The 115343-nt window shown below is 58.7% G+C and carries 101 protein-coding genes and 2 tRNA genes (2 of these 103 only partly in view); 46 read left to right on the forward strand and 57 right to left on the reverse strand.

The genetic code is table 11. The features are described from left to right. The 3 genes from IEW09_RS13620 to IEW09_RS13630 form a co-directional block, all read left to right on the forward strand. Positions 1-1323, forward strand: partial view of a TonB-dependent receptor gene (locus IEW09_RS13620; protein WP_188554756.1) — the final stretch only. Its footprint begins 2502 nt before the window's first position; 1323 of the gene's 3825 nt are visible here — the last part of the coding sequence; its start codon lies off the left edge, out of view; it ends in the stop codon at positions 1321-1323. Positions 1324-1654: 331 nt separating this feature from the next. Then, positions 1655-3052: an acetyl ornithine aminotransferase family protein gene (locus IEW09_RS13625; RefSeq protein WP_188554757.1), complete on the forward strand. Its 1398-nt coding sequence runs from the start codon at positions 1655-1657 to the stop codon at positions 3050-3052. A gap of 86 nt (positions 3053-3138) precedes the next feature. Then, positions 3139-3213, forward strand: a tRNA-Gly gene (locus IEW09_RS13630). Between the two features lie 92 nt (positions 3214-3305). Here IEW09_RS13630 and IEW09_RS13635 read toward each other — a convergent pair. Next, a complete protein-coding gene (locus IEW09_RS13635; RefSeq protein ID WP_188554758.1) occupies positions 3306-4925 on the reverse strand; it encodes a S41 family peptidase in 1620 nt (539 codons plus the stop codon). 264 nt (positions 4926-5189) lie between these two features. Between IEW09_RS13635 and IEW09_RS13640 the strand changes: the two genes are divergently transcribed. The 7 genes from IEW09_RS13640 to IEW09_RS13670 all read left to right on the forward strand — a co-directional run bounded on the left by IEW09_RS13640 (position 5190) and on the right by IEW09_RS13670 (position 13710). After that, positions 5190-7061, forward strand: a complete 1872-nt coding sequence (locus IEW09_RS13640; RefSeq protein WP_188554759.1) for a peptidylprolyl isomerase — start codon at positions 5190-5192, stop codon at positions 7059-7061. Positions 7062-7159: 98 nt separating this feature from the next. Beyond that, complete coding sequence (locus IEW09_RS13645) at positions 7160-8140, forward strand: 3'-5' exoribonuclease YhaM family protein (RefSeq protein WP_188554760.1); 981 nt, start codon at positions 7160-7162, stop codon at positions 8138-8140. 36 nt (positions 8141-8176) lie between these two features. Further along, positions 8177-9532 carry a class I SAM-dependent methyltransferase gene (locus IEW09_RS13650; protein ID WP_188554761.1) on the forward strand — a complete coding sequence of 452 codons (1356 nt, stop codon included), beginning with the start codon at positions 8177-8179 and terminating at the stop codon, positions 9530-9532. A 68-nt stretch (positions 9533-9600) separates the two neighbouring features. After that, positions 9601-10773 carry a chorismate synthase gene (gene aroC, locus IEW09_RS13655; protein WP_188554762.1) on the forward strand — a complete coding sequence of 391 codons (1173 nt, stop codon included), beginning with the start codon at positions 9601-9603 and terminating at the stop codon, positions 10771-10773. Positions 10774-10820: 47 nt separating this feature from the next. Further along, entirely contained in the window at positions 10821-11348 is a 528-nt protein-coding gene (gene def, locus IEW09_RS13660) for a peptide deformylase (protein ID WP_188554763.1), read from the forward strand. Between the two features lie 86 nt (positions 11349-11434). After that, positions 11435-12370, forward strand: coding sequence for a methionyl-tRNA formyltransferase (gene fmt, locus IEW09_RS13665; protein ID WP_188554764.1), 936 nt, complete (start codon positions 11435-11437; stop codon positions 12368-12370). Then, complete coding sequence (locus tag IEW09_RS13670) at positions 12367-13710, forward strand: RsmB/NOP family class I SAM-dependent RNA methyltransferase (protein WP_188554765.1); 1344 nt, start codon at positions 12367-12369, stop codon at positions 13708-13710. The genes fmt and IEW09_RS13670 overlap by 4 nt, the downstream gene beginning before the upstream one ends. 17 nt (positions 13711-13727) lie before the next feature. Here IEW09_RS13670 and IEW09_RS13675 read toward each other — a convergent pair whose 3' ends face one another. From IEW09_RS13675 to aroB, 4 genes are read right to left on the reverse strand one after another with little or no spacing between them, the layout of a single operon-like run. Further along, positions 13728-14552, reverse strand: coding sequence for a PASTA domain-containing protein (locus tag IEW09_RS13675; protein WP_188554766.1), 825 nt, complete (start codon positions 14550-14552; stop codon positions 13728-13730). Positions 14553-14572: 20 nt separating this feature from the next. Then, positions 14573-16030, reverse strand: a complete 1458-nt coding sequence (locus tag IEW09_RS13680) for a cation diffusion facilitator family transporter (RefSeq protein WP_188554767.1) — start codon at positions 16028-16030, stop codon at positions 14573-14575. Between the two features lie 19 nt (positions 16031-16049). Beyond that, complete coding sequence (ubiE, locus tag IEW09_RS13685) at positions 16050-16826, reverse strand: bifunctional demethylmenaquinone methyltransferase/2-methoxy-6-polyprenyl-1,4-benzoquinol methylase UbiE (protein ID WP_188554768.1); 777 nt, start codon at positions 16824-16826, stop codon at positions 16050-16052. Next, positions 16826-17956: a 3-dehydroquinate synthase gene (gene aroB / locus IEW09_RS13690; RefSeq protein ID WP_229739313.1), complete on the reverse strand. Its 1131-nt coding sequence runs from the start codon at positions 17954-17956 to the stop codon at positions 16826-16828. The genes ubiE and aroB overlap by 1 nt, the downstream gene beginning before the upstream one ends. 63 nt (positions 17957-18019) lie before the next feature. Between aroB and nadB the strand changes: the two genes are divergently transcribed. Further along, the gene (gene nadB, locus IEW09_RS13695) at positions 18020-19573 is read left to right on the forward strand and encodes an L-aspartate oxidase (protein WP_188554770.1); all 1554 of its coding nucleotides are present in this window, start codon (positions 18020-18022) and stop codon (positions 19571-19573) included. A gap of 57 nt (positions 19574-19630) precedes the next feature. On the opposite strand, the gene IEW09_RS13700 is transcribed toward nadB, so the two are convergent. The 10 genes from IEW09_RS13700 to IEW09_RS13745 all read right to left on the reverse strand — a co-directional run bounded on the left by IEW09_RS13700 (position 19631) and on the right by IEW09_RS13745 (position 30375). Then, the gene (locus IEW09_RS13700; protein ID WP_188554771.1) at positions 19631-20326 is read right to left on the reverse strand and encodes a putative outer membrane beta-barrel protein; all 696 of its coding nucleotides are present in this window, start codon (positions 20324-20326) and stop codon (positions 19631-19633) included. A gap of 102 nt (positions 20327-20428) precedes the next feature. Next, positions 20429-21748, reverse strand: coding sequence for an NfeD family protein (locus tag IEW09_RS13705; RefSeq protein WP_188554772.1), 1320 nt, complete (start codon positions 21746-21748; stop codon positions 20429-20431). After that, positions 21745-23433, reverse strand: coding sequence for a tetratricopeptide repeat protein (locus IEW09_RS13710; RefSeq protein WP_229739314.1), 1689 nt, complete (start codon positions 23431-23433; stop codon positions 21745-21747). Before IEW09_RS13710 ends, IEW09_RS13705 begins: the two co-directional genes overlap by 4 nt. Positions 23434-23457: 24 nt before the next feature. Continuing rightward, complete coding sequence (locus tag IEW09_RS13715; RefSeq protein WP_229739315.1) at positions 23458-25077, reverse strand: ArnT family glycosyltransferase; 1620 nt, start codon at positions 25075-25077, stop codon at positions 23458-23460. 4 nt (positions 25078-25081) lie between these two features. Continuing rightward, entirely contained in the window at positions 25082-25405 is a 324-nt protein-coding gene (locus IEW09_RS13720; RefSeq protein WP_188554773.1) for a DUF3467 domain-containing protein, read from the reverse strand. 48 nt (positions 25406-25453) lie between these two features. Beyond that, a tRNA-Leu gene (locus IEW09_RS13725) sits at positions 25454-25538 on the reverse strand. A gap of 63 nt (positions 25539-25601) precedes the next feature. After that, complete coding sequence (locus IEW09_RS13730; RefSeq protein ID WP_229739316.1) at positions 25602-26273, reverse strand: class I SAM-dependent methyltransferase; 672 nt, start codon at positions 26271-26273, stop codon at positions 25602-25604. Then, entirely contained in the window at positions 26270-27178 is a 909-nt protein-coding gene (locus IEW09_RS13735; protein WP_229739317.1) for a hypothetical protein, read from the reverse strand. The genes IEW09_RS13730 and IEW09_RS13735 overlap by 4 nt, the downstream gene beginning before the upstream one ends. Before the next feature lie 71 nt (positions 27179-27249). Then, positions 27250-29085 carry a glycoside hydrolase family 57 protein gene (locus tag IEW09_RS13740; protein ID WP_188554774.1) on the reverse strand — a complete coding sequence of 612 codons (1836 nt, stop codon included), beginning with the start codon at positions 29083-29085 and terminating at the stop codon, positions 27250-27252. Between the two features lie 186 nt (positions 29086-29271). Then, the gene (locus IEW09_RS13745; protein ID WP_188554775.1) at positions 29272-30375 is read right to left on the reverse strand and encodes a BON domain-containing protein; all 1104 of its coding nucleotides are present in this window, start codon (positions 30373-30375) and stop codon (positions 29272-29274) included. 379 nt (positions 30376-30754) lie between these two features. On the opposite strand from IEW09_RS13745, the gene IEW09_RS13750 reads away from it, so the two are divergent. Together IEW09_RS13750 and IEW09_RS13755 are read left to right on the forward strand one after the other, a co-directional pair. Next, the gene (locus IEW09_RS13750) at positions 30755-31147 is read left to right on the forward strand and encodes a YtxH domain-containing protein (RefSeq protein ID WP_188554776.1); all 393 of its coding nucleotides are present in this window, start codon (positions 30755-30757) and stop codon (positions 31145-31147) included. 72 nt (positions 31148-31219) lie between these two features. Beyond that, positions 31220-31804, forward strand: coding sequence for a hypothetical protein (locus IEW09_RS13755; RefSeq protein WP_188554777.1), 585 nt, complete (start codon positions 31220-31222; stop codon positions 31802-31804). A gap of 15 nt (positions 31805-31819) precedes the next feature. On the opposite strand, the gene mnmA is transcribed toward IEW09_RS13755, so the two are convergent. Together mnmA and IEW09_RS13765 are read right to left on the reverse strand one after the other, a co-directional pair. Next, positions 31820-32932 carry a tRNA 2-thiouridine(34) synthase MnmA gene (mnmA, locus tag IEW09_RS13760; protein ID WP_188554778.1) on the reverse strand — a complete coding sequence of 371 codons (1113 nt, stop codon included), beginning with the start codon at positions 32930-32932 and terminating at the stop codon, positions 31820-31822. Positions 32933-33033: 101 nt separating this feature from the next. Next, a complete protein-coding gene (locus IEW09_RS13765; protein ID WP_188554779.1) occupies positions 33034-33879 on the reverse strand; it encodes an isocitrate lyase/PEP mutase family protein in 846 nt (281 codons plus the stop codon). A 100-nt stretch (positions 33880-33979) separates the two neighbouring features. Here IEW09_RS13765 and IEW09_RS13770 point away from each other — a divergent pair, with 100 nt between their 5' ends. Next, positions 33980-34198, forward strand: a complete 219-nt coding sequence (locus tag IEW09_RS13770; RefSeq protein WP_188554780.1) for a hypothetical protein — start codon at positions 33980-33982, stop codon at positions 34196-34198. Between the two features lie 22 nt (positions 34199-34220). On the opposite strand, the gene IEW09_RS13775 is transcribed toward IEW09_RS13770, so the two are convergent. Then, positions 34221-34661, reverse strand: coding sequence for a c-type cytochrome (locus IEW09_RS13775; protein WP_188554781.1), 441 nt, complete (start codon positions 34659-34661; stop codon positions 34221-34223). Between the two features lie 111 nt (positions 34662-34772). On the opposite strand from IEW09_RS13775, the gene IEW09_RS13780 reads away from it, so the two are divergent. From IEW09_RS13780 to IEW09_RS13790, 3 genes are read left to right on the forward strand one after another with little or no spacing between them, the layout of a single operon-like run. Continuing rightward, positions 34773-35633: a transporter family protein gene (locus IEW09_RS13780; protein WP_188554782.1), complete on the forward strand. Its 861-nt coding sequence runs from the start codon at positions 34773-34775 to the stop codon at positions 35631-35633. 60 nt (positions 35634-35693) lie between these two features. Then, on the forward strand, positions 35694-36263 hold the full coding sequence (locus IEW09_RS13785) for a hypothetical protein (RefSeq protein ID WP_188554783.1): 570 nt from the start codon (positions 35694-35696) through the stop codon (positions 36261-36263). Then, positions 36260-36622: a hypothetical protein gene (locus IEW09_RS13790; protein WP_188554784.1), complete on the forward strand. Its 363-nt coding sequence runs from the start codon at positions 36260-36262 to the stop codon at positions 36620-36622. Before IEW09_RS13785 ends, IEW09_RS13790 begins: the two co-directional genes overlap by 4 nt. On the opposite strand, the gene IEW09_RS13795 is transcribed toward IEW09_RS13790, so the two are convergent. From IEW09_RS13795 to IEW09_RS13810, 4 genes are all read right to left on the reverse strand, one after another. After that, a complete protein-coding gene (locus IEW09_RS13795) occupies positions 36555-37853 on the reverse strand; it encodes a cation:proton antiporter (protein ID WP_188554785.1) in 1299 nt (432 codons plus the stop codon). The genes IEW09_RS13790 and IEW09_RS13795 overlap by 68 nt on opposite strands. A gap of 24 nt (positions 37854-37877) precedes the next feature. Continuing rightward, positions 37878-38987 (reverse strand): alpha/beta fold hydrolase, encoded by a 1110-nt coding sequence (locus tag IEW09_RS13800; RefSeq protein WP_188554786.1) that lies wholly within the window; start codon positions 38985-38987, stop codon positions 37878-37880. A gap of 160 nt (positions 38988-39147) precedes the next feature. Then, positions 39148-41088: a M61 family metallopeptidase gene (locus IEW09_RS13805; protein WP_188554787.1), complete on the reverse strand. Its 1941-nt coding sequence runs from the start codon at positions 41086-41088 to the stop codon at positions 39148-39150. An 83-nt stretch (positions 41089-41171) separates the two neighbouring features. Further along, positions 41172-41741: a glutathione peroxidase gene (locus IEW09_RS13810; RefSeq protein WP_188554788.1), complete on the reverse strand. Its 570-nt coding sequence runs from the start codon at positions 41739-41741 to the stop codon at positions 41172-41174. Positions 41742-41874: 133 nt separating this feature from the next. Between IEW09_RS13810 and IEW09_RS13815 the strand changes: the two genes are divergently transcribed. Then, positions 41875-43749 carry an APC family permease gene (locus IEW09_RS13815; protein ID WP_188554789.1) on the forward strand — a complete coding sequence of 625 codons (1875 nt, stop codon included), beginning with the start codon at positions 41875-41877 and terminating at the stop codon, positions 43747-43749. A gap of 7 nt (positions 43750-43756) precedes the next feature. Here the strand turns inward: IEW09_RS13815 and IEW09_RS13820 are convergent, their stop codons facing one another. From IEW09_RS13820 to IEW09_RS13830, 3 genes are all read right to left on the reverse strand, one after another. Next, positions 43757-44941, reverse strand: coding sequence for a cysteine desulfurase family protein (locus IEW09_RS13820; protein ID WP_188554790.1), 1185 nt, complete (start codon positions 44939-44941; stop codon positions 43757-43759). A 166-nt stretch (positions 44942-45107) separates the two neighbouring features. Continuing rightward, on the reverse strand, positions 45108-46241 hold the full coding sequence (locus IEW09_RS13825) for a citrate synthase (protein ID WP_188554791.1): 1134 nt from the start codon (positions 46239-46241) through the stop codon (positions 45108-45110). Between the two features lie 87 nt (positions 46242-46328). After that, on the reverse strand, positions 46329-47405 hold the full coding sequence (locus tag IEW09_RS13830; RefSeq protein WP_188554792.1) for an NAD(P)/FAD-dependent oxidoreductase: 1077 nt from the start codon (positions 47403-47405) through the stop codon (positions 46329-46331). Between the two features lie 148 nt (positions 47406-47553). On the opposite strand from IEW09_RS13830, the gene IEW09_RS13835 reads away from it, so the two are divergent. Both IEW09_RS13835 and IEW09_RS13840 read left to right on the forward strand, forming a co-directional pair. Then, a complete protein-coding gene (locus IEW09_RS13835) occupies positions 47554-48363 on the forward strand; it encodes a hypothetical protein (protein ID WP_188554793.1) in 810 nt (269 codons plus the stop codon). Between the two features lie 414 nt (positions 48364-48777). Further along, complete coding sequence (locus IEW09_RS13840) at positions 48778-49965, forward strand: thiolase family protein (RefSeq protein WP_188554794.1); 1188 nt, start codon at positions 48778-48780, stop codon at positions 49963-49965. Positions 49966-49990: 25 nt separating this feature from the next. Here IEW09_RS13840 and IEW09_RS13845 read toward each other — a convergent pair whose 3' ends face one another. The 3 genes from IEW09_RS13845 to IEW09_RS13855 are packed head-to-tail and all read right to left on the reverse strand — an operon-like array spanning position 49991 to position 52812. Beyond that, the gene (locus tag IEW09_RS13845; RefSeq protein ID WP_188554795.1) at positions 49991-51445 is read right to left on the reverse strand and encodes an L-serine ammonia-lyase; all 1455 of its coding nucleotides are present in this window, start codon (positions 51443-51445) and stop codon (positions 49991-49993) included. A gap of 7 nt (positions 51446-51452) precedes the next feature. Then, the gene (locus tag IEW09_RS13850; protein WP_188554796.1) at positions 51453-51836 is read right to left on the reverse strand and encodes an MmcQ/YjbR family DNA-binding protein; all 384 of its coding nucleotides are present in this window, start codon (positions 51834-51836) and stop codon (positions 51453-51455) included. A gap of 16 nt (positions 51837-51852) precedes the next feature. Then, positions 51853-52812 (reverse strand): HEAT repeat domain-containing protein, encoded by a 960-nt coding sequence (locus tag IEW09_RS13855; protein ID WP_188554797.1) that lies wholly within the window; start codon positions 52810-52812, stop codon positions 51853-51855. Positions 52813-52965: 153 nt separating this feature from the next. On the opposite strand from IEW09_RS13855, the gene IEW09_RS13860 reads away from it, so the two are divergent. The 4 genes from IEW09_RS13860 (at position 52966) to rho (ending at position 56699) form a co-directional block, all read left to right on the forward strand. Then, positions 52966-54558 carry a YifB family Mg chelatase-like AAA ATPase gene (locus IEW09_RS13860; protein ID WP_188554798.1) on the forward strand — a complete coding sequence of 531 codons (1593 nt, stop codon included), beginning with the start codon at positions 52966-52968 and terminating at the stop codon, positions 54556-54558. Positions 54559-54604: 46 nt separating this feature from the next. After that, complete coding sequence (locus IEW09_RS13865; protein WP_188554799.1) at positions 54605-54937, forward strand: hypothetical protein; 333 nt, start codon at positions 54605-54607, stop codon at positions 54935-54937. 132 nt (positions 54938-55069) lie between these two features. Then, complete coding sequence (locus tag IEW09_RS13870; protein WP_188554800.1) at positions 55070-55291, forward strand: DNA-directed RNA polymerase subunit omega; 222 nt, start codon at positions 55070-55072, stop codon at positions 55289-55291. Between the two features lie 157 nt (positions 55292-55448). Beyond that, entirely contained in the window at positions 55449-56699 is a 1251-nt protein-coding gene (rho, locus tag IEW09_RS13875) for a transcription termination factor Rho (protein WP_188554801.1), read from the forward strand. Positions 56700-56766: 67 nt separating this feature from the next. Here rho and IEW09_RS13880 read toward each other — a convergent pair whose 3' ends face one another. Both IEW09_RS13880 and ribD read right to left on the reverse strand, forming a co-directional pair. After that, complete coding sequence (locus IEW09_RS13880) at positions 56767-57426, reverse strand: riboflavin synthase (protein WP_188554802.1); 660 nt, start codon at positions 57424-57426, stop codon at positions 56767-56769. 9 nt (positions 57427-57435) lie between these two features. Further along, positions 57436-58590 (reverse strand): bifunctional diaminohydroxyphosphoribosylaminopyrimidine deaminase/5-amino-6-(5-phosphoribosylamino)uracil reductase RibD, encoded by a 1155-nt coding sequence (ribD, locus tag IEW09_RS13885; protein ID WP_188554803.1) that lies wholly within the window; start codon positions 58588-58590, stop codon positions 57436-57438. A gap of 366 nt (positions 58591-58956) precedes the next feature. Here ribD and IEW09_RS13890 point away from each other — a divergent pair, with 366 nt between their 5' ends. From IEW09_RS13890 to IEW09_RS13900, 3 genes are all read left to right on the forward strand, one after another. Further along, the gene (locus tag IEW09_RS13890) at positions 58957-62346 is read left to right on the forward strand and encodes a TonB-dependent receptor (protein WP_188554804.1); all 3390 of its coding nucleotides are present in this window, start codon (positions 58957-58959) and stop codon (positions 62344-62346) included. A gap of 105 nt (positions 62347-62451) precedes the next feature. Then, complete coding sequence (locus IEW09_RS13895; protein ID WP_188554805.1) at positions 62452-62853, forward strand: BlaI/MecI/CopY family transcriptional regulator; 402 nt, start codon at positions 62452-62454, stop codon at positions 62851-62853. Further along, positions 62846-64195: a M56 family metallopeptidase gene (locus IEW09_RS13900; protein ID WP_188554806.1), complete on the forward strand. Its 1350-nt coding sequence runs from the start codon at positions 62846-62848 to the stop codon at positions 64193-64195. The genes IEW09_RS13895 and IEW09_RS13900 overlap by 8 nt, the downstream gene beginning before the upstream one ends. Before the next feature lie 189 nt (positions 64196-64384). On the opposite strand, the gene IEW09_RS13905 is transcribed toward IEW09_RS13900, so the two are convergent. The 6 genes from IEW09_RS13905 to IEW09_RS13930 all read right to left on the reverse strand — a co-directional run bounded on the left by IEW09_RS13905 (position 64385) and on the right by IEW09_RS13930 (position 70275). Next, positions 64385-65497, reverse strand: coding sequence for an ABC transporter permease (locus IEW09_RS13905; protein WP_188554807.1), 1113 nt, complete (start codon positions 65495-65497; stop codon positions 64385-64387). Further along, the gene (locus IEW09_RS13910; RefSeq protein WP_188554808.1) at positions 65494-66501 is read right to left on the reverse strand and encodes an ABC transporter ATP-binding protein; all 1008 of its coding nucleotides are present in this window, start codon (positions 66499-66501) and stop codon (positions 65494-65496) included. Before IEW09_RS13910 ends, IEW09_RS13905 begins: the two co-directional genes overlap by 4 nt. Then, on the reverse strand, positions 66498-67562 hold the full coding sequence (locus tag IEW09_RS13915) for an HlyD family secretion protein (RefSeq protein ID WP_188554809.1): 1065 nt from the start codon (positions 67560-67562) through the stop codon (positions 66498-66500). Before IEW09_RS13915 ends, IEW09_RS13910 begins: the two co-directional genes overlap by 4 nt. Next, positions 67559-68308: a TetR/AcrR family transcriptional regulator gene (locus IEW09_RS13920; RefSeq protein ID WP_188554810.1), complete on the reverse strand. Its 750-nt coding sequence runs from the start codon at positions 68306-68308 to the stop codon at positions 67559-67561. The genes IEW09_RS13915 and IEW09_RS13920 overlap by 4 nt, the downstream gene beginning before the upstream one ends. Positions 68309-68617: 309 nt before the next feature. Next, positions 68618-69631: a signal recognition particle-docking protein FtsY gene (ftsY, locus tag IEW09_RS13925; RefSeq protein WP_188554811.1), complete on the reverse strand. Its 1014-nt coding sequence runs from the start codon at positions 69629-69631 to the stop codon at positions 68618-68620. A gap of 59 nt (positions 69632-69690) precedes the next feature. Further along, positions 69691-70275, reverse strand: a complete 585-nt coding sequence (locus IEW09_RS13930) for an elongation factor P (protein WP_188554812.1) — start codon at positions 70273-70275, stop codon at positions 69691-69693. A 191-nt stretch (positions 70276-70466) separates the two neighbouring features. Between IEW09_RS13930 and IEW09_RS13935 the strand changes: the two genes are divergently transcribed. The 8 genes from IEW09_RS13935 to tsaE all read left to right on the forward strand — a co-directional run bounded on the left by IEW09_RS13935 (position 70467) and on the right by tsaE (position 82125). Then, complete coding sequence (locus IEW09_RS13935; RefSeq protein WP_229739318.1) at positions 70467-72716, forward strand: glycoside hydrolase family 3 C-terminal domain-containing protein; 2250 nt, start codon at positions 70467-70469, stop codon at positions 72714-72716. A gap of 150 nt (positions 72717-72866) precedes the next feature. Further along, positions 72867-74273, forward strand: coding sequence for a UDP-N-acetylmuramate--L-alanine ligase (gene murC, locus IEW09_RS13940; RefSeq protein ID WP_188554813.1), 1407 nt, complete (start codon positions 72867-72869; stop codon positions 74271-74273). Positions 74274-74427: 154 nt separating this feature from the next. Next, positions 74428-75645, forward strand: a complete 1218-nt coding sequence (locus IEW09_RS13945) for a cell division protein FtsQ/DivIB (RefSeq protein WP_188554814.1) — start codon at positions 74428-74430, stop codon at positions 75643-75645. Next, the gene (gene ftsA, locus IEW09_RS13950) at positions 75642-76871 is read left to right on the forward strand and encodes a cell division protein FtsA (RefSeq protein ID WP_188554815.1); all 1230 of its coding nucleotides are present in this window, start codon (positions 75642-75644) and stop codon (positions 76869-76871) included. Before IEW09_RS13945 ends, ftsA begins: the two co-directional genes overlap by 4 nt. A 286-nt stretch (positions 76872-77157) precedes the next feature. Continuing rightward, positions 77158-78621: a cell division protein FtsZ gene (ftsZ, locus tag IEW09_RS13955; RefSeq protein WP_188554816.1), complete on the forward strand. Its 1464-nt coding sequence runs from the start codon at positions 77158-77160 to the stop codon at positions 78619-78621. A 123-nt stretch (positions 78622-78744) separates the two neighbouring features. After that, the gene (locus IEW09_RS13960) at positions 78745-80019 is read left to right on the forward strand and encodes a penicillin-binding transpeptidase domain-containing protein (protein WP_188554817.1); all 1275 of its coding nucleotides are present in this window, start codon (positions 78745-78747) and stop codon (positions 80017-80019) included. Positions 80020-80059: 40 nt separating this feature from the next. Continuing rightward, positions 80060-81667, forward strand: coding sequence for an NAD(P)H-hydrate dehydratase (locus tag IEW09_RS13965; RefSeq protein ID WP_188554818.1), 1608 nt, complete (start codon positions 80060-80062; stop codon positions 81665-81667). Further along, the gene (gene tsaE / locus IEW09_RS13970) at positions 81667-82125 is read left to right on the forward strand and encodes a tRNA (adenosine(37)-N6)-threonylcarbamoyltransferase complex ATPase subunit type 1 TsaE (protein ID WP_373282823.1); all 459 of its coding nucleotides are present in this window, start codon (positions 81667-81669) and stop codon (positions 82123-82125) included. The genes IEW09_RS13965 and tsaE overlap by 1 nt, the downstream gene beginning before the upstream one ends. An 11-nt stretch (positions 82126-82136) precedes the next feature. Here tsaE and IEW09_RS13975 read toward each other — a convergent pair whose 3' ends face one another. The 4 genes from IEW09_RS13975 to IEW09_RS13990 are packed head-to-tail and all read right to left on the reverse strand — an operon-like array spanning position 82137 to position 86845. Continuing rightward, the gene (locus IEW09_RS13975; RefSeq protein ID WP_229739320.1) at positions 82137-82907 is read right to left on the reverse strand and encodes a class I SAM-dependent methyltransferase; all 771 of its coding nucleotides are present in this window, start codon (positions 82905-82907) and stop codon (positions 82137-82139) included. Between the two features lie 3 nt (positions 82908-82910). After that, the gene (locus IEW09_RS13980) at positions 82911-83282 is read right to left on the reverse strand and encodes a metal-sulfur cluster assembly factor (RefSeq protein ID WP_188554819.1); all 372 of its coding nucleotides are present in this window, start codon (positions 83280-83282) and stop codon (positions 82911-82913) included. Between the two features lies 1 nt (position 83283). Next, on the reverse strand, positions 83284-84213 hold the full coding sequence (locus IEW09_RS13985) for a polyprenyl synthetase family protein (protein ID WP_188554820.1): 930 nt from the start codon (positions 84211-84213) through the stop codon (positions 83284-83286). Positions 84214-84265: 52 nt separating this feature from the next. Beyond that, positions 84266-86845 (reverse strand): penicillin acylase family protein, encoded by a 2580-nt coding sequence (locus IEW09_RS13990; protein WP_188554821.1) that lies wholly within the window; start codon positions 86843-86845, stop codon positions 84266-84268. 108 nt (positions 86846-86953) lie between these two features. On the opposite strand from IEW09_RS13990, the gene IEW09_RS13995 reads away from it, so the two are divergent. Then, a complete protein-coding gene (locus IEW09_RS13995) occupies positions 86954-88573 on the forward strand; it encodes a Na+/H+ antiporter (RefSeq protein WP_188554822.1) in 1620 nt (539 codons plus the stop codon). Between the two features lie 82 nt (positions 88574-88655). Then, positions 88656-89636: a DHH family phosphoesterase gene (locus IEW09_RS14000; protein ID WP_188554823.1), complete on the forward strand. Its 981-nt coding sequence runs from the start codon at positions 88656-88658 to the stop codon at positions 89634-89636. A 70-nt stretch (positions 89637-89706) separates the two neighbouring features. Here IEW09_RS14000 and rseP read toward each other — a convergent pair whose 3' ends face one another. The 6 genes from rseP to IEW09_RS14030 all read right to left on the reverse strand — a co-directional run bounded on the left by rseP (position 89707) and on the right by IEW09_RS14030 (position 95414). Beyond that, a complete protein-coding gene (gene rseP / locus IEW09_RS14005; RefSeq protein WP_188554824.1) occupies positions 89707-91056 on the reverse strand; it encodes an RIP metalloprotease RseP in 1350 nt (449 codons plus the stop codon). Positions 91057-91097: 41 nt separating this feature from the next. Further along, positions 91098-92306, reverse strand: a complete 1209-nt coding sequence (gene dxr / locus IEW09_RS14010) for a 1-deoxy-D-xylulose-5-phosphate reductoisomerase (protein ID WP_188554825.1) — start codon at positions 92304-92306, stop codon at positions 91098-91100. A gap of 121 nt (positions 92307-92427) precedes the next feature. Beyond that, on the reverse strand, positions 92428-92781 hold the full coding sequence (locus tag IEW09_RS14015) for a hypothetical protein (protein WP_188554826.1): 354 nt from the start codon (positions 92779-92781) through the stop codon (positions 92428-92430). A gap of 110 nt (positions 92782-92891) precedes the next feature. Then, complete coding sequence (locus IEW09_RS14020) at positions 92892-93755, reverse strand: phosphatidate cytidylyltransferase (protein ID WP_188554827.1); 864 nt, start codon at positions 93753-93755, stop codon at positions 92892-92894. 51 nt (positions 93756-93806) lie between these two features. Continuing rightward, a complete protein-coding gene (gene uppS, locus IEW09_RS14025; RefSeq protein WP_229739321.1) occupies positions 93807-94736 on the reverse strand; it encodes an undecaprenyl pyrophosphate synthase in 930 nt (309 codons plus the stop codon). A 147-nt stretch (positions 94737-94883) separates the two neighbouring features. Beyond that, a complete protein-coding gene (locus IEW09_RS14030) occupies positions 94884-95414 on the reverse strand; it encodes a helix-turn-helix domain-containing protein (protein ID WP_188554829.1) in 531 nt (176 codons plus the stop codon). Between the two features lie 183 nt (positions 95415-95597). On the opposite strand from IEW09_RS14030, the gene IEW09_RS14035 reads away from it, so the two are divergent. Next, the gene (locus IEW09_RS14035) at positions 95598-96212 is read left to right on the forward strand and encodes an HD domain-containing protein (protein ID WP_188554830.1); all 615 of its coding nucleotides are present in this window, start codon (positions 95598-95600) and stop codon (positions 96210-96212) included. Here the strand turns inward: IEW09_RS14035 and IEW09_RS14040 are convergent. Then, on the reverse strand, positions 96209-96568 hold the full coding sequence (locus tag IEW09_RS14040) for a hypothetical protein (RefSeq protein WP_188554831.1): 360 nt from the start codon (positions 96566-96568) through the stop codon (positions 96209-96211). The genes IEW09_RS14035 and IEW09_RS14040 overlap by 4 nt on opposite strands. Next, a complete protein-coding gene (pncA, locus tag IEW09_RS14045) occupies positions 96565-97197 on the reverse strand; it encodes a bifunctional nicotinamidase/pyrazinamidase (RefSeq protein ID WP_229739322.1) in 633 nt (210 codons plus the stop codon). Before pncA ends, IEW09_RS14040 begins: the two co-directional genes overlap by 4 nt. Positions 97198-97291: 94 nt before the next feature. On the opposite strand from pncA, the gene IEW09_RS14050 reads away from it, so the two are divergent. Genes IEW09_RS14050 through IEW09_RS14070 form a run of 5 tightly spaced genes read left to right on the forward strand, consistent with a single transcriptional unit; the run spans position 97292 to position 101919 of the window. After that, positions 97292-99004 carry an acyl-CoA carboxylase subunit beta gene (locus IEW09_RS14050; protein WP_188555261.1) on the forward strand — a complete coding sequence of 571 codons (1713 nt, stop codon included), beginning with the start codon at positions 97292-97294 and terminating at the stop codon, positions 99002-99004. After that, positions 99001-99888, forward strand: a complete 888-nt coding sequence (locus tag IEW09_RS14055) for a hydroxymethylglutaryl-CoA lyase (protein ID WP_308420560.1) — start codon at positions 99001-99003, stop codon at positions 99886-99888. The genes IEW09_RS14050 and IEW09_RS14055 overlap by 4 nt, the downstream gene beginning before the upstream one ends. A 7-nt stretch (positions 99889-99895) precedes the next feature. Beyond that, the gene (locus IEW09_RS14060; RefSeq protein ID WP_188554832.1) at positions 99896-100678 is read left to right on the forward strand and encodes an enoyl-CoA hydratase/isomerase family protein; all 783 of its coding nucleotides are present in this window, start codon (positions 99896-99898) and stop codon (positions 100676-100678) included. A gap of 39 nt (positions 100679-100717) precedes the next feature. Continuing rightward, on the forward strand, positions 100718-101143 hold the full coding sequence (locus IEW09_RS14065) for an acyl-CoA thioesterase (protein ID WP_188554833.1): 426 nt from the start codon (positions 100718-100720) through the stop codon (positions 101141-101143). Positions 101144-101181: 38 nt separating this feature from the next. Next, the gene (locus IEW09_RS14070) at positions 101182-101919 is read left to right on the forward strand and encodes an SDR family oxidoreductase (protein ID WP_188554834.1); all 738 of its coding nucleotides are present in this window, start codon (positions 101182-101184) and stop codon (positions 101917-101919) included. Here IEW09_RS14070 and IEW09_RS14075 read toward each other — a convergent pair. From IEW09_RS14075 to IEW09_RS14110, 8 genes are all read right to left on the reverse strand, one after another. Beyond that, entirely contained in the window at positions 101876-102328 is a 453-nt protein-coding gene (locus tag IEW09_RS14075) for a cobalamin B12-binding domain-containing protein (protein WP_188554835.1), read from the reverse strand. The genes IEW09_RS14070 and IEW09_RS14075 overlap by 44 nt on opposite strands. A 36-nt stretch (positions 102329-102364) precedes the next feature. Then, positions 102365-103153: a glycosyltransferase family 2 protein gene (locus IEW09_RS14080; protein ID WP_188554836.1), complete on the reverse strand. Its 789-nt coding sequence runs from the start codon at positions 103151-103153 to the stop codon at positions 102365-102367. Between the two features lie 110 nt (positions 103154-103263). Then, on the reverse strand, positions 103264-105651 hold the full coding sequence (locus IEW09_RS14085; RefSeq protein WP_188554837.1) for an LptF/LptG family permease: 2388 nt from the start codon (positions 105649-105651) through the stop codon (positions 103264-103266). 83 nt (positions 105652-105734) lie between these two features. Further along, positions 105735-106940 carry an acyltransferase family protein gene (locus IEW09_RS14090; protein WP_188554838.1) on the reverse strand — a complete coding sequence of 402 codons (1206 nt, stop codon included), beginning with the start codon at positions 106938-106940 and terminating at the stop codon, positions 105735-105737. Positions 106941-107077: 137 nt separating this feature from the next. Beyond that, positions 107078-107449, reverse strand: a complete 372-nt coding sequence (locus IEW09_RS14095; protein ID WP_188554839.1) for an ArsR/SmtB family transcription factor — start codon at positions 107447-107449, stop codon at positions 107078-107080. A gap of 97 nt (positions 107450-107546) precedes the next feature. After that, positions 107547-108272, reverse strand: coding sequence for a response regulator transcription factor (locus IEW09_RS14100; protein WP_188555263.1), 726 nt, complete (start codon positions 108270-108272; stop codon positions 107547-107549). Further along, positions 108272-109195, reverse strand: a complete 924-nt coding sequence (locus IEW09_RS14105; protein ID WP_188554840.1) for a sensor histidine kinase — start codon at positions 109193-109195, stop codon at positions 108272-108274. Before IEW09_RS14105 ends, IEW09_RS14100 begins: the two co-directional genes overlap by 1 nt. An 89-nt stretch (positions 109196-109284) precedes the next feature. Continuing rightward, on the reverse strand, positions 109285-110274 hold the full coding sequence (locus IEW09_RS14110) for an acyl-CoA desaturase (RefSeq protein ID WP_188554841.1): 990 nt from the start codon (positions 110272-110274) through the stop codon (positions 109285-109287). 153 nt (positions 110275-110427) lie between these two features. Here IEW09_RS14110 and IEW09_RS14115 point away from each other — a divergent pair, with 153 nt between their 5' ends. Together IEW09_RS14115 and IEW09_RS14120 are read left to right on the forward strand one after the other, a co-directional pair. Then, positions 110428-113271, forward strand: coding sequence for a bifunctional YncE family protein/alkaline phosphatase family protein (locus tag IEW09_RS14115; RefSeq protein ID WP_188554842.1), 2844 nt, complete (start codon positions 110428-110430; stop codon positions 113269-113271). Between the two features lie 45 nt (positions 113272-113316). Then, entirely contained in the window at positions 113317-114237 is a 921-nt protein-coding gene (locus IEW09_RS14120) for a type I phosphomannose isomerase catalytic subunit (RefSeq protein ID WP_188554843.1), read from the forward strand. Between the two features lie 22 nt (positions 114238-114259). On the opposite strand, the gene IEW09_RS14125 is transcribed toward IEW09_RS14120, so the two are convergent. Continuing rightward, complete coding sequence (locus tag IEW09_RS14125) at positions 114260-115123, reverse strand: IclR family transcriptional regulator domain-containing protein (protein WP_188554844.1); 864 nt, start codon at positions 115121-115123, stop codon at positions 114260-114262. Positions 115124-115327: 204 nt separating this feature from the next. Here IEW09_RS14125 and pgi point away from each other — a divergent pair, with 204 nt between their 5' ends. Continuing rightward, on the forward strand, positions 115328-115343 hold the 5' portion of the coding sequence (gene pgi, locus IEW09_RS14130; RefSeq protein WP_188554845.1) for a glucose-6-phosphate isomerase. The gene runs 1616 nt beyond the window's last position; only the first 16 of its 1632 coding nucleotides appear in the window; its start codon is at positions 115328-115330; its stop codon lies off the right edge, out of view.

The raw sequence follows: 115343 nt of genomic DNA on the forward strand, positions 1-115343 counted from the left end.
CCTGCCGTCGGCTTCCCGGGTATTCCCGTTCGTAGCGGGCCAACGAGTGGTGCCATCTACTGGTCACAGGATTCGGCGATTAAGACACCTTATGCGCACGTCGTCGACTTTTCGATTGCCCGCGAGATTCGTAATGGCTCCTCACTGGAGGTGACATACGTGGGACGCTTCGGACATCGCCTGCTAGAGCAGGAAGACGTAGCGATGCCTACCAACCTGGCTGCTGCTGGAACCACTTATTTTGCTGCGGCGAAACAGATGTCACTGCTTGCTCGTCAAAACGGAGGCAATGGTGTCGACGTTTCGACGGTGCAGCCCATTGCCTATTGGGAGACACTGTTTGGCGCGCTGGATGGACAGGACATTGGATTTGGTCCTGGATTTACAGCGACACAGAATATCTACCAGCTTTACCAGCAGAATCTTTATAACGAAGCCAACGCGCTGTATGCGCTGGATATGCCCGACACGACCACGGGCGCTGGGATCAATCCGAATCAGCTGTATCCTTCGAACCGTTTCTACCACGACCAGTTCTCTGCGCTCTATGCCTGGAGATCGATCGGCAATTCAAACTATAACGCTCTTGAGGTCGTCTATCGCCAGCGCTTTGGTCTTGGCCTGCAGGCAGATTTCAACTACACCTTTTCGAAGTCTCTCGATGCGACTTCACAGGCGGAACGGCTGGGCTCCTCTGGTGGTATCAACAACGCACAGATCTTCAATACGTGGAATCCAAACCAGCTTTATGGCCCGTCGGACTACGATCTGCGGCACCAAATTAATACGAACTATATATGGGACCTGCCGTTCGGCCGGGGCAAGCGGTTTGCGTCTTCGATCGGCAGGTTTGCTGATGAGCTGATTGGCGGATGGCAGACGACCGGAATTGTGCGGTGGACCAGCGGCTTTCCGTTCTCTGTGAACAATGGCAATAACTTCCCGACCAACTATGACATCCAGGGGTTTGCGACGCAGATAGCCAAGATTCCGAAGGGTCGCGGGAAGCTGAATCAGCAGTTTTCGAACCCTGCCGCAGTCTTTGCCGCTTTCGACTTTGCGTTGCCAGGCGAGTCGGGATCGCGAAACGTTCTTCGAGGCGATGGATACTTTGAAGAAGATGCCGGACTGGGAAAGACGTTTCCCATCAAAGACAGCATGCGAGTTAAGGCTGGCATAGAAGTATTCAATGTGACCAACAGTGTGCGCTTCGACGCGCACTCGGTCTCGGCAAGGATCGACAATCCAAATGGCTTTGGGACGGCTACGACGGCGTTAACGAATCCTCGGCTGGCGCAGTTTTATGCGCGCTTTGAATTTTAGAAGTGCTGTTTTCGATATGGAAGGCCGCACGCGAAGAAATGCGAATATGATGAGTTGGCGATACGAATGGGAGGGATGATGATGCGAAGGACCATTGCAAATATCCCGACGACCAACTTATCCGGCATGCTTCAGAGAACACGCACGCCTTTCCGTGTTCTCCCCAGCAGTAACAGGCCTAATCTCTTCTCCGGTGATTAGCAGCGGTTCATCGCGTTAGATGTGTTGGCCCAGCTCCACGGCTGCGTCCTTCTCTCAAGGAAGGCGGTAGCTGTGTTGGAGGGGACGATGAGACACCGACCGCATCGCTGACCCGAAGGAGAGTTCCTCCATGAATAGTTCGACTCTTAGCTCGACGCACAAGATTGTGCCCGTTGCCTCTACCGAGACCCATGCCAGATTCGGCCCGAAGCTTACAAATTCTCTGCCGGGCCCTCTAGCGCAAAAGATCGTTGCCGACGACAACCGCCTGCTTTCGCCAAGTTATACCCGGGGCTATCCTCTGGTCGTAAAACGTGGGCGTGGCTGCAGAATTGAAGATGTTGATGGCAATGAGTTTCTTGATTTCACCGCAGGCATCGCAGTGAACTCGACCGGCCATTGCCACCCGGAGATAGTTAAGGCGATCCAGGATCAGGCCGCAGAGCTGATCCACATGTCGGGCACGGACTTTTACTACGACCTGATGCCGCGTGTTGCGCAACGGCTCTCAGCCATTGCGCCTATGCCTGGACCGCACCGCTTTTACTTCGGGAACTCCGGCGCAGAGGCAGTTGAGTGTGCAATGAAACTGGCTCGCTACCATACCGGGCGCCAGAACATCATCAGCTTCTTCGGAAGCTTTCATGGACGAACCATGGGCGCGCTTTCGCTGACGGCTTCCAAGCCTCAACAAAAGCGGCGCTTTGCTCCATTCGTTCCTGGCGTTACGCACGTGCGTTATCCCTATGCATATCGCGGATGCAGCGGCGGACCTCAGGCAGAAGAGGAGTTTGGGCTTGGCTGCGCGCGGTTCATTGAGGAGAAGTTATTCAAGACCACATTGCCGCCTGAAGAGGTTGCGGCGATCTTTGTCGAGCCGATTCAGGGCGAGGGTGGTTATGTCGTAGCGCCTAATGCATTTCTTTATGAGATTCGGCGCATCTGCGATCGATATGGAATCATGATGGTCGTCGATGAGGTCCAATCGGGCGCAGGCAGAACAGGCAAGTGGTGGGCGATTGAGCACTCGGGTGTCGAGCCGGATATTGTTTGCATTGCGAAAGGGATTGCATCGGGAATGCCGCTCGGCATCTGCATGTCAAAAGCAGAGGTGATGGATTGGGTGCCCGGCTCGCATGCGAGTACATTCGGCGGCAATCCTCTTTGCCTTTCTGCGGCGCTTGCGACAATGGATATTATTGAGCGCGAGGCGATGGCGAACGCTGCTTCTGTTGGTGCGAAGGCATTGGCCCGCTTGAGGACGTGGATCGACAGATACGAAATTGTTGGCGATGTTCGGGGTCGTGGGCTGATGATCGGCATCGAGATCGTAAAGGACAAGCAATCGCGTACGCCGGTTGGGTCGATAAGAGATCGCATCGTCGAATTAGCGTTTGGGAGCGGGTTGTTGCTGCTTGGCTGTGGAGAGACAACGATCAGGCTTTGCCCGCCGCTCATCGTCAAACAGGAAGAGGTCGATGTGGCACTCGATACCCTGGAAGAGTGCATTGCCGCAGCGATGGAGTAGGGGTAACTCATTCCCTGAGTTATCGCATGTACTACTCTCGCATTGGTCGATTCGCCTCGGTTTTACAGGGTATAATTACGAACGAAGCGGGAGTAGTTCAGTGGCAGAACGTCAGCTTCCCAAGCTGAATGTCGCCGGTTCGATCCCGGTCTCCCGCTCCAAATCTCGGTAGGCAATGAAGCCTTAAATTCAGGTGCAAAGAAAAATGCATCGACTCCAGTCGATGCGTTTTTCTTTAGTGCAAGTTGTTTTGTTAGCGGTTGGCCAGGGTAGTCTTCTGCGATGCCGCAAGGCGCTCTTCGAGTGCCTCCGCCTGGGGCAGGAAGCTGATCGCCTTGGCAATCTGTGGATCCCAGTCGGCGCGTACCTTCAAGCCTTCGAGTTCTCCGAACTGTGAGGTAAAGAGTTCGCTCTTGATGCTCACCTTCACCCAGTCAAGGTTACTGGCGATATCGGCATCGGTATAGTCGATTTGCTGCGACTTCAGGAAGTCCTTGAAGTCTTTCATGACAGCATCGTCGACCACGAAGTCTTTGCTAACGGTGTGGGCTGCAAGGTAATGCTTGCTGAAGTTGAAGAATGCGTATTTCTGAACGAGTGTTCCCTGGAAGTCGTTCGCTTTGAGCTCAGGGATCGGCTCGTCGGGGGTAATACCGCCGCCGCCGTATACGGTACGACCCGAGTCGGTCAGCTTTACCTCGAGGTTGCTCTTATCGGGCTTTGCCGCGTCGTCGCGGACGTAATAGTAGTCGTACAGCGACACGCCGTTGTAGTTGCGCTGAATCAGTCGGCCCGATGGCGTGTAGTAGTGATAGGTGGTCAGCAGCAGACCAGTCTCCTGGCTGAGCTGAAAGACGGTCTGAACCAGTCCCTTGCCGAAGGTGGTCTCACCGACGATCAGGGCGCGGTCATGGTCCTGTAGCGCGCCCGAGACGATCTCCGCGGCAGAGGCAGTATTGCGATTGACGAGAACGACGATGGGGTACTTCTTGCCTTGTTCGCCGTTGGCTACCCGGTAGACCTGGTCTGGAAAGGCGCGCCCTTTCTGCGAGACGACGATCTGCCCCTTTTGCAGGAACTTATCGGCCATGCCGACCGCTTCGTTCAGCAGGCCGCCCGGATTGCCGCGTAGGTCGATGACAAGACCATTCATGTCGCCGAGTCTATCGAGTGCATCTCCAACCTCGCGGCTCGTGGTCTCCATAAAGCTGGTGACGTGAATGTAGCCAATGCCAGGCCGGATCATGAAAGCGAGATCAACCGACGGGCGGGAGACCTCTTCGCGGACCAGATCGAAGACGAGCGGCTTGGGGGTGCCCTCTCGCTGCATGGTGACCGAGACATGTGTGTTACGCGGCCCCTTCAGAAGAGAGGCGACGGCTGTCGAATCCATGCCGTCGGTGGACTTTCCATCGACGCTGATGATGACGTCGCCGGGGCGGATGCCGGCTTTATAAGCCGGAGCGCCGTCAAAAGGAGTGAGAACGACAATCTTCAGTCCATTCTTTGCGGTCGGATCGGGCTGCGGCTGAATCGCCATGCCGACGCCGTAATATTTGCCGTGCTGATCTTCGCGCATCTGGGCGAAGGCCTTGGGGTCCTGGAAGCTGGAGTGGGGGTCAAGCGTATGCAGCATTCCTGGAATTGCACCGTCATAGATGGCTTTGTCGACCTTGTCGGAGTCGAGATGTTCGGCGTAGTTCTGTTCCACCAGAGCATAGACGTTGGTGAAGGAGTGCAGGGAGTCGCGAAGCGTGGACTCGTCGGTCGCCGACTGGGCATCGACCTTCTGGTTGATAAATGTGCCGAGCACGGCGCAACTGGCCAGAAAGAGGGTGGCGATAAAGAGTGCGCGGCGGGTGCGTGGAGCCATTAGCTTGAATTACCTCAAAAAAGCGGGAAACAGTGCTCAATATCTACGCAAAGGAATGCGTACTATGGGCGCGCCCTCTTTGGACGGAGTATAGCATCGGGGGGTGAGCGGCTGCTGGCGATAAAGAGGATTCGCTAGATAGGTGCAGGACAGTTAGAATGGGGAGCGGATACCGTCCAATGCTGCCCGGAGTCAAAACAAGCAGTGCTGGCACCCGTGCGATGGCCGAGCCTCGCGAATGTTAACTTGAAGATACGAGTGACGATGACCTTTAGAATTTCGCAGTTTGCGGTGGTGTTAGGGCTAAGCGTGCTGGCATTGCCGGGTGTGGCGCAGATGCCACGGTATCAGAGTCCTGTTAGCGTTCCGGAAGCACCGCAGCCTCAACTGACGCTGCCGACCCCGGCTCCTATCACGCCGAACGCCACCGTAGTGGAAGATGTGGTCGCTCGTGTGAATGACCAGATCATTAACCGCAGCGATGTCGAGCGCGCCCAGACGGAGTTGCTCCGCGAGGACCAGCAATCCAACGCTACTCCGGCTGAGGCTGCACAGCGGCAAAAAGACCTGTTGCGCGACATGATCGACAAGCAGTTGCTGCTCTCCAAAGCCAAGGAGCTTGGCTTGAATGCCGACGCCGAGGTTATCCGTCGGCTCGACGAAATTCGCAAGCAGAACCACCTTGACTCCATGGAAGCGCTGGAGAAAGCCGCGGCGGCGCAGGGAGTTTCCTTTGAGGACTTCAAGGCGAATATCCGCGACAGCATCCTCACCCAGCAGGTTGTGCGCGATGAGGTAGGACGGCGCCTGCAGATGACGCAGGGGCAGGAGCAGGCTTATTACGAGGCGCACAAGCAGGACTTCGCGCAACCCGAGCAGGTGAGACTGAGCGAGATTCTTATTCCGACGCCCGCCGATGCGAACGATGCGGCGCTGGCGGCCGCCAAGGCGAAGGCCGACGACATCGAAGCGAAGCTCAAGGCCGGTGCTCAGTTCGACGAGCTGGCCAAGACGCAATCCAGCGGATCAACGGCAGCGCAGGGCGGCGATCTGGGCGAGTACAAGCGCGGCGCGCTGTCGAAGGTGCTGGAAGACCAGACCTTCGACCTACCCGCAGGGCAGGTAACTGCGCCCATCCGGACTCGTCAGGGCTTTGTCATCCTGAAAGTGACCGAGCATCAGGCCGCAGGTACACCGGCATTGAAGGATATCGAGCCGCAGGTTCAGGAAGCCATGTATATGGACCAGTTGCAGCCTGCTCTGCGCACGTATCTGACCAAGCTGCGTGAAGATGCCTTTATCGACCTTGCACCGGGATTCGTGGACTCAGGCGCAAGCCCCAATGAGAGCAAGCCGTTATTTACCGCCTATGCTCCTCCTGTCGCCAAGAAGAAAAATGTTCAGAAGAAGCGGCGATACGAGAGCGCTGGTACAGGTCGGTTTGCTGCACAGAAGAAGGTATCGACGGCAACTCCGGCTGCAGTGGCTGCAACAGGTGCGGCAGCTGCTACTCCCGTAGCGGCGGTTACGAACAGCAAGGGCAAGAAGAGGTCGAAGAAGATCAAGCGCGAGAAGATCCGCTTCGGGCAGGCTCCCCGCAATGCGTTGCCAGCAGGGCCGGAGCAGACGGCAGTTGGCGGCGATGTAGGAGCAGGTGCCGCTTCGGCCTCGGCTATCACTGCGGCGCCAGGCGCTGCTATGACCAACAGCGAGGAGAGCGCTGAGCAGGCAGCAGCAGCGGACGTCAATCCACTGACGCCCACCCAGGCTGCCCCGACGAAGAAGACGCGTTTCGCCTCGCGTGAGAAGGTTGTTCTCGCCGAAAAGAAGGCCACTAAAGCTAGAAAGGCCAAGGAGAAGGCTGCGGCGACCCCTGCGGCTGCGACAGCACAGGAGAGCGCAGACCAGAAGGCCCAGGCTGCGCCCCTTGGGTTGAACGGCGATACAGCCAAGAAGAAGAAAAAGAAGAAGGTGAAGGGAGCCAAGAAGGAGCGCCTGGAGAACAAGGCGAAGCCTTCGACGGCCCCGCCTCCGCCGCCTGCACCCACCGTGAACCCATCTCTGGGACAGGGTCTGGGAACTGCACCGGCGACGCCTGCCCAGCCAGCTGCACCGGCACCGACGACGCCAAACTAGACCGATAACATCACCAGACACCGATGCGAGAGCTCCGGCTCTCGCATCGGTGTCTGCCCTGTACGATTTCTTCGCTATGGCGCGGTATCCTGAGGGGCATGAAAGATTTCTTTATTGCTGACGCCGCGAAGTTCGATAACGACACCGTAACTTCTTACTTCGCGCTGTCATCCCTGTCCGTGCGTGAGAAGAAGCAGGGCGGCCAGTATCTCGCTCTTACGCTCACTGATAAGACCGGAACCATGGAAGCCCGTATGTGGGACGAGATCGCCGACGTGCTGGCAAACTGCTCGGAGGGCTGCTACGTCAAGGTGCAGGGGCAGATCAGCAAGTATCAGGGCAAGTTTCAGATCACGCTGCAAAAGATGCGCAACGCCGCCGAGAGCGAGATTGATCCTGCCGACTACCTTCCTGCAACTCTATTTGATGTGGAGGAAATGTGGGCTGAACTGCGCGGGTATGTCTCGCAGTTCACCAACCACGATTTGAAACGGCTGGTCTTTGCCTTTCTTGATGATGGGGCTATTGCGTCGGCCTACCGCACCGCACCGGCGGCAAAGCGCCTGCACCATGCCTGGCTCGGTGGCCTGCTGGAGCATGTCGTCACGCTGGTGCGCGTCTGTCTCGCGACCGCCCCGTTCTACCCCGAGGTAAACCCTGACCTGCTCGTTACCGGGGCAATCCTGCACGACATCGGCAAGACGCGCGAGTTGCACTGGAAGAACAGCTTCGGCTATACACTGGAAGGTCAGCTGATCGGACACATCAACATCGCCCAGGGCATGCTGCTTGAAAAGGTAAAGGAGCTTTCCCCGTTCCCTGAGAAGCTGCGCGTTCTGGTCGAGCACATGATCCTGAGCCACCACGGCAAGTACGAGTTCGGTTCGCCCAAGCTGCCGATGACCGCCGAAGCCCTTTTGCTCAACGTGCTCGATGACCTCGAAGCAAAGATGCAGGTGCTGCGCAACGAATTTGCTGCCGCCGAGGCCAGCGGAAAGTCCCCGGGAGAGATGACCGAGTGGGTTCGCAGTATGGATCGCCCGTTGCTCGACTCCCGCAGCTACCTGAAGGACGAATAGCTGGCATCGGATAGGGGCGGAGCGGCATCGAAGATAATGACACTGGGAATTGGAAAGTCGATCATTCGGGAGCAAGTCATGCCGACGGTCACCAAAGCTGATGCCCTTTCTCGCAAACTCTACGCCGGTCTAACCCACGAACTCGAGGCCTACCATGGCCCCTCTTTCGAGCTGCGGCTGTGGGATGATACCGGCGCGAACTATGGTGCGGGCAATCCCCGCTTTACCATTACCGTCAAATCGCTCGATGTCTTGAAATCCCTCCTATGGGATCCCAACGAGATCTCCCTCGGTGACGCCTTCGTCAAGGGCGATCTCGAAGTGGAAGGCGATATCTTCGCCATGTTCGAGTTTGCCGACTTTGTCTTCAGCCGCGCGCACGGCGTCGAGAGTCCTTCCTACGCTCGCCGCCTTGTTCTCTCCGCAGGCAGGGCCTACCATCACCTCGAATACGCAGTCGGCGACCTCTTCACTCACAGTCTTCGCCGCGACCGGGAGGCCATCTCCTTCCATTACGATAAGCCGCCTGAGTTCTTCGCGCCCTGGCTCGGGCCCACGATGGTCTACTCCTGCGCCTACTTCTGCCGAAACTCGGAGACACTCGAAGACGCGCAACGGAACAAGCTCGATCTGATCTGCAAAAAGCTTCGCCTCCGGGCGGGTGATCGGATGCTCGACATCGGCTGTGGTTGGGGCAGCCTCATCCTCCACGCGGTAAAACACTACGGTGTCCATGCCACCGGCATTACCCTCAGCGAGCAGCAATTTGCCTTCGCCCAACGCCGCATCGCGCAGGAAGGTCTCGCCGCAGATTGCGAGGTTCGTCTCTGCGATTACCGCCAGATGGATAGTGCCGCTCCCTCCTTCGACAAGATCTCGAGTGTAGGCATGTTCGAACACGTCGGTTGGCAGAACCTTGGCACTTACTTCAATACTGTCAAGAAGCTGCTGAGGCCCGGCGGCACCTTTCTAAACCACGGCATCGTCTCTTCGCTCGACGAATATAAGAAACACGGGCCATCGTTCATTCGTAAATACGTCTTTCCCGACACGGCCCTTGCCACGCTCCCCATTGTCACCACTCAGGCCGAGCACGCAGGCTTCGAGCTGCGCGACGTCGAGTGTCTCCGCGAGCACTACGAGCGTACGTTGCACGGATGGGTCGACCGTCTCGAGCGCTGCAAACGCGAGTTGCTCAATTATGTCGATCCTGAAACTTATCGCATCTGGCGGCTCTATATGGCCGGTTCTGCCGAGGCCTTTCGCAAGGCCAAGATCAGCGTCTACCAGATTCTGCTCGCGAGCCCCGGCAACGACGATCACCTTCAACCCACTACTCGGGCTGACTGGCTCCTGCAATCGACCGGAGGACAACTGGCCGACGCAAACTAAGCGCTCTCACGATTGTTACAATCAGAATTACGGCGTCAGTACACCTTCGCGCCGCCTAAGTGAGGGAAATGCTTCGATTTTCGACAGCGGGAGAGAGCCACGGCGAGAGCCTCGTGGCCATGGTAAGTGGAATGCCGGCCGGTGTTCCCGTCGATCTTGAGTTTGTGAACCGCGAGCTGTGGCGCCGCCAGAAAGGCTATGGCCGGGGTGGCCGTATGCGCATTGAGCGCGACACGGCGCACGTCCTCAGCGGCGTTCGCCACGGCAAGACCATCGGCTCGCCCATCGCTATGACGCTCGCCAACAACGACTGGAAGAACTGGACCGAGATCCTGCCTGTCGAAGAAGGCGATCCTGAGAAGCACAAAGCTGTCGCCTCCCCGCGCCCCGGTCACGCCGACCTTGCGGGAGCACTAAAGTACGACTTTAAGGACGCCCGCTATGTTCTTGAACGTGCAAGCGCTCGCGAGAGTGCAGCTCGCGTAGCCTCAGGTGCCTTTGCCAAGCTTCTGCTCAAAGAATTAGGTGTAGGCGTGGCCAGCCATGTTATTCGCGTAGGCAAGGCCGAACTCTCTCGTCCGGCCACGTGGGATGAGATCGTAGCCCTGCAGGCTAAGGACGAGGTCCTTCTGAACTGCGTCGATCCTGAGAGCGAAGCTGCCATGAAGGCCGAGGTCGATGCCGTTCTCCGTACTGGCGACACCATCGGAGGCGTCTTCGAAGTAGTCGTCCACGGTTTGCCTCCGGGCGTTGGCACCCACACCAACTGGGATGAGCGCATGGATGGCCTCCTCGCCCAGGCGGTGATGAGCCTGCAAGCGGTCAAGGCCGTCGAGATAGGGCGCGGCGTCACTGCTGCCGAGTCGCTCGGCTCAACCGTTCACGACTCGATCGGCTACGAAGGCGAGGGCGGCTTCACCAAATTCTCGCGCGAGCAGAACAACGCCGGCGGCATCGAAGGCGGCATCTCCAACGGCGAAGACATCGTGGTGCGCGGCTATCTCAAGCCCATCTCGACCCTGCGCCGTCCACTCGGTTCGGTCAGCTTCGAGACCCGCGAGCCGGTCAAGGCCGCCTATGAGCGCAGCGACGTCTGTGTCGTCCCCGCGGCGGGAGTAGCCGCAGAGGCGATGGTCGCGTTGGCCGTCGCGCGTCTTGTGATAGAAAAGTTTGGTGGCGATTCGCTGCGCGAGTTACAGCGCAACTTCAACGGCTATTGTGAGCAGATTCGAGCATATTAAGTGACGAATCAACAAAGATATTAATAACGAATCGACAGAAATATTAAATGACCCAATCAACAGGCAAAATCCATGAAATCGTGAAGTGGCCCGATCCGGTGCTGGCAAAGCGTGGCGAAGACGTCACCGTGTTCGACGCAAAGCTCAAAAAGCTGGTCGAAGAGATGTTCGAGTCGATGTATGCCGCACAGGGCATCGGCCTGGCCGCACCGCAGATCGGCCTCTCGCAGCGCATCACGGTTATCGACTGCAGCTTCAAGAAGAACCCCGACGAAAAAGTCGTCCTTATCAACCCCGAGATCGTCGACCGCAAGGGCAAGCAGGTCGAAGAAGAGGGCTGTCTGAGCCTGCCTGAGATTCGCGACAAGGTCTCTCGTGCAGCCTGGGTCAGGGTTCGCGCACAGGATATAAACGGAGACCAGATTGAAATGGAAGGCGAAGAGTTACTTGCCCGTGCCATGCAGCATGAGATCGACCATCTGGACGGCATCTTATTCATTGATCGGTTAAGTCGCCTCAAACGCGACCTTGTCATCCGCAAGATCAAGAAGCTGCAAAAGAACGGCGAGTGGTAGCCTTTGGGCTTTATCCTTGGTTGTTCGTATCGGTCCCATCGGTATAAATCGGTGTTGAGCCTTCAGCCGAAAGGGAGAATCCAGCTTTGAAATTAGTCTTTTGCGGCACTCCGCAATTCGCCGTCCCTACCCTTGAAGCCGTTATCGCCGCCGGTCATGAGGTTGTGCTTGTAGTGACGCAACCTGACCGCGCTGCGGGCCGGGGCATGGAGACGCAAGCGCCCCCGGTAAAGCGTGTGGCGCTCGAGCACGGAATCCCTGTACTCCAACCGGAGAAGATCAAGAACAACTTTGAGCTGCGTGCCATGCTCGAAGATATTCTCCCCGAGGCGATCCTCGTCGTCGCCTATGGTCGCATCATTCCGCAGTGGATGCTCGACCTCGCGCCCTACGGCTGCATCAATCTGCATGGCTCGCTGCTGCCGAAGTATCGCGGGGCCGCGCCGATCCAATGGGCCATCGCCAATGGGGAGAACGTCACCGGCGTTACGACGATGCGGCTCGACTCGGGACTCGACACCGGCGATATGCTGTTGGCAAAGATCGTTCCTATTGGTCAGGAAGAGACCGCAGTCGATGTGTATGAATGCCTGGCGGCGGTGGGAGCCGATTTGATGGTGGAGACGCTCTGCGGACTGGCCGACAAGTCGCTCTTCCGCCAGCAGCAGGACCATGCCCTGGCGACGCTTGCTCCCATCCTTACTCGTGACGATGGCCGCATCGACTTCACGCGCATGGCGCACAATATCTACGACCGCTGGCGCGGCTTCCAGCCGTGGCCGGGAGCACACACTACCTTGCGCGGCAAAAAATTGATCGTCCACAAGATGCGCGCATCGTCGCACGTTGCAGAAGGCGAACCGGGAACTATTGTCATTCAAGGCGATGCGATGATGGCCCACTGCGCCAACGGCACGGCCATCTATCTCGACGAGCTACAGATGGAAGGCAAGCGCCGCATGAGCGCTGCTGAATTTTTGAATGGATATCAGGTCAAGAGTGGCGAACGGCTGGGTATATGAAGAACAAGCCGCTCCAACCAAAGACTCCACCGGCAAAGCGTCCTGCCGTGATGAAACGTCCAGCCTCAGCCGGATCAACTGCCTCCGCCGAAGCGTCAATTGCCAAAGTGACTCCGGCTCGACGCGCAGCATTTGAGATTCTGACACTTGTCGGCGAGGGCAAAGGCCACAGCGACGAGCTTCTGCACTCGCCTCGCATCGAAGCGCTTTCTGCCGAAGATCGTAACCTCACCACGACACTTGTCATGGGAGTTCTGCGCTGGCAGATCGCTCTGGATGCCCGTATCCGCACTTTGCTACAAAGGCCAGAGCAGCGGCTCGCCGAGCCGGTCTCGCTCGCTCTGCGGCTGGGCGCATTCCAGCTTCTGCATCTCGACCGCATACCCGCTCACGCTGCTCTCAGCGAGAGCGTTGAGCTGTGCCGCGCTGCTGGACAGCCTCACGCCACAGGGATGGTCAATGCGGTTCTGCGCAAGCTGGCAGCAGCGCAGAAGCCCGGTCAGCGAGTCTTTGAATCAGTCGCCGCATTCTCCGAGCGTCTCGGCCATCCGCAGTGGCTGGTTGAGCGATGGGTCGCCGCCTACGGTCGCGAGGCCGCGCTGAAGATCTGCGAGGCCGACCAGAAGGAACCGGCGGAAGGCGCACTCTTCACCGAAAACGGCGGCGACCTACCGCAGATGGACGATGGCTCCCGCCTTGTGGCCGAACTTGCTGCCACCGCGGTACCGGATGCGAAGACGGTGTGGGATTGCTGCGCCGCTCCCGGCGGCAAAACCCTCATCCTTGCCCATCGGCTTGTCTCGGCAGAGATTACTGCCAGCGATGTCAGCGCTAAACGGCTGGCACAGACCGAGGCTCGCTTTCGCCGCTATGCCTATGCCGAACGTATCCGCTGTGTTGTCGCCGATGCTACTGCAACCTCCGGCAGCCAGAGCTTCGATCTCATTCTCTGCGACGTTCCTTGTAGTGGCACTGGCACATTAGCTGCAAATCCAGAGATTCGTCATCGACTCAAGGCTGAAGAGTTTCCCCGTCAGGCATCTCGGCAGAAGGCCATCCTGAAAGCTGCCCTCAAACGACTGGCTCCCGGCGGCAAGCTGGTCTACTCCACCTGCTCGTTGGAGCCGGAGGAGTGCGAACGAGTCGTGGCCGGAGTCATCGCCGGAACAAACATCGTTCCATCGCCGGTCGAAGCTCTCTTGCAGGAACTGTCGGGGGCTGGAATGCTCCGGCAGGATGCCAACCTTAGCTCTGCCGTGCGCAATGGAGCGTTGCGGACGCTTCCCGGCGTCCATTCGTGCGACGGCTTCTATGCCGCTGTGCTCGAAGCTGCGAAGTAGATTCGGCTCAAAAAGTTCTAGTGAGTCAGCGTGATGTGGACGGCGTCGCCTTTCACCACGCGATATCCAGCTAACGGACTCTGATCTACCACCGTGCCTGGCTGCACTGCTGCTGAGGTAGGTGCGATGGGCGTTCCTGGGGCCTTTGGAGCGATAGGCGTTGCCGAAGCCGGTGGAACGGCTGAACCTGCCGGAGCAGTGGGCGCAGGCAGATTGACATCCTCCACGCTGGCAATGTGTACGCCTGCCGCAGCCGCGCGAGCTGCGGCTCCGGCCAGCGTCAGTCCGGTGAGCGAAGGCATCACATAGGCCGTAGCATCAGGATCGGCAGGTGCGCTTAGCAGCAGGCTTACCTGCGGCCGATCAATTCCCGAAGCATTCGGTGTAGGTGTCTGCGCGAGCACAATTCCGGTTTCGGCATCAGTCGGAAGCTGGGCGACTGTTCCCATGTCTAGCGTGAGACGACGCATCAGGATTGAGGCAGGGCGCTCTGTCTGGCCGATCAGATCAGGGACAGATACTCTCTGCGGCCCGAGGCTTTCGGTGACGCGCACCGTCCATTCGCGCCTAACGGTGACGCCGGAGGTCGGTGATTGCGCCAGGATATGACCGGGAGCAACGTCGTTCGAGTAGAAGCGGTTCTCGACGTTGAGGTTGAGTCCCTGCGAGCTCGCCGTCTGGCTGGCTTCGGCGATGGTGAGCCCGGCGAGATTCGGGACCTCGACCTCGCGGCCGTGAATGGCAAGGCGCATGGTGATGAACGCAGAGATGAGCGCAACTGCAATCATCGCCATCCCGCCGAGAAGGATGTTGAAAAAGCGGTTGATGGTAGAGATCTTCATCAAGGTCAGGATACAGCGCTTCAGCCGCGATTATCGGTGGCAGGTTCGGGATGAATTAACAAGCGGCTGACCTCGGGAGCGTCCAGCTTGAACGCCCCTTCGAGCGCGGTGATGACGGCGTGAACCTGTGCCATGGGCAGGTCGTCCGGTAAAGTGCAGTGGCAACTGACCTGAATGCGGTCGTTTCCATGGTCTGGAATGCGGGTGACGAAGACTTCGTGGATGTCGAGGATCTCGGGAAACGCTGTAGCGGCGCGGCGAAGGCGGACTTCGAGCTGGCGGTCGCGCTCAAGCGAGGCGGGACGCTCAATCGTGGCAGGCTCGCTCTCGATGTGGGTCAGGATAGTGGCGATGGTGGGAATCTCGCGGCGCATTTCGGATTCTAACCGTGTAGCTAAGACGTGGGCCTCGCGCAGGGGCATGGTCTCGTCGACTTCGAGGTGTTGCTCGACATGCAGTTGATGGTTGTACTCCTGCACGCTGACGTCGTGGATGGTGAGGTTAGAGCGGGCAGCTACAGCGCGGATACGATCGTGAACGCTCTCGGCCTGTGAAGCGGTGGGGACGGAGTGGACCACGACATCAGCGCCGGGCAGATGACGTTGTACGGCTGCGGTGGCTTCTGCGGTGATCTGCTCGGAGCGCTGGAAGGTGAGCTTGCGCGGCATGCCCAGGGTGACGTCGGCGAAGTAGCTGGAGCCGGAGCGGCGCGTGCGAACACGGTCGACCGAGAGCACGCCGTCGATGGCGGCGAGGTCGCGGATGAGGTCGCGGCGGGTCTGGGCGCGGGTCTCTTCGGGCGTAGCGTCGAGCAGAGCATCGATGGTGCGCCGAGCGAGCTGCCAGCTTACGCGGAGGATGATGCCGGAGACGATGATGGCTGCGACGGGGTCGGCGAGCTCGAGAAAGGGAAGATGCCAGTGCTTCCCCGCGTAGGTTGCGGCGAGTCCGAGGAGAACGGCGAACGAAGACCAAATGTCGGTGCGGAAGTGGATGGCGTCGGCTTCAAGAGCTTCGCTGTTGTGCTGCACGGCGACGCGGTGCAGCGTGCGAGAGCGGGAGTAATCGACGGTGATCGAGAGCAGAAGGACAGCGAAGGGCCAGATGGAAAAAGTAAGCGCAAGACCCTGGTGGAAGAGGATGCGGCGGACGGCCTCGGTAAGAATCCAGATGCAGGAGCCGAGCATAAGCACGGTTTCAACAAAGGCGGAGAGGCTCTCGATCTTGCCGTGGCCGTAGTTGTGTTCTTCGTCGGCGGGGCGGTCGGAGACCTGGACGGAGAAGAAGGTGATAGCTGCTGCGGCGAGATCGATACCGGAGTGGGCCGCCTCGGAGAGCATGCCGAGTGAGCCGGTGAAGATGCCGGTGATCAGCTTGAGCAGCGTAATGATAAGCGCGGCGAAGACGGACAGCAGAGCGGCAGAACGCTTGGCGGCGTGTGTGTGCGCTGCTTCTTCGGGCGTCGTAACAGGGGCCATGGGAAAGATGCTACATGGTTCAGGGTTTCGTGGCACGGTAGAGTCCGGCGGTGCCGAAGGTGTAGCTGGTCCAGGTGGCATTGATGAAACCTGCGTTGGCGATCAACTCGATCATGCGGGATGGACTGGGGAAGCGCGCTACGGAGTTGGGGAGATAGGTATAGGCGGCGGGGTCTCCCGAGATGAGGCCGCCGAAGCGGGGGAGAATCTGCTTGAAGTAGAGGTTATAGAGCGCTCCGGTGAGACCCGTGGGCTGGTTGAAGTCGAGGATGCCGATCTGGCCACCTGGCCGGAGGATACGGTGGAGTTCGGCTAGGCCCGCTTCGTAGTTGCTCAGGTTGCGGAAGCCGAAGGCCGAGGTGATGAGGTCGACGGAGTTGTCCGCGATGGGGAGGTGGAGTGCGTCGGCTTCGATGGGGATGATGTTGTGCGGTGCGAACTTCTCGGCTCCGCGGGAGAGCATCTGGTGGGAGAAGTCTACGGCGAGGATGGGAGCTTCGCTGCCGGTCTTTGGACGATGCTTGAGTAAAGCGAGGGTCATGTCGCCGGTGCCGCAGCAGAGGTCGAGGGCTACCGCTTCGGGGCGCTGGAGGATGGGGCGAAAGGTGCGAGCGGCGCGAGACCACCACCAGCGGTCGATGCCGACGGAGAGGACGTGGTTGAGCAGGTCGTACTTCGGCGCGATGGTGTCGAACATCTGCTGGACGTTCGCGGCCGCGTCCTGATCGGTGGTGGTACCGGTGGGACGGGCTCCGGTGGTGTGTTGGTGCTCGGGTGTGCCTTGTTGTGCTGCCATTACCGCTTGCGCTTTCGCGTAACAACTGGTGCGGCGGTGTGCTGGCGCATCAAGGCAAGCATGGATTCCGTTGCCGCAAGCAGCTCGGGCTGGGTGACGTCACGGACGATCTTCACCGTGCCGATGCTGGTGGGCAGGATGAAGGAGAGGGTGCCGCTGCGGTTCTTCTTGTCGCTGGAGGTGAGTGCTACCAGTTTTGCGGCGGTTGCCTTGAAGGACGAAAGCGGGCCATAGCGAAGGATGAGCGCGATGATGCGGTCGGACTGCGCCTGCGTGATGAGCTTGCGCGATAGGCCGAGATGCGTTGCGGCGATGGAGCCCCAGCCTACAGCCTCGCCGTGGAGAAGCTGCTTGTAGCTGGTGGCGGCCTCAATGGCGTGGCCGATGGTGTGGCCGTAGTTGAGGATCATGCGCAGGCCGGACTCGCGCTCATCGTTGGCGACGACGTCGGCCTTGACACGGACGCTGGCAGTGACGACGTGGGTGAGCGCCTTGGCGTCTCCCTTGAGGATAGCGTCGGCGTTCTGTTCCATGTACTTGAAGAGCTTTGCATTGCGGATGATTCCGGCCTTGATGGACTCCTGCAATCCAGCGCGGAGTTGCGCCGGCGGCAGGGTGGCGAGGATGTCGGTGTCGGCGAGGACGGCAAGAGGATGGTTGAAGCTGCCGACGAGATTTTTTCCGGCGACGAGGTTGACCCCGGTCTTGCCACCAACGGAGGAGTCGACCTGCGCGAGCAAGGTGGTGGGGATTTGCACGTAGGGGATGCCGCGCATGTAGATGGCGGCGAGGAAGCCGGTGACGTCGCCGATGACGCCGCCGCCGAAGGCGATGAGCAGCGAGTCGCGGTCGGCCCCGGCGGTGGCGAGCTGCTGCGCGAGGGACTCGACGCTGGCGAGGCGCTTGTGAGCTTCGCCGGATGGGAGGAAGAGGACCGTGGGCGCTTCTTTGAACGACGCCAGGACCTGCTTATGCCAGAGGCCCCAAATCTCGGGCGAGGTGACGATGAAAGGGCGGAACGGCTTGCCTTTGGTCAACTTGTTGAGGCGCGCGGATAAGGTGCGCAGCAGGCCGGAGGCGATGGTGATGTCGTAGGCGGCGGAGGGCGTCTTAAGTGAGATGACGGGCACAGTATCTCCATGGTATCGCGTGTTGCGGCGATTCTGCGTACGGTTGGGTAGTAGCATCGAAGGATGGAACAAGTTGATTTTCTTGTAGTCGGTGCGGGAATTGCGGGTCTGAGTGCGGCGATTTGCCTGGCGCGGGTGGGCAGGGTGATGGTCGTCACCAAGGAAGAGCTGGCTGAGTCGAACACGGCATACGCGCAGGGCGGCATTGCAGTGGCAATGGGCGGCGAGGAGGACGTCGCGCTGCATCTCGAAGACACGATGAGCGCGGGTGATGGGCTGGTGAATCGCGAGGCGGCGTCGGTGCTGGTGGAGCAGGGGCCGCGACGGGTGGAGGAACTGCTGGCGTGGGGAACGAAGTTCGATCGCGAGAACGGCGAGTTGATGCTGACGCGCGAAGGAGCGCATAGCCGGTCGCGGATTCTGCATGCGAATGGGGACGCCACGGGAAAAGAGATCGCCGTGTCGCTGCTGCGGCATGTGCGCGAGATGGATTCGATTGAGTTGATGGAGTGGACGACCGGCGTCGATCTGCTGATGGAAGGTGGGCGCGTCGTTGGAGCGACGCTGCTGGATGGCGAGGGCGGCGTACGCGTGGTTCGAGCGAAGGCGGTGCTGCTGGCCAGTGGCGGAGCAGGGCAGGTCTATAGCGACACGACGAATCCGGCCGTGGCCACCGGGGACGGCATTGCGATGGCTTACCGGGCGGGTGCTGAGGTGAGCGATATGGAGTTCTACCAGTTTCATCCGACGGCGTTCAGCGTGCCGGGTGCGCCGAGGTTTTTGATGAGCGAGGCGCTGCGGGGTGAGGGCGCGTATCTGGTGAATGCCAAAGGCGAGCGGTTTATGGAGCGGTATCATCCTCTGCTGGAGCTGGCTCCGAGAGATGTGGTGGCGCGTGCGATTACGCATGAGGGCATGGATGGTGAGGTTTATCTGGACATGCGCCACGTGAAGAAGGATCTGCAGACGCGGTTTCCTGGGATCTCGAAGTTTCTGGCGAAGTACAGGCTGGAGTTGGGCCGCGATTTGATCCCGGTGCGTCCGGCGGCGCACTACCTGATGGGCGGCGTAAGGACGGATGTGCATGGACGAAGCTCGTTGCCGGGGCTGTATGCAGCGGGCGAGGTGGCTTGCACGGGAGTCCACGGAGCGAATCGGCTGGCCAGCAACTCTTTGCTGGAAGGGCTGGTCTTCGGAGTGCTGGCTGCGGAGGCGATGATTGCCGATGACGGCACGCAGCACGAGCCTGTGGTTGAGGATCAGGGGGGCGAGGTGGCTGCCGTAGCGACAGGTTCTGCTACCGGGGAGAAAGCTACGGAGCGATGGATTGCGGAGCTGCGGGATCTGATGTGGAAATATGCAGGATTGCTGCGGGATGCTGCAGGATTGCAGGAGGCCAAGCGGCGGCTGGACGCGCTTGCGGTGACGATGCCGCGCGGGATGTTCCGGCGAGCGTTGGAGGCTCGCAATCTATATACCGTGGCCGAGTTGATCGTCGCTGCCGCGTTGGGACGTGAGGAGAGCAGGGGAGCGCACTACCGCAACGATTTTCCCGAGAGGGATGCGGTGGCGCGGCACTCGGTCATGTCGAAGGACGGATTGAAGTTTGTGGCTTAAAGTCTTCAGCCCAGCGAAAGATGCTTCGCTGGGCCGGAGATAACTTCTGCGAGCGAATTAGAAGCGGAGGTAGAAGCCGATACCTGGCTCGAAGGTCGAGGTGTGGTGCAGGATGGTCAGGTAGTTCTGTCCGAAGTCGGGGGCAAGGAAGAAGACCTGACGGAACTGGGCGCGGAAGCCGAAGTGCGGTGAGAACGCGTCATCGACACCGAGAGAGTAGTAGTAGGCCGCACGGGCCTGCTCGCGCAGTGACTGGCCGCCATAGGTGGTCGGACGGAAGGCGATGGAGCCGAGACCGCCGGAGACGAATGGCTGCAACGAGAATAGCTTCGGCGTATGGGCTACATAGCCGAGGGTGTACTCAGAGGCGTTGGTCTGTACGCCGGCGCTGGTAGCTCCTCCGCTTGTGGGGGAGCCGAAAGGGCTGAAGGTCTCGGTGTAACGAGCGTAGGTGTAGTTGCCTTCAAAGCCAAGATAGGGAGACTTGGTGTAACGAACAGTGATCAGCGCGCCGAGCGTGTTGCCGGTCGAGAGATTGACGGTGAGAGGGTTGCCATTGGCGTCCGTCGGGCCGCTCTTGGGAACGCCGCTGCCGCTGCCGTTGAACTGACCGATGCCGCTGATGCTGAAATCGATGCGGTCGAGCTGCTTGGAAAGTGCAGGGGACTGAGCTTTTGCGATTGGTCCCGCCAGAGTTGCGAGCAGGCAAAACAGAACACTCCGGGTGCAGGACAGGCGGGACACATTCAACATCGAGACGAGACTCCCTTGGATCGTAGGATCGTACTTTTGGCTAGTTGTTTTTAGCGCGAACTGATACTCATTCCAGTTTACCCCGGTTGCCGTGGCAGTGCCTCAGGATCGGGCGGAATCTGCTGTCGGCTCGACGATAAGGGTGAGACCGTCGATGCTGCGCACAAGAACGCTGGCCCCGGCAGGGAGGGTGGCATGGTCACGTAGAGATGCCTGCCAGATCTCGCCGCGGATCTCGACCTGACCGTTGGGCGTCAGAGGAGTCCGTGCGACGGCGATAGCTCCCAGCATGGCCTGAGGCCCGGTAAGGACCTTGCCGCGACGAGCACGCAGGGCGATCCAGGCCAGGCCGAACGAGATGGCTCCGAAGCCAATGCCTGCGCCGAGCGCGGTTCCGGTGTGTACCTGTAGCTCGGGTACCGAAGAGTTGACCAGGGTAGCCAAGCCGAAGACGAGGCAGATGGTTCCGGACAGCGCCAGCATGCCGTGGCTGGCGAACTTGGTTTCGAGCACCATCAGAACGACAGCCGCAATCAGCAGCAGCACCGCGGTGTGGCGGATGGGTAGCAGGTTCAGGCCGAAGAGGCTCAGCAGCACGAGCAGCGTTCCGATGGAGCCGGGAATGATGGTTCCGGGAACATTGAACTCGAGATAGATCAGCAGTCCGCCGAGCACAAGCAGAAGGACGGCGAGGTTGGGATCGGTGAGGCGGGTGAGCAGCCGCTCGCGTAGGGACGGTGCGATTTCGATGATGGTTGCGTTCTGGAGGTGAAGCGTGTCGGAGCTGCCATCGAAGCGTGTGATCGTGCGTCCGTCGAGCGAGGATAGCAGGGATTGATCGTTGTTGGATACGAGGTCGATGAGCTTGAGGTTGAGAGCCTCCTCGTCGCTGTAGGACTTCGAGTTGCGAACGGCATCTTCGGCGGCCTGTACGTTGCGTCCGCGACGAGAGACATAGGAACGGAGAAAGGCCGCGGCGTCGTTCTCGATCTTCTGCTTGAGGATGGCGTCAGGCTCGCGGCCTTCGGTGACTGGATGGGAGGCTCCGGCGTTCGTTCCGGGCGCCATGGCGGCTATATCTGCGGCCTCCAGCAGAAAGAAGCCTGCCGATCCGGCACGACTGCCGGTAGGCGAGATATAGACGATAACCGGAACGGAGGATTTTTCGATGGACTCGACCATGACGCGGGTTGAGTCAAGCAGACCACCCGGAGTGCCGAGCGAGACGATGACTGCCTTGGCATGGATGCGTGCGGCTTCGTCAAGACCGCGTTGGAGATAATCGGCCGTGATGGGCTGAACGGTATCGTGAATGATGAGTTTGACGACGACAGGCTTAGCGTTGTCGGCGCGTGCGATGGTGGACAGAAGACAGCACAGTGCCACCAGGAGCGCAGTGCGGAGCTTCAGCAAGGTCTTCATGGGATGCGCTGTCCGCGCGCGAGCAGAGCTTGCCGCATGGCCAGCGCTGCCGGGTTTTTGGGATCGAGCTTGAGAGCATTGCTGACATCGGCAGCAGAGGCGTCCATCTGTTTGGCTTCGAGCTCGATCTTGGCAAGGACCATGTAGGCGTCGGCTGTGGGACGGAGTTTGAGCGAGGTCTGCGCTTCGGCGCGAGCGTCATCGGTGTTGCCGGTGCGTGCGCGGATCTGGGCGAGACCAGTATGGGCAGCGGCACTCGAAGAATCGGCTGTGATAGCGGCCTGGAACTCCTGCTCGGCTTCGGGAATCAGCCCTTGCGTCAGGTATTCGTTGCCCGACTGCGTGTATTCAATGGCCTGTTTTGCAGGCGGCAGGTTGGCAAGACGCATGGCGCGCATCTGGTCGAGCTGAAAGGCTGCCTGGCGGAACGAGGCCTCGGAGTAGGTCCTGCGGATGCGCTCGAGCGGATCGAAGTCAGCTTCGTCGGACGATGACGTTGCAGCATCGGCGGTGCCGGATTTAGTAGAGGTTGCCGGAGTCGGTTTGAGGCTTCTGCCGGAGTGGATACGCGCCTTCAGCAAGTCTGCTTCCTTGTCCGTGGGACGGAGCTTCAGGGTCTCATCGACCTCTCGCTGTGCACCGGCAAAGTCGCCCTGACGAAGCAGCGAGACGGCGAGGTTGTAGTGATAGTCCGCGTCGTTGGGGTCGGCGGTGGAGGCGCGCTGGAAGAGAGGAACAGCGTTGTGCCCCTGACGGCTGGCGGCCACTCCCTGGTTGTTGACGACCTCGGGCAGCGGAAGGCGGCTGGCGACGAAGGCGAAGGCTGACTCGGCATCGGCGTATTTGCCGGAGTTGAAGCGGGCGAGGCCAAGGTAGAAGCCGGCTTCGAGCGCGCGACGGTCGCTATGCGGAACTTTGGCGAGGGTAGTGGCGGCCTGGTCGTACTCTCGCTGGGTGAACTGTGCCTTGCCCAGCGCGAGCAAAGCGGCAGGGTAATTGGGCGTAAGAGCAACAGCCATCTGGAGACGCTTAATTTGCTCCTGCGGCGAGGCCGCGCTGATGCCGCGAATATAGTTCTCAAACGAGTTCAGGGGAACCCCGCCGGCGGCGGCGAGGAAGGTTTGCTGCGCAACGTTGAAGTGGGGATCGATGCGCTTTGCGATCGTCCATGCAATGGAATTCTCGACGTCGAAGAGACGCGGCAGATCGCTGGAGTCGGAGAGCGGCTGCGATAGGCTGAGCTTGTCGACGTTCAGAATCTGCGCCTGCACATTGATGCGATTGTTGCTGACCGTATAGCTGCCCACGATGACGAAGTTGGCATCGAGCGTCTGGGCGATGCGGATGGTCGTGGCGCGGCTGGGCTTGAAGTCGACCGGCAGACCCAGATGGTCGAGCGCGTACTGGCGGTCGTCGGTGGTGATTGTAAGGAACCCGGCCGAGGTGAGCCGCTGATTGAGCGTGTCCGGGAACGAATCGCCAATCCAGTCGAGATTGGGCTGGCCGGAGCGGTTGTCAAAGGGCAGCACAAGGACGACACGGCCCATCCCCTGAGCCGGCTCGGTGTCAGCGGTGTTCTGTACCGCGTTGGCGAGGGGAGAAAGCCCAAGGGCGCAGCACAGGACGAGTGCAGCAGGCAGCCATTTTTTTCGAAGAATCGAGCGCGGGTTTAACAGTCTCAGCACAGCTATGAGTATAGAGCGTGTGTGCTAGCGCGGCAGCCTGAGCGATGCATCGACGATGCGAGGAAAGCGCAGGACGGCTGCCCACTCGCCTTTGCGATGCGCTTGCCAGACGACTTCTCCGTGCAGAAGGGCTGCGGCTGCGGCAGGGTGCATGTCGTGGTGGAAGTCGAAGAACTTTGCGTCTTCGGATTCATTTGGCTTGCTGAGATTGATCGTTCCCGGTGGCGGCTCCCACTTGGTGGAGAAGATAAAGGCGGTGTCGTAAGCTCCGGGATCGGCTGCGGCCTTCTGCATCTCGTCGATGGAGAAGTTGGGAATGGCTACCGTCTTAATGGAGTGGTGGGTGTAGCCGATCTCGGGGCGGGACAACTCCGACGTTGCGGGCCATGCGGTGAGGACGGTGGCCTGCGGGTAGTTATGCTCGATGAAGTGGACGGCCTGCTGATGCAGCACGATCATGTCCCGGTAGGTAAGGTTGTCTTCGGGTGCGAAGGCGTAAGGCGGGTTGATCCAGATGCCGCTGAGAAAGGCCGCTGCACTGAGCGCGGCAATGAGCCACCACTGTCGGAGATGACGCCGCCATATCGAGACGCATATCAGCAGCACCAAGGGATACATCGGCAACAGATAACGAGTAAGCAGCGCTCCGCCGAGGATGGAGAAGGCGATCCAGTTGGCGAGAAGGATGACGGCGATGGCCTTGATCGCAGGCTTGCGGATAGCTTGCGGAGCCGTGGGCGAAGCGAGGGGAATTAAGAAGACAGCCACGGTGGCGACGACAGGAACGAACATGTTCATGTGCGTCGTCAGGTGCAGGAAGCGGTGCCACAGGCAGAGGGCGATGCGGTAGGCGCTGAGGTTTGCGGTGGCGTTGTAGCGAAGGAACTCGGGGTTGCCGAAGATGAATCCGGTGCGGTGATAGTGATAGGCGTACCAGGCTACGAGCGGTGCGATGGGGAAGAGCAGCGCGGCGAGCCAGCCTAAGCTCTGGCGTTTGTTTGCGGCGCGGCTCTGGAGGAAGAGGATTGCCTCCCATAACGCGAGCGCTGCGGGAGTGATGATCGCGGTCTCCTTGGAGAGAACGGAGAGCGCGAACATGACGCTCGCTAGAATTTGATTTTTTGTAGTGCTTTGATCTGAGTCGTCACGGTCGAAATAGAAAGCAAGGCCCCAGAGGGTAAAGGCGGCTGCAAAGATGTCGGCGTGTGCGAGTGTGCTCTGCGCGAACCAGATGGGATAGATCGCCGTGAGGACGGTGACGACTGCGGCTGCGGTGGCTCCGGCAAGCGTACGTGTGAGCTTATAGACGCCGAGCAGGGCCGAGGCGCTGACGATGCAGACGAGCGTGCGCGTGCCGCTGACGACAAATCCGGAGAGATGCCACCACGCTGCCAGCAGGATGGAAGGCAGCGGCGGATGGGCATTGGTGACGGTGGTCTGCGGAATGAGACTTCCGGTGCGGAAAAAGTCCCACGCGGCGGGGATGTAGTAGCCGCCTTCGTCCCAGAAGTAGGGAAGGCGGAGCAGGGTGAGATGCGAGAGATAGACGGCGGCGAAGAAGAGCGGGAAGAGCATCCAGAGCGGAATGTCGCCCGGTGCGGAGTTGCCGGGCCTTGCGCCGCTGAATTTCTCCGGGGTACGCACTCTCTTAGTGAATGGGACCGTTGGGCGACGAAGGAACCTGTTCCAGCGTGATCTGGCCGAAGGCCTGTTCGTATTGGGCGAGGTTGTGGCCGAGGACGTTCCACAGGGCCTTGGCCTGCTGCGGGCTGAGGTAGATGCCCTCGAAGTTCTTGACGTGCAGCTCGTCGGGTGTCTCCTGGGTCATGGTGCCGAAGACGAGGAAGAAGTCCCATACGCTCATGCGTACCTGAACGCTGTTGGCGTAGTCTTCGCGATAGTTCTCGGTGTTGGTGAGTCGGAGGGCGGGCTGTTCAGTCGGCTGGTTGGCCGGGTTCTTGGGCTGGCTCATTTGGATCACTTTCGAGAGACTGCTTTGTGAGGCGGATGATAAAGAATTTGGTGCGAAAGGGGGGACTTGAACCCCCACGGATTGCTCCGCCAGATCCTAAGTCTGGTGCGTCTGCCAATTTCGCCACTTTCGCGTGTTGTAGAGCGTGTTCATTTGGTTGCTGCGCGGGTTGGATGCGCTGTCAACAGCGTACTGGTTAAGGTGGGGCTAATGCAATGGGACGTGGTTTGCACTGCCAGAGTTCAGTGGTCAGCAGGCCCGCCAGTGAGTAGTGATGCGCTATGCGTGTGAGTCCTGTCTGCGTGAGCGGTGTGGCGTGGTCTGGGAGTCGAACGGTACGAAGTCCCGTGATGATGCGGAATGCAAGGTAGAGAGAGCGCACGACGATGTGTGCAGGAAGGTGCATTGGTCCCTGTGGGATGCGAAAGTCGGAGACGAGCCAGAGAGCGTCTGGTGCGAGCGCAGGTGTGATACGAGCGATGAGAGTTTCGAGATCGGACTGGGTGAGACAGTCGAGGAAGAAATGGGTGACAACGAGGTCGTATGGGCCGATAGGCGCGAAGGTGAGTGCGCTGGTGTGATGAGTTTTGAGACGTGCGGCGTTGACTTCGCAACGCTTGCTCAAAAGCTGGAGCATAGTTGCGCTGATGTCTACGGCGTCAACATGGATGTGCGGGTTCGAGGCCAGGAGGGCCGCAAGGAAACGCCCATCTCCGTCGCCCATGACGAGGGCTTTCTTCCGATTGAGGAGAGCTGGAAGGAAGTGCAGGCGGCAGCGTTCGAGGGCGCGGCCGAGGGTGAGGTATTCGAGCCAGCGGTAGGGACGAGCGATGGGGTTGAAGTTGGGGTCAGAGGTCATCGAAGTCATCGATGGAGAAAAGCGATGAAAAGAACGGGAGTGATCAGCACCAGGTCTGCGGCGGCGCGCAGAGTAAGAGGTGCAATGTGGCGGCGATAGTGCAGCACGAGCAGAAGAACGGCAGAGATACTCGTGGCAGATGGGATTACCCACGGAGCGCGGTGATAGAAGAGAGCGAGCGCTGTTCCCGCGAGAGCGATAATGATGGCAAAGAGGGGCAGATGGCGGAGAGCGAAGCGGGTAGTGGCATGAGTAGGGTGGTCGGGGACTGAAGAGCGTTGAGGGTCGTGCTCCCAGGCATAGATGAAGAGGCAATTCGAACTGCAGAGCATCGCCAGAAGAAGCGCTGAGGGTAGAAGTGCAAGGCGCAGACTTGGTTGGCGCGCAACGGTAGGAATGAAGGTGGCGGCGGCGAAGAAGATGCCGACAGCGATCTCCTTGGGGAAGCGGTGGGCGCTGCGCGTGGCATGAATGAGGATGAAGTATCCGAACAACAGACCGCCAAGGATGAGGTAGAGGTGAATGGCTTCGGTGGAAAGATGAAACAGCAGAGGGGCGAGTGCTCCCGAAGCCAGCAGTATTCCGGTGAGGAAGGCGGTTCGGTGGCGGTGGTGGAAGTAGTGGCGGGCTTCGAGGTGTTGCTCCTGTCGTGACTGGCTATCGAGCAGCCGCGTGTCGAGAAGGCGATCAGCGGCGTAGAGCATCCAAACGGCGATGAACATTGCGGCGACGGAAGAGAGGGGAAGGCGGATGTGGTCGGCGGCGGCGATAAACCATACCCAGAGAGCGGCGATAGTAGGTGCGTCAAGAGAGAGAAGGTGCCAGAGGACAAGTGGGGAGCGTCGGTCTTTGGAGTGGGGTTTGGCTGCCGGTGTCAGTGTTGGTTGCGTCGAGGTTGACGATGCGAGAGCCACACTCTTATTTTAGGCGCGAAAAAAGGAGCAGCTCAAAAGGGAAGCTGCTCCTTTTTCCTGTTGCGTCCAATTTAAGCGGTTGCGGCGTCTTCGCTTGGAGCTAGCGCAGCCTCGGCGGGAATCTTTGCCGGTACAGCTTCGTGGGCCTCATGAGCTCCGGCAACCCACAGCCCAGGATCGATATCTGGAAAAACGCTGTCGCGAAGCTCGATCTCCGCGAGGCGTGCCTCCTGCGTCGGTGTCAGGCTGCCGCTCGATTCAAAGCCCTGCCAGATGGCTTTGACCTCGTTGAACTGATCGTTGTGCGTGAGGAAGCGAATCTCGGCGTAGTCACGCGCAGCCCCTGTCGTGATAAGGAACTGCCAGTCGGAGGACTCTAGCAGCAGCAGTTCGCGGCAGAGCTGTTGCATGATGCGCTTGCCCATCGCGGACTTGCGCCACTCACCGGCAGTGCAGACCTCGCGCGTATAAAGTTCGGCGGGATAGATGTGCGTGTAGGTCCACGAGGTATCGGGGTTCATCCAGACATGGTTGTTGCCCTCGGCTCCCCATGAGCCTTCATGCATAGCGATGAAGCCCGCGCGAGGATAACGGTTCAGATACTCGGCGCAACTGATCAACTCAATGCCCGTGTTGTGATCGTGGATGGTGCGCGCCACGGCCTCGAGCCACAGCGTTCCTTCAAACCACCAGTGGCCGAACAACTCTGCGTCAAAGGGAGAGCAGAGGATCGGCGGAATCGCGTCGTTGAAGCCGGACTGAAGCGCCTCCCACACCAGGTGGACGTAGTTGGCGGCATGAGACTTTACACGCTCTGCGGCATCCTGTGGATAGTAGGGCTGTTTGTCGCCCATGTCGACCTTGGAGCCGGTGACGCGCCAGTAGCGATGACCGCCGGGCCAGCGCTTTTTATGGAAGTCGAGATAGGTGCCGTCGCCGGGATAGCCGCTATCACCCGACCAGACCTGGACACCGGTGCGCGGATCGCGAGGAAAGATAGTAGTGGCGTTGGCCTTATCGTAAGGACCGTCGACATAGTACGGCTGGTAGAGACGGCGATAGTCGCGGTGCGTCATCTGCTCGGTCTGCTCGTCGGTCGGGACAGCGCCGTTGAGCAGCTCATAAGGCGAGGGAACGCGGTGCGACTCTTCGACGAGATGAGTATCGACGAAGAAGAAATCGATGTTGGACTCAGAGAGTGCCTGCTCCACGCCGATGCGGTCGAAGCCGGAAGGTGTTGGCGTGCCGTCTGCATTGGCGACTGGATAGTTCCAGAAGCCTGCGGGACGATAGCCGCACTCGGGTGCCCATATTCCCCTGGGATGCTCGCCGATGTGGCGGGTATGAGTGGCGACGGCGGTGCGAATCTGCGCGCGCACGCTCTCGTCCGTGCCTAAGAGCGGCATGTAGCCGTGAGTAGCGCCGCACGTGATGATGTCAATCAGGCCGATGTCGTTGAAGTGGCGGAAGGCCTTGATGATGTTCTGGTCGAAGTGATTGAAGTCTTCAAGCGCCTGCGAAAAAAAGCGATGCCAGAAGCGCGCAGTCTCGGCGTAGTGGGCCTCGCCCGACTGTGTGAAGAATGCCTCGTCTTCCTGCGCGGCGACAATCTTTCGTCCAAGATAGTTGGGGAACTCCGCGATAAAGACAGGATGCGAGAGCTGCTCCAGCAAAATAGGCGAGAGATTGAGATTGCAGTTGAAGCGGACGTTATCGCGCTCAAGATTCTTGAGGACGCGCAATAGCGGCAGATAGGTCTCAGCGGCAGCCTCGTGTAACCACTCCAGGCCATGGGGCCAGGTACCGTGATTGACTACGTAGGGCAGATGGGCGTGCAGAGTGAAGGTGAGAAACCCTGAAGGTTTTCTCGTAATGTTAACTGCGGTGTGTGGCGATGCCTTCGTCAAGACGGAGTACCTCAAAGAAGTAGTTTTCTTTCGGCAAAAGAAGCATCGTACTGGGTTTTTCTGGCCCGCTGATACCAAGTTTACACGAAGGGTGCGCAGTGAAATATCGGTCACGTGTGGTGGCAGATCAAGTGCCACCACACGAAAGAAGAGCGATAAAACTGAACCAGCGGTGGGATACGACTGCTACTGTTGTTGATCGTTTGGCCGCTGCTGGAGGTTGGGGTTATCGGATGCATTCCGCGGGTTGTTGGAGACGCGCAGAGAGATCGCATTCGTCAGATGAAATCGAACCAGGCTTTCCGAGGGAATTTGCACCTGCTCTCCCCGGGTGATGGCGTTGCTTCCGGCGCCTACGCCGCCACCTGCAGCCGCCCCGATGGCAGCTCCTTTGCCGCCGCCGAAGATGCCGCCGAGAATAGCTCCCACGGCTGCACCGCCGCCGGTTTTGATGGCGGTATTTTTGCCGCGTCCCTTGCCTGCTACGCTATAGGGCTCGGTCGTGAGGGCGACGCTATTGCCGCGGTGGCGGAGCCCTGTGAGTTCGATGGTCAAAAGAGAGTTGCCTTTGAAGTGAGCAGCTTCCTGCACGGCATCGACCCGGCCCGAGACGGCGGCGCCGTGGGGAATGGCGACGACTCCATCAATGACAACATCGCTGGCTACGGTGCCGCTGAAGCTGTCGCCCTGCTGCGTGCTGGCGCTATCGAGCGTTTGGGTAATGCGAATTGGCAAGGTCGTGCCCGCCGGAATGGTGACATCTCGGAAGGCAGGGGCTGCCGGTGCTGGCGGAGGAGGTGGCGGCGGCGGAGCGGCCTGAGCCTGCTCGGGAGGAGCGACGCGCTCGATGGGAGCAGGGGAGTGATCCGGCTCGGGCTTCGCCTTCTTCCTGATCGGTTCTTTGCGGGCGCGCTCAGTAGGCGGCGGTGCGATGACTGCGGGTTGAGGCGCAGGCTGCTGCTCTGGCTGCGCTGCCGCCTGTTGAACGGTGAGGTTATTGATGACCGTCTTAAGGCCCGCAACCTGGGCTGCATCCGAGGCGGCGAGCGAGCGAGCGGCGTCGTTACTGACGGTTCCGTTCAGCGTGGCGATACCATTTTCGACTGTGGCCTGGATGGATGCAGGTTGAAGTGCGCTGTCTCCTGCAATTCGAGACTGAACTGCGGTGGTAAGAGCAGCATCATCAGGCGGAGGAGAAGATTTTTTGCAACCACCAAGGCTGAGTGCTACAGCGAAAACGGCGGCAAGTGTAACGGCGCGCGGAACGGAGATGATATGGGAGACGTGCATAGAACCTCGTTATAGGCAGAGCTGTTGCAAACACTGTAACTCACTCTATTGGTATCAGATGCTGCGGCCTCATTAAGGGCTGTCCAAATAACCGCAACCGCTATGCAACAAAGCAATTTTGTAAGCTGTCTCATAGACGAATGCAGACCTGTAATCGTGAGGTCGGCGAGATAGAAGGGGAGCAGGCAGAGGTGCCGACGGCGCAACCTATTCCATCAGGAGGGCATCTTTTCCTTACAGGCTTGCTGACGTCACAAACGCTTTATCTTGCGCTAAAGGTTATGCTTGATGTTCGGCAGCGACCATGAGTTTATTCCGTCCGCTGGGGTATAAAGGCGGAGAGCCGATTTTGCATTCACAGAAGATAGGAGAAATGAATATGTCAGATAACGACAACGGTGTAGGCGGGTTGGGTTGGTTTTTGGCTGGTTTGGGCGTAGGCGCCCTCGTAGGTGTTCTCTACGCTCCCAAAGCCGGCAAAGAGACGCGCGAAGACCTGGTAGCGAGTGCGCTCGATGCGAAGGAGAGGGCAGCCGTCCTGGCCCAGCAGGGTAAAGAGCGCGCCGCCGATCTGGCAGCGCAGGGCAAACAGCAGGTCAGCGATTATGTCGATCGCGGCAAAGAGTATTATGACCGTGGCCGCAGCCAGTGGGCCGAGTATGTTGAGAAGGGCAAAGGCCTGGTGCAGGAGCAACAGGGCAAGGTTTCCGCCGCGATCGACGCAGGCAAGGATGCCTATGCGAACGCAACGAAGGACTTGGGCAAGGCTTAGTTGAATCCTGGGGCCTGATCTCCCGTGGATGGAGATCAGGCCCGAAATTTGTGTACTTGAAAGAGAGGCTGCATGATAGCGGCACAATTTGTTCTGTCGGGGATGTGGCTACAGGATGCCGACTCAATCTCTTCAGGCAACTCCCGGTTGCTGATGATCTTTGTGGGCATGGTTGCGGCGGCCTTGATCGTGCAGGCGATCGCGCTTGTAGTCATGGCTATTGGTGCAGCCAAGGCACGCAAGCGTGTATTGACGATTGTCGAAGAAGTTCGAGCAAAGGCGATGCCTGCCCTCGAAAGCACGCAGGACTTTATCGCCAATACCGCTCCGAAGATGATTACTCTTGCCGAGAACCTCGTCGAAACCAGTAACGTGGTTCGCAGTAAAGCCGCTGAATTCGATGCTACTCTCAGCGACGTCAACAGTAGAGCGCGGGTGCAGGCTGCTAGAGCCGACGATATTGTGACCACAGTTCTGACTAGCACGGCTGAGGCGGTGAATGCGGTTCAACGCGGCATCAATGTTCCCATTCGAGAGTTTAATGGCCTGATGAACGCTCTGAAGGCCGGACTCGATGTTCTGGTGGGGCGCAGCAAAAAGTTTGGCAGCGGTCGCGCTCAAGCGAACTATCGCGAGAGCAACGACATCGATCTCTAAACAAAGTTCAAATTCTTAAAAAATCCAACCACCCCCGACAACCTCGTCTTCTTGATAGAAGACGGCGGCTTGACCGGGGGTGATTGCACGTTGGGGCTCGTCAAAGATGGCGGTGACGGTTCCATCAGGTCCAGGGCTGAGTGTTGCTGCAGCGGGCGTGTGACGGTGGCGGACCTTGATGGTGACGCGGATGTCTTCGGTCAACTCGGGGATGGAGATCCAGTTGATGCGGTTGGCGCGCAGATTGGTGGACATCAGCTCGTCGTTTGAGCCGACGGTGACGCGATGACTGTCCGGGTGAATTGCGAGCACATACAGCGGATCGGCAGAGGTGAGTCCGAGGCCCTTGCGCTGACCTACCGTAAAGCTCTGAATGCCTTGATGATGACCGATGACCTCGCCTGAGCTGGAGACAAGTTCGCCCGCAGAGTCGGGAAGGTCTTCGCCCTGCTCGTCGAGATACGCCTTGAGGAAGGCGTTGTAGTCGCCGCCGGGGATGAAGCAGATCTCCTGCGAGTCGGGCTTTGTGGCTACATTGAGGCCAGCTTCGGAGGCCATCTCGCGCACGGCCGGCTTTTGCATCTCGCCGAGCGGGAAGAGCGTGCGGGAGAGCTGTTCCTGTGTCAGGCCGAAGAGGAAGTAAGTCTGGTCTTTCGAGTGGTCGGCGGGGCGGGAGAGAATCCAGCGCTGACGAGCTTCGTCGAAGCGGTTGCGAGCGTAATGACCGGTCGCGATGCGGTCGGCTCCGATCTGGCGAGCCGTGGTGAGTAACTGATCGAACTTTAAATGGTTGTTGCAGAGGGTGCAGGGAATCGGGGTTCGGCCTGCGAGGTATTCGGAGACGAAGGGCTTGACGACATCGGCCTCGAAGCGATCCTGCTGGTTGACGACATAGTAGGGAATGTCGAGCTGCTCGGCTACGTGGCGAGCGTCATACACATCATCGATAGAACAGCAGCGGCCTTGCACTGCTTCGGGCATTCCCTCGTGTCCGCTGAGGCGGCGCTGGTTCCAGAGCTGGAGGGTGAGGCCGACGAGCGTGTAGCCCTGCGAGCGCAGCAGCGCGGCGACGGCGGAGGAGTCGACTCCTCCGGACATGGCTACGGCGATGGTCTGCTGCTCGGGCATACTGCTTCTATTTTCGCAGATATCGCAGGGAAAAGACGAAATACAGGGGTCTCTCCACTCCGCTGCGCTCCGGTCGAGATGACGTGCTTCTGAGGCGACAATCACGAGCGTTGTGCCAGGTCCTTTTGAAAGAAGCCGTTCAGCTCGGCGAAGGTGATGGAGTTGTCCATTCCTGCCATGCTGTTTTGCTCGGCTATCTCGCGGGCGGCGCGGATGAAGCCGGTCCATGCGGCGCGGGCCAGTGCGGAGCCTACACTGATACGGCGCACACCGAGATCGGCCAGTTCGGGAACTTTGAGCCCGGCGCTCGAGGTGAGCAGGACGTTCACCGGTTTGGGGTGAACCGCCTTGACGATGGCCTCGATGTCGGCGCGTTTGGTTGCGCCGGGCGCGTAGAGCACGTCTGCGCCTGCCTCGGCGAAGGCCTCGAGGCGGAGGATGGCTTCGGCCAATGGCTGCGGATGACCGAGCAGGAAGCACTCCGACCTTGCTACGAGCAGAACATCTGCGCCGGAGGCCTTGATTGCTGCCTTTGCTGCCTTGATTCTTTCGACGGCGAGCGGCAGGTCGTAGAGCGGCTCTTCGCGGTCTCCGGTGGCGTCCTCGATGGAGAGGCCGGCGACGCCGGTTTCGACGCAGAGACGAACGTTTTCGGCGACGTCTTCGGGCTCGTTGGCGTAGCCGGATTCAAAGTCGGCGTTGACGGGCAGATCGACCGAGGCGACGATCTCGGCGATGTGGTTGAGCACCTGATCGCGGGAGACTGCCCAGTGCGCGTCGGGCAGACCGCTGGAGAAAGCAAAGCCGCCGCTGGTGGTCGCCAGCGCCTTAAAGCCCAGGCTGCGGAGGTAGCGGGCTGAACCTACGTCCCATGGGTTCGGGAGGATGAAGCAGCCGCTCTCGTGGAGCTTTCGGAATGCGGTGCGGCGGGTGACGAAGTCGGTCATCTTGTCCTCCTTGGGGGTACCTCCCCTGGTGTACTTAAGTCCTAAAGTATTGATTATAAAGAGTTTATTTTGTAAAGTCTTGCATCGAAAGGAGTTACGAGTGAAGCTGCGGCTGATTGCTCTTTTTTCTATCTGCTCTTTCTATTTTACCGAGTTGGACGAAACTAACATGCAATGTCTATCAGGCTTGTTTTGTCAGGGTTATATGCTTTTGGACTTGACACGTTATTTTGCTGAGGGCAAAAGACAAAATACAGGGGTCTCTCCACTCCGCCACGCGATGAAACTGCGCGGCTCCGGTCGAGATGACGTGGGTTGAGGTAGCCTGCCTACGGTATGCGTTACTTTTTGGCGAAGGAGCGTACAAGGATGACCATGTTCCAAACGCCGTCGGTGTTCAGACGGTCACCTTCGCCGGTCATCTGGCCTTTGCCGTTCTTGATGATGTAGAAGATCTCGCCGTCGGAGAGGTCTTTGAGGGCTGCGGGGTCGGTGTAGTCCTTGAGCGGAGGCTTTATGTCGGCGGCGAGGTCGCCCTTGCCGTTGCCATTTTCTCCGTGGCAGACGGCGCAATCGTACCCGTACATCTTTTTAGCCTGGGCCTGAGACTCAGCCGTGGGCTTTACGGGATTGACCAGAGTTTTGGCGTCGGCCGGCATTGCGGGAGTCGCTGCAGCGGGTGCAGACGCAGGCGGAGGTGCGGCTGCGGATGCGGAGGTCGGTTGCTGGGGCGAGGGGACGAAGAGCAGGAGAGCGGGAAGAGCGAACAAAGGCTTCAACATGCGAGCCACCTTACTTGTCGACGGCATCTTATGCCTCAACCGATCCAATGGGAAGCTTTATCTTCTTTCAAGGCCAGAGATCATATAATTCACCGGCTGGCGGAGGGATGGATGCGGCAGGGAGGGTTTCATCGTTGGAGACGGTTGCAGGGGGTTCGCCGGTGGAGTTGGGTGCTGTTGCTTCTGGCTGCGGGAAGAACAGCCTTTGCCGGGCCGCCGTTTCAGACAGACGATCCCGACCCGGTGGCTTATCGGCACTTTGAGGCGTATGCCTTTGAGTTGTCGGATGGGACGGTTCCGGGTGGGACGATGTTGGAGATTCCTAGTTTTGAGATGAACTGGGGCGTGGTGCCGAATGTTCAGCTACATCTGGTCGTTCCGGTGGGGGCGAGCTTTGCTCCGAATGGAGGGCCGGTGCATTACGGCGTTGGCGATACGGAACTGGGCGCCAAGGTACGGCTGGTGAAGGAGACGAAGCGGGTGCCTGAGGTGGGTATCTTTCCTTTTGTGGAGCTGCCCAGCGGAAGTGCGGCGAATGGGTTGGGGGTGGGGACGACGTGGTATCGTCTGCCGCTTTGGATACAGAAGAGCTGGGGGCCGTGGACGAGTTACGGCGGGGGCGGAGAGGCGGTTGTGCCGCAGACGGGGTATAAGAACTATCCGTTTGCGGGATGGCTGGTGCAGCGGCAGATGAACAAGAAGGTGATGCTGGGTGTGGAGCTGTTTGGGCATGGTGCGGAGGGTGAGGCGGCGACCAGCACGCGGTCTTCGACGATGGCTGACCTTGGCGGATCGTATGAGTTCAAGGATGGGTTCGATCTGTTGTTCGCGGCGGGGCGAAGCGTTGCAGGTCAGGCAGAGACGTATACCTATCTGGCGCTCTACTGGACCTGGGGCAAGGATGCGAAGGGCGGAGACGAAAAGGGTGGCGGCGCGCCGGGCGGAATGTTGCAGAAGATTCATCTGCGATAAAGAAAAGCAGGCAGAGGTACGGGTGCTATTGTCGGAGACAGTTGTGGGCGAGGTGGCTTGATGGAAGTGACGGTGCGGGGCATTGTGTCGGGTGTGCATGGCCTGTTGTTCGGCGGATTTTTTCTGATGGCGATCTTTGGAGTCGTAGTTGAGCTGTTCCGTTCGGCCTATGCGAAGGAGCCGTTCGAGCTTACGGAACGCGGCTATTCGCTGGAGAGAATTTATCTGATCGTGATGGCCGCGCTGGGATGGGCGGCGGTGCTTTCAGGTGCTTATGTGGTGTATCCGTGGTATCGCGCGGCGCTGCCTGCGGGGGTGACGAATCTGGCCGGCTATCCGCAACGACTGTTGATGTCGAGTGCGGCAACGGTGGAGTGGCACACGCTGGGGATGGAGTGGAAGGAGCATGTGGCGTGGTTTGCTCCGATTGCGATGACGATGGTGGCTTATGTGTTGGTGAAGTATCGCGGCTCGTTGAAGCGGCACGGCGAGATGCGTCGCGCCGTGGTTGCGTTTGCGGTAGCAGCGCTGCTGGCTGGAGGGATCGCGGGATGTTTCGGCGCGCTCATCGATAAGGCTGCGCCGGTCGAGGGTGGAGGGACGGTGCATTTGATGGGAGGTGCGCGATGAATAGGAGCGTGGCGGAGGAGAGTTTGAGGGAGCCGGAGGGGCGGCTTGCCAATGGGCCTGGCGGGGCTGCGATTCTGAGTGCCGGGATTGGATGTTTTGCGATCGGCGTGCTGGCGCTGATGGGTGACGGCTCGAAGAGGATGGCGGGCCTGTTTACGTTCTATCGGCCAACGGGGCCGCTCTCGGGCGTAAGTACGTTGGGTATCGTGGTGTGGCTGGCGGTTTGGGTTGTGCTTGCGAGACGATGGCGGACGAAGGTTGTCGCCATGGGCAAGGTGAATCTTGCAGCGTTTATTTTTCTCGCGCTTGGCCTTCTGCTGACGTTTCCGCCGATCGGGGATCTGTTGCTGGGAAAGTGATGGGAGCGAGAGCGCGGGCGCGGATGGATGCCGGGAGGATGAGGACGTTGGTGAAGAGGATGAGAGCGAAGGTCAGGGACGGGAAGTAGGCGAGGCCGGTTGGGGCGGCCTGAATGACTTCGAGGGCGAGGACGGCGGTGATGAGGCCGCGTGGGATCAGCAGGGTGGCGAACTCTAGTTCGCGGTAAGAGGCTCCGCGCCATACGATGCGGCTGCAGAAGACGGCAAGGATGCGGGCGATGAGAAATACGCCAAGAATGCCGAGGCTGGGGAGGAGCTGTTTTTTCAATCCGTCGAACTGGATCATGGCTCCGAGCAGGACGAAGAAGAAGCTGCGGACGAGGAATGCCAGCTCGGAGTGGAAGGAGTGGATCTTGTCGCTGTGGCCTGGCGCGATGATCTCGAAGCCGAATCGCTGCATGGAATTTTGCGGATCGAGCAGGCTGGCGAGTGTGGCGCCGAAGACCATGACGGCGAAGAGCGAGCTGCCGCCGATGGCGTCGGTGATGGAGTAGACGATCAGGACGACGGCGAAGGTGAGGACTTGCCAGAACTGCTTGTCGGAGACGCTCGGCAACAGGCGCACCCAGAGGAATCCGGCGGCGACGGCGACGACGAATGCCAGCAGGAATTTGAAGATGAACATGGCGAAGGCGCTGCCGAGAATAGCGCCGCTGCTGGTATGCAGGGACATGCTTCCGCCGTTGGCGAGGCCGAGGAGGACGCCCACGCCGATGGCGCCGAGACCGTCGCCGAAGGAGGCTTCGATGACGAGGGTGGTTTTGAGGTCGTGGCGGAGGTCGAGCTGGTCGAGGGTGGGGAGGATGATGGAACTGCTCATGCAGGCGAGTGCCGCTGCGATGAGGAGCGACGGCATTCTTTCCATGCTGAGGACGCGCATGCAGAAATAAGCGACGCCTGCGAAGGTAAGGCCGTAGCTGAGGATGGCCAGCGTCATGCCGGCGGTGAACTGCTTGAGGGCGCGACGGAGGTCAAGCTCGAGGCCGGCGGCGAAGAGGATCAGGATGAGAGCGACGGTGCCGACTCCGCGAATGAGCTCAGGGAAGCGGTCGGCGTGAATCCAGTGCAGGACGGGGCCCAGAACAATGCCGCAGATGAGAAGGACGATGACGTCGGGCACACGGGTGCGGCGGGAGAAACGATTGGTCACGAAGGCGAGAACGAGCAGGCCGCCGAGCAGTCCCAGAAAATTGGTGAGAGTTAAAGTCACAGGTTACAGACTAATTGCTAGGCGTTATTTGGGTTGCGTCTGGTTGAGGAAGTCGGCCATGTAGTCCTTCCATACGGCGGCCTGGGTGTGGGTTCCGTGGCCTCGGGTGGCGTCGGAGATGGGGATGAGAATGAACTTTGCGTTGGGCATGAGCTTGACCATCTTTTCTGCGATGCCAAGCTCAGGTGGATTGATGAAGTCGTCGGCGGAGTTGATCCAGAGAACGGGAACGGTAATGGTGCTGAGGCGGGCGCTGGGGTCGTAGTTGCGCGAGGCATCGAGGTAGTAGATGAAGTCGTTGGCGTCAGTGTTGGCTGTGCTGCGGGCGAGGGAGCGGTCGGCGTAGGCTTCGGCGGCGGCGCGGGTGGGCGCAGCCTTCTGCATCTGGAGCGGACTGGAGCCCATGACGAGCAGCAGCTCATTGGCGGCGCGGAGACCGACGACAGGTTCGGTGGTGTAGTCGCCGTTCTTCCATGCAGGATCGTTCTTGATGTTTTCGATGGACATGTAGCGCATCATGCGGTTGCGTCCGGCGATCTGGACGGGGAGGCAGGCCATTGGCATCAGCGCGTCGGCGAAGTTGGGGTAGGTTTCGCCCCAGACGAAGGACTGCATGCAGCCCATGGAGGTTCCGAAGATGAGGCGGAGGTGATCGACGTGGAGGCCGTCGACGAGCATGGTGTGCTGGCTGGAGACCATGTCGTCGTAGTCGTAGTGAGGGAAGCGCATGCGCAGGCCGTCGCTGGGCTTGCTGGACTGGCCGTGGCCGATGTCGTCGGGAAAGATGAGGTAGAACTTCGTAATGTCGAGGGGCTGGCCAGGGCCGAAGAGGATGTTGGAGAACTGCGGGGCGAGGAGCGAGTGGGCGTTGCCGCCGGTGCCGTGGAGCAGGAGGATGGCGTTGTCGATGTGGCCGGAGGCGTCGCGGTGTGGCGTGCCGAGGGTGAGGTAGTGGAGCTTCAACTCGGGGAGGGTTTCTCCGGTGCCGAAGCGGAAGTTCTTGATGATGTAGGTGCCGTCTGGTGTGGGCCATGTGATGGGTTGCGTGGCCTGTGCCGTTGGAGACGACATGGTTTGTGCGGGGGCTGAGATGATGCAGGAGAGAAACAGGGTGATGAGAGCTGCGAAGCGCATGGTTGTTTCCTCGTGTCCGATTGGAATTGAAAGAGGAGGGCAACGCAAGGTCTTCATTGGTTGTGTTGGTGAGCTAAGGGAAGACAAAATACAGGGGTCTCTCCACTTCGCTGCGCTTCGGTCGAGATGACGTGCTTTGATGTGGCTTCTCTGAAAGTGGCTATTCCTGTTTTGTCGTGGGTGCGGATTGCGGTGTGGTGAGGGGTTTGGTGATGTCGTCGAGGTAGTCGGGTGTGCCTTCGATGCGCTCAAGCGAAGGATAGCGTTCGCCGCCGTGGTAGTTGAGGTCGGTGAGGGTGACGAATTGATCGGTTTGCAGGATGAGGTGGATTGGCGCGGTGTTGCCTTTGGACTGCTTGATGGCAGCTTTGAGTGCGTCGGCGGAGAAGATGATGCCGTCGACGGCGATGATCTTCTGGCCGGGGATGAGTTTGGCGTTGTCGGCGGGGCCGCCCCAGCGGACGTCGGTGATGGTGCCGTCGTTCTTGATGTGGATGCCGAGGGAGTACCAGACATCGGGGCCGGGATGCGGTTTATCTGCCGAAGCCATGGTCTTCTCGGATTTGCTTGGCTTGTCGGTGTAGACGAGCTTGTAGCCGCCCTGTTCGATGCCTTCAAGATTGGCGTTCGAGGAGAGAGCAGTGATGCGGGTGTGGAGGAAGGTGGCCCAGTCGTAGGGGACGACCTGGTTGAGATCCTGCACCAGTTCGTCGAAGTGATAAGGAACGATGAGCGGGCCTGTGTTGCCACCTTTGCCGAGGAAGATGCGTTCGAAGTCGTTGAGCGATTTTTTATTGTTGGTGAGCTTGCGGATGGTGGTGTCGGCGTCGAGCCAGAGGAGTTCGCCTTCGAAATAGTAGTCCTGGCCGCGTCTCCAGTTGGACCAGGCGGGATCGCCACCGCGAAGGATGCTGGCGGCGATGGCAGTATCTTCGGTATTGCGCCATTCGCGGCCACGTATGTTGTCCTGACGGGCGGCGACCATGGCGAGCATATCGCGGTATTGCTCCTGTGTGCGCAGGCCGGAGCGCGCGGCGAGGACGTTGCCGAGGTATTGGGTCATGCCTTCGTAGACCCAGAGCAGCGAGCCCTGCTGCATGGTGGCGAAGTCAGTTTGGTAGAGGTTGAAGGGGCGACGGTATTTGCCGTTCCAGGAGTGGGTGAACTCGTGGGGAAGGAGATCGGAATCGCCGAGTTGGTGATCGGCATCGGAGAAGCTTTTTTCGTCGACACCGTTGTCGGAGGACTGACCGTGCTCGAGGCCTTCGCCGCCGGCGACGTCAGAGAGGGTGAGCAGGAAGTGGTAGACGTGATAGTGGCGCGAGCCGTAGAGCGCTCCGGTCTCGCGGACGAGGTTGGATAGCTCGGCGAGGAGTTCGGGGCGGAGCTCGGAGTCTTCGGGCGCGTCGGCTACTACGTCGATGTAATGCTTCGGTGTGATCTCGGGAGCGAGAGGGAACTCGTGGAAGTACTCGCCGGTGATGACGGGGGAGTCTTCCAACTGCTCGACGGTGGTGTCGGCGTAGTGTGTGGTGGTTGCGCCGGGAGTGGTGAGGTGGTCGGCTTCGTCGACTCCGGTGTTGGCGGCGGTGGGTGCTCCGGTGCCGGTGGGAGTTAGGGCGGTGCCGATGCCCCAGCCTGCGGGGACGGTGACAGAGGGCTGGATGGGGATGTCTTTGACGGGAGTGTTGGCGGGGTAGAGAAGCAGTTTTTCCCACTCCAGGACGGCGAGCTTTGTGGAGACGCGAGCGGTGACGATGCAGTCGAGGTGAGCGTGGAGGGTGGTGACGCCTACGGGGATGGTGACGTGGAACTCGTAGAGGTTGGTGTCGTCGCGACGCCAGGGCAGAGTTTGACCGTTGGCCGTGAAGACGACGCCGGTGATGTCGCTGACGGGGCCGGTGGGGCGGTGGTCGCCGGGAATCCACTCCGGCGTGATGAGGGTGAGGGGGCCGGGAGAGACGGGAATCTCGATCTCGGTGTGGTAGAGCTTGCGAGGTGCCTCAGAGAGATCGGCGGTGATCTGAATGGGAGGCTTTTGCGCGAGGGCGGGAAGGGTAAGGAGGAAAGGGAGCGAGAAAAAGAGGATTCGAAGTTTCAAGGCAAGGGCCCTCTGTCAGCAATGCAGCGTTGTAAGCCGGATGAGCGAGCAGATTCTGTCGACTCATCCAGCTTACAACTGCTTTACTTCGATGCGAGAGCAGACTCGATGGCGGCGATGACGGCGGGATCGTCGGGCACGACTTCGGGAGAGAAGCGAGCCACTACGTTGCCGTTACGGCCGATGAGGAACTTCTCGAAGTTCCAGAGGATGCCGGGTTCAGGGTTGGCGGTGGAGTTGTGCTTGCTTTGGAGGAAGCCGTTCAGCTTCTCGCGCATGGAGGCGCGGCCTTCGCCGGAGGCTTTGGGCTGGGCTTCGATGAGAGATTTGTAGAGGGGATGGGTGTCGGGGCCGGTGACGGCGATCTTGGAGAACATGGGGAAGTTGACGCCGAAGGTGCTGCGGCAGAAGGTCTGGATCTCTTCGTTGGTGCCGGGCTCCTGCGAGCCGAAGTCGTTGGCGGGGAAGCCGAGGACGACCAGGCCGGAGTCTTTGAAACGGGTGTAGAGCTTTTCGAGCGCGTCATATTGAGGAGTGAGGCCGCACTGCGAGGCAACGTTGACGACCAGCAGGACTTTGCCGCGATAGTCGGCAAGGGATGCGCCTTCGCCGGTGATTCGGGTAAGGGGGACGTCGTAGAGATTTGCGGGCATGGGGGCTCCTGATGCTGGATTATGATTTTCTATTTTGATGATAAAGGGATTGTATGGAACTATTTTTTGACAGGACAATGAATCGCAAGAAGTTAGATGCGCGCTTTGACAAACGGGTTACTATACAAAAACGATGTCTTTTGTAGACTCCCTTCTGGGGAGACCGTTAGCAACAAGTGAAGAGCGCGCTGAACATATTGGCGTCGCTGCGGGAATCCCGATTTTTGGCCTGGATGCGCTGACGAGCGCGGCGTACGGTCCAGAGGCGGCGATGACGCTGCTCATTCCGCTGGGACTGGCGGGAGTCCATTACATCGTTCCTATTATTACGGCGATCCTGATCCTGCTGGGGATCGTGTTCTTCAGCTATCGCCAGACGATTGCTGCGTATCCGAGCGGTGGCGGATCGTACACCGTAGCGAGTGAGAACCTGGGTGATGGTCCCGGTCTGCTGGCCGCTGCGGCGCTGATGATCGACTACATCCTGACAGCCGCTGTGGGTGTGTCGGCAGGCGTCGAGGCGTTGACCTCTGCAGACTCGAAGCTTCTGCCGCATACCTTGCTGCTCTGTCTTATTGTTCTGACGGTTATCGTCATCGTGAACTTACGAGGCGTGAAGGACACAGGGGCGGCGTTTATAGCGCCGACCTTTTTGTTTGTGGGGACGCTGCTGACGCTGGTCGGGGTAGGCGTCTTCCATGTGATCACTAGCGGAGGACATCCTGTTCCTGTACTTGCGCCTCCTCCGGCATTGCCCGCGACAGTAAAGTTTCTCGGGATATGGTTGTTGATGAAGGCCTTCTCGAGCGGCTGCGCGGCCATGACAGGTGTCGAAGCGGTATCGAATGGTGTGATGGCCTTTGGCGAGCCGCGGTCGAAAAAGGCGCAGGCAACGCTTACCGTCATCATCGGTATTCTCGCTGTGCTATTGTTCGGCATCGCGTACCTTTCGCGGGCATACCACATCACGGCGATGGAGCCGGATGCATCTCACTATCAGAGCGTTCTAAGCATTCTGACATCAGCCGTATTTGGGCGCGGATGGTTTTATTACGTAACCATGGCATCGGTCTTCACCGCTTTGGCCTTGAGCGCCAATACGGCGTTTGCCGATTTTCCGCGACTGGCCCGCGCAATCGCCGCGCATGACTATCTGCCGCATGTGTTTTTGCTGCGCGGACGCCGGCTGCTGTTCTCGCATGGTGTCTATGCACTGACGGGATTCACGACCGTCATCCTGATCTTGTTCGATGGCCAGACCGATCGCCTGATTCCTCTTTATGCGATAGGCGCCTTTCTTGCCTTTACGCTCTCGCAGGCGGGAATGGTGGTGCACTGGAAGAACGCGGAGGGTGGCTACAAGAAGCACTGGTGGCACATGTTCGTGAACGGCTTTGGGGCTTTGGCTACAGGGCTGACGACCATCGTGGTTCTGATTGCGAAGTTTGTGGCCGGAGCATGGGTGACGGCGCTGCTGGTTCCTGTGTTGATCCTGATCATGCTCGGGGTAAAGCGGCATTACACGCGAGTGAAGCGTGAGATGAAGGACATGACTCCGCTGAACCTGGTGAACCTGGAGCCGCCGATTGTTGTGATCCCGATGGCGCGCTGGGACCGCATTACCGAAAAGGCCATGCGGTTCGGGCTGCTGCTCTCGAAGGAGATCAAGGTGGTTCATATCCATTCGGACAACGAGGGCGATGAGGGACTTGAGGGGATTTGGGATGACAAGGTACTCACCCCGATCCGCCAGGAAGGTCTGCAGGAGCCGGAGCTGGTGACGATCCCGTCGAACTTCCGGTTTGTGATCACTCCGCTGATGGATTACATCCTCGAACTGGAAGATAGAAATCCGGGGCGAAAGGTCGCGGTGCTGTTGCCTGAGATGGTCGTGCGGCACTGGTGGGAGAACGCCCTGCACGGGCAGCGAGTGCAGTTGTTGAAGCTGCTTTTGCTGCTGAAGGGAAACCAGAGAATCGTTGTGGTGAATATTCCCTGGTATCTGTAAGGTAGATTCACCCAGCAAGAATGGTTTCGCGGGATTTGTAGGTGGGAGAAAGATCGCGCAGCCGAGCTACGGCGGCGGGAATCAGCTTGAGCGCTTCGTCGACTTCTTCTTCGGTGTTGAGTTTTGAGAGCGAGAATCGAAGGCTGGCGCGGGCACGCACCGGGCTGAGGCCCATGGCGGTGAGGACGTGGGAGGGCTCGGTAGCTCCGGACTGGCAGGCGGAGCCGCCGCTGACCGAGAGGCCCTTCAAATCGAGCGCGATGAGTAGTGCTTCGGCTTCTACGTGGTCGAAGTAGAGGTTGGTGGTGTTGGCTACACGGGGCGCGCCCTCGCCGTTGATGCCGCACTCTTCTACCTGTGCGAGGATGCCTTGCTCGAGACGGTCGCGTAAAGCTGCTAGATGCGCGGAGCTATCGGTCGCGAGCCATGCCTGTGCGAGTTCGGCGGCTTTGCCGAGACCTACTACACCGGTGACATTTTCCGTTCCGGCACGGCGCTGGCGTTCGTGCGTGCCTCCGTGCATCATGGGCGCGAGGCGGACGCTGCGGCGGACGAAGAGGGCGCCGACTCCCTTGGGCGCGTAAATCTTGTGGCCGGAGATGCTCAGGAGGTCCACATCTTTGAGTGGACCGCGCGGGCTTAGGTCGAGCGGAAGCTTGCCTGCGGCTTGTACAGCGTCGGTGTGGAAGAGGGCTCCGGCAGCGTGGACGATTTGGGAGAGTTCGGCGATGGGTTGGATGACGCCGGTCTCGTTGTTCGCATACATGATGCTGACTAATTTGGTGTTGGGGCGAAGTGCGGCTTCGAGCGCGGCGGGTTCGATGAGTCCCTGTGCGGTGCAGGGGAGGAAGGTGACCTCGATGTTGCGGGCGGCGAGCGATTCGGCGGCGTGAAGGACGGCGTGGTGCTCGATGGCGGTGGTGATGAGGTGGGAGCCTTCGGCGAGGGTGCCGAAGAGAGCGAGGTTATCGCTTTCGGTGCCGCCGGAGGTGAAGACGATCTCGGAGGCACGGCAGCGGAGGAGTTTGGCGATGGACTCGCGGGCGTGATCGACGGCGGCGCGGGCGTACTGGCCCTGCTGGTGGATGGAGCTGGCGTTGCCGAAGTGCTCGATCCAGAAGGGACGCATGGCCTCGAAGACTTCGGGGAGAAGAGGCGTGGTGGCGTTCGCGTCCATGTAGATATGGCGCATAAGCTATTTTACTGCCTTATGCGCCATGCAGTTGATATGGATGGAGACGAAAGGGGGATGCAAGAACAAAGACGAAATACAGGGGTCTCTCCACTGCGCCGCGCGATGAGGCTGCGCGGCTTCGGTCGAGATGACGTGGTTTAGAGGATCAGGTAGATGTACTTGTCTACCGCTCCGCGATAGGAATATAGCGCGATGGATAGGCTGGGCCAACATAGTCGGCGCGCGGACGGATGAGGCGGTTGTCGTCGTGCTGCTCGATGACGTGAGCGGCCCATCCGGCGATACGGCTGATGGCGAAGATCGGGGTGAAGAGGTCGATGTCGATGCCGAGCGTGGTGTAGGTGGAGGCAGAGTAGAAGTCGACGTTGGCGTTGAGCTTCTTCTGTTCCTTGACGTAGAGCTCGATCTTGCGCGACAAGTCAAACCACTTGGTGCTGCCTGCGGCTTTACCCAGCTCTTCGGACATGCGGCGAAGGTGCGTGGCCCTTGGGTCTTCGGTGTGGTAGACGCGGTGGCCGAAGCCGGAGATCTTCTTCTTCTCGGCGAACATCTGCTTCACATACTCGATAGGGTCGGCACCGGCCTTGTCGATAGCGTAGAGCAGGCGCATGGTGGCCTCGTTGGCTCCGCCGTGGAGGGGGCCTTTAAGTGCGCCGATGGCTCCGGTGATGGCGGAGTGAATGTCGGCGAGCGTTGCGGCGATGACGCGAGCAGCAAAGGTGCTCGCGTTCAGCTCATGGTCGGCGTGGAGGATGAGCGCGATATCGAAGGCGCGGGTCGCGGTCTCTGAGGGGCGCTCGCCGTTGAGCATCCAGAGGAAGTTACCGGCGTGTGAGAGCTTGTGATCGGCTTCGACGACCGGCTTGCCCTTGCGAATGCGATCGAAGAGGGCGACGATCATGGGGATCTGCGCGGTGAGGCGGAAGGATTTGCGGACGTTGGCGTCGTGGCTGCAATCGGCCTCGTCGGCGTCGTAGATGCTGAGCAGCGATACTGCGGTGCGAAGTACCTGCATTGGAGACGCAGTTGTGGGAACGCTGTGCAGAAGGTCGATGATCTTGGGATCGAGCTTGCGCGCCGCGGCGAGCTGGGTGGCAAAGTTGGCGAGCTCGGAGGTGTTGGGCAACTTGCCGAACCAGAGGAGGTAGGCGCACTCCTCGAAGGTCGAGCGTTCCGCCAGCTCGTGAATGTCGATACCGCGATAGGAGAGGACGCCGGCGTCGCCGTCAATAAAGCAGATGGAAGAGCTGGTGGCGACGATGCCTTCCAAGCCTTTCGGTGCGACAACATTGGACATGAGCGACTTCTCCAGAATTAAACGAACTACATCGTTTATAGCGCAGCGGCGAAAGGGTTGTCACGGTAGAGTGCGCGAATATCGGCTTCAATGTGCGATAGCAGAAGATGTCAAAACGCGGGCGGGTGAGTAGTCGGCCAGGTCGATTGCGGTGGGTTGATTGGAGATCATCTGTGCCATGACGTGTGCCGTTGCCGGAGCAAGGAGGATGCCGTTGCGGTAGTGTCCGGCGGAGACGAATTGATTGCGATGATCAGGCGATGGCCCAAGGAAGGGAAGTTCATCTGGTGTTGATGGACGAAGGCCGGCCCAGACCTCAAGCTGCGGCGCGTCTGCGAGTGCGGGAAGGAGATCCGCGGCGAGCGCACGGAGGTGGGCGATGTCGGCGGGGTGGACGATCTTGTCGAAGCCTGCGTCTTCGATGGTGGCGCCGATGATGGCCCGGCCTTTGTTGGGGCCGGTGGTGCGGGGGACGATGTACATGCCGTGGGTGCGGACGACGAGAGGAAGTGAGAGCGTGGGGGGAATGGCGATGGCCAGCATCTGGCCTTTTCTCGGTGCAATGGTGGTACTGGGTGCAAGTGTGGAGTGAGTCGCCCAGGCGCCGGTGCAATTGACGAACTTTGCAGCGTGGAAGATGCCCTGAGTGGTGTGGACTTCGACTGAGTCGTCGATGGATCGAGTGGAGAGGACTTTTGTGTTCGGCTGCAGATCGATGGTGGTTGCACGGACCGCGGCGAGGACCGCGGCGGCGAGATTGCGCGGGTCGAGGCTGTGCTCGTCGAGGAGAGTGAAGTGGTGGTTGCGCGGCGTGAGCTGGGGGAGAATTCTTCCGAGGGCTTCGCGAGAGAGGGTATCGGATGAAGAACTTATCTGCGATTGCAGGGTTTGACTGGTGTGGAAAGGGACAGCGATGCCGGAGTGTGCGTGCAGGCGATCGAGAAATTCAAAATAGAGCGAGAGGCTGAGGTCGGCGAGCTTGCGCAGCGGCGCAGGGTTGTCGGGATCGCTGGCGGCGAGCATTCCGGCGGCAGCGGTGGAGGCTTCGCCGAGCGGCTGTGCCTGATCGAAGACGGTGACGCTGAGGCCGCGGCGATGAAGTTCGAGGGCGAGAGAAAGGCCGATGATGCCGGCTCCAGCGATGCAGATGTCGGAGTGATGCATAAGACCAGTTTAGTTCTATTCGGAGATGGTGAGGTTTGTGAGACATAAAGGGTATGGTCAGCAAGGCATAAGTTTGAGAGACTGACGAGCAGCTTGTTTCGGGAAGATCGGTACAGGCGAATCGAAGTGCGATGCATAGGAGAGTGGAATGAGCGAAGACGAATACGTAGCAGAGCGTTCGATGTCTGGAGTATTTCTTGGTGTTCTTGTGGTGGCGTTACTGGCTGCCCTGGGTTCGCTGGTGTGGTGCTACGGTTTGCAGAACCATCTTGCCGATACGCAGAAGCAGTTGACTGCGGCTGTCCAGAAGAATGCCGATCTGGCAGAGAAGCTGGAGGCGACCAACGCCCGTCTGCGGGCAACCAGCGAGACGCTGGGGCAGAGTGTTGGCATTGCACAAAAGCAGATTGAGATCCGCGCGCAAAACATTCTTGCTGCACAGCAGGCCGCCACATCAAAGCTGGAGCGGGAGCAGGCAGCGACCAATCAGCAGATAGGCGCCGTTTCAAGCGACGTAGCCACGGTGAAGACCGATGTGGGCGGAGTGAAGACAGATGTCGCTACGACGCGATCCGATCTGGAGGCGACCAAGACGCAGTTGAACCGGGTGGTGGGCGATGCAGGCGTGATGAGCGGCCTGATTGCGACCAACCACAGCGAGCTTGAGATCCTGAAGCACAAGGGCGACCGGAACTACCTTGAGTTCACCCTGAAGAAGGGCGAGAAGCCACTGTTGCTCTCGGGCATCAAGCTGCAACTGAAGAAGGTGGATGTGAAGCACTCGCGGTTTACCTTGAACGTGAGCGCGGACGATCGCAACATCGAGAAGAAGGACAAGAACCTCGATGAGCCGGTCCAGTTCTACACGGGCAAGACGCCGGTGCTCTATGAGCTGGTGGTGAACGACATTGAGAAGAACACCGTGTCGGGCTATCTTTCCACGCCAAAGAACCAGTAGCGGTTGCAAGATGCAGACGCAGAAAGGGGGACGCTCATCGCGTCCCCCTTTCTGTTTGCCTGGTTGGGTTACTTCTTTTTTGCGGCTTTCTTCGCCGGCTTCTTTGCTGCTTTTGTGGCTGCCTTTTTCGTTGCCATTTGTCTATTCTCCCTATTGATTAGACATCGATGCTGCAACACGCTGCATTGCAGCTAACGAAGGTATAGATTCATGGAAATTCACTGTCAAGAAAAATCGATACGTTTAAGAAATTTTTTTTGAGGTGTAGAACGCGTCGGTCTTCGGAAGGTGAGACGAGTTGCTCGACGAGATGAGGGACAAGCGGCAGTGAAAGGCGTCGAGCCGTATACTTTTCGCGTTCGGAGTAGATTCGCAATTTCGAATTTGCGAATGGTTTTGTGACGAGGTGTTGCGATGGATGACGTTGTCATTGTGTCGGCAGTGCGGACTCCAGTGGGAAAATTTCAAGGCGCGTTGAGCGAGCTGAGCGCGGTGCAGCTTGGTGCAGTGACAGTGTGCGAAGCCGCTCGTAGAGCGAAGATTAGCGATGCAGGCTCTGCTGCAAATGTAGACGAGTGCCTGATGGGATGCGTGCTTCCAGCGGGCCTGGGACAGAACCCGGCACGGCAGGCAGCGTTGCAGGGTGGGCTTGCGGAGACCGTTGCGGCGATGACGATCAACATGGTTTGCGGCTCGGGATTGAAGGCTGTCGCGCTGGCAGCGCAGAGTGTGATGACAGGAGCGGCGGAGGTCGTTATCGCCGGTGGGATGGAGTCGATGAGTAACGCCCCCTATCTTTTGCCGCAGGCGCGGAAGGGGCTTCGCATGGGCGACGCAACGGTGGTGGATTCGATGGTGAGGGACGGATTGTGGTGCGCGTGCGAGGACTGGCACATGGGCATGACGGCAGAACTCGTCGCTGAAAAGCATGGCATCACGCGTGAGATGCAGGATGCCTATGCGCTGGAATCGCATCGCCGTGCGAGTGCGGCGTGGAGGGAAGGAAGATTTGATGCGGAGGTGATTCCCGTTTCGGTACAGGGAAAGAAGGGAGCGACGGTGGTCACCCGTGACGAGAGCGTGCGCGAGGACGCTTCTCTGGAGGCGCTAGCAACGTTGAGGCCGGCGTTCAAGAAGGATGGTACGGTGACGGCGGGAAATGCTCCGGGAGTGAATGATGCTGCCGCTGCAGTTGTCGTGATGTCGGCGGCGAAGGCTGCGGCATTGGGGTTGAAGCCGATGGTGACGATCAGGGCGCAGGCGATGAGCGGGGTAGCTCCGCGATGGGTGATGCTTGCTCCGGTGATCGGCGTGCAGCGGGTTTTGCAGCGTGCGGGTTGGAAGATGGACGAGGTCGATCTGTTCGAGTTGAATGAGGCATTCAGCGTGCAGGCGCTCGGAGTGATGAGAGAGTTGGAGCTGGATGCAAGCCGTGTGAATGTAAATGGAGGTGCAGTTGCGATCGGTCATCCAATTGGAGCGAGCGGGGCGCGGGTGCTCGTGACGCTCATCCACGAGATGATTCGGCGGGATGTGAAGAAGGGCGTGGCGGCGCTTTGTCTTGGCGGGGGAAATTCGGTGGCTCTGGCGGTGGAGCGGTGAGGTTATAAAGTTCGCTGAAGATTCTTCAGCATTCGATGATGTTCAGGGCCAGTCCAGCGAGTGATGTCTCTTTGTAGCGAGATTGCATGTCGAGGCCGGTCTGGTACATGGTGGCGATGACCTGATCGAGGGAGAGTTTGTGGCCTCCGGTCTCGTGCATGGCCATGCGGGTGGCGTTGATGGCCTTGACTGCTCCCATGCCGTTGCGCTCGATGCAGGGGATTTGAACGAGGCCGCCGATGGGATCGCAGGTCATGCCGAGGTTGTGCTCCATGGCGATCTCGGCGGCGTGTTCGATCTGCGCGTTGGTCCCATTGAGTGCGGCGACGAGGCCTCCGGCAGCCATCGAGCAGGCTACGCCGACTTCGCCCTGACAGCCGACTTCGGCTCCGGAGATGCTGGCGTTCTCTTTATAGAGGATGCCGATGGCAGCGGCGGTGAGGAAGTAGCGGATGAGACCTTCTTCGTCGGCGTCGTTTACGAAGCGCATGTAATAGTGAGCGATGGCAGGGATGACGCCGGCGGCTCCGTTGGTGGGTGCGGTGACGACTCTGCCGCCGGCGGCGTTCTCTTCGTTGACGGCCATGGCGTAGACGGTGACCCAATCGAGTGGAGCGAGGGGGTCTTTTGAGCCTTCGGTTTCAAGTCTCTGGGCGAGACGTGGAGCGCGGCGGCGGACGTTAAGGCCACCGGGTAGGATGCCTTCGGTGGCGATGCCGCGAGCAGTGCAGGATTGCATGGTGTGCCAGAGGGTAAGGATACTGGCTTTGATCTGCTCTTCGGGAGTGGCTTTGCTGTGCAAGGGGTTTGCGGACGGCGGCCGGTTGATGGCGATGCTCGCGTCGGAGAGGAGCACGACTTCGTTGGCGAGCATGAGCTGCGCGATGGTGAGGTGATTGGTAGCTGCGGTAGAGAGGAGTTCCTCGGCGCTACGGAAGGGATAGGGAACGGTGCGCGTGGTGGCGCTCGATGCGTTGCGTTGGGCTGCGAACTCGCTGCCGGAGAGGATGAAGCCACCCCCGATGGAGTAGAAGATGTCTTCGGCGAGGAGGGCACCAGTGTCGTCGAAGGCGGAGAAGCGCATTCCGTTGGGATGGGTGAGGACGTCGGGGTTGGGATACATCTGATCGCGATGGAAGAGCAGGTGTTGACTCTCGGTGAAGGGAATCTCGTGCAGGTCGAGGAGATAAAGGGTGCCGGTCGTGCGAACGGCGGCAAGCTCGATGTCGATGAGAGCGGGATCGACGGTGTCGGGCGCTTCGCCGAAGAGGCCGAGCAGGATAGCGCGGTCGGTGCCGTGACCTAGTCCGGTGAGCGCGAGTGAGCCGTAGAGATCGACGTGGACTGAGGCTGTGCGGGAGAGGGCGCCTGAAGTTTTAAGCGAGCTCGCGAAGCTGAGAGCTGCACGCATGGGGCCGACGGTATGTGAACTGGAGGGGCCGATACCGATCTTGAAGAGCTCGAAGAGGCTGGTATTCACAGTGGCTTTATTGTAGGCGTGAGCGGAGCGATACGGTTGATTTGGTGGTACGCGTGGTCTTCCTTCCTGTTTGTTTGAACTTTACATTGTTGTAGGCGGTGGCGAGCGCTCCTTGAAGGGTTGCTTCATCGACATGATGAAGATCGACGAAGGTCATGCCCATCCTTCCCCAGCCTCCTTGTACCGGCTCGAAGATCTCTGGCATCTCGGCGATGAAGGATTGTTGTTGCTCGACGGTGAGCTTGAGCGTACCGAGCCCTCGGTCCTGTGCGGAGAGGGTGGCAAAGATGCGGTCGTTGAGTCGAAAGTCAGGACTGCCCATGTGGGCGCCTTCGGTGGCCTGAGGAAGAGCGAGCGCTAACTTGCGAAAGAGAGCAACGCGAGCTTTCATCAGGGCTCGATCCTTTCTATTGCTTTTTGCGGCCAGATGCAGAGCGTGTGGCCCGGATGTAAGCGGCGGCAGCAGTGAGACGGACAGGAGCCTTGGTGTCGTCGAAGAGAGGCAGTAGCGCGTTGGGAACAGACCTGTCGCGATAGCTGCCGACGGCGGTGGCTGCTGCTGCGCGAACTGCTGGGTCCTTGTCGGTAAGGGCGGCGATCAGCTCACTGCGAACCGGACCGGTGTTCTCCTGTGATAGCTGTTCGATAGCCGAGACGCGAGCGTTGTCGCCGCCGTTTTTGCGCATGTATTCGACTGCCGTAATGCCGAAGCCAAAGGGACCGAGAAGCATGGATGCTCCCTGGAGCGCGCCGATGCGGGCCAGAGCTGCGGGGTCATGAAGCTCCTTGTTTGCTTGATGCATGGCTCCGTTCACCAGGTGAGGATTAGCGCTGCGGTCGCCGTTGGCGACGGCCATGAGAACGTCCTCACCAGAGCGGTCGTTCATCTTCCATAGCGTGGTGGCAGCGACGAAGGCCACCTGCGGTTCTTTGTCGTCGAGCATGGCCCGGATATTGGTGGTGAGGTTACGGCTCTTGGTCTGTCCTGCAGCGAGGACAGCGGCGGTGCGTACATCGACGTCGGGGTCTTTCATGGCATCGACGATCATCCTTTCACTGCGGGGATTGATGCCGAGGGTACCGAGCGCGGAGAGAGCCTGAATGCGAAGATCGGAGTGCTTTGTATCCTGAACTGCAGCGGTAAGCATGGACCAGGCTTCGTCGTTGTTCTGTGCAACGGTTGTGTGAGTACGATCGCGAACTGAAGGCTGCGATGCCTGTTGCTCCTGCTGGGTGGTGGTTACGATCTTGGTGTCGGCAACAGTCGAACTGCTCTGCGCCCGGGCCTGGTTGAAGGAGAGCAGGAGAAGAGCAATCGGCAGGAAGGTTGTCCTGGTAAATCGAAGAACGCTGGCGCGCGTAGGCATGGGTGTTGCTCCGTCAATCTATAAAAATAATGAGATGCTCGTTGATGAAAATAGCCTATGTTCGCGGATAAATGCAGTGATGCATTAGTTATAGAGGACGGAATGCTATACTCGGCCAAAATTCACAGCCTCAAGGATTGACCGGGCTCACACATGCTCTTTAAGGTTCGCAGTGCAGCAGTTTACGGCATCGATGCGCACGTCATTGATGTAGAGGTCGACTTTTCGGGCGTCAAGTTGGACAAGGAACAGTTCAACACGGTGGGGCTGCCGGATGCGGCGGTACGGGAGAGCCGTGACCGGGTGCGGTCGGCGATCAAGAACTCCGGGTTCGATATTCCACCGACACGAATTACGATCAACCTGGCTCCGGCAGACCTGAAGAAAGAAGGCTCGGGGTTCGACCTTCCGATTGCGATTGGAATCCTGGGCGCGTACGGCGCGCTGCACAACAAGGATGTCAGCGATTTTCTGTTGGTGGGCGAGCTTGGGCTGGACGGCAGTCTGCGAGCGGTGCAGGGAATGCTGCCGATTGCGGTTGCGGCGCGTGCCCAGGGGATTCCGAACCTGATTATTCCGGCGAGCAATGCGCGGGAGGCGGCGGTTGTGCAGGGGGTGAACGTCTATCCGGTGAAGACCCTGCTCGAGGTGAGGGAGTTGTTGAACTCGGCGTCAATGGGAACGCTGATAGCGGCTCCGTTGAAGGTTGAGACTGCCGACCTTCTCAGCGAGATGCAGCACTTTCCGTTCGACTTTAAAGACGTGCGCGGTCAACATGTGGCCAAGCGGGCGCTGGAGGTAGCGGCTGCGGGCGGCCACAATATTCTGATGATCGGGCCGCCGGGCTCAGGCAAGACGATGCTGGCCAAGCGGCTGCCTTCGATCCTTGCTCCTCTGCGGTTTGAAGAGGCGCTGGAGACGACGAAGATTCACTCGGTTGCCGGTGTGCTGGACGCGGAGCAAGGATTGGTGACGCACCGCCCGTTCCGGTCGCCGCACCACACTATTTCTGATGCGGGGTTGATCGGCGGCGGGATGATGCCGCGGCCAGGCGAGGTCTCGCTGGCGCATAACGGGTTGCTGTTTTTGGATGAGCTGCCGGAGTTTCCCCGGAATGTTCTGGAGGTGATGCGCCAGCCTCTGGAGGACGGCATGGTGACGATTGCCCGAGCGGCGATGAGTCTGAGCTTTCCGGCCCGGTTTATGCTGGCGGCGGCGATGAATCCTTGCCCCTGTGGCTACTTCAATGACAAGTCGCGGGAGTGTATGTGTACGCCCCCGATGATCCAGCGATATGTCTCAAAGGTCTCGGGGCCGCTGCTTGACCGGATCGACATCCATATTGAGGTGCCCGCAGTGCAATATAAGGAGTTAAGGGGCGGGGTGTCGGCGGAAGGGTCGGAGGAGATTCGCACCCGGGTGTTGGCGGCGAGAGAGCGGCAACATGAACGGTTCAGCGCGGCAGGGGAGCGGACCAAAGGGTCGGCGAAGGCAGCATCGCGACCGGTCTTTGCCAACTCCCAGATGAATACCCAGCAGATTCGAATTCATTGCGAGCTCTCGTCGGAGGCGGAGCGCCTGCTGGAACGCGCGATGCAGCAACAGGGGTTAAGTGCCCGGGCGCACGACCGGATATTAAAGGTGGCGCGGACAATTGCGGATCTGGATCGGGAAGAAGGTATTGCGGTAAAGCATATCGCCGAGGCTATCCAATACCGCACTTTGGATAGAAGCTATTGGTCATAAAGAATGACCATATAGGTTACCGTATAGGGTAAAAGTATTAGTTTCAATGATGATTGTTGGGAAAAGAGGTGGAAAGATCCTGTTTTTGGGATATTGGTATCAATGGATTCCCAAAAAAAGTATTGACCTGACCTCTCAGACCATTTACTTTACCTATGTATCGAGCTGTACCGCCCTGCTGGACGACCTTCGGGATAGCAGGGGGCAGCCGACGAGGTTTTTGCTTGCCAGAAGAGTCTGGTTGGCTTCTCTGTTTCACGCCAAGGCGCTGGCCGCGCTGAATCGCATGAGAGAGACAGGTCGTAAAATAAGCCGGTTTGTACCGGTTGAAGAGTGGTTTTGCCTGCGAGATTTAGCAGCAAGCAGTTGTTGTCGATAAGAGAGTCCAAGGACGGTTTCTCTGCGTCTAATAAGTGGTAGAGCAGATCCATTGAATTTGGCAGTTTGAATAATTTTCAGGCGAGTGAGCGCTAGCTAGACGCTTACGCTTTTAGAAAGAAGGGGAAGAAATATGCGCTCAGATCTTATCTTTGGGGCACTTACGCACGTGAACAACCGCTACGAGCTTTGTCAGCTGGCGTCGAAGGCGACGCGTAAGCTGCACAAGCCCAACACACGGCTGCAGGACACGACCAACGAAGTGCTCGATCGTTTCAAGGATACCGTTCCGATGAATGAATCCGAAGATGCAGTTGTCAGAAAGATTGAATTGCAGGAACGCCGCGCGGCATAGCGCGGCTTTTCCTGTGTCCACCCTTAACCGAATATCCGCTTTATAACCCCACCCGCAACTTCGCTTACCTCAGGCCTTCCGCACGACCCCCCGTCAGGCAGATCCCGCCTCCGTTCAAACAATCCCTCCTTTATCAAATCAAATTCCAGGTAAAAATATGACTATTTCAGAGTTGAAAGAACACAACATTGCGGAGCTGGGCAAGCTTGCGCGCGGCCTCGACATCGCCGGAACCAGCGGCCTTCGCAAACAAGACCTTATCTTCAAGATTCTTCAGGCGCAGAGCGAAAAAGAAGGTCACATCTTCGCCGAGGGCGTCCTCGAGATTCTGCCCGATGGCTACGGCTTCCTTCGTTCTCCTGATTACAACTATCTGCCCGGTCCGGACGACATTTACGTCTCGCCTTCCCAAATTCGCAAGTTCGACCTGAAGACTGGCGATACCATCAGCGGCAACGTTCGCCCGCCGCACGAAGGCGAGAAATACTTCGCCCTGGTCAAGATCGAGGCCATTAACTTCGAGTCGCCCGAAGAGACCCGCAACAAGATTTTGTTCGATAACCTGACCCCGCTGTATGCCGCGGAGCGGGTGAAGATGGAGACGGTCCGCGAAAATCTTTCGGGTCGCGTGATGGACCTGTTGACGCCGATGGGCAAGGGACAGCGTGGTCTGATCGTCGCTCCTCCCCGTACCGGTAAGACGATGCTGCTGCAGTCGATCGCCAACAGCATTACGAGCAATCATCCCGAAGTCGTTTTGATCGTTCTGCTGATTGACGAACGTCCGGAAGAAGTGACCGACATGCAGCGCTCGGTGAAGGGCGAAGTTATTTCGTCCACCTTCGATGAGCCCGCGGCTCGTCACGTACAGGTTGCCGAGATGGTGATCGAGAAGGCGAAGCGCCTAGTAGAACACAAGCGCGATGTCGTGATTCTGCTGGACTCGATCACGCGTCTGGCTCGCGCCTACAACACCATCGTTCCGCCGTCGGGCAAGGTGCTCTCAGGCGGTGTGGACTCGAATGCGCTGCAGAGGCCGAAGCGTTTCTTCGGCGCGGCCCGCAACATTGAAGAGGGTGGCTCGCTCACGATTATTGCCACGGCTCTGGTTGATACCGGTTCGCGCATGGACGAGGTCATCTTTGAAGAGTTCAAAGGTACCGGCAACATGGAAGTCATTCTCGACCGCAAGCTGGTCGACAAGCGTGTCTTCCCGGCCATCGATATTCAGCGCTCCGGTACACGTAAGGAAGAGTTGCTGATTCCGAAGGAAGATCTGCAGCGGACGTGGATTCTGCGCAAGGTGCTGAATCCGCTGTCGCCGGTCGAAGCGATGGAACTGCTGACGGACAAGCTGGCCAAGACCCGGAACAACCAGGAGTTCCTGCACAACATGAGCTCGATCTAAGCGCTTATTGAAGAAGGTTACGGCGCGATGCAACTTTGCATCGCGCCATTTCATTTTTGCTTCACGCTTAGTAGCCGTTGGCGATGAGATATTGCTCGGTGATTCCAGGGCCGTTGGACTTCTGCTGGCGCTCGGCATATTTGGCCAGAACGTCGACCTCGACATTGAGTGGAGATCCGATGGGCAGCGTGCGCAGGCTGGTGGCGGCGTAGGTGTGAGGAATGATGGCGACCTCCACTTCATTGCCGCGAACCGAGGCTACAGTCAGGCTGATGCCTTCAATCGTGATGGAGCCTTTGTTGACGACATACGCAGTCAGTTGTTCCGGGATTGATATGCGGAGGCGGTAGTCGGTCAGTTCGGTGTCTGCGGTGATTGCATCGAGCGCGACCAGCGTTGCGGTTCCGTCGACGTGACCTTGCACGACGTGGCCGCCGAGCGGCGAACCGGCGGGCGTTGGCAGCTCGAGGTTCACGATGGAACCGGGTTCGAGGCGCGAGAGCGTTGTAAGGGCGATGGTCTCGGCGGCGAGGTCGGCGGAGAACCGCGGAGGAAAGGCGTTGGGCTCGATGGAGAGCGCAGTGAGGCAGACTCCGCTGACGGCGATGCTGTCGCCGGTGTTGAGCTTGCTGGTGAGGGTTGGAGAGGCGATGGTGATGCGCGTCACACCAGCGATCGGCGTAACGGCGAGCACGGTTCCAGTGGTTTCGATGAGGCCGGTGAACATGGATCTATTTTAGTGGTTAGTTGCCGGCCATGGATCGTGGAGATAACCAGTGATGCAGGCGTCGGTGTCGAAGCTGGTTCGAGTGGTTCGATGAAGCGATTGCTGGAAGAGATAAGGCGAGGCGATGCCTTCGGCGAAGGGAAGGGATTGTGAGCCTAGTTCTGTTTCGGAGTAGAAGAGAATGGCTTTGTCGACGAGGTTTTGGCGAAGGAAGGCTCCGTTGAGATGAGAGCCTGCTTCGAGCAGGAGGCTGAGAATCTGTCGTTCGGCCAGAGCTTTGAGGACTGCGGTCAGCCTTAGTTGGGTATCTTCTTCGGGAATGGCTTCGACTTCGGCTCCGGCTTTGCGGAGGGCTTCGATTTTTTCTGAAGAAGCAGTTGCTGCGGTGAAGATGAGGAGATCGTGGTTCGCTGTGCGAATTAGCTGCGAGTTGAGCGGTGTGCGCAGGTGGGTGTCGAGGATGACCCGGAGTAGAGGGCGGCGACGGGGTTGATTGGTGCGGTCGGTTAGGGCTGGGTCGTCGGCGAGGACGGTGCCGATGCCGGTGAGGATGGCGTCGGAGACGTGGCGGAGACGCTGAACTTCGGCACGAGCGGCGGGGCCGGTGAGCCAGTGGGGCTGGTTGGGAGTGCGGGTTTGAGGTGCGGGAGCGAGGTAGCCGTCGACGGAGAGCGCGGTTTTGAGTGTGACGAAGGGGCGATGGTTCTGGATGAAGTGAGCGAAGGCATCGTTGAGATCGCGAGCTGGTTGCTGGAGGATGCCGAGAGTGACTTCGATGCCGGAGGCGCGAAGTTTTGCGATGCCCTGACCGCTGACTTGCGGGTTGGGGTCTTCGGTAGCGACGACGGCTCGTGCGATGCGAGCGGCTACGAGGGCGTCGGCGCAGGGGCCGGTTCGTCCGTGGTGGGAGCAGGGTTCGAGGGTGACGTAGGCCGTAGCGCCGGTGACGTCGATGCCGCGCTCGCGCGCCTGCTTGAGTGCGACGATCTCCGCGTGGTCGCGGTTGGCGTAGAGATGCGTGCCTTCGCCGATGATCTCGCCTCCTTTGACGAGGACGCAGCCTACTTGGGGATTCGGCGAGGCGAGGGCTACGGTTTCTCTGGCAAGCGCGATGGCCCGCTGCATGAAGGCTTCGCCTTTTTCGGTGTTGGGCAGAGTGGTCATGCTTTTATGAGGATAGCTTGTGGATGTTGCTGTTTTTGCGGCGGTATTCTCTCCCTGTGCTTTGTAATGAATTTAAATAACATGGGTGCTTAATAGGAAAAGTGAAGATTGGGAACAACGCTGCAGTAAAAGGCTTTGTGAGGACATAAATGAATCGATCTACGCCTAAAGGTCGAGATTGAAATCATCCCATGGCTTGATGACAGCGAATGAGCTTGTAGATAGGATCGGGCAGTTCAAGAAAATGATAGCGAATCGATCGTTCACGCGGTGAGGCCAGATGGCTCTCCGGCGAGTGCGGTCGACGGAACGCATGACCCCACTTCAGAGAGAGTGGGGCGGCCACGGATTCAATTCAGGAGACTTATGAGACGCGCTTGGTTGCTGGCTGTATTAGGCATTTTGATTTTCGCTACTCCCATGGTTGAAGCGCAGACGAATTATGCTGTTCTGCGCGGCGTAGTGACTGACCCTCAGCATCTTGCCATTCCTCATGCCACGGTGAAGCTGACCTTAGTCAAGACTGGGGAGGTGCGGGAGATATCGGCGAATGAACAGGGAGCCTACGAGGCAGGGGGATTGTTGCCGGGGGCTTACCTGCTGGAGGCGAAGAGCCAGGGATTTGCCGTGGCTCGGCGGTCGCTGCAACTTGAAGTGGGACAGCAGGCGACGTTGGATGTGGCGCTGGCGGTCGGGCCGGACAGCCAGACGGTGACAACGGTGACAGCGGTGACAGCGGCGGAGCTGTTGAAGACTTCGGATGCGAGCGTGGGCGAAGTGGTGGACCAACGGGCGGTGTCACAACTGCCGTTGAATGGTCGGATGCTGGTGGACTTGATGCTGACCGTGCCGGGAGCGCATGTGGGGATGGGGGCGCAGACGGGAGACACGAATCCCTTGTATTGGCGGCCGGGACAGCGATCGGCGATCACAGTGGGCGGCAATCGTCCGAATGCCAATTATTTTCTGCTGGACGGCGCGACCAATACCGATCCGACCTTCAATACGCAGAACTTCAGTGCGTCGCCCGATGCGGTGCAGGAGTTTCAGGTGCAGATCGGAAGCTATTCCGCGGAGATGGGAGGTGCGGGCGGCGGACAGGTGAACATTGTCACGCGATCGGGCGGGACGCGGCTGCATGCGACAGCTTATGAGTTTTTGCGCAACGGAGCGATGGATGCCCACTCGTTCAACGACATGGGCGGGACGAACCACCTGGTGCAGAACAACTTTGGCGCTTCGCTGGGCGGGCCGGTGCTGCCGGGCAAGAAGACTTTCTTCTTTATGAACTATGAGGCGCTGCGACATGTCCAGGCGGATACGATGACGTTGACGGTGCCGACGCCGGAGGAGTCGAGCGGCGACTTCAGCATGAGCGGAGTAACGATCTACGATCCGGCGACGACGGTGGTGAATCCGAAATATAACCCGGCGCTTCCGGTGAGTCGGCAGAACCCGCAGTTCACGCGGCAGCCGTTTCCGAACAATGTTATTCCCGCGAGCAGGTTAAGCTCTGTCGCGGTGACGATGCTGACCAAGTACGTGCCCCAGCCGAACCTGATGATGGGCATGGGCGGCAGCATGACGATGATGGGGCAACCGACAGTGGTAGGTGCCGGCAATGACTCCAATAACTATCTGGATGTGCGCAACGAAATCCACTATACCGATCAGGGGACGGTGCGGATCGACCGTCAGTTCAATGCCAGCAATACGGGATTTGCACGGTACAGCGCGGGCGGCGAGCATGGGTTTATGCCGGAGAACCTGCCGGGGTTCGGCTACCTGCATGACAATCTTTCGCAGCAGGGGATGGGGTCGTACAGCCACGTCTTTACGCCGTCGCTACTGAATGTGGCAACGATTGCGGTGTCGCGGTTGAGCATGAACCATACGACAGAGAGCGCGAACAAGAACGACATTACAGGCGAGTTGGGAATTGCGGGGGTAGGGTTTGGCGGACCGGGTGCGTGGGGAGCACCTTACTTCGCGGTGCAGGGATATTCGCCCATCGGGGACAGCTTTTCGGCGACACCGATGCACGCATGGGACACACTGGTGGAGGGGCGAGATACTTTCACATGGCTGTTGGGACGGCACAGCCTGAAGTTTGGCGGCGTCTATCAGCGGTTCATCTGGCCGATGTGGGGGTTCTTTCAGAATCGCGGATACTACCAGTTTACGAATGGCTTTACGACGGACATTGGAGCGAACGATGGCACCGGGTCGGCCTTGGCGAGTTTTCTGCTGGGGCTGCCTGCGGTTCGCCAACGGCAGGCGGGAATTCCGCAGATGAACCTAAGCCAGTGGTATGGCGATGGGTATGTGCAGGACACCTTCCGGCTGACGGACAATACGACTCTCGACTATGGCGTGCGCTATGAATATATGAGCGCGTTGATCGACAGGAGATATACCAACAGCAATCTGACGTTCGCATCCGATGGAACGCCGAGCGTGTTTATCGGCGGCCAGAATGGAATGCCGAAGGGGCTGATGTATCCCAACCGGACGGACTTCGCGCCTCGCCTCGGGATCTCGCAGAACGTGCCGGGCAGGGGACTGGTTCTGCATGCGGCGTATGGGATCTTCTATACGCCGGTGGACATGAATACATGGTGCAATCAGCGGCATAATGTTCCGTACACCTTTCCGGAGACGAACCAGAGCGACAACTTTACGCCGTCGATCAATGGCTTCAATTTTGCCCCGGCTGTGCTGGGCAAGACCGTAGTCAGCTTTACGGCGATGGAGACGCATCCTTCGCCGCAATACATTCAGCAATGGAGCACGTCGATGGAGCAGAGTATCGGAAAGAGCACAGTGGTCGAGATCGGCTATCTGGGCTCGGGCGGATTTCATCTGCAACGCTCGCATCTGATCAATAACGCGCTACCGGGGCCGGGGCTGATTCAGCCGCGGCGGCCATTCAAGCAGATCAGCTTCGTTCCCAATTCGGTGATTCCACCTGGCGTGACGGTGGTGAGTACGACCTTTGGCGTGAGCACGATCAACCTGCTCGAAAATTCGGCGCAGAGCTGGTACGACGCAGGCTATGTGAATGTGCGGCGGCGGGCAGGAAAGGGACTGAGCTTCCTCGCAAACTACACCTGGTCGAAGAGCCTTTCGAACTCACCGGATTTTCGTTCGCCGATGTACGAAGCGGCGATTCCGCAGAACAATAACGACCTGGCGGCGGAGAAAGGACCGGCGTGCGATGTGAGGAATCGCTTCGCGCTGAGTGCGGTATATGACGTGCCGGCCTGGGGACGGAGCCGGTTGACACGTGCAGTGACGGCGGACTGGCACACTTCTGCGATCTTTCAGGCACAGAGCGGATTTCCGCTGACGATTTCGGTGTTTGGCGACACGGCGAATGCGGGCACGGCGTTGGGTGAGAATCCCATACGGGCCAATGCCGTCATCGGCCAGCAGATCTTTGGACCGGGAACGAGGAATGCGACGAACTGGTTTAATCCGGCGGCGTTTGCGGCACCGCCCGCATATACATTCGGCGATGTGGGGCGCAACTCGGTCGTTGGACCGGGGATGGAGACGACGGATGTGAGTGTGGTGCGCAGCTTCGCGCTGGGCGAGCTTATGCGGCTGGAGACTCGGGGCGAGTTCTTCAACGCGCTGAACCACACGAATCTGGGGACGCCAAACCGGTTTGTGAATACGGCGGGGTTTGGGTCGATCACCGAGGTGACTACGCCGGGACGCGAGATCCAGCTTAGCGCGCGGCTTTCGTTCTAAGTGTTGAAAATAAGGCCTTTGCCGATGGTGGCGGCAAAGGCCTAAATATTTAGGTTGACAGATGCAGATGTCTCGGCCTAGGCTCCTATTTGTTTAGGAGTAGCTATGGTCGGACGTAAAAAAGGCACGAATGCGCTTACTCCTCTGGAGCTGCAGATTATGCAGGTGCTTTGGAGCGAGGGGGCGGGCAATGTGCAACATGTGCAGAAGGGGCTGCTGCCCAACAATGAGCTGGCTTACAACACGGTGCAGACCATGCTCAACGTTCTTCATCGCAAGGGCAGGGTGGAGCGGACGTTGGAAGGGCGTGCTTTTGTCTACTCTCCTGTTGCTTCGCGGGAGACGGTGCTGGGGCAGGCTGTCCGCGATCTGGTCGAACGTATGTTTGGAGGCTCTTCCGAAGCGCTGGTGATGAGCCTGGTGAAGAGCCGTCAGGTCGATCTGGAGCGGATTGCGGACCTGAGCCGGAAGATTGCGGCTGAGGAGAAGGGAGAAAAAGATGAGTAGCTTCTCTGGCTTTATCGTCTCTTACTTTATTAACTCGATCTGGGAGGTGGCCCTGATTGCTGCGGCGGGATGGCTGGTGAGCCGCCTGCTCAAAAAAGTTGGACCGCAGGAGGAGCATCTTGTCTGGGTGTCTACGCTGGGGCTTGCGATTCTTGCGCCTGCGCTTCCTCTCTTTCGATGGCTGTTAGCTTTTGTGCATCTTCCTTATGCGGCGGGTGGACGTACTTCGATTGCCTTTGTTGCGGCTCAGGGCGCAGTGCTGAATCAGAGGGGGATTTATGTCCTGCCTGCGGTGCTGGTTGGGGCTTTGCTGTCTCTTTACTTCGGTGCGCTGATCTTCTTTGCGGTGCGGCTTGCATGGTCGTTGCGCTCGACGGCAGGGCTGCTTCGGGTGGCTCGTCCTCTCTTGCTGACAGAGGAGCAGGAGGAGATATGGCTTGATTGCAAGCGGGCGTTTGGGTTGGATACGGCTCGGATTCTTTGCTCTTCGCGTATCTCAGGGCCGGTGACACTGGGGTTGCGTGCTCCGGTGTTGCTGGTGCCGGATTCGTTTGTTGCAGACTGTGCGCCGCAGGACCTGCTGGCTGCGCTGGCGCATGAGTGCGCGCATATGAAGCGGCGGGATTTTCAGAAGAACCTTTTTTATGAGGTTGCGAGTCTCTTGCTTGCCTTTCACCCTGTTAGTTGGATTTTGAAGATCCAGATTGCGCAGACGCGGGAGATGATCTGCGATGAGATGGCCACGGAAGGGCTGATCGATTCGCGCCGCTACACCGAATCCCTGCTACGACTCGCGACCATGGTGGCTGTTGGGCCGCGTGTCTCAACCTCTCACGCCATCGGGATCTTCGATGCCAACATTCTGGAGAAGCGAATCATGATGATGAATCTTAAGAAGCCGCGTGTTAGCTCTGCTTTGAAGTATGGTTTGGTGATTCCGGCGACTGTGTTTCTTCTTTCTGTTGCTTTGGGTGGAGCGGCGCTGGCGGTGGTGATTGAGCCGCCGTCTTCTATGCAGGCAGCGGATCAGGCGCAACCGTATGGTCAGGTTTATAAGATCGGCAAAGATGTCATTGCGCCGAAGCTGGTGTCCTCTGTGGAACCTCAGTTTCCGGAGTCTGAGCGAGGGAAGAAGGACAAGTTTGAAGGAAGGTGCCTAGTTGGTTTTGTAGTGGACTCATCGGGAGCAGTGCATGATGTGCATGTGAAGCGTTCGTTGCGCCCTGACTTCGATGCGAAGGCAGTGGAGGCTGTGGAGCAGTATCACTTCAAACCGGCTATGCGGGCGGGAGAGCCGGTGGCGGTTGCGCTGAATGTTGAGGTGGACTTCAAGAGGTTCTAAAAATTGGGGGAGTTGAATGCAGCACAAGGCTTCGTTGCTTTGTGCTGCGTTCGTGGTGAGGCCGGTTGCGTTGGGTTCCGTGTAAAGGGTGAAAGAACAGACAACAACAATGAGATACAGGGGTCTCTCCACTGCGCTTCGCTTCGGTCGAGATGACGTAAGTTTGAGGGAAGCTTCCTTTGCGATGTCTTAGAGGGTGCGTTTGAATAGCGGCGTTGCGATGAGGAGTGCTGCTATTCCGAAGGCGAAGAGGAAGAGGATGTCGGGATAGATGGCGGTGAAGCCTCCGTCTTTGAGCAGGATGGCTTTGAAGCCGTGGACGGCGTAGGTGAAGGGATCGATGTTGGCGATGGCGCGCAGCCACGGCGGAAGGCCGGAGACGGGTGAGATAGCTCCGCTGGGGAAGAAGAGGAGCGTGTTGAGAACGCCGAACATGGCGCGGGGGACGAGTGGGTCTTCTACGCGCACCATCATCAGGAACATCATGCCGTTGAAGGCGACTGAGGTTGCGACGATGAGGAGTGCGAGCTGGACGAGGGCTATGGGATTGAAGATGGCTCCGATGCCTGCGAAGAGCGAGCCGATGACGGTGAGGCAGATGCCGGAGAGGATGGCCTTGATGGAACCTGCGAGGTTGAGGCCCATGACCAGTTCGAGGCGCGTGATGGGAGTGACGAGGTAGCCCTCGTGGACGCCGCGGGCTTTGTCGTCGATGTAGAGCATGCCGCCGCCGATCATGACGGCGACATACATGGCGAGCGAGATAGAACCGGCGAGGAGGTACTTCATGTACTCGACGTAGGGGTAGAGCTCGACGATCTTGAGGGCGATGCTCTGGACGACGAGCGGTTGGATGATGGGAGCGTTGAGGGAGTCGACGAGGGACTGCATCTCAGCTTCGAGAGCGCCGCTCATGGTCTGGTCGGTGTTATCGACGACGAGGCCGATGGCGGGAGAGTCGCCTGCGAGGACGCGGCGGGAGTACTGTTTGGGGATGATGACGGCGCCGTCGATCTTGCCGGTGCGGACGTCTTCGCGGGCCTGCACCTCGTTGTCGTAGGGGACGGTGGTGAAGGTGGCGATGTTGGCGGCGATGGCGTCGAAGGCCTCGTGAATTTTGAGAGCCTGAGAGCCGTGGTCGTAGTCGACCACGCCCATGCGGGCGTTGCGGATCTTGCCGCCGAAGGCGTGGCCGAGGATGAGCAACTGCACCAGAGGGAGGGTCATGGAGACCATCATGAGTGCGGGCGAGCGGAAGAACTTTCGCATCTCGCGTTCGACGATTGCCATCATTCGATTCATGGCTGCATCCCTGGGCGCGGCGGCATGACGAAGCCGGCCGCTTTGACTTGTTCGTCGCGAAGTGCGCGTCCGGTGTAGTGGACGAAGACGTCGTCGAGGGTGGTGTTCTGTACGCTGAGGGACTTGATGGTTTCGCCACGGCTGGCGGCCATCTGCACTAACTGCATGGTGGTGAGGGAGCCGCTGGAGGTCATGATGCGGTACATGCCTGCGCTTTGTGCTTCAACCGACATGACGCCTTCGAGTTGGCGTAGGCGCTCGGGCCACTCAGCGGATTCGGTGGTGAACTGGGCTTCGACTACGTTGGTGCCGGGGACGTTGGCTTTGAGCGCCATGGGAGTGTCGAGGGCTACGAGCTTGCCGTGATCGACGATGGCGATACGGTCGCAGAGACGGTCGGCCTCGTCCATGTAGTGGGTGGTGATGAGCATGGTGAGGTGATGCTTGTTCTTGAGGTTGTTGAGCATCTCCCACACGGCGACGCGAGAGACGGGATCGAGGCCGGTGGTGGGCTCGTCGAGGAAGAAGATGCGGGGATTGTGGACGAGGCCGCGAGCGATCTCGAGACGGCGGCGCATTCCGCCGGAGAGCGTTTTCGTCTGCGCGTTGCGCCACTTGGTGAGGTCTACGGCTTCGAGAAGCTCGTTGATGTTTTGCTCGCGTCGGGCCTTGGGCACATCGTAGAGCTTGGCGTAGATGGAGAGGTTCTCTTCGACGGTGAGATCGATGTCGCTGGTGAGGGCCTGGGGGATGACGCCGATCATGCGGCGGACGGCGTCGGAGTCGCGGGAGACGTCGTGGCCGGCGATGATGGCCTTGCCTGAGGTGACGGGGATGAGCGTCGTCATCATGCGGATGAGGGTGCTCTTACCCGCACCGTTGGGGCCGAGCAGGCCGAAGATCTCACCGTCGGCTACGTCGAAGGTGATGCCTTTGACGGCTTCGAAGTCGCCGTAGCGCTTGATGATGTTTTGGACGGAGATGGCTGGCTGAGTGGCTGTCATTGATTTACCAGCTTGTCTTTGGGGACGTAGACCTCGGCGGTCATGCCGAGGGTGTACTTCATGCCGGGATTGGGGATGAGGAGCTTGAGTTCGATGGTCTTGATGTCGCGCTTGCGGCGGCTGACGTCGCGCTGAGTGGCGAAGTCGGCCTCTGCGGATTTGTTGATGACTTTGCCTTGAATGGTTTCGCCGCTGGGCATGACGACGCGGAGGCTGTCGCCGAGCTTTACGGAGTCGGCTTCGGTCTCGGGAAGGGGAGCGTAGACCCATGTCTGGGTGAGGTCGGTGATGGTGACGATGGGGGTTCCGGCAGCGACGACTTCGCCTTGCCGGGCGGCGCGTACGTTGATCCTGCCAGAGATGGGAGCGAGGACGTTGGCGTAGTTCAGCTCGACCTGTGCCTGATCGAGCAGGGCCTTCGCATTCTGCACGTCGCTGCGGGTGGAGGCTACGGTTTTGGCTGCGGCCTGTGCCTGAATGGTGTTGGCTACGGCTAGCTTGAGAGATGCGTTGGCTGCGGCTACGCTTTGTTTTGCCGAATCTACAGCTGCCTGATCTGCGCGGAGAGACGTGATGGCCTCGTCGCTCGATTGCTGGCTCATGACGCCTTGTTTGGCGAGGGCGATGGTGCGATTGCTGTCGGCCTGTTGATGCTCGTAGTTGGCTTGCGCCTGCAGAAGCGCGGCGTTGGCCACTTGCAACTGGGCTTCGGCATTCGCTACCTGACTGGTGGTGCTGCCTTGCGTCTGGTGCTGCGTGTCCTGCGACTCCTGCAGCTTGTAGTGCTGGCTGAGGGCGGTTGCTTCGGCGGCGTTGCGGGCGGCGGCGAGATCGTCGCTCTGAATGTTGGCGATGAGCTCGCCAGCGGTGACGGTGTCGCCTTCATCGACGGTGAGCTTCTGGATGCGGCCGGGGATGCGGGAGCTGACGACGACTTCGTTGGCGTCGACGGTGCCGATGAGCTGGAGATCGCTCGATCGATTGGTCGAAAAGAAGTACCAGAAGAGCCCAATGACTAGCAGGATGCCCATCAGGATGAGGATTCGATTGCGGGCGTTCATATTTTCTTCTCCAGGAATTTTCTCCAGACGGGTGGATTGTCGATTGGGGGCATTGGCATGTCGGCGAGGAGGCGACGGGCGAGCTTTGCTCCGTGTGTGCGGTCGACGAAGATAGCATTGCCGAGAAACTTTACACAGGCGTTACGCCGAAACTCGATGGTTGCGGGATCGAAGGGTTCGAAAGGGACCGAGAGGCGCATCATGGGCGCGCTCATGAAATAGAAGACATTGGAGCCGTAGGTGGAATACATGACCTGCATCCAGTCGATCTTGCATAGCTCGCCGGAACGAATGCCACTCTCGACGGCATTTTGTATTTTTTTGAGGAGCGGCGTAAAGGCTTTGCTGGCGAGCATTGGAATCGACGAGGATTTGCCGTGGTGGAAGCGCACCATCTCCTGCTGCATAAGGCTTTGGAACTCGTGCTGGGTCAGGATGCGGTCGAAGTGATTGAGAGCCAGGCGCAGAATCTGCTCGCCGGGCGAGCATTTGGACTCGAGCACGGCGAGGGTGTTCTGCATAACAAGATTGAGTACTTCTTCAAAGGCCGCGGCGTAGAGCGACTCTTTGTTCTTGAAGTAGTAGTAGAGCAGAGCCTTGTTAACATTTGCCGATTCGGCGATGGTATCGGTGCGTGCTCCGGCGAGGCCGTGGACACTGAACTCATGGAGGGCGGCGCGGAGGATTTTCTCACGACTTTTGTCGGTGGGGTCTGCGGCGGGCGAGATGGGCTTTTTTGAGGCCATTGATTAACTGGTTAGTTAAAATATTACCAGCAAAGGCAGCCACAAGTATTTCGGCTGCGCCTCACGCTATGAGGGCGGTTCTCCTCCAGATGTCGTTTTGGTGATTCGAGCAAAACGCAGATTCCCTTCGGGAATGACAACCAAAGGAAGATACACCTGAGAGGAAATAGCTATAAGACGGTGTGAGTCCCCGCTCAGGCTGGCGGTTTTGGGGAAAGAAGAGTTAGCAGCAGCGAAATACAGAGATCTCTCTACTGCGCTTCGCTTCGGTCGAGATGACGTGCGTTTGAGGTTAGATGGTCAAAGAGCTCAATCGATGAGGGTGTCGATAAAGGTGGCGCTGTCGAAGGGGAGGATGTCTTCCATCTTTTCGCCTACACCGGCGTAGAGGACGGGGAGCTTGAGCTCGGTGGCGATGGCGAGGACGATGCCGCCTTTGGCGGTGCCGTCGAGTTTGGTGAGGACGATGCCGGTGACGTGGGCGGCTTCGGTGAAGAGGCGGGCTTGCGTCAGGCCGTTCTGGCCGGTGGTCGCGTCCATGACTAGGAGAGTTTGATGAGGTGCGCCGGGGACCAGCTTTTCGGCGGTGCGGCGCATCTTGTCCAACTCTTTCATGAGGTCGGTCTTGGTGTGGAGGCGACCGGCGGTATCGACAATGAGGACCTGAGTGCCTCGCGCTTTGGCGGCGGAGCAAGCATCGTAGAGTGCGGCGCTGGGGTCTCCGCCTTGTTTGGTTTTAATGATGGGGACGTTGGAGCGTTGTGCCCAGACCTCTAATTGCTCGATGGCGGCGGCGCGGAAGGTGTCGGCGGCGCAGAGCAGAACGCTGCGGCCCTGCGAGCTGAAGAGGGCGGCCAGCTTGCCGGAGGTAGTTGTCTTGCCGGTGCCGTTGACGCCGACCATCATGACGACTTCGGGCGGTGTGGAGGGATGGTGGATGGGGTGGGAGACGCCGTCGAGGATTTGCTTCAGCTCGGCTTTGAGGAGTTGCTTGAGCTCGTTGCCGCCCTGGATGCCGGTACGGAGAGCGCGCTGACGCAGGTTTTCGATGACGATGGCGGTGGTGGGTGCGCCGAGGTCGGCGCGGAGCAGGATGGGTTCGAGTCCGACTAGGGTGGATTCATCGACCTCGCGGGTGAGGGCGATGACGGAGCTGATGGACTCGGTGAACGACTCGCGCGTGCGGGTGACCGCCTGCTTCATGCGGTCGAAGAAGCCGCGCTTCTCCGCTGATTCCGGAGTGGACACAGCTTCCTGTGAGGCGGTGGGCTGGTCGGGTTGCTGCTCAGATTTGTCGCGTTTGCCGAAGAGAGAGAATGCCATGCTGATGTTAGTTTAGCAACGGCATGACAGAGTCGGTTTGAAGCATGAATTTGGGTGGATTAGCTTTTGTCTGCGCGGCCGGAAAACTCTCCGGTTTCTGTCGTCACTCGCACCTTTTCGCCTTCTTTAATGAAGGGCGGAACGCGGAGTTCGAGGCCGGTTTCGAGTTTAGCCATCTTCGTTCCGCTGCCGCTCGAAAAGTCGCCTCGCGCAGCGGGTTCGGCGTAAGTGACGGTCAGATCGACGAACATCGGCAGTTGCAGGCCGATGGGGTTGCCGTTGTATTTGTGCAGCTGGATCATTGCGCCTTCGGTGAGGAAGTCGAGCGCGTTGCCCATCATGCCTTCGTCGAGCGTGAGGGTTTCGTAGCTCTCCTGATCGAGGAAGTGCGAGCCGTCGCCGTCGCTGTAGAGGTAGGAGGCCGGGACTAGTACCAAGTCCGGCTCCTTGAACTTGTCGCTGGCCTTGAAGGTCTTTTCAAAGACGGCGCTGGTGAGGAGGTTGCGTACCTTGAGCCGCACCAGCGTCTGGCCGCCGCGAGCGGTCGGTGTGGTGATGTCTGAGTCCAGACAGGCGTAGGGAGCGTTTTCGAGCTCGAAGACGGTCTTGCGCTTGATGTTGATCGCTTCAATCAATACGGCCATGAATTCCTCGGGGGCAAGTTGGCGGGTAAGTGCAGGACATCCTAGTTCAACCCTGGGTTAAGTATAAGGTGTTTGGCTCGACGAGCTTTTTCGTCGTTGCCTTTGGACATAAATTTCTAAAAAATACGTCTATTCAATCGAATTAGTATCGCTGTCGGTGATAGCATGGGTGCCTCTCGGGAAGAGGCGTAGTGACGGCAGCGAAATTCTGCGTCGCGCTCTGTTCGAGGAGATACGAACCCAAGGCCAACATGCAGATAAGTTCGGTTGTCATTTCGCTCAGCGTCTTCGCCATTACGTTTTCGCCAGCCTTCGCACAACAGCAAACGAACTATCCGTTTCGCGATACTTCACTCTCCGCGGAAAAGCGCATCGACAACATCATCTCGCTGATGACGACCGAGGAGAAGATCGACTTTCTCAGCACGGACACCTCGGTGAAGCGGCTCGGCATTCTGAGCTTCGGCAGTTCTGAGGGCATTCATGGAGTGGTGCAGCGTGAGGTTGCGGAAGGCCCGTATGTGCATCCGGTTATTCCGACGACGCAGTTCCCGCAGCCTCCTGGTATGGGAGAGACATGGGACCCGGCCATCGTGCGCGAGGCTGCGGGTGTCGAAGGCCATGAGGCGCGATTCATCTCGCAGACGGAGAAGTATCACCATCCCATTCTTATGTTGTGGGGACCGCAGGCCGATCTTGCTCGCGATCCGCGCTGGGGGCGCAGCGAAGAGGTTTATGGCGAAGACCCATTTTTCAACGGAACGATGGTGACTGCCTTCGTGCATGGTTTGCAGGGGAATGATCCTCACTACTGGCAGGCGGCGTCGTTGATGAAGCATTTTCTTGCCAATAGCAATGAGAAGGACCGCACCAAGACTTCGTCGGACTTCGATCAGCGGCTGTTTTGGGAGTATTACTCCGTTCCTTTTCGCATGGGCTTTCTCGATGGCGGAGCCAAGGCGGTGATGGCCTCGTATAACGCCTGGAATGGCACGCATATGGCTGTCAATCCGGTGCTGAAAGATATTGTGGTCAAGCAATGGGGCGCGGATATTCTTTCGAGCGATGGCGGGGCGGTGGGTGCTCTGGTCAAAGACTCGAAGAGTTATCCCGATCAGCAGGCGGCGGTGGTCGCTTGTTTGAAGGCGGGCATCAATCAGTTTCTCGATACTTATAAGGATGAGACTCGTGCTGCGCTGAAAGATGGCTCGATTACGGTGGCCGATCTTGACGCGCTGGTGCGGCCCAAGCTGCGCATTACGCTGAAGCTCGGCTTGCTCGATCCGCCTTCGATGGTGCCGTATGCGAGCGTGAAGGATTCGCCTGAGCCTTGGACGACTGAGGCGGATACGTCTATCTCGAAGAAGATCGCGCTGGAGTCGGTGGTTCTGCTGAAGAATGACAAGGCTACGCTTCCGCTCAACAAGGAGACGCTGAAGTCGATTGCCGTGATTGGACCGCTGGCGGACTCGGTTCATTGGGACTGGTACGGCGGCACGCCTCCTTATCAGGTGACGCCGTTGGAGGGTATTCAGAAGATTGTCGGGCCGCAGACCAAGGTGATCTACGCTGCCGATGAGACCCACAACGCTGCTGTGAACGCGGCGCGCAAGGCTGAGGTGGCCGTTGTCTTTGTCGGCAATGACCCGACCTGCGGCCCGGATATGGCGCATGACTGGACCGGCAACGGCACGCTGCCTTGCACAGTACCTTCCAACGGCCGCGAGGGACGCGACCGCGACAGCATCGAGCTTGGACAGCAGGAGCAGTTGGTCAAGCAGGTTTACGAGGTGAATCCGCACACCATCGTCGTGCTGGTTTCGAGCTTTCCGTTTGCGATCAATTGGACGCAGGCGAATGTTCCCGCGATTTTGCATATGGCTCACTCCTCGCAGGATGAGGGGACGGCCATTGCGAAGGTGTTGTTCGGCGACTACAACCCCGGTGGCCATCTGGTGACGACGTGGCCTAAGTCTGTCGATCAGCTTCCTCCCATGATGGACTACAACATCCGCGATGGGCGCACCTATATGTACTTCAAGGGCGAGCCGCTTTACCCCTTTGGTTATGGCCTGAGCTATACAACCTTCAAGCTTTCGAATCTGAAGCCGAGTGCTTCGCGGCTGGCGAAGGATGGCCATGTCACCGTCTCCGTAGACGTGACTAATACTGGAACGCGGGCGGGCGATGAGGTGGTTCAGCTTTACGTGCAGCATTTGAAGTCGAAGGTCTCGCGGCCTCGCGAGGAGCTGGAGGGCTTCCAGCGGGTTTCGTTGCAGCCAAACGAGACGAAGACGGTCGAGATTCCGCTGGATGCTCAGCAGCTTGCCTACTGGAATGAGAAGGAGTCGAAGTTTGTGGTTGAGTCGGAGCCGGTGAAGCTGATGGTTGGGGATTCGTCGGCGGATATCAAGTTGGATGCTACGATTCAGGTGCCATAGGCGATATCTTCGGAGCGAAGGTGGGTGGCGGCAGGAGCGACGACAAAATACAGGGGTCTCTCCACTTCGGTCGAGATGACGTGCTTCGAATCCGGGCTAAGCCTTTCAGAGGGTTAGCTGCACTGAGCCTGCGCTGCTAGAGTGGAAGATATGTTTGTGCCGGTTGCACCTTCTGGACATTTCTTGTTTGCGCCTTCTCAGCGGATCCACTTTATCGGGATCGGCGGGATTGGGATGAGCGGGATCGCTGAGATTCTGCTGACGATGGGTTATGCGGTCTCGGGCAGCGACCTGCGGCGCAGCGCGGTGACGGAGCGGCTGGTGGGGCTCGGCGCTCGGATATTTGAGGGCCATGCGGCGGCGAATGCTGCGGCCAGTGATGTGGTGGTCACCAGCTCGGCGGTGAGCAAGGATAATCCCGAGGTGGTTGAGGCGCGGACGCGGAAGATTCCCGTGATTCAGCGGGCGGAGATGCTGGCGGAGCTGATGCGGCTGAAGTACGGCATCGCCGTAGCCGGGATGCATGGCAAGACGACGACGACTTCGATGATTGCTGCGGTGCTGGCGGGTGGAGGGCTTGATCCTACGGTTGTGGTGGGTGGGCGTGTGGACTCGCTGGGATCGAATGCGCGGCTGGGGAACTCGCATTATCTGGTGGCGGAGGCGGATGAGAGTGATCGATCGTTTTTGAAGCTGTCACCGGTGCTTGGAGTGGTGACGAATCTCGACCGCGAGCATATGGATTGTTATGCGGATATGGCAGATGTTGAGGGCGTGTTTGTCGAATTTATGGACAGGCTTCCGTTTTATGGTGCGACTACGGCCTGTATCGACAACGAGCTGCTGCGGGCGGTGCTGCCGAGGGTGAGGCGCAAGGTTTATACGTATGGGCTCAGTGAGGACGCTGACTTTCGAGTGGAGATGATGGAGAAGGAAGACGGGTGCCACTCGCGGTTCGAGGTGAACTACAAGGGGCTGGTGATGGGGCCGTTCCGTCTGCATGTTCCGGGAAAGCACAATGTGCTGAATGCGGCGGCGGCGGTGGCGATTGGGGTACAACTGGGGGTGGCTCCGGAGCAGATAGCGGTAGGGCTGGATAGCTTTTGCGGGGTGGACCGGCGGTTTCAGGTGAAGGGTGTAGCGCGTGGGGTGACGGTGGTGGATGACTACGGGCATCATCCAACGGAGATTGTGGCCACGTTGCAGGCGGCGCAGGAGTGCGGCTATGGGCGGGTGCTGGTGCTGTTTCAGCCGCACCGGTTTACGCGGACTCGGGACCTTATGGCGGATTTTGCCGCGGCGTTTGGAGATGCGGATGTGGTGAAGGTATTGGATATCTATGCTGCCAGCGAGGAGCCGATTGCCGGGGTGGATGCCGGGGCGCTGGTGAAGGCGATTGCGGCTGCGGGCTCGTCCAACGTGGAATATGCGGGGTCGATGGCTGCTGGGGTGGAGGCTCTGGTGCGGGAGGCGCGAGACGGGGATGTGGTGCTGACGCTGGGTGCTGGGAGCGTTTCGCAGGCAGGAGCGATGATCTTAGAGGGGCTGCGTGGGTGAGTTTCGCATGAGTTCGGCATGAGTTCCTCAAAGGGTACATAGGAAAGATGTTGGGTGGAAATCGGTTCGTGACAGGTTATATTCGGGGTGGCGATTCTCGCGACCTTGCTCAAGCTTGCGATATAGCAATGAATCTTCGAAACGCGGTGCGGCGGTGCTAGATGCGCCCGAGCAGGACTATGCCCGCGAACCGAAGGTACCCAGACGGACGTCTGCGGCGCCTAAGAGAAAGCTGCGTCGCGACTTCAGCGAAGACTTTGCCGACGATTTTCCAGAGGACGATGAGGCTCCAGGGAAGCGCAGATCGCAGGGCTTACGGCTGCGGTTTCGCTGGGGAATGCCGGCGACCAAGTGGGGCAAGATGGCAGCGGGCTTTGCTCTGGTGGTGCTGGCTGGGCTTTGCTTCGGAGCTTTGTTGCTGGTTAGAGATAGTGTGATGCACGATCCGCGATTCTTTATCCAGTCGGCATCTTCGATTGAGATTCAGGGCAACGTGCACCTGACGCGGGACGAGTTGATCAATATCTTTGGCGAAGATGTGGAGCGGAACATCTTTTACGTCTCACTGGCGCAGCGCCGGGCGGAGCTGCAACAATTGCCTTGGGTCGAGCACGCGACTGTGATGCGGTTGCTGCCGAACCGGCTGCGGGTGTCGATTGTGGAGCGTACGCCGGTAGCGTTTGTGCGCCAGGGAAGCCAGATTGGTCTGGTGGACGCGAGCGGCGTTCTGTTGGATATGCCGCAGCATGGGGATGCGCATTATTCGTTTCCGGTGGTGACGGGGATTGTGGCTAGTGATCCACTGTCGACGCGGGTGGCGCGAATGAAGATCTTCGAACAGTTCACGTCGGACCTCGATAGCTCGGGGGAAAAGATCTCGGAGAAGCTGAGCGAGGTGGACCTCTCGAACCCGGAGGATGTGAAGGCGGTGATTCCCGACAACGGGAAGGACGTTCTGGTTCATTTTGGGGACACGGATTTTTTGAATCGCTACCGCAAGTTCGAGGAGCATCTGCAGGAGTGGCGGTCACAGTATCCGACGCTGTCGTCGGTGGATATGCGGTATGAGCGGCAGGTGGTGTTGCAGATGCAGCAGGGGGCAGTGGCGGCTGATGCCGCAGGATCGGCTTCCAATGCGACTTTGACCTCAGGTGCAAGCATGGCTGCTCCGGTGACGATTGCCGCGCCTCCAGTAGCCACGCCGGCAGCGAAGCCGCATACCAAAGCTAAGGCCGCGGCGAAGACGGCAGCTTCAAAGCGGAAGCATGCGGCGAAGGCCAAGCCTCATCGGGCCGCGGCGAAGACGCACTCGAGAGTAGTAACTCATGCGGCGAATTCCCGCTATCATTCTTCTCAGGTGGTCCATCCGTGAACCAGAAGCAGGAAAACCTCATTACCGTAGTAGACGCGGGCAGCACCAAGAGCTGCGTGCTGGTGGCAGAGCTGCTGGATGGCGTGCTGCGATATCGTGGACATGGCATTGAGCCCTCGCGCGGAATGCGCAAAGGCCTGATCGCGGAGTTGGGGCCTGCGGCCGAGGCGATCAATCGTGCGGCACTGACGGCGGAGCGTACGGCAAAGGCGGTGATCGAGACCGCCGTTGTGGGAATCGGTGGAACGCATGTTCGCGGGGTGAACTCGCGGGGCGGCATCAGTATGGGCAGCCGTATGCGCGAGATTACACGGGAAGAGGTGCGGGCTGCGGTCGACCGGGCGCGCAGTGTAGCGCTGCCTCCGGACCGCGAGGTGCTACACCTGCTGCCGCAGGAGTTCATCTTGGACGACCAGGCGGGCATTCACGACCCGATAGGAATGGTGGGCAATAAGCTTGAGGTGAACCTGCATCTCTCGACCTGCTCGGGCGGAGTGGCGCAAAGCGTGATTACCTGTGCAAACCGGGCCGGGCTCGAGGTGCTGGACACGGTGTACGAGGGGATCGCGGCGGCGGAGTCAGTGTTGAGCGCTGATGAGCGTGAGCTTGGTGTCTGCATTGCCGATATCGGGTCGAGCACAACGGAGTTGGCGGTCTACTTCGAGGGATCGATTGCGCATACGGCGGTGCTGCCGATTGGCGGCGACCACTTTACCAATGATCTTGCCGTGGGTCTGCATGTGACCGTGGAAGAGGCTGAGGAGTTGAAGAAGGTCTACGGGCACTGCGTGGTGACGGCGGTGCCGCAGCTCAATGAGATTGAGGTTGGTGGGAATCTCGCGTATTCAGGTGGGCAACCGGCACGGTTGGTAAGGCAGAGGTTTCTGGCGGAGATTCTGGAGCCTCGTGCGCGGGAGCTGTTCACCATGCTGCGGGACAATCTGCGCAATGGCGGTGTGTTGGAAGCGCTGGGTGCAGGATGCGTGCTGACTGGCGGTGGTGCGAACCTGATTGGTCTGCTGGACAATGCGGAGAGCCTGCTGCGGGTTCCGGCGCGGACCGGATTTCCGGTGCCGTTGTCGCGCATGCCGGAGGATCTGGCGAAGCCGGAGTTTGCGGCGGTGATCGGGATGCTGCTCTATACGCACAGGACGCAGGTGCGGAAGGCCAGCGAGGAGCAGGGGCTAAGGTCGAAGTTGAAGGCGATCTTTGCGGGAAGCTTCTAGAAGCTGCTGTTTGCCGCCGCGATTCGCGGTGGCTGGGTGCGCCCATCTTTCAGGATAGGTGTTCCTCTTCGTCATGGGACGCTCTCGGCGAGGCAGGTCGGTAACCCGTCAGGCCGCTCGTTCGTAACGCTATGGGGTGGCGTTGCACACTTATTCGAGCCTGTTCTCCAGCCGTCAAGCGGTTTTGTGAACCTTGTTTGGTTCAGCGGTGGAAAACGTGGTGATGGCGCTGATTTGAGGATGTAAAAATTGAAGAGCGAAAAGTCTTTGAGGAGCTACTGCCACTATGCCAAATCTGCCTGACGACGATATCCGTATTCACTATCACGATGAGATTCCCTGTGGGGCGAAGATCAAGGTGATTGGCGTGGGCGGCGGCGGCAATAACGCCGTCAATCGCATGATTGCGGCCAACGTCGAGGGCGTTGAATTTATTGCGGCGAATACCGATGTGCAGGCGTTGCAGTCCTCGAATGCTGCGGTAAAGCTGCAGCTTGGCGTAAAGCTGACGAGCGGCCTGGGTGCGGGGTCGAATCCGGACGTAGGGCGGCGAGCTGCTCTTGAAGATTCGGACAAGATTATTGAGGCGCTTGAGGGCGCAGACATGGTGTTTGTTACCGCTGGTCTGGGCGGCGGAACGGGGACGGGTGCGGCTCCGGTGATCGCATCGTTGGCCAGCGAGATGGGTGCGCTGACGGTTGCCGTGGTGACGCGGCCGTTTGCGTTTGAAGGTAAGCGCCGCATGATGCAGGCTGAGCGCGGGATGCAGGAGCTGCTGGAGTCAGTCGATACGCTGATCGTGATTCCGAACGAAAAGCTGCTGGCCGTTGCTAAGGACGCCGGGTTCTTTGAGAGCTTCCGCATTGCTGACGATGTGCTGCGCCAGGGCGTGCAGGGCATCTCCGACATCATTACAATTCCGGGTGTCATCAACCGCGACTTTGCCGACGTGAAGACGACGATGGCCGGCATGGGCTATGCGGTGATGGGAACGGCGCAGCGCACGGGGCAGAACCGGGCCGCGGAGGCTGCGATGGCCGCGATGGCTTCGCCGCTGCTGGAGGCTGGCGCGATCGACGGCGCAAGAGGAATTCTGATCAACATCACCGGATCGAGCAGCTTGAAGCTGAGCGAGGTAAACGAGGCTTCGGGGATCATTCAAAGCGCGGCACACGAGGACGCCAATATCATCTTCGGCGCGGTGCAGGACGAGACCATGGGCGATGAGGTGAAGATTACTGTGATCGCCACCGGCTTCAAGCAGCAGGAGATGCCGCAGCGGCGCGAGCGGATGCTGGCTGAGGCAACGCTGCCGACGATGCGGTATGACGTACCGATTCAGCCACGGGTGTCCTCGTCGCGGTCTGCCGCTTCGCGCTTTGCCAGCGAGACTGAGTTCGATGCCGCACCGGCGATCAAGCCGGAAGAATCTTCACCTGAGTCTTTTGCGGGGGCGGACCGGCCAGTGTCCAGAGCGGAGGCCGCTCCTGAGCTGATTCCTGTGCCGGCTTCGGTCTTTGACGACGATTTTTTTCAGAGCCCGGGACACAATGAAGAGGCCGATCTGGAGGGGACTTCACGGGAAGCGGGTCACTTTTCGGTGCCTGCACGCGTCCAACAGCAAGAGAATGTTCGAGTTGTCATGACAGAACCGGGCGAGGCCGTGGTTCGTGGAACTTCTTTCGATGCGGCTGGGGCATCTGAATCCGACGAATTGGACATTCCCGCGTTTCTGCGTCGGGGTAACTGACCCTATCTGGTGATGCCGATGCGGATGAGATTGTCTTAAGGTATTAGTGAACAGGAATGGCAGATTGATTGCTGGTATTTATTGCTGCCGATATTGGTTGTTGTTGAAGAAAACGGGTCCTTTATGTCGAGATATCTAAAGTCAGTCTTCGCCATTCTTTTGTGCTTCGGTCTCTGCGTCGGAGCCTATGCGGAACCGACGACCCGGCTCGCAAAGCGTCATAGCGCCGGCACGACTCATACTTCGACGAAGACCACGCATGCAAGATCGGTGCACGCCCGGCGTAGCCGCGCTGCTGTCAAAACGCGCGCGCATGGACAAGCGGTGTCGACCAAAGTTGCGGTGCACGGTCGCAGACGCAACGGTCGCGCTGTTCTGGCGGTGCGACGGACGAGGCGGCACTCCCGGTATGTCGAACGCTTTACGGCAAGTTCGTACGCGGACAATCTGACGCTGGGCGACGTGACCGCGGGCGAAGACCCTGTGGTTCGCGCGGCAGCGATTGAAGCGCTGGGCAATATGAATGGAACGGCTGTGGCCATCAATCCGGACAATGGCCGGATTCTTGCGATGGTGAACCAGAAGCTTGCCCTGTCGCGGGGAGCCGAGCCGTGCTCGACCATCAAGCTCTCGGTGGCGCTGGCCGCTCTTGAGGAAGGAATCATCACCAAGGACACCCCGGTGAACCTTGGGCATGGATACAAGGTCAACCTGACTTATGCTTTGGCGAAGTCGATCAATCCTTACTTTGAAGTGTTGGGGCGCACGCTCGGTTTCGAGCGGGTGAAGCACTATGCCAACCAGTTTGGCCTGGGCGAGTTGGCTGGATACCACATTCAAGGTGAGCAATTGGGTGTCTATCCGGACGAGCCGCTGCCGGAGAAGTTGGGTGGTGTAGGTCGGATGTGCTCGTTCGGCGAGAGCATCTCGATGACACCGTTACAGCTTGGAGCGATTGTTTCCGCGATTGCAAATGGCGGGACACTTTATTATCTGCAACATCCCGAGACTCCGCAGGAGGTTGCGGACTTTACCCCGCGAGTGAAGCGGACCTTGAACATCGCACCGATTATTCCGGAGATCATTCCGGGAATGGCTGGTGCAGTTGGCAGTCCTTATGGAACCGCGCGGTCGTTGCGGACAAGCTTCAACGAGTTTCCTGTGATGGGAAAGACGGGAACCTGCTCGAATGATGGAACGAGATTTGGATGGTTTGCTTCATACGCAAATACGCCGAATGGACGGATCGTCACGGTTTTCTTCCTGGAAGGCGGACGGCCAACCTTTGGACCGAAGGCGGCGGAGCTGACGGGGCAGTTCTATCGGGCGCTCTGGGACAACAGTTACTTCTCGCCGAAGACACCGACGGTTGAGACGGGGAGTCTGGGCGGGAATTAGTGCGGTAGCGCCGGGTGGGCGAACAGCGTAGAACAGATAGATGAAGATTCTGACAGCGGCTGAGATGGGCGCGGCGGATCGTCGTACCGTGGAGGAGTTTGAAACTCCGCTTGGTGCCTTGATGGAAGCGGCTGGCAGCGCGGTGGCTGCTTTTTGCCTTCGACAGTATCCCGCAGCTTCGCGCGTTACCGTGCTGTGCGGAAAGGGCAACAATGGCGGCGATGGATTCGTTGCGGCGCGAGTGCTGGCGGCAGCGGGGAAGACGGTGCGGGTTCTTCTGCTCGGGCGTGTGGACGAGCTAAAGGGGGAGGCGGCTGCGGCGTTGGCGCGGCTGCAATCGGAGACTGCCGAGGTTTCTATTCTTGAAGTAGTAGATGAGGTCATGCTTCGTAATGCACACGGTGAAGAAGGGTTATTCGTCGATGCGATTGTGGGGACGGGTTTCAAGCCGCCGCTGCGAGGGCTTGCGCTGGCTGCACGAGATCTATTGAAGGAACTGAATGTGCCGGTGGTAGCAGTGGATCTGCCTTCGGGGTGGGATGCGGATTCGATGGAGCAAACAGTGGAAGGGGCGTTTCGGGCGGATGCTGTGGTGACATTTACGGCTCCGAAGCTGGCTCATGTATTTGGGCATCTGACGGCGGAGACGTTTGGCCCGGTGGTTGTAGCGGACATTGGATCGCCGGATGCCGCCGTGAGATCAGAGACTGGATTCACCTGGGCAGGAGCCGCGAAGACTCTTACAGAGAAGCCTCGACCAATGAACTCGAACAAGGGAAAGTTTGGGCATGTGCTTGTAGTGGGGGGCGCGTGGGGGAAGGCTGGCGCTCCGTCGATGGCTTCGCTTGCGGCCTTGCGTACCGGAGCAGGTCTCGTGACTGCGGGAGTGCCGGAGAGCACCGTTGGGATCGTGGCGGCGGTTGCCCCGGAGTTGATGATTACCTCTTTAGCTGAGAGTCAGGGATTGCTCCGGAATCTTGAAGGTGGTCGGCTGGAAAAGCTGATGAAAGGGATTACCGTTCTGGCAGTGGGACCGGGGCTGGGGACGGATGGAGATGCCTCTGAGTTTGCACGTGAGCTTGTGGCGAAGACTCAGGTACCGGTGGTGATCGATGCCGATGGGTTGAATGCGTTTGTGGGCAAGACAGAATTATTGAAGGCCGAGTGGCGGACGCTGGTGTTGACGCCGCATCCAGGAGAGATGGCGCGGCTGGCGGGGATGACGGTGAAAGAGGTTGAAGCGGACCGTGTAGGGTTGGCGCGGCGGTTTGCAACGGAGCATGGATTGACTCTGGTGCTGAAGGGATGGCGGACGCTGGTGGCGCATCCCGATGGCAGCGTGGCGGTGAATACGACGGGGAATCCGTCGATGGCGAAGGGCGGCAGCGGAGATATTTTGACGGGGATTGTGGCGGCGATGCTGGCGCAGTTTCCCAATGACGTGGCGAGAGCAGTAGAGACAGCTGTTTACCTGCATGGCTTGGCAGGAGATTTTGCTGCCCATGCGATGGATGAGCATACTGTTCTTGCTACCGATACGGTGAAGCATCTCTCTGATGCGTTTCGTTACCGGGTGAAGGATGCAGATGGGTTGACGTGGATCTGCGGGCTGCACGGCCAGAATTTTAAAGAGCATAGGGCGGCATAATGAGCATGATGAAAGAGAAGTTGCGGGAGAAGCGCTTCAGGACAAGATCAGTTGCTGGAACGCTGGCATTGGGAGAGACGCTGGCGGAGATGCTTCGACCTCCCAAGCTGGTGATATTGCGAGGTGAGGTTGGCGCGGGTAAGACGACGCTGGTGAAGGGCATTGCGCGGGCGCTGGGTGCGGCGTATGAGGAGGATGTGACCAGTCCGACGTTTACGCTGGTGCACGAGTACGATGGGCCGAAGGTGCATCTCTTCCATCTTGATCTCTATCGCCTGGAGACGGAAGAGCAGATTGCGGTGCTGGGGCTTGAAGAGATGATTGCCGAGCCGAATGCGCTGGTTCTGGTGGAGTGGGGCGAGCGGTTCGAAAGCGTGGTAAAGCTGGCCGATGGGGAGATCGCCATGGAGCATGGCGAGGGCGATGAGCGCGGTCTGATCGTTCGCTGGCGAGAGTAGTCGCCGATGGATTATTGTGCGGCCGCGCGACCGGTGTAACGGTAGATGGCGCATTCTTCGTCTCCGGTGGAGCCGTACTCTTCCTGTTGAGCGATTGCGGCCAGATCGGCGGCGTGGTCTTCCGGGGACATGGCGACTGGGCCGTTGAAGAGCCGGGTAAACGCCGGATGCTTGTCTAGAAGAGTGCGACACTCCGCATTGACGTAGAGGATGTCGAGAGTGCCGGGGCGCTTGGCGAACTGGGTTTCGATGCGGCGGAGAAGTTGTTTTAAAACTGGTGCCTCAAAAGGGTGAAAGAGGAAGACCAGCGTTGGGGCGGATGGAAAGTCGAAGGTGAGGGCGTCCTGTTCAAGTAGCTGAATGGGGGCCGGTCGTCGAGCGGTGGTGTCGTTGGCGTGAGAGTGTTGCCAATGGCCGATATTCTGGCGGGCTGCGTTGGCCATTGTCGGGTTTAACTCGATGCCGATGACTTGGCGGAAGGGAAGTTCGCTGGCAATCATCAGCGCTCGGCCTTTGCCTGCCCCGATGTCGATGAAGGTATAGCTGTGGATGGGCTCGGGGGGCGGTGTCTCGCGCCAGATATTGATAAGAGTCCGCAGGATGCTGGGGGCGACGCCGTAGTAGGCGGTAACGTGTTCGTCGTTGGGGTGGCCGGTGACGAGGTTGGCGGCGGGGACAAGGCCGCTGGTCTCTACGCCGTGGATCTGGTCGAAGGGATGAACGGGCGTGGAGGTCGCTTTGAGCAGGTCGCGCGGGCGAATGGGAGTGGGCTTTTTGCTCATGGTCTAGCGAATCTGGATGAGGTTCGGATTGCCGTCGAGGCCGAGGATTCTGCGTCCGGCGGGGGTGATATTGGCTGGACTCCATGTGGGTTTTGCGTGGATGGTGATGGTCGTTTGACCGACGGTTTCGAGCCCGGCGAGACGGTTGGCGATCTGGGCACGAAGTTGGGCCTCGGCCTCTTCGCTGGGGTGGGTGAGAATGAGGTCGATCTTGACGCGATGCTTTTGCGGGACGCCTGGGATGCCCACGCCAGGGGCTTCGCTGTCGGGAGTGATGGCGATGGAGCGGACGAGCCCGAGATCGACGATGTTGCAGGGAAGCTCGGGATCGTAGCAGTCTCGCAGCGCCGCGAGGATTTCGGACTCGGTGAGCATGCTAGTGTTTGCGCTCGACCAGGTAGTTAGCGAGGGCCTTCAGCGGGTTAGCGGCGGGGCCGAAGGGAACGAGGGCAGCGAAGGCGTCGGCGATGAGCTCTTTGGCGTCGTGCAGAGAGCGCTCGATGCCGTAGACGGCGGGCCACGTGGCCTTGATGCTGGCGGTATCCTTGCCTGCGGTCTTGCCGAGCTGGGCGGAGTTCTGGGTCATGTCCAAAACATCATCGACGATCTGGAAGGCGAGCCCGGCCTTCTCGCCGAAGGTGCGAAGACGGGTGATGGTGTCGCTGGAAGATTTGGTCTGGGAGCCGTAAAGACCTCCGGCGACGATGCTGACGGTGATGAGCGCACCGGTCTTGGCGCGGTGGATGGCTTCGACCAGCTCGGCGGTAGGGGCTTTACCTTCGGACTCAATATCGACAACCTGACCGCCGATCATGCCGGGAGGAAGGGAACTGTTCGCTCCTACTCCGGTGCCTATGGCGAGGGAGATTTCGCTGAGGATGGCAACGGTGGTTGATGGCGGCGACGGGAGAGAGGCGAGGGTCTGGAAGGCAAGGGTTTGGAGGGCGTCGCCGGCGAGGATAGCGATGGCTTCGCCAAAGACGACGTGGCAGGTGGGCTTGCCGCGGCGAAGATCGTCGTTGTCGAGCGCGGGCAGGTCGTCATGAATGAGGGAGTAGGTGTGCAGCATCTCGAGTGCTGCGCCGAGGTCTGCTGCGCCCTCGGGAATCTCAGTTTCGCCGCTGACCATGCGGGCGGCTTCCATACAAAGGATGGGACGAAGCCGTTTGCCCCCCGCGAAGGTGCTGTGCCGCATCGCGCGGTGGATGGAGTGGGGCAGCGTATCAGGAGAGGGCAGCAGGCGTTCGAGCGCTGCGTCGGTGAGCTGTGCGCCGGAGTGAAGCAGGGATTGCACTGTAAAGTTCATTGAGGCTTGATGATAAATCACGAGTGGCGCATGAAGCTTAGCCGATGATGCGTCATCGCGGGGTAAGAGTGAGTGTATGCGCTGCTGCGTTGTCTGTGGAGGTTTTGCTGAAGGGCAGCGTGAAGGTTGTGCCGTTATACCAGGCGGGCCATTGGTCCATGAACCAGGGGCTGGCTGGATTGCCGGATTGGCCGAGGACGACGTTGAGGGTGGAGTGATCGAGGTCGGAGAGGTCGGCGGTGAAGCGCTCTGAGGGGCCGAAGGTGCGGCCTACTTGCTTGACGGTGGTAGTGTCGCCGCTCTGAGGTTGTGCACCGGTCCCGGTGGGGACGCCGATCAGGCGCTGGAGCAGCGGTGATTGAGCGAAGATGGGGTGCTCGATGTCGACAGGATGCGATTTGCCGTACTGCCATTTGCGAAGATCGAAGGGAGCATGGGCCTCAAGCAAGCCCTGTGCCACGGCTGCTGTAAGAAATTCGTCCCAGTTGGCATAGCTGGCGGGGAGCCAGCGGGCGGGGGTGTGCATGATGATCTGTTCCTCGGCATAGGGTTTTTCGTCCCAGGTGTAGAGCTGGGCGCTGTCGCCGGGATGAGGGCCGAGGTGGGGATTAAGCAGCATTGGCCAGAGGGCGGCGCGAGTGGCGTCTACGATAGCTGGTGCAGAGGCGTTGATGTCTACGTTGCCGTTCCACTTGCGTAGGATATCGGCGGCCTGACGGATGCGTTTGTCTTTTGTGGTGGAGTGGTCGATGGCGTAAGCGAGGCGTTGCGCGATGACGTGATCGAGGTCAGAGTAGACATCGGTTTGAAGCGCGAGCATATCGGCTGGAGTGAGGTGATCGCGGGAGCTGAGTACCTTCCAGATGCGCTCGTTGCGATAGGGTGCAGCCCAGTTGAGGGTGATGGGAAACGGGTAGCCATCGGGGGTGACGCGGGAGTTGGCGGTGGCAAGGATGCCGCCGGGAGGGTCGAATGCCTGGGGTAGCTGGTCGAAGGGGATGTAGCCTGCCCAATCGTGGGTGGCGTCGAGCGCGTCTGTGGGGACTGGGCTGAGTGCGGTGGGCTGGGTGATGCTGCCGCGGATGGGGACCTTGCCTACGGCATGGTAGCCGATGTTACCGTGGTCGTCGGCGAAGACGACGTTTTGCGCGGGGCCTCCGAAGGTGGAGAAGGCTGCGGTGAAGGAAGGCCAGTCGACGGCAGAGTCAATGTTAAGGAACGAAGCGGTGATGTTCGTGGGGTCGTAGATGGTCCAGCGGAGCGACAGGGCGCGATTTTCTTTGGGGAAGATAGAGGAGATGAGGGGCGTGGCTGTATCGCCGTGTTGGGTGGCGGTTACGTCGAGGATGACATCGGAATGATGGAGGACATGGATGACTTCGCGCTGATGAAGGAGGGGGTGCCAAATGTTGCCGGGGGATTCGTATTCGGCTGTGGAGCCGCTGCCGCGCAGGTGTTCGATGTAGATGTCCTGCACGTCGGCGCCAAGGTTGGTGAAGCCCCAGGCGATGTGGTCGTTGTGGCCGACGATGACGAAGGGATAGCCGGGGAGAGTAACTCCGGCGGTGTGAAAGTTATCGTTTGTGGACTGGAGATCGGCCTCATACCAAACGCCGGGAACGCTGTGATTGAGGTGCATGTCATTGGAGAGGAGAGGCTTGCCCGAGGCAGTGCGGGTTCCGGAGACGACCCAGTTGTTGGAACCGGCAATGCAACCTTCGCAGCGATTGGTAGAGAGGATCTTCTGGAGGGTGAGGAGATCGTGAGTCAGTGTAGGTTGCGTGAACTTGCTTTGGGATTCGTCGAGCGGAACATCGATGAAGTCCGTGGGTGGATTGGTGAGATCGGGAATGGGCTGTGTCGGCGGATGGTCGCGCCAGGAGCCTACAGGGTAGAGATCGTTGAGCAGTTCAGGCGGAAGTTTTGCCGAGAGGGCTTCGCGGTCGAGCTTCTGCGGAAAAGTGTTAGTGAGGTCCTGAAACATGGCGAGGCCGACGAGGATGGAGTCGCGAGGTGTCCATGGTTCAGGTTGATAGCGGAGGATGCGAAACTCGATGGGAAGGCGGGTGCCTTGTGCAGCAATCGAGGCGTTGACGCCTTGAGCGTATAGCTGCAGCCAGTGAAGCTGGTCGGGCGGGAGGGAGGCGATGGTGCGGTCGGCGGCGGCGCGGACCTGAAGGATGCGCTGGGCGCGATCATGGGGAACGAGGCTCGGCCCGAGGATTTCGGCCAGCTCTCCGGCAGCGTGGCGGCGAAGGATGTCCATCTGCCACAGGCGGTCTTGTGCCGTGACGAAGCCTTGTGCGATGACGAGGTCATTGAGCGTGGCGGCGTGAATGTGAGGAACGCCATGAGCATCGCGCTGGACTGTGACGGGAGCCGAGAGTCCTGCGATCGAAAGGGTGCCGTCGATTTGTGGCAGAGAGTCGCGCAGTGCATGGCGCGTCCAGTAACGTCCGGCAAAGAAAACCGTGACGGCGAGCAGGATGACCAAGGGCACAGCGATGGCGACGGTGCGGAAGAGGATGCGGCGTAAGCGATTGGGAAGGCTGCTCTTGGGGGACGGATTTTCGTTGGGAAAGCGGCGGGCGAGCAGAGCAGGATCGATTGGAACTGGATCGAAGGAGTTCATGTGCTGATTCAAAGTCTAAATGCTGTGCTGTGGAGTGCCGCTGATATGCTCTGAGGTATCTGGGCGCAGGCTGATTTGTGCTGCGCAGCTTTGAGGAAAGGGGGCCGGATGACTTCTGGAGCGGGTCTTCATGCATTAGAGACGGTAATTTTGCTACTGCTGATTATGGTCGCAGTATTTGCAGTGATCGCGCACCGGTTGAAGGTGCCTTATCCCATTGTTCTGGTGCTGGCGGGGCTGGTCATCAGCTTTGTTCCTCATATGCCAAGGGTTCCGCTGGACCCCAGCCTTGTCTTCCTCATCTTTTTGCCCCCACTGCTTTATTCGGCAGCGTGGGGGACATCATGGCGAGAGTTTCGCCACCACCTCGTGCTGATCTCGTTGCTGGCCGTGGGATTGGTGGGCTTCACCGTATGGGGCGTTGCGGAGTTTTCCGAACACTTCATCACCGCGTTGGACTGGAAGGCGGGATTTCTGCTGGGCGCGGTGGTCGCAACGACCGATGCGATTGCGGCGACGTCGATTGCGCGATCGATCGGGCTGCCGCGGCGCATCGTCGACATTCTGGAAGGGGAGAGCCTGCTGAACGATGCGACCGGTCTGCTGGCTCTGGAGCTTGGGGTGAGCATCATCATGCGCGGCGAGACGCCGTCGGTGGGTGGCGGAATCGTCCGGCTGTTGTGGCTGATCGTCGGTGGTGTGGGCATTGGCTTATTAATCGGCTTGATCGTGGGATGGCTGGAAAAGTTTATCGACGATGGGCCGGTGGAGATTGTGGTGAGCCTCGTGGTGCCTTATGCGGCGTATCTGGCGGGCGAACATATTCGTGCCTCCGGCGTGCTGGCTGTGGTGACTTGCGGACTCTATTTGAGCCGCAAGAGCGCGACCTTCTTCTCGCCAGGTGTGCGGATACAAGTAATGGGAGTTTGGGATTCACTGACCTTCATCTTGAATGGGCTTGTATTTATTTTGATCGGGTTGCAACTTCCCTATGTGCTGGCTGGGATTCGTGGCGCCTATGGCATGGTGACGTTGCTGGAGTACGGCGGCATCTTCAGCGCCATTCTGATTGCGTTGCGCATGATTTGGGTCTTTCCCGCGGTGAAGATTGCATATCTGCTGCGGCGATGGACTGGCCATGCCGAGAAGCAGCCAGGCGCGCGCGATGTCTTCGTGATTGGATGGACGGGGATGCGTGGTGTGGTGGCGCTGGCAGCAGCGATCTCGGTGCCGGAGATGCTGGGCGATGGGAGGGTATTTGGGCCGAGAAACCTGATCGTCTTTCTGGCCTTTTGCGTGATTCTGGTGACGCTGGTGGTGCAGGGTCTGACGCTGCCTTCGTTGATTCGGGTGCTAGGGCTGGCCGGAACTACAGAGATGAGTGTAGAGGAACGGGAGGCACGAAAGACCGCCCTTGCCGAGGCGATTGCCTATCTGGAAGACGGACGGAAGCAATGCGGCAGCGCATACTTTCATGCCTTTGACGACTTGCTGGACCGGTATCAGCATCGTCTTGTGCATATCGAGTCGGAACATGACGATGGCCACGATGAGCACGGCCCCCATACCTATCGGCAGGTGATTGATGCAGCGGAAGGCGCAGTGCAGGCGGAGCGGAGGGCAATTATTCGGCTGCGGGATGAGGGGCGCATCAGCGATGATGTTCTGCGGACGATGGAGAGGGAGCTGGATCTGGAGGAAAGCCGATACCAGGTAGCGCGACTGTAGCTTGAGGGCGCTGCAATTTCAGGTGCGCTATTCTTAGAGCTTCGCATGGAGTTTTTCATGTGCTTCCCTGGAGGTTGCTGCTTTGAATTGCCGGATTTTTTACCACGACAAATGTTTCGACGGTGCCTGCTCGGCGTCTCTGTTCACCCGGTTTCATAGAGAGTGTATCGGCGGCGTCGACCAGTATGACTATCGAGGATTGGTGCATCGTGCCGGAGCGTTGTTCGATGAGCGCGAGTTTGTCGATGGGGAGAATGCGATTGTCGACTTCAAATATTCGGCCTCGCCCAAGGTGACTTGGTGGTTCGATCATCACCTGAGTGCGTTTTTGACGCCGGATGATCAGAAAAATTTTGAACGGGGACAGGCGGATGGCTCTGAGCGGATGCGGAAGTTCTATGACCCAAACTATATTTCGTGCACAAGTCTGATTGCCGATATCGCGCAACTCAATTTCGGATTTGATACAGCGCCTCTGGGCGAGCTGATCAAGTGGGCGAACATCGTCGATGGCGCAAAGTATGAGAGCGCGCAGGCCGCCGTGGAGATGGCTGCTCCAGCGATGAAGCTGACGATGGTGATTGAGAGTTCGACCGATGACAATCTGGTGCGGCGGTTGATCCCGCTGTTGACGGAGATGCCGTTGCAGGAGGTACTCGATCAGGAGTTTGTGCAGACGTTGTTGGGGCCGTTGATGGAGCGGCACCGGGCCGCGATTGAGTTGATTCGTTCGCGGGCGACGGTGGATCAGGGCGTAATTACGTTCGACATTACCGACCAGCCGACCGAGGGATACAACAAGTTCATTCCCTATTACCTACTTCCCGAGGGGACGTACAACGTGGGCTTGAGTAAGTCTTCCTTTAGAACGAAGGTTTCGGTGGGAACTAATCCGTGGACGAAGAAGACGCCTGAAGAACTGGTGAACCTTGCGGCGATCTGTGAACGTTATGGAGGTGGTGGGCATGCTCGCGTGGGTGCGATCAGCTTTCCTCCTGACCGGGAGGACGAGGCGCGGAAGGCTGTGGGAGAGATTGTGGCGGAGTTGCGGGCCGCAGGGTAAGACCTTAAGCATTTCATGGGTTGAGCGAACAAAGGATATTCTTCCTTGTTCACTCAGCCCATGGTTTTGTTTAAGGCTTGACTTTGGTGAAGATCGAGAGTTTGGTGATGTCGTTGAAGATGACAAAGGCTGCGAAGAGGATGATGCAGACGAAGGCCACCTGGTAGACGCGCTCTTTGAACTGCTGATTGACGTCGCGGCGAAGGATGCTTTCGATGATGAGGAAGAGGATCATGCCGCCGTCGAGGATGGGGATGGGCAGTAGATTGAAGATGCCAAGATTCAGCGAGATGTAGGCCATTAGACCAATGATCGGCATCCAGCCGGGCATATCGACGGCTTCGTGGATCTGCTGGCCGATCCCGATGGGGCCGCTCAGGCTGCGGACGGATACCTGGCGCGTGAACATGCGCTTGAGGACTTCGACGATCAGCATGGAGCCTTTTTTGTTGAACTTCCATGAGGCGACCATGGCTTGGGTGAAGGGAAGACGCTCAACCTTGACCGGAGGGGGAAGATAGCTGAAGCCGAGGCGGTAATCCTTGGTTCCGTCGCCGATATCGGCAAGCTTTGGTGTTAGGTGGATGGGGAGCGTTTGCCCGTTGCGAAGGATCGTGAGATCGGTAGGCTTGCCAGCCTGGTCTTGCAGATAGGCGAGTAGCGCGGGTACAGAGTGGAGCTGGTGACCGTCGATGGCGGCTACCTTGTCGCCCGGCTTGAGGCCGGCAGCAGCGGCCGGCATATTGGGTTCGAGGGAATCTACCTGGACCGGTGTGCCCTGCATGACGGGGACGAGGCCGAGATCGTCGAGAGCGAAGTTTTCTGCACCGCCTTTGGCTTCAACTAAGAGCTTGGTATTGATTCGCTGGCCGTTGTGAATGTAGGAGAAGGCGATGTTCTGGTTGATGTTCAGCAGGGAGCGAATGGCTACCTGATCCCATGTGGGGTTCTCGACGGTGTCGTAGTGGACGATGGTGTCGCCACCCTGAATACCGGTACGGGCGGCAGGGGTATTCTGCGAGATGTAATCGACGTGGGCGGGCCCGTTGAGATAGGCCTGAACCTCGTTGTGGACCATGTAGACGCCGGTCATCAACGCGATAGCGAGCAGGAAGTTGAAAAAAGGGCCAGCGAGAGCGATGAGGACGCGCTGCCAGCGGGGATGGTTTTCGAGTTCGCCGGGGTCGTCGCTCTTGGTCTCGCCCGGCATCTCGCCAGACATTTTGACGTAGCCGCCAAGAGGAAGAAGGCTGAGGCGATAGTCGGTGTCGCCACGCTTGAAGCCGAAGAGGCGGGTGCCGAAGCCGATGGAGAAGACCTCGACGCGCACCCGGCAGAGTTTGGCGACGATAAAATGCCCGAGTTCGTGCACTAGAACCATGATGCCAAGAACGATGGCAAGCTGAATGACTGTCGACATGGGAGAGTGGAGACCTCGTTGCTGATAGGGAAAGTTGTGGGCTACCGATTACGAAAAGTGCCAGTGAACTGCCGGGCAATCACTTCGCGTGCACACTCTCTCGCGGCAAGGTCTGCTTCCAGCACTTGCTGGATGGTGGCAGGACGCGGGCCTGAGGTTTCGATCAGCACATCTTCAATTGTACGCGGAATGCCCATAAAAGGGATGGACTTCGCTGGGTCGGGATTGAGGAAGGCGGCTACGGCGATCTCGTCGGCGGCGTTGAGGGCGATAGGCGCTTTGCCACCTGCTTCAGCTGCCTCGTAGGCGAGGCGCAGGCAGGGGAAACGGGTCAGGTCGGGTTGCGAGAAGTCGAGCTGGCTGAGGGTGGCTAAGTCAAAGGTAAGGTTGTCTTTTTCTGCGACTGCGACGCGCTCGGGGTATGCCAGCGCATAGAGGATCGGGAGGCGCATGTCAGTGACCGAGATCTGAGCGAGGATGCTGCCGTCGACGAATTCAACCAACGAATGCACGGTGGACTGGGGGTGGATGGTGGTGCGGACTCGTGCCGGGGGCAGGTTGAAGAGGCGGCAGGCCTCGATGACCTCGAAGCCCTTATTCATCATGGTGGCGGAGTCGATGGTGATGCGTTGACCCATGACCCAGGTGGGGTGCTTGAGCGCCTGTGCGGGGGTGATGTGCTCGAAGTCGGCAAGTGGTGTGTTGCGGAAGGGGCCACCGGAGGCGGTGAGCCAGATCTGCTTGACCTCGGCTGGGGTGCCTCCGCGCATGGCCTGGTGGACGGCGTTGTGCTCGGAGTCGATGGGGAGCAGGGCTACGTTATGTTCTTTTGCGGCGGCGATGATGAGCTCGCCGGCGGCAACGAGGCACTCCTTGTTGGCGAGGCCGATGGTCTTGCCTGCGCAGACGGCGGCGTAGGTGGCTTCGAGTCCGGCGACGCCGACGATGGCGGAGACTACGAAGTCTACTTCGGGCAGGGTGGCGACGCGGATGGTTCCGGAGGTGCCGTGGACGACTTCGATGCCGGTAATACCTGCGGCCTTGAGGCGGCTTTGGAGGTGGGCTCCCAGTTCTTCGGTGGCGATGGAGATGACCTTTGGCCGCCAGCGGACGCACTGGGCAAAGGCTGCTTCAACGTTTTGGCCTGCGGCCAGCGAGATGACCTGATAGCGGTCAGGAAAGGACTCGCAGATGGAGAGTGTGCTGTGGCCGATAGAGCCGGTAGAACCTAAGATGGCTAGTTTTTTCACGAACCTTATTTTCTCAGAGAATGGAGCTTATCCATAAATTTACGAATCTGTTTGAGCCGACGAAAGCCCCGGTTTTGGCCGGGGCTTTCGTCGTTAGAGAGAGAATTACCTGTATGAGCGCTTAGCGACGCATATTGCCGTTCATAAGGTGCTGAACGCCGACGCTGTAGCCACGGCGAAATGCTTCGCGATAGGCGCGGCGGTCGGGGCCGGGAACATTGGGGTGGCGGTACTCATCGCGATTGTTTACATCGGGGCGGCGATGATTTCCATAGTCTTTGCGGGCACCTTCGATGCCGTCATGGAAGCCGCGACGCTGAATCTCTCGCTGAAACTGTGATGGCGGAGCTTCCCATGGCTGTTGCGGGCCATATCCGTATCCCGGCGGTGGTGGGGGTTGGGATATGAGCGGTGCAGGCGCGAACGCCAGTGTCGTGATTGCCACAACTCCTAGTACAGCGTCTCTAAATTTCATTCGTTCTCCTTCTCGGTGTGTGAGCGTAGCCGACTTCTTGCGGTTGGATGCATCCGGGGTATTTCTTGTTGTTTGAAAAGACGGCGCAACCCGGACGAAGACTGAGTGTACTAGAAGCGGCCCATGCCGAAGGCGTCTTTGAGTATCAGCACGAACCAGAGGACCGGTGCGGCCAACAGAAGGGCGTCAATGCGGTCGAGCATACCGCCATGGCCAGGGAGCATGGTGCCTGAATCTTTGACCCCGGCACCGCGCTTGATAGCCGACTCCAGAAGATCTCCCAGTTGGGCGGCGATGTTGAGAACGGCGGCGAGCAGAAGAGATTGCCACATTGGCTCGGAGGTATGGAGGATCAGGTTGCCGCGCGAGGCGAGAACGTCTCCGATGTAGATGACGAGGAACGCCGCGATGACGCTGCCGACAATGCTGGCTGCGGAGCCCTCCCAGGTTTTACCGGGGCTGAGGCGCGGAGCGAGCTTGTGTTTGCCGAAGGCACGTCCGACATAGAGTGCCGCGATATCTCCGGCCCAGACGCAGACCATCAGGAAGATGACCAGCGCGGTTCCGTCTTCCTTCTTCCAGATAAGGGGAACGAGGGTTAGCGGATAGGCGATGTAGATAAGGCCGAAGAGTCCCTGAGCAGTGTCGGGCAGCACCTGAATGAGCGGCGAGCGGAAGCCGTTCCAGGCGAAGAGGGCCAAGGTGAGTGCGCTGAGGACAGGAAGCTGCGCCTCGACGGGGAAGTTGGGCAGGGTGACGACAAAGGCAAGGGCTGTGCCAAGAGTCATCCACCAAAGAGGGATGCGGAGCTGCGCTCCGTGAGTTTCTGCACCGACGGCGGCAAGCTTGAGGTACTCGTAGGCGGCAAGCTCGGCGATGATGGCTGCGAAGAGGGTGATCATCCACAGCTGGCCGAAGAAGACGAGCGCAAAGACGATAGCGGCGAAGACGATGGCAGTGAGAATGCGTTTCATGGTCCAGTCGCAAGAATACATTGCTGCGGCTGAAGTAGCATGCTGCTGCGCCTAGTGGCGTGTCAGTTCGTGGGGATTCAGTTCGGTGGCGATCTCCGTCTCCAGTTCAGAGACAGACTCCAGCGTGTCGATCTTCTCGTCGGAGTTGGTGTCGTTGAGACCGCCGTAGCGACGATCGCGGCCCTGGTAATTGAGCAGAGCCTCGAGCAGATGGATACCGCGGAAGTCGGGCCAGAGGCGATCGGTGACGAAGATCTCGGAGTAGGCAATCTGCCAGAGCAGAAAGTTGGAGATGCGCTGCTCGCCGCTGGTGCGGATGATTAGATCGGGGTCTGGCATGTGCGCCGTATAGAGGGCGCGGCTGATGCTGGGCTCATCAAGGGAATCGAGGGCACCTGCGCCCAGCAGGTCTTCTACCGAACAGCCGCGGGTGTGGGCCTCGGTGGTGAGGTCGGTAAGGATCTTGCGGAAGGCATCGACAATCTCCGAGCGCGCCCCGTAGTTCAGGGCCAGCGTCAGGACAGTGCCGGTATTCTTCGCTGTGGATTCGGCCGCCCACTGCATGGTCTCCTGCACCTCCTGCGGGAGATCGTGGGTGCGGCCGATATAGGCCATGCGGACGTTATTGTCGTTCATCCGCTTGACGTTGCCGATCAGATAGCTTTTGAGCAGCTTCATCAGGAAGCTGACCTCGGCCTTGGGCCGACGCAGGTTATTTTCGAGCGAGAAGGCGTACAGCGTCAGAAAGGGCAGGTCGATGCGCGATGCGGTTTCGACGACGTATTGCACGGACTCAGCTCCCTGCTGATGACCCAGGAAGCGTTTGAGCGCACGTTTGCCTGCCCAGCGGCCATTGCCGTCCATAATGATGGCGACATGCTGGGGAATTTTGGTGGGGTCGAGCTGCCGATAGACGGTCTGCTCCTCTGCGGAGAGCTCGTGAAGGCGGCTGGGGACTCGATGAGTGGCTTGTACCGGCAAAACAACCTCGCAAAGACTGACGCTAGCACACTGAGATAGCGTGTGCAATGAACGCCTCTTGTGGAAGAGGTTTGCGGGGCGAAGGAGAGGCGGCACAACACACCCCATTTTTGATGGAGCGCGCTGTGCCGCGAGGTCAGGGAAGGCTTACGCCGAACGGCGCCGTCCGGCAGCGAGTTCGCGAACGTGATTGAGGAAAATCGACCGCTGCAATGCGTCGAGCTGCGAGGTGTATTCGGCAATCTCGGCGAGGAAGGGATCGGTCATCAGAACCGCGGTCTCGTCGCGATGGCGGTTGTTGGAGTCGCGGAGCAGGGTAGAGATGTCCACCTGCAGGGCCTTCGCCAGACGGTCGAGCGAGGACAGAGTAGGCATGGCCTTGCCGTTCTCGATCTTGGAGATATAGGTGCGTGGCACGTTCATGCGCGCTGCCAGCTGACGTTGCGACAGATTGCGGACGTGCCGCAGGTCACGAACGGCTGTGGCAACTTGCAGGCCACCCTCTTGCGCTGGTTGTGGGGGAACGATCTTGAGTGCCAGAACTGGCTCAGGCACCTCGACCTCGAGACTTTTGTGGCAGCGGCGGCAAAGTGCGTTCGACGGGCGAAACTGCACCAGACTGCAATGATCACAACGCAGCACTTCACGTTGCTGGACGGGAGCCATCATGGTTGCCATAGTTGTATGTAGCGGGCGGACCCAGAGCAAGGACCGCAGCACACGTCCGATAACGGAGCGTGTGATGTGCCTAGAATGACACCGGGTTACTGAACAGTCAAGGGGAAACCCGTTGATTATTAGCGAAATGCCTAAAAAAACCGGAGAGGAATCAAGGTAGTAACTTGTAAGGCGAGGTGTGAGATGAGTGAGGGGTTTACGCGAGACAGGGCTTTGCTCCTGTTGCACGAGTGGACGGAGAGCGAATCGCTGCGAAAATACGGGCTGGCGGTATCGGTTTGTACTGAAGCCTATGGGTGGAGAGAAGCCGCGAGGCTGGGGCTTGCGGGTGCTGAGGCCGCGGACTTCGCAGGGCATTATGCCTGTGCAGGCCTGCTGCACGATATGGACTACGAACGGCATCCTTCTGTTGAAGAACATCCTTTCGTCGGTGTGGCTCACTTGCGCGAGCAGGGCTGGCCGGAGGTTGTGTTACATGCCGTTCTGGCCCATGCGGACTACTCGGGAGTGAAGCCGGAGACGCATCTGGATAAGGCCTTATTTGCCTGCGATGAACTGGCCGGTTTTTTGACAGCCTGTGCGTTGGTGAAGCCCACGAAGGCGATCACAGATGTAGAGGTCGCAGGCGTGAAGAAGAAGATGAAGGACAAGGCATTTGCCCGTGCGGTGAAACGGGAGGACATGACGGCTGGGGCGGAGCTTTTAGGGATTTCGCTGGATGAGCATGTCGCGAACTGCCTGTTGGCGATGCAGGAACGGGCCGGCGAACTGGGATTAGCAGGCGGTAATGAGAGCTAGTGGCAGCCACGCATCATGGCGAACCAGACAAGTGAGAGGATGACGGAGCCGATGATTCCGATGGCGAAGAGTGGGGTCTTAGTATCAGGAATATTGGCAGCCCTGTTGTTTTGCTGTGGAGCTAATGGGTTGTAGGTGATGTTGAAGGTTTTGCCCTGCTCGAGGTAGGTTCGCGAGGTGAACTCGCCGGTATAGGTTTTGCCGTGGGCGTAGTAGCTAAAGGTGATGAGGAAGTGTTTGCTCGTGGGGATGCCAAAGGCGAGCGCGCGTCCTTCTCCGAAATCGTACTTGCATGAGGTGACTCGCGCCTGGGTTTCGAGCCAAGGAAACTCCGGGTTTGGAGTTAGCCGCCTCATGCGAGAATCTGTCGGGACTGGATGCGCTGGACGCCAGCGACGATGAAGGCGTCGTTAGTCTCGGCGACCGAGCGAGGCAGGCTAACCGGGCGGCTGGCATCTTCAACGACGAGGCACTCGAAGCCGAGAGCCGTGCCGTCGATGGCGGAGTAGCGGACACAAAAGTCATAGGCGAGGCCGCAGAGGAAGAGCCGCTGCAAGCCTCGCTCGCGAAGGTATCCGGCGAGGCCGGTTGAGGTGAAGTGGTCGTTTTCGAGGAATGCGGAGTAGGAGTCGATGTGGCGGCGGAAGCCTTTGCGCAGGATCAACTCGGCGTGGGGAATGTCGATGGCCGAATGAAAGGCTGCGCCGGGCGTATTTTGCAGACAATGTTCGGGCCAGAGAGTCTGTGGGCCATAAGAAGCCTGGATGGTCTCGAAGGGCTGCTTATGATGCGTGGTGGAGAAAGAGATGTGTTGGGTAGGATGCCAGTCCTGGGTTAGGATGACGTGCTCGAACTTCTGCGCGAGCGCGTTGATCGTCGGGACAATCTGATCGCCTTCGGCAACGGAGAGGTTGCCGCCGGGGCAGAAGTCGTTCTGCATGTCGATGACGAGCAGGGCATCATTGGCCTGGGGTGCGATCATCATGGCAGGTTAATCGTACCTCTTGAGGCAAGTGCAGACGAGTTTGGGCAATCTGACACGCTATCGTGCTATGCTGGCGAGTTTCGTGGGCGGTGTGATGACAGAGATCTCGAAGTTGAATAACGTATTGGCGACAAAACTGGACCTGAAGACACCACGGTTTGCGGCAAACAAGGTCGCTTTACTGGCCCTGCTTGGTGGAATACGAACAGAGGAAGATCGGATTCGACAGGGCGGAGGGGCTAAGGCGGCGGAGGCGCAACATGCCAAGGGAAGACTTACGGTGCTGGAGCGGCTGAAGCTGCTACTCGACGAAGGGACAGAGTTGCTGGAACTGGGACTGTGGGCGGCTCATGGCATGTACGAGGAGTATGGCGGCGCTCCGGCTGCGGGAGTGATAACGGGTCTGGGGCGGGTAAACGGCCGATTGTGCATGATCGTTGCCAACGATGCCACCGTGAAGGCAGGGGCTTTTTTTCCCATGACGGCGAAGAAGGTGTTGCGGGCGCAGACCATTGCGCTGGAGAACCGCATTCCCACGCTGTACCTGGTGGACTCTGCGGGGGTCTTTCTTCCCTTGCAGGAGGAGGTCTTTCCGGATACGGACGATTTTGGCCGGGTCTTTCGCAACAATGCGGTCATGAGCTCACTGGGCGTGCCGCAGATCACTGCGATTATGGGGATGTGCGTGGCTGGTGGGGCCTATCTGCCGGTGATGACCGATACGGTGTTGATGACAGAGGGGTCCGGGTTGTTTCTGGCAGGACCCTCGCTGGTGCAGGCGGCCATCGGTCAGAAGACTGGCGCGGAGGAGCTTGGGGGAGCGTCGATGCACTCGGAGATCTCGGGGACGGTCGACTTCAAGGAAGCGGACGATGCTCGGTGCATCGCACGACTGCGTTCGTTGGTTGGCAAGATCGGCGTTCCGGCGAAGTCTCCGTTCAGCATGGTGGAGTATGACGCCCAAAAAGATGCGCCGAAGTATGCCCCCGAGGAGATGTATGGCTTGATAGATGCTGATCCGGCCAGAGCGTCTTCAAATGCGTATGACATGCGTGAGATCATCGCGAGGCTCGTCGATCGCAGCGAGTTCGATGAGTACAAGGCAGACTTTGGCCGAACCGTGCTGTGCGGATATGCTCGCATCGGCGGGCGGGCGGTGGGCATTGTCGCCAACCAGAAGGTACATCAGCAGCAGGCAGCACTCGACGGCAGCAAACGAACGGAATTTGGAGGTGTCATCTATACGGAGAGCGCACAGAAGGCGGCGCGGTTCATCATGGATTGCAACCAGAGCCTCATCCCTCTGATCTTTCTGCACGACGTAAACGGCTTCATGGTGGGTAAGGATGCGGAGTGGAGCGGCATTATCCGCGCAGGTGCAAAGATGGTCTCGGCCGTGAGCACAAGCGTGGTGCCGAAGATTACGGTGATCGTTGGTGGCAGCTTCGGTGCGGGGCACTATGCGATGTGTGGCAAGGCATACGATCCGCGGTTTCTGTTCGCATGGCCGACGGCTCGATATGCGGTGATGAGTGGGGTCTCGGCTGCCAATACCCTGGTTGAGGTGAAGGTGAAGCAGATGGAGCGCGGAGGCAAGGTGCTGACGGACGCCGATCGAAGAGCCTTGTATGACGAAATTAAGACGGCGTACGACGCTCAGACCGACCCGCGATACGGTGCGGCCCGACTTTGGATTGATGCGATTATCGATCCTGCTTCGACCAGAGAAGTATTGATCGCTGCGTTGGAGGCCGCCAGCTTGAATCCCGATGTGGCAAGATTCAATCCCGGAGTCTTGCAGACATGAAAGACTTGGCTATGAGCAATTTGGTGAAGTTGATCGAGTGTCCGCGCGATGCCTGGCAGGCGTTGCCTGTGCATATGCCGGCAGAGGTAAAGGCCGACTATCTACGGTTGTTGGTTGCAGCCGGGTTTAAACATATCGATGCAGTTAGTTTTGTCTCATCTGCGGCCGTGCCGCAGATGGCGGACTCGGAGAAGGTGCTCGAGTTTCTCGCTCCTCCGGAAGATGTGGAGATCATCGGTATTGTGATGAATGTGAAGGGCGCGGAGCGAGCCATCAAGTCGGCGGCAGTGCAGACGCTGGGCTTTCCTTATTCGATCTCACCCGGTTTTTTGCAGCGCAATCAGAACCAGACGCCTGAGGAGTCGCTCGATGCATTAGAGCAGATCGGAACACTGGCGTATAAGGCGGGGATGGACGTGGTGGCTTACATCTCGATGGCGTTTGGCAATCCTTATGGCGATGCATGGAGCATTGACGAAGTGGTCGATGCCTGCGATCTGCTGATCGATAGCGGCGTCACGCAGATATCGCTTGCCGATACGGTAGGCATGGCGACGCCAAAGCTGGTGGCCGACGTGGTAGCCGATGTAATGGCAGTGCACGATGCGGTGGAGATAGGAGTGCATCTTCATGGTCACTACGAAGATGCGCGAGAGCTGGTGCGAGCGGCCTATGGCGCGGGGTGCAGACGCTTTGATACTGCCATGGGTGGCCTGGGAGGATGTCCGTTTGCCCAGGATGTGCTGGTGGGGAATCTTCCTACAGAGGAGGTATTAGAAGAGTTGAAGGCGTTGGGAGCAGAGTTGCCGCCTCTGCTTCCACTGGACAGTTTGCTTGCGGCGAGCTCGGAGATTTCACGTAAATTTGGTGTGCGGGTCCAGTGAGGGGTTTATGAGCTACAAGACGATCCTGGTTGCGGAAGAGAGTGGCATTCGGACGATTACGCTAAACAGGCCGGAGCGGCGCAATGCGATGACGCCAAAGATGCAGGAAGAGTTGCTGGCTGCGTTGGAAGAAGCTGCTACGGGAAGCTGTCGTGTGGTTGTGTTTGCAGGTGCAGGAGCGGCCTTCTGTGCGGGGCTCGATCTGAGTTCGCTGCAGGAGATGAACGATAAACCTGTGAACGAGCATACGGAGGACGCAGAGCGTGTGGCGCGGCTCTTTCGCATGATGTATGAGTTGCCCAAGCCGACGATCGCGTCGGTGCATGGAGCGGCCATTGCCGGCGGTGCAGGGCTGGCAACGATCTGCGATTTTACGCTGGCTGTGCACGGTGCAAAGTTCGGTTATACCGAGGTCAAGATCGGCTTTGTCCCGGCTCTGGTGGCAGCGTTTTTGACGCTTCAGATCGGCGATAAACGGGCGCGAGATCTTCTGCTGTCGGGGCGGCTCTTCTCGGCGGAGGAGGCTCATAGGCTTGGTTTGGTGAATGAGGTGGTTGTGCATCCTGAAGAGCTGCATGCGCGCACCTACGAGCTTGCGCGGTGCTTGAAGTCCAATAGCCCTGAATCCATGGCTTCGACTAAGCGGCTATTGGCTGCGCAGAATAAAGCTTGGCTTGATACGGCAATTGCGCATGCATTGGCGGCGCATGCGCAGATCAGAACAACCTACGATTTTCGCGAAGGTATCGCGTCATTTCTGGAGAAGCGGAAGCCGGTCTGGGGCAAATAGCGGGCCGATCTTCAGTAAACTGGAGAGATGATAAACGCTATGGCAGAGAAACCGTCCCTTGGCGAGACTCGTGTGCGCGTGCGCTATGCGGAGACCGACCAGATGGGGGTGGTCTATCACGCGAATTATCTGATCTGGTTTGAGGTAGGGCGCGTAGAGTTTATTCGTCAGCTGGGCCTCGATTACAAATCGATGGAACGTGAGGAAGGCTGTGGTATCGCGGTCGTCGATGCCAAAGTACGATATCGCTTGCCTGCACGTTATGACGACGAGTTGATTGTGCGTACGCAACTGGAGGCGGCTCGGGGAGCGGTGATTCGCTTCGGCTATAAGATTGTGCGCGCAGTGGATAATGTCTTGCTCTGCGAAGGGGAGACGGTGCATGTGGTCGTCGGTGCCGACATGAAAAAGCGAGCTCTTCCGCAGAAATATGCGGAACGTTTTGCGGCGCATCTCATCTCATAAAATGAATCCCAATCAGGGAATACAGTGAGGGCATCTCGATGAGTGAAACGAAAAAAGTTGCGCTGATTACCGGAGCTAACCGGGGTCTCGGGCTGGAGACAGCGCGAAAGCTGGGCCAGCAGGGTATTACCGTTCTGGTCGCTGCTCGCGATCTGGCAAAGAGTGAGGCTACGGCGGCGACTCTGAAGAAAGAAGGCATCGATGCCAAGGCAATTAAGCTGGATGTAAATAATCCAGCGGACTATACAGCGGCCGCCAACACTATCGAAAAAGACTTCGGTGTGCTAGATATCCTGGTCAATAACGCCGGTATCTTTTTGGACAATCGTGGACCGAACGAGACCAGCACGACCTCGGAAGAGATTTTGCGAAAGACCTTCGACACGAACTTCTTCGCCGTCGTAGGTCTGACGCAAACTCTGTTGCCGCTTTTACACAAGAGCAAGGCTGGTCGTATCGTGAATTTGTCCAGCATTCTCGGCTCGTTGACGCTTCATGCCACCAAGGGGTCGTACGTCTATGATGCGAAAACTTTTGCCTATAACGCCTCCAAAGCTGCGTTGAACTCCTTTACGATTCATCTTGCCCACGAGCTTGCGAATACGAAGATCAAGGTGAATTCAGCGCATCCCGGCTGGGTGAAGACGGAGATGGGCGGCGAAGGAGCCATGCTCGAGATTGAGGATGGAGTTAAGACCTCAGTGCAACTGGCGACTCTGCCGGATGACGGTCCTACGGGCGGCTACTTCCATATGGGTGAGACCCTGCCCTGGTAAGCAATCCTCGCGGTTTGATGTTGCTGCGAATAAATTCGACAGTCGTTTCAAGCGGCGTTCCCGGCCCGAAGATGGCCGCGACGCCGCTTTCCTTTAGCTTCTCCACGTCCTGATTGGGGATGCTGCCGCCGAGTACAACCAGGATATCTTTGGCCTCTTGTTGTTCGAGTAGGGCAAGGATACGAGGAACGATGGCGTTATGTGCGCCCGAGAGGATCGAGAGGCCAATGCAATCTACGTCTTCCTGAATTGCAGCAGCGACGATCATCTCCGGCGTCTGCCGCAGACCGGTGTAGATGACCTCCATGCCGGCATCGCGAAGAGCGTGGGCGATAATTTTGGCGCCGCGATCATGTCCGTCGAGACCGGGTTTAGCTACCAGAACACGAATTGGTGCGGAACGCTCCATCGAGGCGTAAGTATACGCGGCCTTGCATGTAGGATGTCAGCCCTTGCGTGTTGTCTGCCAGGCCTTGGAGTACTTCCAACTGGTGTAGGTGGAGTGGTAGAGATGCAGCAGCAGGCCCTCACGGCCATCAAGAATGCCGCCGCGGAAGAAGTAGTTCCACACAAAGGTGAAGCCAGGCACTGCAACGATGTTCCAGTAGAACGCGAGCCATGAGCGGCTCGTCGTTCCCTTTTGGGTTACGATCTGAGCTCCCAGGGTGCTATATCGGTCCATATGCTCGATATAGCTTTCAATCGTGGGATAGGCATGATGGATCAGGTCGTGGTGGAGAGTGTCGAGTTTACCTTCAAACGCGATCGTCTCATGCACGGGGCGTTCCGTGAATCGCGTACCGGGCGCAAAATTGGCGGAATGGTGGCGAAAGAGGCGAAGCTTGGCATCGGGGTAGTAGCCACCGTGTCGCATCCAGCGATTAAGGAATAGATTGCGGCGGCGAAGCATGTAGGCGTCGGCACGAGGCTCTCCGAGCAAGAGAACACGAATCTCGGTCTGCAGCTCAACAGAAAGTTCTTCATCGGCGTCGAGCGAGAGAACCCATGTCCCTGTGCACTTCTCAATCGCAGAGTTTTTCTGCGAGGCGAATCCCTTCCACTCTTCGGAGAAGACCTTCGTGTTCTTAAACGATCTGGCTATCTCAAGAGTCCTGTCGGTCGAACCGGAATCCAGAACGATGACTTCGTCGGCAAATTGGACGCTAGCGAGGGTTCGGCCAAGGTTGGCCTCTTCATTGAGCGTGATGATAGCTACCGACAGGGTTTGCGGCATAGTGTCGCAGAGGTATAGCGTTGCATCCTTCGTAAAATTGATATGTTCATTCTGCTGAGCTGATGTGGCTTATGCTACCGCAGATAGCGATATTTGTCGTGACAGTTCGATTAAGTAGAGCTGCGGAGCAGCAGATATGTACCCGCAATACCGAAGAGAAGATCCGGCGACCATGCTGCGAGCAGAGGTGGCAGCGTACTGACGTTGCCCATAGCCTCAAATACTCCGGCTACCACCCAATAGGCGATGGCCAGCCCAATCGCGGTGGCTATGCCTGTGAGACTGCCCTTCTTGCCCATGGAAAGCGAGAAGGGAATTGCCAGGATTGCCATCACCAGAGTAATTAGTGGGTATGCAACTTTGCGGTTTAGTTGCACGCTGAGCCGCGTCGTATCGAATCCGCTCTGCTTCAGATCGGAGATGTAACGCGAGAGTTCTCCGTAAGACATCTCTTGCGAGGGGATATTCTCCTTCTTGAAGTAGCCCGGCTGCTCTCGAATCTCAGGGAACGTAGCTACGGTAAAGGGCTGGTACGATGCGACGGTCTCTCCGGCAAAGGTGCGCTGCCAACCATCGTCGAAGATCCAACGATTGACCCGAGGGTCCCATCGTGCGCTGGAAGCAAAGATGCGCCGTTGCAGCGCGAAGGAGTGGGGTTCGAACTCGAAGACGCTCAAGTTCGCGAAGACGTTCTTATCCGCGTCGAAGAACTGATAATAAAAAATCCGTGAAGGCTGGCCGGAGTCTGTCGTCTGTCCTGAGATCCATTTGCGGTCTGGGCGCAGAAAGGTCTGGGCGGGCTTGTCTTTGATGACCGAGAGCAGAGCCTCCTGCCTTCGGTTGGCAGCAGGCAGATAGAGTTCGTCAAAAGCGAACAGTCCTGCGGAGATCATCAACGTCACGATGAGCACGGGCGTAATGATGCGATACAAGCTGATGCCGGTAGCCTTCATCGCCGTGATCTCGGAGCTGCGGCTTAGAGCGCCGAAGGTGACCAGCACCGCGACCAGCGCGCAGAGTGGCGTGACGTTGTAGAGAATGAAGGGGATGAGGTTCAGAAGATACTCGCCCACGGTAAACAGTGGTGTGCGATTGCGGAAGATGTCGCCGATCAGCTCAAAAAAGGTGAAGATGATGGAGAGCGCCGAGAAGCTAGAGAGGATCAGCGCGAAGTTGGCAGCGTATTCGCGCATGACATAGTCGTCGAGCAGCAGTGGAAACTGAATACGGAAGGTTCGACGAAACCGCCGCAAAGTTGTTGCGATATCCGGAGTCAGGTTGCTTGCTATGCTCTCGTTCCCGCCACGCGAAATCAGCCGCGCATAGAGCTTATTGATCGAACCGCCAATGCTTGAGAAGATGCCGAGCGCGAGGTTTCCACGAGACATCTGGTAGAGCAGGATGATGCCCGCGCCTGTGAAGATAAAGTTGGCTCCCCATACTCCAAGGAAGGGCGAGAGCTTGCCATTCTTGGCGAAGGCCACTCCCACCGACGACAAGAAGTAATAGATAAAGACCAGCAAAATCGTGAGCACGAAGCCGGTCGATTTTCCCCCGCGTTTGGAAGAGAGGCCGAGAGGCACGCCGACCAGCATCAGCACCAGGCATGCAAAGGGATAAGAAAAACGCTTGTGAAACTCGATGCGGTAGCTGCGTGCTAAGTTCTCCGGCACTCCGGCCTGGTTGCTGCGATGCCAAAGCTCACGCAGTGGAAGTGCAAGAATCGGTGTATCGACACGGCCCAGGTGTGTGTCGGGCGGCGCCTCTGTTTCGATAGGAATATCCGTCGAAGAAAACGTAATAATGTTGTACTGGTTCGGATTATTTGCCGTGGTCTCATGCTGGCCTCCGTCGATCATGTGCAGGCGGATGGTCTGAGCGTCAGCGGTGCCGGGAGTTCCGGCCACGACGATAGCACGTTCTGCCGTCGTGATGTGTGGTGTGGCAGGCTGCGTGAGATCGGCTAGAAACACATGGTCCCAGAGCGCGGCTCCGGCGGCGGGCTTCACATTCTGAATATAGAGAACATAGTTCCGAAAATCTTCATAGAAGACTCGCGGCTGTACTTCAAAGGAGGCCTGCGAAGACTTCAGCGTATCTCCGAGCTGCAGCAGACCGGCAGAGGCGCGCGGCCCAAGATAGAGAGAGTTGAACAGTCCCAATCCCAGGGCGACGACGGCTACGATGGAGACGATACGCACAAAGCTCATAGCGCCCATGCCGCTGGCACGCATCGCCGTAATCTCGCTGTCGGAGGCAAGGCGGCTGAGGCCGAGAAGAATGCCGACCAGCACTGCCATCGGAATGGTGTAAGTAATAGCGCTCGGCAGTGTATAGGCGAAGACCAGGAAGACCTGGCCGATGGAAGCCGATTCGCGAACCACCAACTCAAGGATCTTGCCGAGGTCGCGCATGAAGAGCACAAAGGTGAAGAGAGTTCCGCCCAGCAGAGCGTAGGAGGTGACCTCGCGGAGAATGTAGCGGGTAAAGATGCGCATGGACAGATAGTTGCCTGGATTGAGTTTATCGCGGGCGCAGGTATGCAGGTGAGCGGAAGATCAGCAAAGCGCAGATATTCTCGCTACACCACGAGGTTCCTTTGATGCTGAACGCCGCTATCGGTCTCAACGACGGATCCGAGCCTGTCGGAGCCATCGCCAAAACGTTTGCGGAGGAACCGGTTCATTGGGTCGGAGAAGAAGCGCGCGACAGCCTCACCCAGCAGCCCTGCAATCACAATGACAGTGATGAAAAGGACTGGCACACCCCGCATCGGCTTGCCGAGCCTGACAAATAAGTTAAAGAGGGCAAACACCACGAACATGTGAGTGAGATAAACCTCATAGCTGCGTTGGCCTAGCTTGCGAAGCGGACTGAGCACGCGTGGGCTTCTCCATTGGGTCTGCGCTGCCGCCGCGACAAGCATACAGGTGCCCACCGCGAGAATCGTCATGTTGAGGCCGTTGCGGCCAAGCCCCCAGAGGTATGCCCGGATGGAAAAGCAGAGGCTAAAGATGAGCAAAGCTACGCCTGCGCCGCTAAGCATCCAAAGCTGCAGTCGAGAGAAGCGCAGCCGCGATACCGTCAGTGCCGTCAGGCAGCCAAGGGCAATTGCGTCCATGCCTCCGAGATAGGAATACTCTTGCCAAACCTCGTTCCCGTGAGTAAGTACCGTGCGACCGAAAGGACCAAGGACGACAAACGCCAGCAGAAGCGTGATGAGCAGCTTGCCTCGGCCAAAGAGTCGACAGACCAAAGGGAAGAAGAGATAGAACGTCTCTTCAACAGAGAGCGACCAGAGGACGTCCCAATTGCCCGGGAGATACCCACGACGCGCTTCAAGCAGGTTGACGTGAAAGGCGAGCGCCGCAAGCAGCGCTCGTCCGAGCCCTCCAGTTTTTGCCGGGACAACGAAGTTCTTGATATGTGCGAAGTGAAGGCCACTCAACACTGCCAGCAGCAGGAATAGAAGAGGAGCGATTCGTGCGAAGCGTAGCTGGTAAAAATCGTGCACGTTGACAGCCGACAACGTTCCCCACCGGCGAAGTGTCGTGGAGGTAATGAGAAAACCGGAGACCACAAAAAACATCTGGACACCGAATTGGCCGTTCCATACCAGTGAAAATACAAGCTGATGAGGAAGTCCTCTGGTATACGGCACTTTTGCGCCAAGCAATCGCATGTTGACGTGGTTCATCAGCACAAAGAAGATTGCAAGGCCTCGGAGTAGATCTACCCCGTCCAGCCGTCTCCAGCTTGCTTTCAGATTTACCGGTTCGAATGGCATGTCTCATGATCCGTCATGAATCGAGAGCGCTCATTCGAAAAAAGCAGCTATGTGGCTAGTGGTGTGTTCTTAGTAAACGTGCACGCCATAAGGCGCGGAGTGTCAGATAGTTCTGTCGCTTTTATAAAGCCGTGCGGCTACTCCCCTTCTTCGGTGAATTGGTTTTCACGGGCGATACGCTGCATCATCTTCTGCTCCGCCCGTTCCTTGACCTTGTCAATCTGATGAGTCCAGAAGCGCTCATACGTCTTAACCCAGTCGTGCACAGGCTTCAACTCTTTTGGGTTCAGACGGTACATTCGCGACTGGCCGCACTTGCTTACGGTTACGATGCCAACCCTGCGCAGCACACTCAGGTGTTTGGAGACGGCAGGCTGGGGCAGGCGAAGCGTCGAAACGACCTCGCCGACTGCGTGCTCCTTGCCGTCTACAAGTACGGCGATGATCTCGCGCCGTCGGGGTTCTGCGATTGCGTTGAAGACATCGGTTGTAGTGGCAGCGCGTGGCATATAGATATAATATTCTTATATAGGAATATGTCAAGCGAAGAAATGCTGCACCTGCAAGGATGATATAGAGCAGGACTTCACAGCTTATGGAATCAAGTTAAGGATTAGCGACGAATCGATAACCGATGCCGCGCACAGTAAGAAGATGCTGTGGACTGCCGGGATCGTCTTCGATGTAGCGGCGAAGACGCACAATGAAATTATCGATGGCGCGCGTATCGGTATCCTCGTGAACACGCCACACCTGTTCAAGGATGTCCTTGCGCGGCACAATCTGGCCTTCGCGATCGGTGAGGTAGCGTAGAAGGTCTGCTTCCATCATTGTCAGATGTGTTGTCCGATTGGGCGCAACTAACTCGAGCGCATCGAAGCGAATGGTGCGATGGTTGAAGCTGTATTCGTCCGGCGGCAGCTCCGCAGGCGCGGGCGTATTTTGCCATGCGGCCCGGCGCAACAGAGACTTCAGTCGCATCAGCAGGATGCTCAGCTCGAAGGGTTTTGGCAGATAATCGTCGGCACCCGCTTCGAGTCCCTCAAGAATATCCAGTGGACGAGCGCGTGCCGTCAGCATCAGCACTGGCGTATATCGCCGGGCCTCGCGCAGAGCATGAACAATGGCAAAGCCGTCCGTGCCCGGCAACATACAGTCCAGCACGATGGCAGCGATCTTGTCCTGCGTCTTCAACAGGTACTCCAGAGCAGCATCGCCATCAGACTCGTGATGTGTGGCATAGCCTTCCGCTTGAAGATTGAACAGTAGCCCCTGCGCAAGATGCTCTTCATCTTCAACGAGGACGATCAGTGTAGCAGTCGATTCTGTCATCATTTATCCGGTTTCCCCTCGGGGCCCGCTAACGGCAACGTAAAGGTGATCGTAGTGCCAAGGCTCGTGCCGGCGCTCGATGCAGTAACATCTCCGCCGTGCTGGCGCGCAATGTTGCGTACCAGGAACAGACCCAACCCGGTTCCCTTGATCTTGACCATGGAGCGCCCAGGCACGCGATAAAACCTGCGGAAGATGCGCTTGTACTCATTGGAGGGCAAGCCCATGCCCTTATCGGTGATGCGCAGTGTGACCCACGTATAACGTGTGATGGCCAGCGAGCAGCGAACATGCACGCCATCGGGCGAATACTTGACAGCATTGTCGAGTACGTTGACGATCGCGGTGCGCAGGTCCTCTGGAATACCGATGACCTGCAGACGTACGGCGCCCGACACCGGTTCGAGGTAGATGCTATCCGCTGCAAGGTGATGCCGCTGCAGCGTGACCTGGATACACTCCTCAAGCAGCGTTTCGATGTCGATGACGGTGCGATTCTGCTGACGATGGCGCTGGCCCAGTTGACCGGCCTTCAACACCTGTTCCACGGTGGCCAGCAGCCGATCTGAATCCGCCAGCATGATCTTATAGAACTGTTGCCGCTGCTCTTCTTCGACGGGGCGGCGTTGCAGGGTCTCCAGATAAAGGCGGATCGAAGCGATCGGCGTCTTTAGCTCGTGGCTGACGGCGTTTAAAAAGGAGTCCTGCCGCTCGTTGCGGCGAACCTCTCGCACCAGAAAAACCGTATTGAGGACAACTCCCGCGATCAGCAGGCTGAAGAGGATAACGCCAAGCACCGCGAATGCGACCGCGCGGTCATTAAGAATGATCCACCCGATATTCAGCGCAATCGCAAGGCCCACAAGCAGGACGCCGAGCGTGATGAAGAAGGCGATGGTTCCGCGGCGTCGGGTAATATTCATGACCGTTGCTGAAAGTATAGCGGCAGGCATTAAAAAGCTAAGGCGTAGAACGGGGTTCCACGCCTTAGCTCCGGGTTTGATGCCGAATCTTACGCGCCTGCGGGCTTTGGGTTCTGCGGATCGAACTTGGCGATCTGTACCTTCTTCGCCAGGCCAATCTTCGAGAGCAGCCAGATGCCGTAGTAATTAATGTCGAACTCGTACCACGCCAGTCCATGCCGCGCGCTTACAGGGTGCGCGTGGTGGTTGTTGTGCCAGCCTTCGCCGCCGGTAAGAATTGCTACCCACCAGTTATTGCGCGAGTCGTCCTTGGTTTCGAAGCGTCGCTTGCCCCACATGTGCGTGGCCGAATTCACCAACCAGGTTGCATGCAGACCAACAGTGACGCGGAGGAATGTTCCCCATAGGACCATGCCGAGCGCGCCGACGATGCGATGGTCGGGACCGGCAAGGGCAGCGCCGATGGCAATCTGAAGGAAACCAGTCAATGTCAGTGGAACCCAGTGGTATTTGCTCAGCCACACATGCACTGGATCGCGGGTAAGGTCGGGAGCGTAACGACCCAGGAGCGCGGTCTCGGAGTGCATGGCGCGACCGGAAAGGATCCAGCCGGCGTGCGCCCACCAGGTGCCGTCGTGCGGTGTATGCGGATCGCCCTCATCGTCGGAGTTCTGATGGTGAACACGATGTGTAGCCACCCAGAAGATCGGTCCACCCTCGAGCGCCAACGTTCCGCACATGGTCAAAAAGTATTCGACCCATCGCGGCGTCTTATAGCCACGGTGAGTCAGCAGACGGTGATAAGCCATGCCGATGCCGACGTTGATCGCGAAGAAGTACATGATGACGAACGCAGCGAGATTCTTCCAGCTGAAGAAGAAGAGCGCGGCAATGGCGCCCACATGGAACAGCCCCATGGCAATGGTGGTGATCCAGTTGATGCGGCCTTGCTGATACTCGCGGCCCATGCGAAGGTCCTGCTTTACCTTCTGGCGGACTTCGGCGACAACAGGAATGACGCGTGCGGCGGCGGCCTTCGTCGTCGTCGTTTCTTCGGGCTTGGTAATCGTGGGTGACATATTGGGAGCGATCCTTTGTACTGCTGATCTCAACGCTATCAGCCATCAAAGCAGGCAGGTGTAAGACTTTTGTAATGGCTCCGTATTTCGTGCCTGCACTTTGTAAAACTTTTGTAATGCCACTAAGAAGAGTGGAGTTGTAAGGTAAATGGCATGACTTGTTCAGCGAAGTTTCTGACGGCTGCATTTACGGTTACCGTGATGACAGCAGGGGCCATTAGTGTTCTGGGCCAGACGATCAATCTGCCGAGTGGAAAGCAAATCGTAGGCCCGGTTCCCGGCAGTCCACAGCGTCTCAATAGCCTGCCCATCTCAATGGCTGTCTCGCGCGATGGTCGATACGTCGTCACTGTCAATGCGGGCTATGGAACCTACGAGTCCAATTACATGCAATCGCTTGCCGTGATGGACACGCAAACCGGCAATATTACTGATTTTCCCGACGACCGTACACTGGTCGGCGCAGGCCAGACGCTCTACTCCGGCCTCGCCTTCAGCCGCGACGGCCGTCATATTTATGCGAGCATGGCTTCCACTTCAGATCCAACCGGCAAACGAGCCAACGATACTGGCAACGGAGTTGTAGTTTACGGCTTCAGCGATGGCAGAATCTCACGCGAGCGCATGATTAAAATTCCTCTGCAGCAACTGGCTGCGGGCCGTAAAACCATGCTGGTTGGCGGCGTCGAAGGTGATAAGGGGATTCCGTTTCCTGCGGCTATCGCTGTTGTGGGTGGTGCCGGGACAGAGAAGCTGTTGGTCGCCGACAATCTCTCTGACGATGTACTACTGATCGACGCAAACTCAGGTGCGATACTCACGCGGTTCGATCTCTCAGAGAACAATACTGTGCCATCGACCTATCCGGTCGCTCTGGCTGTCTCGCCCGATGGCTCACGTGCCTTCGTCGCTCTTTGGAACGCCTCCGAGGTCGTCGAGCTGGATCTGAAAGGCGGCATCGTCGGTCGAAAGCTTTCACTGCTCAAGCCCAATGTAGCCACTGCTCCGGGAACACATCCCTCCGCGCTTGAGATCTCTCCGGACGGACAGACCATGTACGTTGCGCTCTCAAACCGCGATGCAATCGCGGCGATCAACATCAAGGCCACGCAGTTCGCTGTGAAGGGCTACTTTGATACCCGGCTCCCAGGTCAAAGCTACTTCGGTGCAGAGCCTGTGGCCCTCGCCCTTGGCGCGGGCGGAAGGCAGCTCTACGTTGCCAACTTCGGCTCGGATTCGGTTGCGGTGATCGACACCGCAAAGCTGACTGCTGGTGCTGCAAAGAAAGGCATGATTGAGCCCACGGGATTTGTGCCTACTGAATGGCTGCCGGTCTCGATGGCCTTTACCGGCGGCAAGCTCTACCTTGCAACCGACAAGGGCAAGGGGACCGGCCCCAACAACTTTCCGCAACGACGCACATCCCAGACCATTGCCGCGAAGAAATTGCAGGGTGCTACCACCTACATCGGCACCTTGCTCTATGGCTCCATGGTCTCGCTCGATATGGCAACGCTCGAACAGAATCTTCCGCGCTGGACATCTGAGGTTCTCGAGGCAAATCGTCTCAAAGCGGCTCAGCAAAAGCTGGTCTTCGCCAATGGCGGCAATCCAATCAAGCACGTCATCTACATCATCAAAGAGAATCGTACCTACGATCAGTTGTTCGGCGATCTCAAACAGAACGGCAATGCAGTTGGCAACGGTGACCCGAGCCTGACCATGTACGGCGAAGACGTTACGCCTAACCAACACCGCATGGCGCTCCAGTTCGGCGTCTTGGACAACTTCTACGACTCAGGCGAGGTCTCGGGACAGGGGCATGTCTGGTCGAATGCAGCCATCGGCACCGACTATCTGGAGAAGACCTGGTCGCAGAACTACAGCCGTGGCCAGCGCACCTACGATTTCGAGGGCATGGTCGCGGATGGCTATCCCATTCAACAGAACATCCCCGATGTCAACGAGCCGTCGAGCGGGTATCTATGGGGTGATCTTGCCGCACACGGCAAAACACTCTATCACTTTGGCGAGTACATCTCCTCTACCTTTTGCAGCGACAAGGACGCGATGAAGCAGGTCGATTCGCAGCAAGGCGCGATGTCCGGCTCGACCAAGCTCTGTGTGCCGAAGTCGATCCCACCCGGTGGCCAGATTCCCGAGGTCTGGGGCGGCGGCATCAACAAGTGGCCGTGGGCGATTCCTCTGCTTGCGCGCAACGTCGCCACCAAGCCCGAACTCGTCGGACACTTCGCTCCGGAGCAGCCGGACTTCAACCTGATGGTGCCCGACCAGATTCGCGTTGCCGTCTTTCTTCGCCACTTCAAAAAGTGGGTCGCTGACCGTAATGCCGGCAACGACACAATGCCTAACTTTGTCATGCTGAGAATGCCCGACGACCACACTGCTGGGACTCGTCCCGGCGCGCCAAGTCCTAAGTCTTCTATCGCCGATAACGATCTGGCCATCGGTCGCGCTGTCGATGCGGTTTCGCACTCCGCCTACTGGAACGACACCGCGTTCTTCATTCTTGAAGACGACGCGCAAAACGGCGCAGACCACGTGGACGCTCACCGCAGCATGGCCCTCGTGATCAGCAAGTATGCTCCGCGAAAGGCAGACGGAAGTGCATTCGTCGACAGCCGCTTTTACACTACAGTCTCAATGATCCGTACGATGGAGATGGTTCTGGGCCTTCCTCCGATGAATAACAACGATGCCTTCAGCAGCGCGATGACGCCTGAATTTACCGGTCCCGGTGATCAGCCGCCGTTCACCGCGGATTACGTGAATCGCGACAACGGCCTGATCTACACTGCGAACAAAAGAACCGCGCCCGGAGCAAAGCAGTCCATGAAGATGGACTTTCGTCACGCCGACCGGGCCGACTCCCGCAAGCTGAACGTGATCCTGTGGAAGGACGCGATGGGTGACAAGCCGGTTCCAGCCCAGTTGTTGATTCACTATAAAAAGGTGAAAGATGACGATGATGATTAGCGAGTAAACTGACCTGAGCACATACCCTCAGGAGAACTCTTCTCAATGTCCAACTCGCACAGTTCAAACCTGCCCGCTCCCTTTCGCCTGAAGCCATGGTTCAGCGAGCGTGTATGGGGTAAGAGTGATCTCCTTCCTTGGTATGAATCAACCGGCACCAATGAGCTCGTCGGAGAGGCATGGCTCACCGGCCCGGCGAGCATCGTTGAGACCGGTCCTTTCTCCGGCAAGACCTTCGAGGAGATGTCCGGCAGGATTGGCGGTGAGTTTCCCTTGTTGGTCAAGATCCTCTTTCCCAACGACAAGCTCTCCGTTCAGGTTCACCCCGACGACGTTCAGGCCCAGGCCGCAGGGGAGACCCGCGGCAAGACGGAGTGTTGGTACGTCCTCGAAGCCGTCCCCGGTGCCACCGTCTCTCTCGGCCTCAAGTCGGGAGCCGGCGCCGCAGAGGTAGCAGCTTCGGTAGCTGATGGAACTATGGAAGAGCTGTTGGAACAGGTTTCCGTCTCGGTTGGCGACATGATCTTTGTGGATGCAGGAACCGTCCACGCCATCGGGCCTGGCGTCGTTCTGCTTGAGACCCAGCAGACCAGCGATGTCACCTATCGCCTCTACGACTACGGTCGCCCGCGTGAGCTGCATCTGGAAAAGGGAATCGCCGTCATCAAGGCGAAGACCAAGGCAGGCAAAGTCGAACCTCGTCCGATGGACGGCTTCGTTCGCCTGATCGAACAGGAGTATTTCACCGTAGACCGCTTCGATGTTCCCTTTGGCGAGATCAAAATCCCAGCCACTGGCCCAGCCTGCCTGGTGAGCCTCTCCGGCTGGGGCACGGTGAAGAGCGCTCACGGCTCAACCGGCCTTAAGCCCGGTCAGGCGGTCGTTCTTCCTCAAGGGACTGGCGATATTGTCATCGACGCACCGGCCGCCCTCTCTTTCGTCCGCTGCATGGCACCTGCAAGCTAACTCGAGACTGATTCGCGCACAATCAGCGCAGGAAGACGCTCAGTTCGCTGGCCGCATTGCGCAGATGCGGCAGAAACCGGGTTTGCATATCCATCACCGACATCCGCTGCGCATTTCCGCTCAGGTTGATCGTCGCCACTGCTCGCCCTGAAGGAGAGAATACTGGCACAGCCAGCGACCGCAGTCCAACCTCATATTCCTGATCGCAGATGGAATAGCCATTCCGCCGAATATTGCGCAGGTGCAGTCGCAGTTTTTCGATCGTGTTTACCGTTCGCGTCGTATACGGAATCAGTTCCACCTTTGCCAGATAGTTTTCAAGCTGTTCTGAAGGCAGATAGGCCAGCAGAATCCGCCCCATGCTGGTGCAATACGCGGGTAGACGGCTGCCAATATGCAGATCCACCGACATCACCCGGCTAACGCTCGTCCGGGCAATGTAAACAATGTCTTCCCCATCGAGGGTTGCTACTGAGAAAGATTCACGCAGCGCAGCCGACATCCGCTCAAGAATAGGCTGGGCCGCGCTCGACAGCGTATTGGAAGCCGTATAGGTATGCGAGAGCGTCAGCATCCGCGGACGCAGCGAGTAGCGCGACCCATCTTCCGCTCCTGCAAAACCCAGCTTGGTCAGCGTATAGAGACACCTCCGTACCGCGGCGCGCGAGAGGCCCGTCTTGATGCTGAGCTGCGAGATCGTCATCTGAGGTGCTTGCTGAGTGAACGCCTGGATCACGATGAGTCCGCGCGCCAACGATGTCATGAAATTCGGGTCGCCGGTAAAGACTTCAAGAGCAGCAGCAGGGCTGGTTTTTGGTGCGTCAGGCAGAGGAGCAGTCGCCGGTGTTGCGGTGGACGGCGTAGAACGGCGGGGAGCGAGACTCATTGCAATCCTTCCATGCCGGAATCGCTCGAGTAAAAGCAGGGACCGATAGCCGGACTATATATACGATAAACGCACATAGAAATTGTTGCAAGATGCTACTGTTCCCGTCTTGTGGAGAACCAGATTCAACAAACGTTCAGACTTCGGCACTAAACTATAGGCAGTCAAACCCGGATGAGCACTATCAAAGGAGAAGCAAAGCGTATGGCAACACAACTTG

The organism is Edaphobacter dinghuensis, from assembly GCF_014640335.1.
In the GTDB taxonomy this organism is placed as follows: domain Bacteria; phylum Acidobacteriota; class Terriglobia; order Terriglobales; family Acidobacteriaceae; genus Edaphobacter; species Edaphobacter dinghuensis.

Excerpts from the sequence above, each read along its gene's own strand:
- IEW09_RS14055 (WP_308420560.1), top strand. The coding sequence starts at position 99,001 with ATGAAAGACTTGGCTATGAGCAATTTGGTGAAGTTGATCGAGTGTCCG.
- IEW09_RS13930 (WP_188554812.1), bottom strand. The coding sequence starts at position 70,275 with ATGGCCGTATTGATTGAAGCGATCAACATCAAGCGCAAGACCGTCTTC.
- IEW09_RS13745 (WP_188554775.1), bottom strand. The coding sequence starts at position 30,375 with ATGCACGTCTCCCATATCATCTCCGTTCCGCGCGCCGTTACACTTGCC.
- IEW09_RS13895 (WP_188554805.1), top strand. The coding sequence starts at position 62,452 with ATGGTCGGACGTAAAAAAGGCACGAATGCGCTTACTCCTCTGGAGCTG.
- ubiE (WP_188554768.1), bottom strand. The coding sequence starts at position 16,826 with ATGGCAGCACAACAAGGCACACCCGAGCACCAACACACCACCGGAGCC.
- IEW09_RS13650 (WP_188554761.1), top strand. The coding sequence starts at position 8,177 with ATGACACTGGGAATTGGAAAGTCGATCATTCGGGAGCAAGTCATGCCG.
- IEW09_RS13905 (WP_188554807.1), bottom strand. The coding sequence starts at position 65,497 with ATGAATCGAATGATGGCAATCGTCGAACGCGAGATGCGAAAGTTCTTC.
- IEW09_RS13675 (WP_188554766.1), bottom strand. The coding sequence starts at position 14,552 with ATGAAGATCTCTACCATCAACCGCTTTTTCAACATCCTTCTCGGCGGG.
- IEW09_RS14095 (WP_188554839.1), bottom strand. The coding sequence starts at position 107,449 with ATGCCACGCGCTGCCACTACAACCGATGTCTTCAACGCAATCGCAGAA.
- IEW09_RS13960 (WP_188554817.1), top strand. The coding sequence starts at position 78,745 with ATGTCGAGATATCTAAAGTCAGTCTTCGCCATTCTTTTGTGCTTCGGT.
- IEW09_RS13785 (WP_188554783.1), top strand. The coding sequence starts at position 35,694 with ATGGAAGTGACGGTGCGGGGCATTGTGTCGGGTGTGCATGGCCTGTTG.
- IEW09_RS14100 (WP_188555263.1), bottom strand. The coding sequence starts at position 108,272 with ATGACAGAATCGACTGCTACACTGATCGTCCTCGTTGAAGATGAAGAG.
- IEW09_RS13840 (WP_188554794.1), top strand. The coding sequence starts at position 48,778 with ATGGATGACGTTGTCATTGTGTCGGCAGTGCGGACTCCAGTGGGAAAA.
- IEW09_RS13780 (WP_188554782.1), top strand. The coding sequence starts at position 34,773 with ATGCGGCAGGGAGGGTTTCATCGTTGGAGACGGTTGCAGGGGGTTCGC.
- IEW09_RS14125 (WP_188554844.1), bottom strand. The coding sequence starts at position 115,123 with ATGAGTCTCGCTCCCCGCCGTTCTACGCCGTCCACCGCAACACCGGCG.
- IEW09_RS13980 (WP_188554819.1), bottom strand. The coding sequence starts at position 83,282 with ATGCTCACCGAGTCCGAAATCCTCGCGGCGCTGCGAGACTGCTACGAT.
- IEW09_RS13880 (WP_188554802.1), bottom strand. The coding sequence starts at position 57,426 with ATGTTCACCGGCCTCATCGAAACCACTGGAACCGTGCTCGCCGTTACG.
- IEW09_RS13890 (WP_188554804.1), top strand. The coding sequence starts at position 58,957 with ATGAGACGCGCTTGGTTGCTGGCTGTATTAGGCATTTTGATTTTCGCT.
- IEW09_RS13680 (WP_188554767.1), bottom strand. The coding sequence starts at position 16,030 with ATGGCCCCTGTTACGACGCCCGAAGAAGCAGCGCACACACACGCCGCC.
- IEW09_RS13810 (WP_188554788.1), bottom strand. The coding sequence starts at position 41,741 with ATGCCCGCAAATCTCTACGACGTCCCCCTTACCCGAATCACCGGCGAA.
- IEW09_RS13700 (WP_188554771.1), bottom strand. The coding sequence starts at position 20,326 with ATGTTGAATGTGTCCCGCCTGTCCTGCACCCGGAGTGTTCTGTTTTGC.
- ftsZ (WP_188554816.1), top strand. The coding sequence starts at position 77,158 with ATGCCAAATCTGCCTGACGACGATATCCGTATTCACTATCACGATGAG.
- IEW09_RS13645 (WP_188554760.1), top strand. The coding sequence starts at position 7,160 with ATGAAAGATTTCTTTATTGCTGACGCCGCGAAGTTCGATAACGACACC.
- IEW09_RS14105 (WP_188554840.1), bottom strand. The coding sequence starts at position 109,195 with ATGAATATTACCCGACGCCGCGGAACCATCGCCTTCTTCATCACGCTC.
- IEW09_RS13965 (WP_188554818.1), top strand. The coding sequence starts at position 80,060 with ATGAAGATTCTGACAGCGGCTGAGATGGGCGCGGCGGATCGTCGTACC.
- IEW09_RS13830 (WP_188554792.1), bottom strand. The coding sequence starts at position 47,405 with ATGCATCACTCCGACATCTGCATCGCTGGAGCCGGCATCATCGGCCTT.
- IEW09_RS13855 (WP_188554797.1), bottom strand. The coding sequence starts at position 52,812 with ATGCCTACGCGCGCCAGCGTTCTTCGATTTACCAGGACAACCTTCCTG.
- IEW09_RS14050 (WP_188555261.1), top strand. The coding sequence starts at position 97,292 with ATGACAGAGATCTCGAAGTTGAATAACGTATTGGCGACAAAACTGGAC.
- IEW09_RS14020 (WP_188554827.1), bottom strand. The coding sequence starts at position 93,755 with ATGAAACGCATTCTCACTGCCATCGTCTTCGCCGCTATCGTCTTTGCG.
- IEW09_RS13815 (WP_188554789.1), top strand. The coding sequence starts at position 41,875 with ATGTCTTTTGTAGACTCCCTTCTGGGGAGACCGTTAGCAACAAGTGAA.
- IEW09_RS13765 (WP_188554779.1), bottom strand. The coding sequence starts at position 33,879 with ATGACCGACTTCGTCACCCGCCGCACCGCATTCCGAAAGCTCCACGAG.
- aroC (WP_188554762.1), top strand. The coding sequence starts at position 9,601 with ATGCTTCGATTTTCGACAGCGGGAGAGAGCCACGGCGAGAGCCTCGTG.
- IEW09_RS14110 (WP_188554841.1), bottom strand. The coding sequence starts at position 110,274 with ATGTCACCCACGATTACCAAGCCCGAAGAAACGACGACGACGAAGGCC.
- IEW09_RS13900 (WP_188554806.1), top strand. The coding sequence starts at position 62,846 with ATGAGTAGCTTCTCTGGCTTTATCGTCTCTTACTTTATTAACTCGATC.
- IEW09_RS13755 (WP_188554777.1), top strand. The coding sequence starts at position 31,220 with ATGATAGCGGCACAATTTGTTCTGTCGGGGATGTGGCTACAGGATGCC.
- IEW09_RS14035 (WP_188554830.1), top strand. The coding sequence starts at position 95,598 with ATGAGTGAGGGGTTTACGCGAGACAGGGCTTTGCTCCTGTTGCACGAG.
- murC (WP_188554813.1), top strand. The coding sequence starts at position 72,867 with ATGTTTGTGCCGGTTGCACCTTCTGGACATTTCTTGTTTGCGCCTTCT.
- IEW09_RS14085 (WP_188554837.1), bottom strand. The coding sequence starts at position 105,651 with ATGCGCATCTTTACCCGCTACATTCTCCGCGAGGTCACCTCCTACGCT.
- IEW09_RS13720 (WP_188554773.1), bottom strand. The coding sequence starts at position 25,405 with ATGAGCCAGCCCAAGAACCCGGCCAACCAGCCGACTGAACAGCCCGCC.
- IEW09_RS13635 (WP_188554758.1), bottom strand. The coding sequence starts at position 4,925 with ATGGCTCCACGCACCCGCCGCGCACTCTTTATCGCCACCCTCTTTCTG.
- IEW09_RS14065 (WP_188554833.1), top strand. The coding sequence starts at position 100,718 with ATGGCAGAGAAACCGTCCCTTGGCGAGACTCGTGTGCGCGTGCGCTAT.
- IEW09_RS13910 (WP_188554808.1), bottom strand. The coding sequence starts at position 66,501 with ATGACAGCCACTCAGCCAGCCATCTCCGTCCAAAACATCATCAAGCGC.
- IEW09_RS14090 (WP_188554838.1), bottom strand. The coding sequence starts at position 106,940 with ATGCCATTCGAACCGGTAAATCTGAAAGCAAGCTGGAGACGGCTGGAC.
- IEW09_RS13920 (WP_188554810.1), bottom strand. The coding sequence starts at position 68,308 with ATGGCCTCAAAAAAGCCCATCTCGCCCGCCGCAGACCCCACCGACAAA.
- tsaE (WP_373282823.1), top strand. The coding sequence starts at position 81,667 with ATGAGCATGATGAAAGAGAAGTTGCGGGAGAAGCGCTTCAGGACAAGA.
- IEW09_RS13975 (WP_229739320.1), bottom strand. The coding sequence starts at position 82,907 with ATGAGCAAAAAGCCCACTCCCATTCGCCCGCGCGACCTGCTCAAAGCG.
- IEW09_RS13995 (WP_188554822.1), top strand. The coding sequence starts at position 86,954 with ATGACTTCTGGAGCGGGTCTTCATGCATTAGAGACGGTAATTTTGCTA.
- IEW09_RS14080 (WP_188554836.1), bottom strand. The coding sequence starts at position 103,153 with ATGCCGCAAACCCTGTCGGTAGCTATCATCACGCTCAATGAAGAGGCC.
- IEW09_RS14120 (WP_188554843.1), top strand. The coding sequence starts at position 113,317 with ATGTCCAACTCGCACAGTTCAAACCTGCCCGCTCCCTTTCGCCTGAAG.
- rho (WP_188554801.1), top strand. The coding sequence starts at position 55,449 with ATGACTATTTCAGAGTTGAAAGAACACAACATTGCGGAGCTGGGCAAG.
- IEW09_RS13865 (WP_188554799.1), top strand. The coding sequence starts at position 54,605 with ATGATGATTGTTGGGAAAAGAGGTGGAAAGATCCTGTTTTTGGGATAT.
- IEW09_RS13990 (WP_188554821.1), bottom strand. The coding sequence starts at position 86,845 with ATGAACTCCTTCGATCCAGTTCCAATCGATCCTGCTCTGCTCGCCCGC.
- IEW09_RS13750 (WP_188554776.1), top strand. The coding sequence starts at position 30,755 with ATGTCAGATAACGACAACGGTGTAGGCGGGTTGGGTTGGTTTTTGGCT.
- IEW09_RS13775 (WP_188554781.1), bottom strand. The coding sequence starts at position 34,661 with ATGTTGAAGCCTTTGTTCGCTCTTCCCGCTCTCCTGCTCTTCGTCCCC.
- IEW09_RS14040 (WP_188554831.1), bottom strand. The coding sequence starts at position 96,568 with ATGAGGCGGCTAACTCCAAACCCGGAGTTTCCTTGGCTCGAAACCCAG.
- mnmA (WP_188554778.1), bottom strand. The coding sequence starts at position 32,932 with ATGCCCGAGCAGCAGACCATCGCCGTAGCCATGTCCGGAGGAGTCGAC.
- ribD (WP_188554803.1), bottom strand. The coding sequence starts at position 58,590 with ATGACCACTCTGCCCAACACCGAAAAAGGCGAAGCCTTCATGCAGCGG.
- nadB (WP_188554770.1), top strand. The coding sequence starts at position 18,020 with ATGGAACAAGTTGATTTTCTTGTAGTCGGTGCGGGAATTGCGGGTCTG.
- IEW09_RS13985 (WP_188554820.1), bottom strand. The coding sequence starts at position 84,213 with ATGAACTTTACAGTGCAATCCCTGCTTCACTCCGGCGCACAGCTCACC.
- IEW09_RS13790 (WP_188554784.1), top strand. The coding sequence starts at position 36,260 with ATGAATAGGAGCGTGGCGGAGGAGAGTTTGAGGGAGCCGGAGGGGCGG.
- IEW09_RS13915 (WP_188554809.1), bottom strand. The coding sequence starts at position 67,562 with ATGAACGCCCGCAATCGAATCCTCATCCTGATGGGCATCCTGCTAGTC.
- IEW09_RS14030 (WP_188554829.1), bottom strand. The coding sequence starts at position 95,414 with ATGGCAACCATGATGGCTCCCGTCCAGCAACGTGAAGTGCTGCGTTGT.
- rseP (WP_188554824.1), bottom strand. The coding sequence starts at position 91,056 with ATGTCGACAGTCATTCAGCTTGCCATCGTTCTTGGCATCATGGTTCTA.
- IEW09_RS13870 (WP_188554800.1), top strand. The coding sequence starts at position 55,070 with ATGCGCTCAGATCTTATCTTTGGGGCACTTACGCACGTGAACAACCGC.
- IEW09_RS13800 (WP_188554786.1), bottom strand. The coding sequence starts at position 38,987 with ATGCGCTTCGCAGCTCTCATCACCCTGTTTCTCTCCTGCATCATCTCA.
- IEW09_RS14015 (WP_188554826.1), bottom strand. The coding sequence starts at position 92,781 with ATGAAATTTAGAGACGCTGTACTAGGAGTTGTGGCAATCACGACACTG.
- IEW09_RS13730 (WP_229739316.1), bottom strand. The coding sequence starts at position 26,273 with ATGACTTCGATGACCTCTGACCCCAACTTCAACCCCATCGCTCGTCCC.
- IEW09_RS13625 (WP_188554757.1), top strand. The coding sequence starts at position 1,655 with ATGAATAGTTCGACTCTTAGCTCGACGCACAAGATTGTGCCCGTTGCC.
- IEW09_RS14060 (WP_188554832.1), top strand. The coding sequence starts at position 99,896 with ATGAGCTACAAGACGATCCTGGTTGCGGAAGAGAGTGGCATTCGGACG.
- IEW09_RS14075 (WP_188554835.1), bottom strand. The coding sequence starts at position 102,328 with ATGGAGCGTTCCGCACCAATTCGTGTTCTGGTAGCTAAACCCGGTCTC.
- def (WP_188554763.1), top strand. The coding sequence starts at position 10,821 with ATGACCCAATCAACAGGCAAAATCCATGAAATCGTGAAGTGGCCCGAT.
- pncA (WP_229739322.1), bottom strand. The coding sequence starts at position 97,197 with ATGATGATCGCACCCCAGGCCAATGATGCCCTGCTCGTCATCGACATG.
- IEW09_RS13850 (WP_188554796.1), bottom strand. The coding sequence starts at position 51,836 with ATGAAAGCTCGCGTTGCTCTCTTTCGCAAGTTAGCGCTCGCTCTTCCT.
- IEW09_RS13705 (WP_188554772.1), bottom strand. The coding sequence starts at position 21,748 with ATGAAGACCTTGCTGAAGCTCCGCACTGCGCTCCTGGTGGCACTGTGC.
- ftsY (WP_188554811.1), bottom strand. The coding sequence starts at position 69,631 with ATGGCATTCTCTCTCTTCGGCAAACGCGACAAATCTGAGCAGCAACCC.
- IEW09_RS14115 (WP_188554842.1), top strand. The coding sequence starts at position 110,428 with ATGACTTGTTCAGCGAAGTTTCTGACGGCTGCATTTACGGTTACCGTG.
- IEW09_RS13640 (WP_188554759.1), top strand. The coding sequence starts at position 5,190 with ATGACCTTTAGAATTTCGCAGTTTGCGGTGGTGTTAGGGCTAAGCGTG.
- IEW09_RS13835 (WP_188554793.1), top strand. The coding sequence starts at position 47,554 with ATGAGCGAAGACGAATACGTAGCAGAGCGTTCGATGTCTGGAGTATTT.
- IEW09_RS13820 (WP_188554790.1), bottom strand. The coding sequence starts at position 44,941 with ATGCGCCATATCTACATGGACGCGAACGCCACCACGCCTCTTCTCCCC.
- IEW09_RS13860 (WP_188554798.1), top strand. The coding sequence starts at position 52,966 with ATGCTCTTTAAGGTTCGCAGTGCAGCAGTTTACGGCATCGATGCGCAC.
- IEW09_RS13825 (WP_188554791.1), bottom strand. The coding sequence starts at position 46,241 with ATGTCCAATGTTGTCGCACCGAAAGGCTTGGAAGGCATCGTCGCCACC.
- IEW09_RS13670 (WP_188554765.1), top strand. The coding sequence starts at position 12,367 with ATGAAGAACAAGCCGCTCCAACCAAAGACTCCACCGGCAAAGCGTCCT.
- IEW09_RS14070 (WP_188554834.1), top strand. The coding sequence starts at position 101,182 with ATGAGTGAAACGAAAAAAGTTGCGCTGATTACCGGAGCTAACCGGGGT.